Raw genomic sequence first — 90,525 nt, forward strand, 5'->3', positions numbered from 1 at the left:
TCCGAACGCCTCGGTCCGTACGAGTCCGAGGACCAGGCCTCGCACGCGTTCGAGATCGCCCGCAAGCGCAACGAGGACTACGACGCGGCCGAGAAGGACTGGGGCCGGCACCCGGACACCGGGCTCGGTAAGGACGCCGACTGATCCGAGGGTTCCCCGGATCCGCAGCGGGGCCCGCCACCGGCCTTTGACACACTGGCGGCCATGACGACGATCGCGGTGCTCGGTGGCACCGGACCTCAGGGCAAAGGTTTGGCGGCACGCTGGGCGAAATCCGGATTCGATGTGGTGCTCGGCTCCCGGGACCCACAACGGGCACAGGCCGTGGCCGCGGAGATCGGAGTGCGGGGCGCGGGGAACCGCGACGCCGCCGAACAGGGTGACGTCGTGGTGGTGGCGGTCCCGTACGAGGGACACGCGGCCATCGTCGAAGAGGTGGCCGACGCCGTTGCCGGCAAGGTGCTCGTCGACTGCGTCAACCCGCTGGGGTTCGACAAGCAAGGGGCCTTCGGGCTGCCCGTGCCGGAAGGCTCGGCAGCCCAGCAGGCGGCCGTTGTGGCACCGCAGGCGCGGGTGGTTGCGGCGTTCCATCACGTGAGTGCTGTCCTGCTCGCCGATCTCGACCACGAGTTGGACATCGACGTCATGGTCCTGGGCGACGACCGCGAGGCAGTCGACGAGGTCATCGCGCTGGCCGACAGCATCCCGGGGATGCGTGGGGTGTTCGCCGGCCGGTTGCGCAACGCGGCTCAGGTGGAAGCGCTGACCGCGAACCTCATCTCGATCAACCGGCGGTACAAGGTGCACGCGGGTGTGCGGATCACCGATCTGCCCTGAGGATTTGGGTCGCCCCCGCCGCCGGTACACGGGCGTTGGATGAGCTCCCTACCTGTCAGTCTGACTGTGAGTCGGTCGTCACCTGATTGGAGATGATCGAGGATGTCAGTTCATGGTTTGACTGTTGAGCAGCGCCGGGAGCATGTGTTTGCGTATTTGGAGACTCCGTATGGGGTCAAGGGCCGGTATCTGGCTGAGCATGGGATCAGTGCGTATCAGATCCGGCAGTGGCGTTCCCAGATGTACTCCGGGACGCTGGAGACGGGGTTGGTGCCTCGGGGAGTGTGGATGAACGATTCGAATGTCAACCGCGAGGTGGTGCGGTTACGCGAGGAACTCGAGGCGCTGCGCGCGCGCATGGCGGCCCGCGAGGCCGAGCATGAGGAGGCGCTGACCGCGAAACAAGCGCAGATCGACGCGGCGGGGCGGGTGGCTGAGGCGTTGGGAAAAGCTATCGCGCTCTTGCACGCCGGGAACGAGAGCGCGGACAGTACCACCGGAGATTGACCGAGCAGCAGGCCGCGGATCTGGCCGGGTTCTACGACGCGGAGGCTGAGCTGGTCGCGGCCATCCGTGCGGCGGGCTGGTCGCAGACCAGGGCGTTGAAGCTGATCGGGTTAGCGGCCTCGACGTGGCATTACCGCCACCGGCCACGACCGGTGTCGCGGTGTGTGGTGGCCCATACCGAGCGGCGCTGCGACACCTGGCTGACCGAGGCCGAGACCGCGGCGATCATCGGCAAGTTGAACGCTGCCTTCGAGGCCAAGAAGTCGGTGTACCAGGCCTACTACGAGGCGCTGGACGCCGGACAGCCGGTGGCCTCACTGAAGTCGTGGTACCGGATCGCCAACACCTACCTGCCCGCGTGCCGGCCGCTGCGACGTACCCGTAAGCGCCGGTGCACCGCGATGCCGCAGTGGGAGGCCTTCACCCCGATGCAGGTGTGGTCGTGGGACATCACCATGCTTCCCGGGCCCTACCGGGGGATCAACTACTGCCTGTACGCGGTGATCGATGTGTTCTCCCGCAAGATCGTGGCCTGGCGGGTCGAGCAGGCCGAGGTCGATGACCTGGCCGCGGACATGTTCGGCGAGGCGTTGCAGGAAGGGCCACGGCCCTTCCTGCTGCACTCCGACAGAGGTGCATCGATGACCTCGAAAGCCGTGGCCAAGACGATGGGCGAACTCGGTGTTGCCCTGAGCCGTAACCGGCCGCGGGTCTCCAACGACAACCCGTTCTCCGAGGCCTGGTTCAAGACCGCGAAATACCGGGCCGGATACCCGCGGCACTTCCACGACATCGACCACGCCCGGGCCTGGGCCGCAGAACTGATCGACTGGTACAACAACCAGCACCGGCATTCATCCCTGGCCGGGCACACCCCAGCCAGCGTCCACGACGGAAGCTGGACCCTGATCCATCACCAGCGCCAAGCTGTCCTCGACCAGCTCTACCTGGCCAACCCCAGCCGCTACCGCACGCCCCCACAAGCCCTGACCCCCATGGCCCGCGTGGCCCTGAACCAGCAACAACCCGCAGTGGGGTGTACCAAGGATTCCGGACAGGGTCCCCACTTAGGAGAGGATGCCTAGCATGTCCGGAAATCGTCGTAAGTTCAGTGCGCAGTTCAAGGCCGAGGCGGTGCAGTTGGTGCTGCAGTCCGGTGACCCGATCAAAAAAAGCAGCGGCCTTCTTCGCCCAGACGCACCAGTAGCAGACCGCTGCCTGGTGATCGAAGCGGAGAAGGCGACCTATCCGATCACGATGATGTGCCAGCTGCTGGACGTGCCCCGCTCCAGCTACTACGACTGGGCCGGCCGGGCCGACACCGTGACCGCCACCGCGGCCCGGCACGCGGCGCTGACCGAGGCGGTGAGGTCAGTGTTCGACGAGTACCGGCAGACCTACGGCTGCCGGCGGATCGCACACGTGCTGAACACCGAACACGGCCTGCCGGTCAGTGTCGGCACGGTCGCGGACATCATGCGCGACCAGCGCCTGGTCGCCGTGCAGCCGCGGGCCTACAAGACCACCACCGTGGCCGACACCGACGCCGAATACCCCACGGATGCGATCGGCCGGGACTTCACCGCCGAGGCCCCCGGGGCCCGGCTGGTCGGCGACATCACCTACCTGCGCACCGGGCAGGGCTGGCTGTACCTGGCCACCGTGATCGACCTGTGCACCCGGATGGTGGTGGGCTGGGCGATCGCCGACCACATGCGCACCAATCTGGTCTGCCAGGCCCTGCGCATGGCCCACAACGACGGCTACCTGGTCCCCCGGGGCGGTGTTCCACTCCGACCGGGACCCAGTACACCTCCGACGAATTCGCCCGCTGCTGCACCACCCTCGGCGTCGCGCAGCATGGGACGCACCGGTCAATGCTAGGACAACGCCGCCGCCGAATCTGGTTCGCCACGTTGAAGAACGAGATGTACCACCGGTACTGGTTCCCCACCCACGCCCGTGCCCGGCATGCCGTGGCCGAGTACATCGAGGTGTTCTACAACCGCAAACGACACCACTCCACCCTGGCCTACCGCACCCCGTGGCAAGCCTGGAACAACCACCGCGCTGCCCGGCCGGCAGCATGATCAAGAACTACAAGCCGTGTCCGAGATTCTTGACACACCCCACAGACCGACTCCAACCAGGTTGACAGGTTCCGGCTCGTGCAGTTGGTTGACGCTCGTCGCGCGCTGAACCTCAACCAACTGCCCGAACGTCAACCAACTGCCCGAACGTCAACCAACTGCGTGCAGCGCCAGTGTTCATCTCGATCAACCGGCGGTACAAGGTGCACGCGGGTGTGCGGATCACCGATCTGCCGCGCTGCACGGGCGTTGGATGGGGCTCGTGCAGTTGGTTGACGCTCGTCGCGCGCTGAACCTCAACCAACTGCCCGAGCCCCAACCAACCCGACAGGGTGTCAGTGGTACTCGTGCTCCGGCGCCGGATACGTCCCGGCCACGACCTCGCCCGCCCACGTCTGCACGGCGCCGGTCAGCACTGACCGCAGATCCGCGTACTGCTTGACGAACTTCGGTGGCCTGCCCGGGTGAGCCCGGCCATGTCCTGCCACACCAGTACCTGGGCATCGGTGTGCGGGCCCGCGCCGATGCCGATGGTGGGGATGGAGACCGCCCGGGTCGCTGCCTCGGCCAGGTCAGCCGGCACGACCTCCAGAACCGCGGCGAAGGCGCCGGCCTGCTCCATGTGTTTGGCGTCGAGGATCAGCCGCTGCCCTGCCTCACCGCGCCCCTGTACCTTGTAGCCGCCGAGCTGGTGCACCGACTGCGGCGTGAGCCCGAGGTGTGCCATGACCGGGATGCCGGCGCTGGTGAGGAACTCCACGTGGGGGAGGACGCGTTCGCCACCCTCGAGTTTGACGGCGTGGGCGCCGGTCTCCTTCATGAAGCGGGTGGCCGTGGCCAGCGCCTGCTGCGGGGACTCCTGATAGGAGCCGAACGGCAGGTCCGCCACCACCATCGCGCGCTTCGAACCGCGCACGACCGCCGCCACCAGGGGAATGAGGTCGTCGACCGTGACCGGGATGGTCGAGTCATGGCCGTAGACGACCATCGCCGCGGAGTCGCCGACCAGCATCACAGGGATCCCGGCAGCGTCGAACAGACCTGCGGTGAGGGCGTCGTAGGCGGTGATCATCGGCCACTTCTCCCCGCGCTCCTTGGCGGCGGCGAGGTCCTTGGTCGTCACGCGACGACCAGTGGCGGGGCCGTAGAGGGATTCGGACATGAGGGTTACCTCCAGCCTCGAGGCTCACGGTGAGTCCCCGGACGCCTTCATGGTGCCACATCAGGCCGAGGTAGGTGAAGAGGCAACGGGTTGTGATTTTCGGAGGAATCCGTAGGATACGGAACTGTTCCGTTTCGAAAGGCGCCCCCATGGACAAGCCCACTGGGCATCCCCGTCGTTGGCAGATCCTCGCGGTCCTGGTCACGAGCCTGCTGGTGGTGGTCCTCGACAACACCGTGCTGAATGTGGCCATCAAGACCATCCAGGAGGATCTCGGCGCAACCCAGAACGAGATCGTCTGGGCCATCAACTCGTACACCTTGGTCTTCGCGGCCCTGCTGTTCACCTGGGGCGTACTCGGTGATCGCTACGGCCGCAAGAGAATCCTGGTCATCGGCCTGCTGCTGTTCGGTCTGGCGTCCGCGCTGAGCGCATTCGCCTCGGACCCCACGCAGTTGATCGTCGCCCGCGGGTTGATGGGTATCGGCGGCGCATCGGTACTGCCGGTGACACTTGCGATCATCACCGTGGTCTTTCCGCCGCACGAGCGCGGCCGGGCCATCGGTCTGTGGGCTGCGTCTGTGGGGGGTGCGGTGGCGATCGGGCCGCTGCTGGGAGGGTTCCTGCTCGAGCACTACTGGTGGGGCTCGGTGTTCCTCATCAACGTCCCGATCGTGATCATCGGCGTCATCGGAATCCTCGCGCTGGTGCCCGAGTCGAAGGACCCCAACCCGGGTCGCCTTGACCCGGTGGGCCTGGTCCTGAGCGTCACCGGCCTGCTGCTGCTCGTGTACGGGATCCAGCACGGCGGTGACACCCAGGAGTGGTTCAGCTGGGACGTCGGCGGGTGCATCGTCGCCGGGGTGGCGATCCTGGTCACATTCATCGTGCTGGAGGCGCGCAGCGACCATCCCTCGCTGGACATGTCGTTGTTCGGTATCCGCTCCTTCTCTGCCTCGCTCACCACGGTCTCCCTGACGTTCGCGGCGATGACCGGATCGCTGCTGTTCCTGGCGTTCTACATGCAGTTGGTACGCGGGTACAGCCCGCTGCAGGACGGTGCGTTCACCCTGCCCGTGGCTGTGGGCCAACTGCTGGCCGCCCCCCGCAGCGCCAAGATGGTGGAACGATTCGGTGCCCGCCGGGTCATCACGTTCGGGCTGACGCTGGCGGGGCTGGTGTTCGCCTCGTTCGTCCTGCTACAACCGCAGACCCCCGCGTGGGTGCTGCTGGTCACGTGGTTCTTCCTCGGTTTCGGGCTCGGCAACGTGATCGCTCCGTCCACGACCCGGATGACCCTTGCGACCCCGCCGGAGAAGGCAGGGGCCGGATCTGCCGTGCAGAACACAGTGCGGCAGGTCTCTGCGGCCATCGGAGTGGCCGTGCTGTCGTCGCTGGTCGCCGTCGTGTACAGCAACGCGATGACCAGCACCGCCGGGATCTCAGACCTGCCCGCGCAACTGCAGACGCCGGTCACCGATTCCATCGGCGGTGCCTACGAGGCCACCAGCCGGGCGGTCGGCGCCGGTGTGCTGCAACCCGAGCAGGCCGCGGCCATCCAGTCCGCCGCCGTGGACAGTTTCATGCAGGCCTTCCACCTGGCCGCGCTGGGCTCGGCGCTACTCATCGTCATCGCGTTGATCGTGCTGCTGCTGCGACTGCCCGCACAGCCGGAGCATGCCGCCTGGGGCGGGCACGCCGGCCACGTCGACGTGGACCAGGAGTTGTCCCCGGACCAGTTCGAGGGGGAGTCCGAGGATGGCGAGCACGAGCAGGCACCGACCGGGGAGCAGCGGTGACGCCGGCGCAGGTCGGACGGCCGCGGGATCCCCGTGTCGACGAGGCGCTGACCACGCACCTGGTGGACCTGCTCGCCGAGCGCGGCCCCGACGGGTTCTCCGTCGACGAGCTCGCGGAGCGTTCTGGAGTCGGCAAAGCCGCGATCTACCGCCGGTACCGTTCCCGCGCCGAGTTGGTCGCAGCGGGTTTCGAGGCCGTCAACGAGAGCATGCCCGACGTGTCCGGCCTGCCGGTGCGCGAGGCTCTCGTCCGGCTGCTCGACTGGGTCTCCGGTGCGCATGCGGCGGGTCTGACACCCACCTGGCTGGTGGCGATGCAGCAGATGCCCACTCTGCGTGAGAAGTACATGACCCAGGTCGTCGAGCCGCGGCGCGACGCCTTGCGCGCGGTTGTGGCACGGGGTCAGCAGGAGGGTCACCTGCGCAGGGACGTGGCGACCGACGTCATCGTGACCGCCCTGAGTGCCCCGGCAGTCCTGGTCGGCATGCACCGGGCGCGCGGGTATGGACCCGGGGAGGTCAGCATCGGTGATGTCGTCGACCTCATCCTGTCCGGGCTGCTCAGTCCAGAGGCTCGCGCCACCGGTTCGTGATGGGCAGGCGGCGGTCGCGGCCGAAGGCCCGGGAATTGATCTTCGGCCCCGGCGGGTACTGCCGGCGCTTCCACTCCGCTGCGTCGGTGAGGTGTACCACTCGCGACACCAGGGCCGGGTCGAAACCAGCCGCCACGAGTTCCGTCGCACCCATGTCCGACCCGACGTACGCCTCGAGCAGTGCGTCGAGCTCGTGGTAATCCGGCAAGGAGTCCGAGTCCAACTGGCCGGGGCGCAACTCCGCTGACGGGGGCTTCTCGATGCTGCGTTCCGGGATCGGACCCGGCCGGCCCTCCCGGACCGCCGACTCGTTGCGCCACCGTGCCATCTGCCACACCAGGGTCTTGGGTACGTCTTTGATGGGGGCGAAACCCCCGACTGCGTCGCCGTAGATCGTCGAATAGCCGACCGCCAGTTCGCTCTTGTTCCCCGTCGCGAGCACCAGCTGACCCTCGGAATTGCTGATCGCCATCAGGATGGCGCCGCGGACCCGCGCCTGGAGGTTCTCCGCCGCCAGGCCATCGAGGTGGAGGCTCTGCTGGTAGGCCGCCACCATGTCACTGATTGGAACGGTGCGCAGGTTCATGCCCGTGAGCGAAGCCGACTGGGCGGCATCGGCCAGGGAGTGTTCGGAGGAGTATTCGCTGGGCATCCGCACGCCGTACACGTTCTGGGCGCCGACCGCGTCGCACGCGATGGCGGCGACGAGCGCGCTGTCGATGCCACCGGACATGCCCAGCACCACCGACCGGAACCCGTTCTTGCGCACGTAGTCGCCCAGACCGGTCACCAGGGCGAGGTAGACCTCGCGGGCGTCGCTGAGGGGTTCGGCCACTGAGGGACCGGCGGTGTCGTCGTGTGCCCGCGAGGGCAGGCTGACGTCAGGGGGTGCCTCACCGTCGGGCAGATCCAGGTCCGTGACCAGGATGTGGTCGACGAACTGCGGAGCACGCGCGATCAACTCGCCCTGCGGTCCGACGACCAGCGAGTCGCCGTCGAATACCAGTTCGTCCTGGCCACCCCACATGTTCACGTAGGCCACGGTGCAGCCGAGATCCCGTGCCCGGCGTGCACAGAGGCCGAGTCGCACGTCGTCCTTGTTCCGCTCGTACGGGCTGCCGTTGAGGACCAGCAGCATCCCCGGCGGGTCGTCGGCCAGTTGGGTCAGCGGCCCGGCACTGACCCAGATGTCCTCGCAGACGGCCACCGCCACATCCGCGCCCCCGATGCGCAACCGCAACGGCTGCTGCCCGGGCCGGAAGTAACGCTGTTCGTCGAAGACGCCGTAGTTGGGCAGGTGGTGTTTGGCGTAGTCGGCGACCACCAGGCCGCCGTGGAGGACCGCCGCGGCGTTGTAACCGCGGTGATCCGTCGCGTCGGCCGGTGGCGGGGCCAGGTGGCCGACGACCACGGCGACGTCCCCGAGGCCGGCCGCCTCCAGATCGTTGGCCAGCGTCTGCACGGAGCGGTCGCAGGCACGCTGGAAACTCCGCCGCAAGGCGAGGTCCTCCACGGGGTAGCCGGTGAGCATCATCTCGGGGAAGGCGACCAGATCCGCCCCGGCGGCGGCCGCCTGTGCGGTCGACTCCACCACCAGCGCCCGGTTGCCGAGAAGATCCCCGACCGTGGGGTTGACCTGTGCCAGCGCGATCCGGATCCGAGCCATGCCCCCAGTCTGGCAAAGGACCCCGGTCGGAGGACTGGCCGCACGAGGATCACGGTCGTCGCCGAGGGCGACCCATACGGCAGGATGGGGCCATGGACAAGCAGACCGAGTACGTGCTGCGCACGATCGAGGAGCGCGACATCCGGTTCGTGCGCCTGTGGTTCACCGACGTGCTGGGCATCCTGAAGTCGGTGTCGATCGCTCCGGCGGAGTTGGAGGGGGCTTTCGCCGAGGGGCTGGGCTTCGATGGCTCGGCGATCGAGGGGTTCTCACGGGTCACCGAGTCCGACATGCTCGCCAAGCCGGACCCATCGAGTTTCCAGATCCTCCCCTGGCGCGGTGACGACATGCCGGTCGCGCGGCTGTTCTGCGACATCCTCCTGCCCGACGGGTCGCCGTCGTACGCGGATCCGCGGTGGGTGCTCAAGCGCCAACTCGCCAGGGCTGCTCAGCAGGGCTTCACGTTCTGGCACCCACCCGGAGATCGAGTTCTTCCTGTTCAACGAGCAGGCCGGGCCGACCGGCGAGCCCGTCCCGATGGACAACGTGGGTTACTTCGACCACAGCCCGCGCCCGGCCGGCCAGGACTTCCGGCGCACGACCATCTCCACGCTCGAGCACATGGGCATCTCCGTGGAGTTCTCCCACCACGAGGGCGGCCCGGGTCAGCAGGAGATCGACCTGCGGTACGCCGACGCCCTGACCACCGCGGACAACATCATGACGTTCCGCCTCGTGGTCAAGGAGGTGGCGCTCGAGCACGGTGTGGTTGCCTCCTTCATGCCCAAGCCGTACACCGATCACCCCGGCTCGGGCATGCACACCCACGTGAGCCTGTTCGAGGGCGACGCGAACGCCTTCTTCGAGCCGGGTGCCGACCTGCAGTTGTCGGTGATCGCGCGGCAGTTCATCGCCGGGCTGCTCACGCACGCCCCGGAGATCACCGCGGTGACCAACCAGTGGATCAACTCCTACAAGCGCCTGGCCGGTGGCATGGAGGCTCCCAGCTACATCTGCTGGGGGCACAACAACCGTTCGGCACTGATCCGGATCCCGATGTACAAGCCGGCCAAGGGGCAGTCGACCCGCATCGAGTTCCGCTCGCTGGACAGCGCTGCGAACCCCTACCTGGCCTACGCGGTGATCCTCGCAGCGGGACTGAAGGGCATCGAGGAGAAGTACGAACTGCCCGCGGCCACAGAGGACGACGTTTGGTCGCTCACCGACGGCGAGCGGCGGGCCCTGGGCCTGCAGCCGCTGCCGGGCAGCCTGGAGCAGGCCATCGTGGCCATGGAGGGGTCGGAACTGGTCGCCGAGACCCTCGGCGAGCACGTGTTCGACTTCTTCCTGCGCAACAAGAAGGCGGAGTGGGCCGAGTACAAGAAGCACGTGACCCAGTTCGAACTGGACCGGTACTTGTCGCTATGAGTCCCCGGCAGGCGAGTCTGCAGACCGATCTGGTCCGCACCGGCTTCGTCGATGCCAAGAACGCCGGCGCACGGATCCAGGACCTCGTGGACGGTGCCCTGGCCGGCCTGCTCGACCCCGGTGACTTCGGGGTGGCCGCCGACCCCGACCGGGCCCTGCAGATGCTCACGGACCTGACCAGCGACAATCCGGACGGTGTCCGCCACGTGCTCGGCGACCCGGGGCACAAGGCGAGGTTGCTGTCCCTGCTCGGGCTGTCGGAGAGCCTGGGGGATTTCCTGCGGCGCTACCCCGAGTACGTGGTGGCGGTGACCGATGACTCGACGCAGGGCGCCCGTGGCCGAATCCTCGCCGCGCTGGCTGCGGAGAACCCCATGCTCGGCCTGCGCGTGGCGTATCGCCGGGAGCTGGTGGGGGTCGCGGCGCGGGATCTGTGCGGTGAGGCCTCCCTGGAGACCACCATGACCCAACTGACGGACCTGGCCGATGCGGCTCTGCAGGGGTGCTACGAGTTGGCCGTCCGGGAGGTTGGGGAGGCCGCCGCGGCGGTCGACCTCGCGGTCATCGCGATGGGCAAGTGTGGCGCCCGCGAACTGAACTACATCTCGGACGTGGACGTGGTGTTCGTGGCCGAACCGCGCACACCGGAGGTTCCGGCCCAGGTCGCGCTGCGCGCCGGGCAGCAGATCGCCAGCAGGTTGATGCAGATCGCCAACGCCGCCACCTCGGAGGGCTCGATCTGGGAGGTGGACGCCGCGCTGCGCCCGGAGGGGAAGGCCGGGGCGCTGGTCCGCACCATCGACTCCTACGTCGCGTACTACCGCAAGTGGGCCAAGACCTGGGAGTTCCAGGCACTGCTGAAGGCGCGGCCGGCAGCAGGCAACCTCGACCTGGGCGCCCGCTACGTGGATTCCGTGGTCGACTTCGTATGGACCGCGGCCGACCGCGAGAATTTCGTCGATGACGTGCAGGCCATGCGCCGACGGGTCGAGGCGCACATCCCCGAGAAGCAGGCCGCCCGGGAGATCAAACTGGGCCGCGGTGGTCTGCGCGACGTGGAGTTCGCGGTGCAACTCCTGCAACTGGTGCACGGCCGCAGCGATGTCACGCTGCGGTCACCGGCCACGTTCAGCGCCTTGGAGAGTCTGGCCACGTGGGGGTACGTGGCCCGGGTGGACGCCGCCGGGATGGCGAACGCCTATCGCTTCCTGCGCATCCTCGAGCACCGTGTCCAGTTGCGCCAGATGCGGCGCACCCACCTGTTCCCCGATCGGGAGCCGGAGTTGCGCATCGTCGCGCGCTCAATGGGCATGCGCACCCACCCGGCCGCGGAGATCGAGGCCGCCTTCGCCAAACAGGTCCGGCAGGTCCGCAGGCTGCATGAGAAGTTGTTCTACCGGCCGCTGCTCAACGCCGTGGCCCGTCTGGATCCCGGAGAGGCGCGGTTGACGCCGGAAGCCGCTGAGGAGCGCCTGCGGGCGCTGGGTTACCAGGATCCGCGCGGTGCGCTTCGTCACCTTGAGTCGCTGACCAACGGCGTGAGCCGACGCGCCGCGATCCAGCGGACGTTGTTGCCGGTGATGCTCGGGTGGTTCGCGGACTGCCCCGACCCGGATGCCGGGCTGCTGGGGTTCCGGCGGGTCTCCGATGCGCTGGGGTCGACCCCCTGGTATCTGCGGCTGCTGCGCGATGAGTCGCACACTGCCGAGCGGATGGCACACGTCATGGCCTCGTCACGCTACGCCACCGACCTGCTATTGCGGGCTCCGGAGGCGGTCCAGATCCTCGCCGACGACGAGCAACTCGCGCCGCGGCCTGCCGCCGATGTCGCCGCGGAGGCACTCACCGCCGGGCTGCGGCAGGCCGATCCGGAGGCGGCGCGATCGTCGCGATCCGGGCCACCCGGCGGCGCGAGCTGTTCCGGATCGCGGCTGCCGACCTGCTCTCCCTGCTCGACGTCGAGCAGGTGGGCCTGGCCCTGAGTGCCATCGCGGACGCGACGATCCAGGCGGCCCTGGCGGTGGCCACGCAGAGTGTTCGAGTCGATGATGTGCCGGCCGAGGACCTCGTGGAGTTCGTCGTCATCGGGATGGGTCGCTACGGGGGGCAGGAACTTGGGTACGGCTCGGATGCCGACGTCATGTTCGTATACCGCCCGCGTGACGGCGTCGACGAGTCGGTAGCCGCTGCCGCCGGCACCGGGGTCGCCACCGAGTTGCAGCGCCTGCTGTCGCTGCCGTCGGCCGACCCGCCGATCGACCTCGACGCCGACCTGCGCCCAGAGGGCCGCAACGGCCCAGTGGCGCGCTCACTGGCCTCGTATGCTGCTTACTACAACCGCTGGTCCGCGGCGTGGGAGGCGCAGGCCCTGCTCCGGGCGCGGCCCGTCGCCGGCTCACCGCCGCTGCAGGACGACTTCGTGGCGCTGATCGATCCCGTGCGCTACCCGGCCGGCGGAGTGCCGCAGAAGGACCTCGTCGAGATGCGGCGGCTGAAGGCCCGGATGGAAGCCGAGCGTCTGCCCCGCGGAGCCGATCCTGCGCTGCACCTGAAACTCGGCAGGGGCGGGCTGTCCGACGTGGAGTGGGTGGCGCAACTGCAGCAACTGCAGCACGCACATGAGCACGAGGAGCTGCGGACCACTCGGACGTTGCCCGCGCTCGAGCAGGCCACTCTGCTCGGCTTCATCGATGATGCGGACCGGGACCGGTTGACCGCGGCGTGGCGCCTGGCATCCTCGATCCGGGACGCCATCATGCTCAGTTCCGGGCGGGCCGGTGACTCGGTGCCCTCGGACTACCGGACCCTGGCTCGGGTGGCTTACCTGCTGTCCTATCCACCGGACGACGGGGGGGCGATGCCGGAGGACTACCGACGACTGACCCGCCGGGCGCGTCAGGTGATGGAGCGGCTGTTCTACGACATCTGATGGTTCGCTGTCCCGCACTACAGTGATCAGCCATGCAGATGGGCGTGAACTTCCCGGCCGCAAGCAGCGGCACCCGCAGCACGACGGCGACCGGTCGCGCGGTCATCGCGGACTCCCTGCGGGAGGTGAGCCCTGCTGCCGCGCGCCGGGTCGAGGCCATCAAGGACTGGCGGGGCGGCTACCTGTCGGCGATCCGGGAACTGGTGGTGGCCGCGGCGGCGAACCCGCAGGCGGCGGTCACGATCTCGCAGTCGGGACTCGACTCTCTGCACGACCGGTTCGTGTGGTCCGCCGACGGCAGCGACAGTCCGTTGCTGAGCACGTTGTCGGTCAGCAACCACCCCGGCATGGACACCTTCGAGGTGATCGGGCGCAATGACCGCCGAGGTCAGTTCTCCGTGCCGTACAAGGGCAAACGGCTGGCGGGTGGAGATCTGCACCGGCAGCTCGATGAGTGGGTGTCACGCGGCGTCGCAGAGCCGTCGTTCGCCGATGCCGTGCGCGCGGTGATGGCCAACCCGCATTGGCTGGATCTGCGCGATCTGCAGTTGGCGCTGCTCGGTGCGGGTGCGGAGATGGGCCCGTTGCGGCAGTTGCTCGACTGGGGGGCCACGGTCTACGCCGTCGACCTTCCGCAGGCTGACCGCTGGAACGCGATCATGGCCATCGCCAAGCAGTCGGCCGGTCGGCTGGCGGTGCCGATCCCGCGCGGTTCGGTGAACCTGGACACCGCGTCGGATGCCAAGGTGGCCGGCCTGGCCGGCATCGACATGATCGAGCGGACCGACGCATTGCTGTCCTGGCTCAGGGACATCGACGGGCCGTTCATCCTGGGCAACTACGCATACGCCGACGGCGCTTCCCACGTGCGGGTGTCGATGGCGATCGACGCTGTGACCGTGGCGCTCTCCCGCAGCAACTCGGAGCTGTCCTTGGCCTTCCTGGCCACCCCCACCGATGTGTTCGCAGTCCCCGAGGACGCCGTGGCGATGGCCCGCGACCGATGGCGGCGCCGGCGTACCCGCCGTGTCCTGCAGGCGCCGTTGCAGTTGGCGAACCTCTTCGAGCCGGCCTACCGGGAGACCGTGATCGACGACACCGGAAGGGAAGTCGGGATCGCCGATTGCCTGGTGCCACAACAGGGGCCGAACTACGCGTTGGCCAAGCGACTGCAGCGATGGCGGGCGATCGTGGCGCGGGAGGCCGGTCGCCGGGTGTCGCTGAACGTCGCGCCGGCCACCCGCACCCGCTCGGTGGTGAAGAGCCGGGCCCTCGCGGCCGCGTATGCGGGAGCCGGTCAGTTCGGTGTCGAGGTGTTCTCCCCGGCCACGGCGAACACCCTCATGGCAGCGCTGCTCGTGCGTGACCTGCACGACCCGCAGTCGGCGTCGAACCCGCGGCGGGACTTGCGCAACCCCATGGACCTGTTCGCCGACGCGGCCAACCACGGCGGGCTGTGGCGTGCGGCTTACGAGCCGCGCTCGGTCCTGACTCTGGCGGCGGTGCTGGGCCTGTTCGTGCGCAACGCCTGAGGAGCGCCGGCGGAATACCGCACCCGGGTTGCGGCGTTGACCATGGTCGTGAGCAGCAGCGTCGATCTCGACCTCGAGGGCATGACGTGCGCATCATGTGCGGCGCGCATCGAGAAGAGGCTCAATGCGCTGCCCGGGGTGGCCGCGACGGTGAACTTCGCGACCCACTCGGCCCACGTGCAACTGCCGGCGGGAGTCGACGTCGACGACTGTGTCGCAGCCGTGGAGAAGGCCGGCTACGGTGCGTCGGCACACCATCCCGACTCCGAGCACGACCACACCGACCCCACACTGCTGCGCCGTCTGATCACCGCCGCCGTGCTGGCCGTGCCAGTCGTCGTGCTGTCCATGGCGATGCCGTCGATGACCGTGATGTGGTTGATCGCGGCCCTGGCCACGCCCGTGGTCTTCTGGGCGGCGTGGCCGTTCCACCGGGCGGCGTTCAAGGCCGCACGGCATGGGTCGACAACCATGGACACGCTCGTCAGCCTGGGGATCCTGGCCGCCTACGGCTGGTCAATCGTGGCCCTGTTCACCGGCGGGCACATCTACTTCGAGGTCGCCGTCACCGTCGCCACCTTCCTGCTGGCCGGGCGCTACGCCGAGGCCCGGGCCAAGGACCGCGCGGGGGAGGCTGTGACCGCACTGTTGAGGATGGGCGCGAAGGAGGCCACGGTGCTGCGGGACGGCGTCGAGGTCCTCGTGCCCGTCTCGCACCTGCGGGTGGGCGATGAGTTCGTCGTCCGGCCGGGAGAGAAGGTGGCCACCGATGCCGTCGTGGTCGCCGGTGACTCGTCGGTGGACAACGCCCTGATCACAGGTGAGTCCTTGCCCGTCGACGTCGGTCCGGGCGACCGGCTCATCGGTGCTGCGGTCAACCAGACCGGCCGGCTCATCGCGCGGGCCGAGCGCGTGGGTGCGGACACGGAGCTGGCGCAGATTGCGGCCGCGGTGGAGCGCGCGCAGACCGGCAAGGCGCCGGTGCAGCGCCTGGCCGACCGCGTGTCGTCGGTGTTCGTGCCCGTGGTGCTGGTGCTGTCGGTCCTCACCGCCTTCGGCTGGCTGGTCGCCGGAGGCAGCTGGACGGCTGCCTTCACCGCCGCGGTCGCCGTGCTCATCATCGCGTGCCCCTGTGCGCTCGGTCTGGCGACCCCCACGGCGATCCTCGTCGGCACCGGCAAGGGTGCGCAGTTGGGGATTCTCATCTCCGGGCCCGAGATCCTCGAGCGCACGCGCGCCATCGACACGGTGATCCTGGACAAGACCGGCACGCTCACGCAGGGACGCATCGAGGTGCAGATCTTGACGGAGGACCCGGACTTCGAACGACTCGTGGGCACAGTGGAGTCGGCCAGCGAGCACCCGGTGGGGCGCGCGATCGCCGCCGCCCTGCCAGCCCGCGGTCAGTTGCAGGGGTTCCAGGCGGTTCCGGGCCGGGGTGTGCGGGGTGTGGTTGACGGCGTGCAGGTGGTGGCCGGCACGTCGCGATGGATGCGCGAACTCGGCTATGACGTGACCGACGAGGCGGCCGTGTTCGCCGCCTGGGGCGGGACCCTCCGGGGGGAGGTGCTTGTCAGCGACACCCTGCGACCAACGAGCAGGCAGGCGGTAGCCGAACTTCACGCGTTGGGTCTGCGGACGGTGCTGCTGACCGGGGACACCCGCGCTGCCGCCCGCTCTGTCGCGGCTGAGGTGGGGATCGACGAGGTCGTATCCGAGGTGAAACCTCTGGACAAACAGCAGGCGGTGGCCGACCTGCAGGCGGGTGGGGCCCTCGTGGCGATGGTCGGTGACGGGGTCAATGATTCCGCGGCACTGGCCACAGCGGATCTGGGGATCTCCATGGGAGCCGGCGCCGACGTGGCCATCGCGGCCAGCGACATCACGCTGGTGCGCAACGACCCGCTGGCCGTCGTCGACGCCATCCGCTTGAGCCGGCAGACGCTGCGCACGATCAAGCAGAACCTCTTCTGGGCCTTTGCCTACAACAGCGCCGCCATCCCGTTGGCGATGTCCGGCCTGCTCACGCCCATGATCGCCGGGGCCGCGATGGCCTTCTCATCGGTGTTCGTGGTGCTGAACAGCCTGCGGCTGCGTGGTTTCCGCGGCGTCCAGGCCTGAACCCGGACGCCTCCCGCCGGCCGCCGGCCCCGGCGAATCCGCACGAATGCGCACTCGCCGAGTGTCAGCCACCGGCCCGGCGACAACGTCACATCGCCCCTTGTGGCCACACCTGCCACGATCAGGGCCGTGCGTCAATTACGCTCGCAGGATGGGAAAGTCCATCGGCATCGCCCTGCTCGTCGTCGCGGTCACGGCGCTGATCGTGTGGGCGCTGGGCCGCTTGCTGGACAGCGAGGTGCTCACCCAGCCGACCGTCGCCATGGGGGCGGGGCTCGGCGCGGGGTGTGGTTACCTGCTCACCCCCGGGGCACAAGCACGCTGGCGCGGCCGAAGCGGCAACCGGGACTGAAAGGGCGAGGACGACGATGATGAGGCGATGGGTGAGGGCGGCTGCGCTGCTGCCGGTCATCGCCTTGCTGCCGCTGCCGCCGGCCTCGGCGGAGGTGCCGGTCTCGGCGCCGATCCTCGTGGCGGCCAAGAAGCGCGCCGACAAAGGCACTCTGAAGGTTGTCGCCCAGGGCGTCCCCCAGGGACAATCGGCCAAGATCACCATCGCCGGCAAGAAGTACCGCAAGAAGCTGCCGCGGGCCGGCAAGTTGCGCAACCTGCGGCCGGGGACCTACCGCGTGTGGGCCGCCCCCATCGTCGCCGACGGTGGTACGGCCGCGGTACCGGATCTGCCCGTGAAGATACGCGTTCAGAAACGCAAGCGCGCGGTCCTGCGCCTGCAGTACTCATGGAACCCGAAGACCGACAGTTACCCGCCGAGCCCTGCGACCGGCGTGGGCGTGGTCGACCGCGGCCTGGACCACATCACCCTGCGATGGGTCAACGGTCAGGCCCCCGACCTGCAATCGGTGGCGATCCGGCGCAAGCAGGGCTCACTGCCGCCGTCGGGGCTCGAGGACGGCCGCGTCGTGCCAGGCGACCGGCTGGCGACGTCAGTGACGGATGACGGGCTGCGCTCGCACACGACGTACAGCTACAGCGTCTTCATGGTGGACGTCGCCGGTAACATCAGCAGGCCCGCCACGCTGACCACCCGGACCAAGGGGGTGGCCGCGCAGATCGTGGCAGGCATGCAGCACACCTGTGCCGTGCTCCAAGACGTGGACTCGAAGGGCGAGGTGGGTGGCAGCGCGCAGTCGACCGTCGCCGAGTGCTGGGGCGCCAACGAGCACGGTCAGGTCGGCGATGGCAGCACCACCGACGCGACCGAACCAGTGCTCGTGGACCTGCCCGACGTCGTGCAGGTCGCCGCGGGTGGTGACCACTCGTGTGCCCGCCAGCGGGGAGGCACTGTGCGGTGCTGGGGTCGCAATGACTCCGGGCAACTCGGGCGCGGCGACACCAGCGACGCGCTGGAACCGGTGTCTGTCGACATCCCCGACGCCGTCGACATCGCCACCGGCGTGAATCACACCTGCGCTGTGCTGACCTCTGGGGGGGTGAGGTGCTGGGGCGCCAACGAGCGGGGTCAACTCGGATCACCTCCTGCTGGGTTCGAGCCGATGCCGGTGACCGTCCCCGGCATCACGACCGCCGTGTCCGTCACGGCCGGCTACGCCCACACGTGTGTCACGCTGGCCAACGCGTCCGTGCGCTGCTGGGGCGCCAACGACAGCGGCCAACTGGGCAACAACACGAGAACCGATTCGTCGGTGCCGGTCCGGCCCACCACCGCAACGGTGAAGGCGGTGACCGCAGGTGTCTTCCACACCTGCGCTCTCATGGCCGACGGCTCGGTGTCGTGCTGGGGCGCCAACGACTACGGCCAGCTCGGTGATGCCACGACCACTGATCGCCTGACGCCCACCCCGTTGGCGCTGACCGGTGCGGTGTCGCTGAGTGCCGGCGCGTATCACACCTGCGCCGCCCAAAGCACCGGGGTGGTGCGGTGCTGGGGGCGCAACTCGGCCGGCCGGCTCGGCGATGGAACCGGGGTCGACCGGAGCAGCCCGACACGAGTCAGTGGTGTGACCAATGCACTCGCGGCTGTGGCCGGCGGCTACCACTCGTGCGCGGTCACGGCGTCCGGCAGTCTGTGCTGGGGGTCCAACAGTTCGGGGCAGTTGGGCAACGGGACACTGACGACGTCGTCGCGAGCGGTGCCGGTGTCCGGCCTTTAGGGGAGTGTGACGCGTGCTGGAGAACATGCCCGACCTGACGGTGGTCGCCATTCCGCTGTACATCCTCACGATGTCCCTGGAAGTGTTCCTCCACTGGCGCCGGCCGGAGGGTACTCAGCGCGGCTACGACACCCGCGACAGTCGTACATCGTTGATCATGGGGCTGGGCTCGCTGGTCGTGGGGGCGGCACTCGCGGGTGTCCAGTTGGCGTTCCTGACATTCTTCGCGCGGTTCGCCGTCCTGGATCTGGGTCAGGTCCTGGTGACAGGCTCGGCGCTCGCAGTGGCCGGGGCGTTCCTGGTGCTCTTCGTGCTCGACGACTTCTGCTACTACTGGTTCCATCGCGTGCATCACGAGTCGCGGTTCTTCTGGGCGGCGCACGTCACGCACCACTCCTCGCAGTACTTCAACCTCTCCACGGCCCTGCGGCAGTCCTGGACACCACTGACCTCGTGGATCTTCTACGTGCCGGTCATGGTCGTCGGTTTCACTCCGGCGCAGTGGGCGTTCATGCACTCGCTGAGCCTGCTGTTCCAGTACTGGATCCACACTGAGCGCATCGACCGCATGCCGCGCTGGTTCGAGTTCACGTTCAACACGCCGAGCCATCACCGCGTCCACCATGGCGCCAACCCGGAGTACCTGGACACGAACTACGGCGGCATCCTCATCGTCTTCGACCGCATCTTCGGCTCGTTCGTGCCCGAGCGGCGCGGCGTCGTGTACGGCCTCACGAAGAACATCTCGACCTACAACCCCGTGAAGGTCGCCTGGCAGGAGTTCGCCGCGATCGGGCGAGATGTGGTCGTGGCGCGGACCTGGCGACACCGGTGGCTGTACGTGTTCGGTTCACCGGGATGGTCCCCTGAGGCCGGAGGCGTCGCCCGGCCCGAGCAGGTCCGGGTCGACGCCTGACACCGGACCAGGGCCACGAGGGTGGAGAACCCACGTGTGGATTCTCCACCCTCATTCATGTTCTCCAACCTCGCGCTTCGCCCGGTCAGCGATCGGCCCCGCAGCAACTGCCAGGGCTCAGACCGCGCCCGACAGCAACACGCGCAGGAGCTCCTCCGCAGTGGTCTGACGCTGCGCGGCCACGTCCACCCCTGCCTCCATCAGGGTGCGCCACCCGGAGGTGCGGGCGGCTTGCGCCAGCGTCTCCTCGTTCCCGCCGGACATCAGCGCCGACCGGACCGCCTTGTTGACGGGGAGCAACTCGTACACGCCGGTGCGGCCCCGGTATCCCTGACCCTCGCACCGCTCACAGCCTCGGCCGACGATCATCGCGGTGGCCTGGGCATCGGTGAGACGTAGCCGCGCCCGGGTCTCGGCATCCGGCGCCTGTGGCTGTGCACAGTGCCGGCACGGCTTGCGGACCAGGCGCTGCGCGATGACGAGGTTCAAGGAGGACGCGATGAGGTACCGGGGGACACCCATGTCGACCAGGCGGATCACCGCCGAGGGGGCGTCGATGGTGTGCACCGTGGCCAGGACCAGGTGGCCGGTGAGTGCGGCTCGGATCGCCAGATCCGCGGTCACTTTGTCGCGGATCTCGCCCACCATGATGATGTCCGGGTCCTGCCGCAGGACCGCGCGCAGTCCCGCGGCGAACGTCATCCCCGCCTTTTCGTCGATCTGGACCTGGCTGACCCCGGGCAACTCGATCTCGACGGGTTCCTCGAGCGTGATGAGGTTGCGGTCCCCGGTCACCACCTCGTGGATCGCCGAGTACAAGGTGGTGGTCTTGCCCGATCCGGTGGGTCCGGTGATGAGGACCAGTCCTTGCGAACTACGCAGCGCGTGATGGACGATCTGCATGCCCTGGGGCGGGATGCCCAGGGCGCTGAGTGCGGGCAGTTCCCCGACGTCGGTGAGCAGCCGGATCACGACCTTCTCGCCGTGCAGAGTGGGCAGCGTCGACACCCGCACGTTGCGGTGCAGGCCGTCCAGCACGATCCGGGCCCGGCCGTCCTGGGGGATGCGCTTCTGCGCGATGTCGATGTTCGCGATGATCTTGACCCGGGAAGTCAGCGGCGACTGCCCCGACTTGGGCAGCGCCATGACCTTGCGCAACGATCCGTCGACGCGCATCCGGACCCGGACCTCGTCGGACATGGGCTCGATGTGGATGTCGCTGGCGCCCAGTCGGATGGCCATGCTCATGATCTGGTGCACGGTCGACACTGCGCCGGCGTCGGTGCTGGAGGTCTCCTCCTCGGCGACCACCGTGGTCGACTCAGTGTCGAAGCCCTCGAGGGCATCCACTGCGTTGGCCTCGCTCCACGTCGCAGCCAGCCGCCGCCGCACCTGGCTCTCCGGAGCCACCACGACCTCCACCCGCAGGCCCTTGTAGCGCCGCTGCAGGTGCAATCGGACGTCGTCGAGCCCTACCACGTCGACGGGGTCGGCGGCCGCGATGCGCAGCGTGTTCTCGTGGATCGACATCGGCAGCACCAGGGCCCGCTTGGAGACCACTTGGGGAATGGAACGGGCCAGTTGCGGGTCGATCTCCTCCTCGGACAGGTCGACGGCGCGTAGGCCGTGCGACTCCGCCAGGGCCGCGGCCAGCGTGACTTCGGTGACGCGTTCCTCAGCGAGCAGGATGCGCCCCAGCCGACGCCGGCGGCGAGGTGGTTCCTGTGTCTGCAGCGCCAAGCAGCGCTGTAGTTCAGCGGGGGTGATCGCCCCCCAATCGACCAGGATGTCCCCGAGTTTGCGACTCACCCACGCCTCCTCGTCCACCTGTTCTTCTCCGACGCTAGTCCTTGCACCGCACGGGTGCGCGCCGGAGCGGATGCCCGCCAATGGGCGCCAACCGCGTGCGCTGATCGGTATCGTGCGAACCGTCATGGACGGCTCTGATCCGCGGGAATGGCTCGGACACGTGATCGTGTGCGGGTTGCAGGGTCTTGGGGTGCGGGTGGTCGAACTGCTCCGTTCGGCGGGCATCCGGGTAGTGGTCGTGGGCAACTCCGCTGAGGACCACCATGTCCGGATGGTGCAGGCGCTCGCGGTGCCGAGGATCGACGGCAGCCCGCGCAACCCGCGCAGTCTGTGGGCCGCCGGGCTGGCCGGGGCGCTAGCGGTGGTGTGTGCCGAGGACGACGACTTGCGGTGCCTGGAGGCCGCTCTGCTCGTGCAGGAACTGGCACCCACCACCCGCGTGATCGTGCGGCAGTCGAACGCTGCGGTCGGCCGGGCCGTCACGTCGGCCATCAGCAAGGGTCTGGTGGTCAATCCGGCCGAGTTGGCCGCACCCACCTTCGTGGAGTCGGTGCTCGACCAGCGGGTCCACCGGATGCAGATCGGGGACGCCGCAGTTGTCGTGCGTGAGGTCGAGGTCACCGCCGACGGGCGTCTGCAGGATCTTCTGGGAGAACTCGCACCGATCCTGGTGATGCACGGCGATGGCCGCCAGGTGGTGTGCCCGAGCCGCGAGTACGCCGTGACTACCGGTGACCGGGTCGCGCTGGTGGGTGCGGCAAGTGAGTTGATGCATCTCACGGGGGTGCCGGCCCGGCCCCTGGGGCAGCCGGCGACACCGCACCGGCGCACGGAACACGTCGTGCAGGCATTGGCCCAGAACCTGTCCTACGGGGCCGGTCGCGCGATGCGGTGGACCGTGGGGATCTGGGCGGTGTGTGTGCTGGCGTTCGCGGCCCTGCTCACTGTGGGGTACGTCAGTTCCGGTGGCCAGGTGATGGACACCCTCGACGCCCTTTACTTCGCCGTGGAGACGATGGCCACCATCGGTTACGGGGATTTCTCCCTCGACGCCCAGCCCGCGTACCTACGGGTCGCGGCCATAGCCGTGATGATCGCCACTGTGGTGCTGCTCGCGGCCTTCTACGCGTTGGTCACTGAGTACCTGGTCAGCCGCCGGATCGCCGCCACGTTCGGGCTCGACCGGGTGACAGGCATGGTCGACCACGTCATCGTCGTGGGCCTCGGTTCGCTCGGGATCGCCGTGGTGGAGCGGTTGGTTCAACTCAAGCAACAGGTTGTGGTGGTGGAGCGCGATCAGAACAACCGCCACATCGGTCGGGCGCGGGCACTCGGGGTCCCGGTCCTCGCCCAGGACGCCACCCAGCCGGAGACACTCACGTCGGCGAACCTGCCGGCTGCGCTGGGCGTTGCGGTGCTGACCTCCGACGAGTACGCGAACATCGAGACGGGTCTGGCAGTGCGTGATGGTCTGGGCGACAGGGATCCGGAGGTGCCGGTGGTGATGCGGGTGTTCGACCGCAGGCTCGGCGGGATGCTGGAGGAGAGACTCCACTTCCATCACGTGCGCAGCGTGTCGGCGGTGTCGGCCCCGTGGTTTGTCGCCGCGGCCCTCGGCCTCGATGTCATCGCCACCTTCGCCGTCGACCAGGAGGCCTTCATCGCCGGCCGGCTGACCGTGCGCGCCGAGGGAGGTCTGGCCGGAGTGTCGATGCTGGACCTGCCCATGCGGGCACGGGTCATCGCGCTCTTCCGCGAGGGCGGCGGTCTGGAACACCTGCCGCGCAGCCAGACGACGTTGCAGGCCGGGGACGATGCCTACGTGGTGGGGCCGCCGGAGGATCTGTTGCTGCTGCTCATGCACAACCGTGCGGTGGCCGACGTGCGCTGATCAGCCGCCGAGGTGCTGGCGCAGGTCGGAAGTGTCGGCCGCGGACCAGCCGGCGGGGCGCAGGATGTCGGCCCATGCCGACACCGGGTCGGTGCCGTACACGTGGCCGTGCCCCGGTGGCACCCCCTGGCTGTTCATCAGGTCACCGGTGAGTCCCGCGAAGGTGATCACAGGCAGCCAGGGCCATGTCAGCACCCCGGGCCCGCGGGCCTCGGCGAGCCAATCGGGACGCGACCAGAGCAGCGACGGCGACCACCAGACCACGGGGTCCGAGGCGTTCTGCAGGTAGACCACCCGCGGGGCGACGAACGCCGTCGGCGGTGATCGCAGGTCGGCTTCGGTGCTGGCCCAGCGCAGGTGCGTGCCCCGGTCGAAGACCGGTAGACGCTCGGGGGTCCCGGCGGCACGCTCGTCGGTGTACCGCCGCCACAGGGCGGTGGCGTTGGGCGGCCCCTGGAACATCGCCCCGTCGGTGCGGGCCACCACATCGTCGAGATCACTGAACGCACCGCTGGCGCCGTACGCACCCAGGCTCTCCCCGAAGACCACCAGTCGCGGCCGGCGCGGTGCGGGGATCTCTTCGAGCCGTTCGCGCACAGCGCCGACGATGGCCACGGACTCGGTGACGGAGGTGGGTCGGTCGACCGCGAACGACAAGAAGCTGGGCAGGATCGAGTACTGCGTGGAGACCGTGGCCACGTCGCCGTTGAGCATGTACTCCAGCGGCACCACCTCGCCGGGATCGACCGTACCCGCCCCGGCGCTCGTGCCGATCGCGATGACGGAACGGTTGAATGCCCCGAACCGCTCGAGTTCTTCGACGGCAAGACCGGCGCGTTGCTCGGGGGTGTCGGCCGAATCGACTCCGACGAAGACACGGATCGGATCCTGCGCCGCAGCGCCTGAGAACGACATGAGTTCTGATGCGGGCGTCACCCCTGCGACGAATGCCCGGCCCTGCGAGCCGAGCGACTGCCAAGGGATCGCGGAGTCCGGTCCACCGGAGACGACCGGGCTGCTGGGAGGACCCACTCCCGCCGGCGTGCTCTGGTTCATCGACCGGAAGACCGGGGAGAGCGTGGTCACCAGCGTGGAGGGGAGCCGTTCGACGGCCACCGCACCCACGAGGACCGACACCGTCACAGCCGAAGTGGTCGCCACCCGTGGTGTGGCGAATCGTCGCAGACCCCGATCAAGCCGCCCGACCAGCCAGCGGACCCCTCGACCGGCCATCAGGAGCATGAGGAAGACGCCCAGCCCGATCAACCCCGCGATCCCCAGCCAGATGTTCCCAGGCGCGGGAACGCCGGTGAGTTCCGCCAGATCGGCCTGCCACCGTCTGCCCAGCAGAAGGGCCCCCGTCACGGTGGCGCTTCCCAGCAGCAGCGCCAGTTTGCGGGTGCGCTCGCCACTGCGCCAGTCGGGTCGGTGCCGCAGGCGCCGCAGGAGCCACCCGGTCAGGGCCCCGAGTCCGTAGCCGAGCGCAGCCAGGGTCCCTGCCAGCAGGCCTTGGATCAGGCTCGAACGCGGGATCAGGGACGGCACCACGCTCAACGCCGCCCCGGCCGCTGCCCCGGTCAGCCCAGCGAACGACAGGTTCATAGGTCCGAGTGAACGATCGTGCCGCGCGCGACGGTGAGCAGGATTGGCACCTGTGACAGGCCGTGTCCAGTGGCGATCCGGCCCTTGGTGATGTCCACGCCGAGCAAAGCGAGATCTGCTCGGCGGCCGACCTCCAACCGCGCTGCGTTCTCGTCGTGATTGAGGTACGCCGACCCCGCGGTGAAGGCATCGATGCCCGCCGCGACGGTGATGCACTCGCCGGGCAGGAAGGCCGGTTCATCGGGAGTGGTGGGATCGATGCGCGTCGCGCCGACCTCGATCTGGGCCAACGGATTGGCCGTCGACACCGACCAGTCGCTGCCCATCGCCAGTCGTCCGCCTGCGCGTGCCAGCGAGGCGAACGGGTACTGCAAGCGGGCACGTTCAGCGCCGAGGTACGGGATCGTGAGTTCGTCCATCTGCCCGTCGGCCGAGGCCCAGTACATCTGGCAGTTCGCCGTCACCCCCAATTCCGCGAATCGGGGCAGGTCCATCGGATGCACGAGTTGCAGATGGGCGATGTGATGACGATGGTCGTTCATCCCGTTGCGCGCATGCGCCGCTGCCACAGCATCGAGAGCCATGCGTACCGCACGGTCGCCGATGGCGTGCATGTGGACCTGGAACCCCGCGGCGTCGAGTGCGGTCACTGCGGCCTGCAACAGGTTCGGGTCGACGAAGGCGAGACCGCTGCTGTCCGTGTGGCCCCCACATCCGTCGCAGTACGGCTCCAACAGCGCGCCGGTGTAGTTCTCCAGCACCCCGTCGATCATGATCTTCACCGTTGTGGGGTGGAAGCCTGGCGCTGCCAACTCCCGCCGTGCGACGAGTTCCTCGATCTGATCGAGCCCGCGGTGGCGATCCCACCACAGGGCGCCGACCACCCGGCCAGTGAGCCGCCCCTCTTCAGCCAGCGAACGGTATGCGGCCTGTGTCGCCGGTGTGACCCACGCGTCCTGCCACCCGGTGATCCCCAGGGAGTGCAGATGCTGCTGACCGGTGAGGACCGCCTCCTGCCACTGGGTCTGGGACGGAGGTGGGACGACATGATCGTTCACCCAGTAGGCGACCCCTTCGTGCAGGGTGCCCGTGGGTTCACCGGTGTCGGGGTCGCGTTCGATGCGGCCGTCGGGTGGGTCTGGGGTGGCAGCGGTGATGCCCGCCGCGGCCAGGGCGCGGGAGTTCAGCCAGGCGCCGTGCAGGTCGCGGTTGAAGAGGAACACCGGACGGTCGGGGACAACGGCATCGAGGTCCTCCTTACGCGGCGTGCCGCCGGGGAACTGCGGCATGGACCATCCGCCCCCGGTGATCCAGCCGGCGCCGGGGTGCGCCCTCGCGTGATCGCCGATGATGCGTAGGTAATCGTCGCGGGTCTCTGCGTCGTGGAGCCAGACCCGCAGGCGGTTGAGCCCGCCGAACGGCGTGTGCACGTGCGCATCCTGGAAACCGGGGACGACGGTCATGCCGGTGGCGTCGATGACCTCGGTGTCGGGACCCACATCGGGTTCGACGAGCAGGGCCCCACCGATGCCGATGTCCCCGGGTCCGAGACCCCATCTGTGAGCGCCGGTGATGACGATGTCGGCGGGCATGGCTCTCAGTTAACCACCGGCCGACTGCACCCGGGTGCGGATGCGGTCGGCCCCACCGCCACCCAGGTCACCAAGGTGGCGAACACAGCGACTCCGAGGGCGTCACTGCCGATCACGTTCGTCGGCGTCGTGTCTCTTCGCGAGAAGATGGCAGGGCGAGTCAGGCTCCGTCGGCAGGGCTCGGGGCCAGCGCCGGCGACGGTTCAGAGGGCGCGGACGCGGTTGTTCCGAGGATTGTGTTCGAGCTCGACGAGACCGAGTTCCTCGAGCAGAGGCGGAAGGTACATTCCAAAGCGTCCGCGGTACCCCTTGCGCAGGCCGTACCAGCCGCCCACCGGGTTACCGGGGGAGCGGCCCCAGGCCTCGACGGTGTCGGGTTTCGGGTCCTTCTTCTCGTCGGCTGCACCCAACTCCACCCAGTCCCTGTTCGCGACGAGCATCGCGTGGAGGTCGTCGATGGCGCTGAGGTGGTAGCGCAGGGTGGTGGATCCGACCTGGCACACGAGTGCCGGCGGATCGGACTGCTCGTCGCGGTACATCGTGTACTCGGAGGTGCCGGGGGCTGTCTTCAGGCACCAGGGATCGTCCTGCGTGCCGCTGCCGCTCATGGTGGCGAGTATGGGCGCGACCGGTGCGTCATGGCAAGGGTCAATCCTGGAGTGCGGGAAGGGCCGGCCGCCTCGGTAGGGACCGAAGCGCCCGCGCAGCGGACTGCGGGTGACTCCTAGTTGATGGAAGCGACCGCGATCGCCGACAGGGAGGCACTGGCGATGGAGTACGAGTAGGCGGAGTTCATGTTGGAACAGATCACCCTGATCTTCTTGGGCTGGCTGGCGACGACGTAGGCCGACAGCGGAACTGTCGCAATGGTGCTGTTGACCGTTGCTGTCCCCCAGGTGGCCTGACCGGCCGGTTCAGGAACGATGCAACTGACGCGAGCTGCCCCGGCCTCATTGCTGAATGCCGTGACCATGCCGTTGACGAGGTACATCCCGGCCGGGACATCGATCGTGAGGATCTCCACACTGGGGGTGTTCGATGGGAGGACAAGGGCGTTCGTGCGGTCGACGTAGTACCCGTTGCTGGGCCCCCGAGGGCCGGTGTCACCGGTGGCTCCTGTCTGACCTGTGGCTCCTGTCTGCCCAGGTGGACCGACTGGACCCATCGGCCCGATCGGTCCCCGCTCGCCCACCGTGCCGGCGTCACCCGGCGCCCCCACGGCACCTTGCTGGCCGGCGGGACCCACCTGGCCCGGCGGTCCGACGTTGTTCCATTGCAGGCGCCTTTCTGACTTGCGGCACTTCTGGGCCTGCCGCATTGCGCCATCCCGCTTCGATACGCAGGCCGTGATGGTCTGCGTATCGGCAACGCTCGATGACGGGTCGTTCTTGGCGACCGCGGTGCCAACGGATAGGGCCAAGGCAGCTGATGCCACAGCGGCCAATGAATTTCCAGCGGCGCTCATCGGGCCTCCTTGTCGAGGGGATCCGATCATAGTCCCCGATGATCCGGTGTTTGTCGATCCCGTAGCGAGGGCTGAGCGGTCGAGCCCTCGCGGAGCGCAGCACCTGGCGGATGACGCCGGAGGGCGTGTGCGGCCGGCGATGGTCCGTCGGGCCAAGGGCACCCGGACCGCGATCCGGGTGAGGCCGGAAACGACGTTTCGGCCTGGCGGTCCTCAAGAGTCAGAAGCCCAAACATGGGAACAACTGGACCTCGGGACTGCCAGGCCGAACGCCCTGACCTTTAGATGTCGTAGTACATCTCGAACTCGTGGGGGTGCGGGCGCAGGCGGATGGGGTCCACCTCGTTGACCCGCTTGTAGTCGATCCACGTCTCGATCAGATCGTCGGTGAAGACGTTGCCCTCGGTGAGGAAGTGGTGGTCGGCCTCGAGTGCGTCCAGCACGGCTGGCAAGGTGCCCGGGACCTGCGGGACGTTGGCGGCCTCATCGGGCGGCAACTCGTACAGGTCCTTGTCGACCGGCTCGACCGGCTCGATCTTGTTCTTGATCCCGTCGAGGCCGGCCATCAGCATCGCCGAGAACGCCAGGTACGGGTTGCTCGAGGGGTCCGGCACGCGGAACTCGATGCGCTTGGCCTTCGGGTTCGTGCCCGTGATCGGGATCCGGATGCACGCCGAGCGGTTGCGCTGGGAGTACACCAGGTTGACCGGGGCCTCATAGCCGGGGACCAGACGGTGGTAGGAGTTCACCGTGGGGTTGGTGAAGGCCAGCAGCGCCGGTGCGTGCGCGAGGAGTCCGCCGATGTACCACCGGGCGATGTCGGACAGGCCCGCGTAGCCGAGCTCGTCGTAGAACAACGGCTCGCCGTTCTTCCACAGCGACTGGTGCACGTGCATACCGGAGCCGTTGTCCCCGAAGATCGGCTTGGGCATGAAGGTGACCGACTTGCCGGCGGCCCAGCCCACGTTCTTGATGACGTACTTGAACTTCATGACGTCGTCAGCGGCCTTGGCCAGCGAGTCGAAGCGGTAGTTGATCTCCGCCTGCCCCGCCGTGCCGACCTCGTGGTGCGCACGCTCGACCTCGAGCCCGACCTGGCCGAGGGTGAGCGTCATCTGGTCGCGCAGGTCCGCGTAGTGGTCCACCGGCGGAACCGGGAAGTAGCCGCCTTTATACGGGGTCTTGTACCCGCGGTTGGCAGTGCCATCCAACTCCTGCTCGCGGCCCGAGTTCCACTTGCCCTCGACGGAGTCGATGAAGTAGTAGCCGGCGTTCTGCTTGGTCTCGAAGCGCACGGAGTCGAAGATGTAGAACTCGGCCTCGGGGGCGAAGAAAGCGGTGTCGGCGATGCCGGTCGACTTCAAGTAGGCCTCGGCCTTGGCGGCGATGTTGCGCGGGTCCCGGCTGTAGAGCTCGTCGGTGAACGGGTCGCGGATCGACATGTTGATGATGAGGGTCTTCTCTGCCCGGAACGGGTCCAGGTAGGCGCTCCCCAGGTCTGGGGTGAGCTTCATGTCGGATTCGTGGATGGCTTGGAAACCCCGGATCGACGAGCCATCGAACATCTGGCCATCGGCGAAGAAGTCCGCCCCGACGCTCTCGGCTGGAACGTTGAAGTGCTGCATGACACCCGGCAGGTCGCAGAAGCGGACGTCGATGAACTTGACGCCCTCCTCCTGGATGAAACGCATTACCTCGTCAGGATTGGTGAACATCTGACTCCTTGTCGTTGCGGTGGGGCGCCCCCCACCCGGTGGTCCGCGCGCTCGAAGCGCCGCGCGTCTGACTCGACCCTACGAGTGCTGCGTTTCTCTGCGGTCACCCGGTTGTTTCGAGGATGTAACGTGGCGGACCACCTCCACCACAAATGGGCGGACAGGTGGTGCGTACTTCCGGAATCCGCCCAGTTCTGGCGACACGGTGCACCGTTTTGTGCAGTTTTGTCCTGTCTCCTGCCGCCACAAGTGGGCGGCGGAGGCCCTTGCGCGCCCACTTGTGGCGTCGCGGGTGCCCGGTCAGCCGGCGTAGTACCGGTCGATCTCCCCGAAGGCCTCGTCGAGGATCGCCAGACCCGCGGCCGCCTCGTCCTCGGTGATCACGCACGGCGGGACGACGTGCAAGCGGTTGAAGTTGGTGAAGGGCAGCAGCCCGCGTGACACGCAGGCCTTCGTCAGTGCCCCCATCGCCTCGCTGCTGCCGCCGTACGGGGCCAGCGGTGCGCGGGTGGCGCGGTCGGTCACCAGGTCGAGGGCCCAGAACACACCCATCCCGCGCACCTCGCCGATGACGGGGTGCTTCTCAGCGAGTTCATGTAGCCCTGGCCCCAGGACCGACTCGCCGATCTTCTTGGCGTGCTCGACGATCCCGTCGTCGCGCATCGCGGTGATCGTTGCCAGGGCGGAGGCACACGCCAGGGGGTGGCCGCTGTAGGTCAGGCCCCCGGGGAAGACCCGCTCGTCGAATGTGGCGGCGACCTCGTCGCTGATGATGACCCCTCCGAGCGGCACGTATCCGGAGTTGGAGCCCTTCGCGAAGATGATGAGGTCGGGGTTGACGTCCCAGTGATCGATGGCCAACCACTCACCGGTGCGGCCGAACCCGGCCATCACCTCATCGGCGATGTACATGATGCCGTACTTGTCGCACAGCGCCCGCACGCCCGCGAGGTATCCGGGCGGGGGGACGAGCACCCCGGCGGTTCCGACGACCGTCTCCAGGAGTACCGCCGCGACGGTGTTCGGGCCCTCGAACGCGATCACCTGCTCGAGGTGTGCCAGCGCCCGCTCGCACTCCTGCTGCTCGTCGGCGGCCCAGAACGAGGACCGGTACAGGTAGGGGCCGAAGAAGTGCACGTGGCCGTAGGCGAACTCGTTGGGCCAGCGGCGTGGATCCCCGGTGGCGTTGATGGCGGCCCCGGTGTTGCCGTGGTAACTGCGGTAGAAACTCAGGACTTTGTGCTTGCCGGTGTGTAGGCGCGCCATCCGGATGGCGTTCTCCGCGGCGTCGGCGCCGCCGTTGGTGAAGAACACTTTCGAGTGCCCGGCCGGGGCCACGTCCAGGATCGCCTTCGCGGCCTGACCGCGCACGAGGGAGGCGTGCTGTGGTGCCAGCGTCACCTGCACCGCGGCCTGCTCCTGGATCGCCTGGACGACCTTGGGGTGCTGATGGCCGATGTTGGTGTTGACCAATTGGCTGGAGAAGTCGAGGAAGGCGTTGCCCTCGAAGTCCCAGAGACGGCTGCCCTGCCCGGACTGGAACACGAGTGGCTTCAGCGCGCCCTGGGCACTCCACGAGTGGAAGACATGCGCGCGGTCGAGGTCGAACGCGGCCTGGTTGCTGCCAACGACGGATTCAGAATCGGCCATGCAGTACAGAGTACGGTTTGGGCCGGGCCACGACCACCTCCCTTCGGAAACAGCACCCTCTGCCTGGGGGTGAAGTACCCTCTGAGGCATGTCCGCCATCTTGTCGAGGGCCTACCGCGAGGCGTGCATGTGGCAGGAGCAGGTGGACCGGCCGCCGGTGGCGCCCACTGACCTGCCGGACCGCGTGGATGTGGTGGTCGTGGGTGCCGGCTACTGCGGTCTGGGTGCGGCGAAGGCAGCCGCCTCGGCGGGGGCGCACGTGCTGGCCCTGGACAAGGAGCCTCTGGGCTGGGGTGCCTCCAGCCGCAACGGCGGCATGGTGATCCCGGAACTCAAGGCCGGCCCGGAGAAACTGGCGAAGAAGTACGGGGAACTCGCGCACCGCCTCTACGACGAGGTCCACGGGGCCTTCGAACACACCGAGCACCTCGCCGCTGAGATCGACTGCGACTACCGGCGCAGCGGTCAGTTGTACCTGGCGCACACGCCGCACCACACGCCCCGTCTGAGGGGTCTCGCCGACGAGATGCGACGGGCCGGCGAGTCCGTGGCGTTCCTGGACCGTGAGCAGGTCCGGCAGCGGACCGGTAGTGGCGCATTCGACTCGGGCGTCTTCTTCGAGAAGGTCGGTGGGCTGCACCCGGCGAAGTTCCATGCGGGCATGGCGGCCCAGGCGCACGCGGCGGGCGCACACATCCAGGACCGCACCGCCGCCACGTCGATCCGTCGGGACGCCCGAGGGTTCGTGGTGGACACGACCCGCGGGCCGATCCGCGCCGACCAGGTGATCGTCGCCACGAACGCGCATGCCGACGCGGCAGTGCCGGAACTGGCCAAGCGGCTACTGCCCATCAACTCCTACATCATCGCCACCGAGCCCCTGGACCCGTCGGTCCGCGACCTTGTCGGTCCGCAGATGATGGTCGACACGAAGAACCTGTTGTTCTACTGGCGGCTCACCGCCGATGGCCGCATGATCTTCGGCGGCCGTAACCGACTGGATCCCGTGGATGTGCCGGTGGCGCGGGACTTCCTGTACGACAACATGATCCGCATCCACCCCCAGTTGCTCGGTGTGGCGGTGGACTACGCGTGGACCGGGTACGTGGCCATGACGCTCGATCGGCTTCCGCACGTGGGCACCATCGACGGGGTCTGGTACGCCACGGGATGCAACGGAACGGGCGTGAGTCTCAACGGCTGGCTGGGCATGCGCCTCGGGCAGCTCGTGACGGGTCAGGCCGGGCCGCCGGCGTTCGCCGAACTCAGGCACCCGGTGGTCCCCTTGAGGCAATTGTCATCGAGTTACATGCCCTTCGTGGGCAGGTACTTCGCCCTGCAGGACCGGAGATAGGAGCACAATGTCCATCGATCGCACCAAGCTGGCCGCCGCCCTCGAGACCGAGCGCGCCACCCATGGGCAGCGCACCGAGCGCTCACGGGTGGCCTTCGAGGCCGCCGACCACCTCTTCGGGCGCGTGCCGATGACGTGGATGAACAAGTGGGCCGGGGGGTATCCGCTGTACCTCGACACTGCCCACGGCAACCGTGTGGTCGATGTCGATGGCCACGAGTACGTCGACTTCGCACTCGGGGACACCGGATCGATGGCGGGGCACTCGCCGGCAGCCACAGTGGCGGCGGTGCAGCGGCGCATCGGTGAGCTCGGGGGCATCACGACGATGATGCCCAGCGAAGACGCGGAGTGGGTGGCGGCGGACCTGTCGAACCGGTTCGGGATGCCGCTATGGTCGTTCAGCCTCACGGCCACCGACGCCAATCGGTGGGCGCTGCGGGTCGCGCGCATGGTCACCGGCCGGCCGAAGGTCATGGCGTTCTCGTACTGCTACCACGGCTCTGTGGACGAGACGTTCGTCATCGCGGGGCCGGACGGCGGCACCGTCCCCCGGGGCGGCAACGTCGGTCCCGCCTACCCGGTCTCGCAGAGCACACGGGTGGCTGAGTTCAACGACATCGCCAGCGTCGCGGCGGGCCTTGCCCACGAGGACGTCGCGGTGCTGATCATGGAGCCGGCGCTGACGAACATCGGCATCGTGCTGCCCGAGCCGGGCTTCCTGGAGGCCGTGCGGGATCTGTGCGCGAAGCATGGGACGTTGCTGCTGATCGACGAGACCCACACGATCTCCGCCGGGCCCGGCGGGTGCACCGCGGCGTGGGGGTTGCGGCCGGACATCTTCGTGATCGGCAAGAGCATCGGTGGCGGCATCCCCAGCGGCGCCTATGGGATCACGCAGGCTGTCGCCGACGCGGTGCGCAACCACCCGGAGGCCGACCTCGTCGACGTGGGCGGGGTTGGGGGCACGCTGGCGGGCAACGTGCTGTCCACGGCCGCGATGCGCGCCACTCTGGGTGAGGTCCTGACGCAGGCGAACTTCGACCACATGATCGCGCTGGCGACCCGGTTCCGGGAGGGTGTTGAGGCCGTGCTGGACAAGCACGATGTGGACTGGTCGATCGCGCAACTCGGTGCGCGTGCGGAGTACCGGTTCTGCCGGCCCGCCCCGCGCACGGGCACAGAGTCGGCAGCCGCCCACGACGACGAGATCGAGGAGTACCTGCACCTGTACCTGTCCAACAGGGGAGTGCTCATCACGCCGTTCCACAACATGGCGTTGATGTGCCCGCAGACGACCGAGGCCGACGTCGACCTGCACAGCCGGCTGTTCGGGGAGGCGGTCGCGCAGATCGTGTGACCCGGGAGCCGCCACGACCCCGTACTCGCGAGCGGGTTTGGCCGGCGCGCACCCTCCGCAGGGTTTCGGCGATCCGCCGTTGTCTGGTCTCGTCGCGCTTGGCCTCGGCCACCCACTGGGCGTACTCCTTGCGGTGGGTGAAAGCCAGCGCCTCGAAACTCCGTCTGGCTTGCGGGTCGGCAGACAGCGCCTCGACCAGCGCCGGAGGCATCGCCACCTCTCGGGGTTCCTCGTCGAGTTCGATCAGCGTGCTGACCGTGTCGCCGATCTCCACCCCCAACGCCGCACGGTTCGCCTTGCTGATGCCGATACAGTTCTGCCCGCCCATGACGGCCAGCCGCATCCTGGCCGACCGATTCCCAATGGTCATGCGCACCGGCGCCCGCTTCCCGCCCCCGAGTTCCTCGACCTGCTCATCGGTGAGGATCAGTGCGGTGGCCGGGCCGAACGGCTCCAGCGTCGTCGTCATCTGCAGTGCTCCCATGTCCTCAGGCTCGCACCCCTGTCCCCGTTCAGGACGACAGGCAGGAAGGTTGAGTAAAGAGGAGCGCCAGACGCGCCTTTGTGCTCGACCTTCCGTCGCTTCCAGGCCGGGGGAGCGGGTACTCGCGCCTCGACCTGTCGACACCACGCCCCTTCGACGAGTCCGACGTCACCTGCACGGCACGCTGTTCCAGGTGGCCGTGCCCCGATGGTGGACCTCGGGGCCACTCAGGCGACGCGCCGACGGTAGGTGGCCATGGCCACGCCGTACCCGACTACGAGGATGCCGGCGCACCACGCCAGGGCGATCCAGATGTCGGTGCCAACCGGTTGTTCGAGGAGCAGGCTGCGGATGGAGTTGACGATCGACGTCACCGGCTGGTTCTCCGCGAACGCCCGCACCGGTGCGGGCATGGTGGCCGTGAGAACGAACGCCGAACTCACGAACGGCAAGAAGATGAGAGGGTAGGCGAACGCACCCGCACCGTCGACCGACTTCGCGGACAGCCCCGCGATCACCGCGAGCCAGGTCAGCGCGAGTGTGAACAGCGTGAGGATAGCGACCACGGCCAGCCAGGCAAGCACGCTCGCGCCGGTTCGGAATCCCATGAGCAGGGCCACCACAACCACGACCGACACCGAGAGCAGATTCGCGACCAGCGACGTCAGGACATGGGCCCACAACACCGATGATCGAGCTATGGGCATGGTCTGGAGTCTCTCGAACATTCCGCTCTTGACATCCATGAACAGGCGGTAGGACGTGTACGAGATGCCCGACGCGATGGTGATCAGCAGAATGCCCGGCAGCAGGTAATCGACGTACGGTCGCGAACCGGTGTCGATGGATCCGCCGAACACGTACACGAAGAGCAGCAGGAACGCGATCGGCATCACAGCGGTCGTGATGATCGTGTCGATGCTGCGTGAGATGTGGCGCAGCGAGGGCCGAGCAGCGGCGGTGTCGCTCACGAAGTGTGCGGTCATCAGGTGTCCTTCCCCTGGCCGACGATCGCCAGGAGCACGTCCTCCAGCGTCGGCTGCTTGGTCACGTACTCCACGGTCGCGGGAGGAATGAGTCGCTGGAGTTCCGTGAGGGTGCCGTCGGCGATGATGCGTCCGCCGTGCAGGATCGCGATGTGATCGGCGAGGCGTTCGGCCTCGTCCAGATACTGCGTGGTGAGCAGGATGGTGGTGCCCTGCCCTGCGAGTTCCTCGATGCTGCGCCAGACCTCCAGTCGTGACTGAGGATCGAGGCCCGTGGTCGGTTCATCGAGGTACAGCACGGGCGGGTCCCCGATGAGGCTCATTGCGATGTCCAACCGTCGGCGCATCCCGCCGGAGTATGTGGATACCCGGCGGCCCTCCAGGCGAGCGGTCCAGACGTCGGGATCCTCCGGGATCCGGCAGGTGCCTCAACCGGGCCATCAGCATGAGGTTCTCGCGCCCGGTGAGGATGTCGTCGACAGCCGTCGATTGTCCGGTGACGCTGATGGATTCCCTGACGCCGGCCGGGTCGGATGCGACATCTGCACCGTTCACGGATGCGGAGCCGGCATCAGCCGTGGTGAGGGTGGACAAGATCCTCACAAGCGTGGTCTTGCCGGCGCCATTGGATCCGAGCAGTGCGAAGATGCTGCCCGGTTCGACCTCGAAGTCCACACCACGTAGGACCTTCACGTCCTTGAAGGACTTCGACTCCCGCCACCCGGATCATCGGTCGCCCGCAGCCTCGTCGATGGTGCGGATGAGCCGCTGCTGTTCACGCTCGATGTAACCGCCCCTGCGGTAGTTGCGGATCAGGGCGTCCACGAATTCCACAGGGTCCTCGCCCACGATCTCCCGAATAGGGGTGCCGTCGGCCGCGGCCCGCTCGAACAGGTCGGCGACGTCCTCGAACAGTGAGTTGGCGCTGTCGCCGTCAAGGGCCCCGAAGTACATCAAATAGCGTTGGATGCCCTCGACCGCTTCGCGGTAGTTGGCCGGCAACGCCGCGACGCGCGATTTGTACTCCCGCCACCGGCGCTTGTCGCCGACGACGCGGGACCAGAAACTCGTGTTCTCAGGCATGGGAGCCTCCTTGGCGAAGTGGTTCCAGACGTTCTGCGAGGAAGTTCCACGTCCTCCAGAACTCCGCGAGGTAGTCACGTCCGGCCGGGTTCACGGTGTAGACCTTGCGCGGCGGGCCTTTGTCCGAGGGCACCTTCTCCACATCGACCAGGCCACGCTGCTCGATGCGGATGAGCAGCGCGTACACGGTGCCCTCCGCGATGCCGGTGAAGCCCTGCTCGCGCAGCCACGCGGTGATCTCGTAACCGTAGGCGGAGCGGTCGGACAGAAACGCCAGCACCAGACCCTCAAGGGTGCCCTTGAGCATTTCGGTCAACTGCTTGCCCACAGCGCCCCTCCGGTACCTAGTGACAGCGACTACTACATAGTAACGCTGAATACCGACTGGTCAAGGGTGTCAGGTGACGACGCCGCCGACCGGCACGTTGAGGTAAGCCTCGCTCGCCACCAAGTCCCGCAGTCGGTCGAAGCCGTCCCACACCTCGGTGTAGCTGGTGGGCAGTGGGGAGATGGCCAGCCGGATGCAGTCGGGCACCCGGAAGTCGGGGATCGTCTTCGTCAGGGTCCGCATCGCTGCGGCGATCTGGCGGGCGTGCGGGTGGGCGATGCAGATGTGACCGCCCCGCAGGGCGGGATCGCGCGGCGTGAGCAGGCTGAAACCGAGCGGTGCGAGCCACGCGTCGAACAGGTCGATCATGAGTGCGGTCCCGGCGGCTGCCTTCGCGCTGATGGCGCCCATGCCGGCGTGCTCGATCATGCGGTAGCTGGTCTGCACGGCCCGCAACCCGGCAATCGGCGGGGACGCGATCTGGAAGCCGCGGATGCCTTCGGCGGGCTCGAAGTACGGTCCCATCTCGAACTGCTGGCGATTCGCGAACCAGCCCCGGATCGGGACCTGCAGTTCGTCCTGAACGCCTGCGTTCACGTACAGCCAAGCCGGTGAACCGGGGCCTGAGTTGCCGTACTTGTAGGTGCAGCCCACGGCTAGGTCCACGCCCCAGGCGTCGAATCGCAGATCCACAGAGCCGCCGGCGTGCGAGGCATCCCAGAGCGTCAGCCCGCCGTGGGAGCGTACGAGTCCGGTGATCGCAGGGATGTCCTGCCGCGCCCCGGACCGGTACTGGATGGCCTGCAGGGTCACCAGCGCGACGTCGTCGTCGAGGTGGTGGGCGAGTGCGTCTGGGGTGATGAGTTCGTGATCGGATTCCACAGGTACCGCCCCGGGCCCGCCGGACCCGTCGTTGTCCAGCGTGACCAGGAGCAGATCCATGGTCTCGGCGATCCCGGCGAGGATGTAGCGGTCGGTGGGGAAATTGGCGGCGTCGATGATGACCGTGCGGCGCCCCGGACGCGCTCGGATCGCGGCGACGCACAACTGGTAGAAGTTCGCCGACGTGGTGTCCTGGACCAGGGTCTGGCCCGGGCCCGCCCCGAGCGTCGCCCGTCCGAGCAGGTCACCGGTCTCCTCCGGCTCGTCGATCCAGTCCGACCAGCCGTCCACGAGTTCGGCCCCCCACTCCTCGGTGAGCAGGTCCTGGAGGGCCTGGCCGGTCGCCTTCGGCAGCCGGCCCAGGGAGTTGCCGTCCAGGTAACAGACCTCGGGGTCGGTGATGACGAAGGCATCGCGGAAACCCGCGAGCGGGTCGGTGGCGTCGAGGGCCGCGGCGGTGGATCGCAGCGTGGGGTCGCTCATGGTCACACGGTAGGGCGCTCGGCGGGTTGCGGCGCGTGCCTCAGGCGTTCGTCGGGAAACCCAGGTTGATCCCGCCGTGGGCCGGATCCGGCCAGCGGCTGGTGACGACCTTGCCGCGGGTGAAGAAGTGGAACCCCTCGGCCCCGTGGGCATGGGTGTCGCCGAACAGGGAGGCCTTCCAGCCGCCGAACGAGTAGTACGCCATCGGCACCGGGATGGGGACGTTGATCCCGATCATGCCCACCTGCACCTCGTTCTGGAACTTCCGCGCCGCGCCACCGTCGCACGTGAAGATCGCGGTGCCGTTGCCGAAGGGGTGGGCGTTGATGAGGTCCATGCCCTCCTCGAAGGATGTCACCCGCACGACGGAGAGCACGGGGCCGAAGATCTCGTCGGTGTAGATGCTCATATCGGGTGTGACGTGGTCGAAGAGCGTTGGTCCGAGCCAGAAGCCGTCGGCGGCGCCGTCGGGCTGCACCTCGCGACCGTCCACGACCAGCGTGGCCCCCTCGCCCACGCCCGCCTCGACGTATCCGGCGACCTTGTCCCGGTGTGCCCGAGTCACCAGCGGGCCCATGTCGCATCCGCGCCGGCCGTCGCCGGTGCGCAGTCCGGCCATGCGGGTGGAGATCGCCGTGATCAGGTCGTCGGCGATCGGCTCGACCGCCACTATGACGGAGATGGCCATACACCGTTCACCGGCCGAACCGAACCCGGCGTTCACGGCCGAGTCGGCGGTGAGATCCAGGTCGGCGTCGGGGAGCACCAGCATGTGGTTCTTGGCCCCACCGAGCGCCTGCACCCGCTTGCCGTGTGCCGTACCGGTCTCGTACACGTACTGCGCGATCGGCGTTGAACCGACGAACGAGATGGACGCCACGTCCGGGTGGGTAAGCAGGGCGTCCACGGCCACCTTGTCGCCGTGCACAACGTTGAAGACGCCGTCGGGCAGACCGGCCTGCTTCCACAGGTCGGCGATGTACATCGCGGCACTGGGGTCCTTCTCGCTGGGCTTGAGCACCACGGTGTTGCCCGCGGCGATCGCGATGGGGAAGAACCACATCGGCACCATGGCCGGGAAGTTGAACGGCGAGATGATGCCCACGACGCCCAACGGTTGGCGCAGGCTGTACACGTCGACCCCGGTGGACACCTGCTCGGAGTGGCCGCCCTTCAGCAGGTGGGCGTTGCCGCACGCGAACTCCACGACCTCCTGGCCGCGGCTCACCTCGCCGAGTGCATCGGACAGCACCTTGCCGTGCTCACCGGTGATGATGGCAGCCAACTCCTGCTTGTTCGCGTTGAGGAGTTCCCGGAAGCCGAAGAGCACCTCCATGCGCTTGGCCAGGGTCGACCGACCCCAGGTCTCAAAGGCGGTCCTGGCTACGGCCACGGCGGTGTCCACGTCCGAAGTCGAGGCGAAGTCCACGGTCTTGGTGATCTGGCCGGTGGCGGGGTCGTACACGTCACCGTGGCGCTGTGCGGTGCCGTCCCAGAGGCGACCGTCGATCCAGTGCGTGACTCGTTCGGTCATGGTTATCTCTCCTGTGTCGTCCGGCCGGGTCGGCCGGTGGGTCAACTGTCGAAACCCAGTCCGAGGCGGTCCAGCGTCCGCAGCCATAGATCGCGGCGTCCGCTCTGGTCGTCGGCCTTGGCCAGCGAGCGACGGGTCATGTCGATGACCAATTGTCTCGCAGGCTCCGGCGGGAACGGAAGCGGCTTGCCGCGTACCATCGCCAGGCGGGTGCGATCCGTCTGCTCCCGGAACAGCCTGTCGAGCAGAGTGTCCGCACCGAACCGCGACGCCCCGACCCCGAGGCCGGTGAAGCCGATGACGTAGCCCACCCGTCCCGAGTACGCCGAGCCCCAGAACGCGCTGAACCGCGAGCAGGTGTCGATCGCGCCGGCCCACGCGAACTCGATGGGCACGTCGAGGACCTGCGGGAACGTGTCGTGCAGGTGTTGCACCAGGCGGGCCGTGAGGTCGTCGTCGCGCTCCAGGCGGGACCCCGGGCGCTCGCCGGCGGCGTACACGGCGTCGTAGCCGCCGAAGAGGATCCGGTCGTCGTCGGTCAGCCGGTAGTAGTGGAACTGGTTGCCCGAGTCGCCGATGCCCTGGCGGTGGTTCCAGCCGAGGGAATCCCGCACGTCGGCGGGCAGCGGGGCAGTGGCGATCACGTGGTCGAAGACCGGTACCACGAACAGGTCAAGACGCTTGAGCAGCGGGGCGTGGGCGGCGGTGGTCAGCGCCACTTTCAGCGTCTCCACCCGGCCCCCGAAGGTGCGCACCGCCATCCCCGCGCCTGAGGGTTGCAGCGCCTCCACGCCGCTGTTCTCGTGGATGCGCACCCCGAGGTCCTCCGCAGCGCGGGCCAGCCCCCACGCCAGCCGGGCGGGATCCACGATGCCCACGTCCGGGTCCTGGATCGCCGCCAGGTACGTGGGGGAGTGGACCTCCTCGCGGATGCGATCGGTGTCCCACAACTCGACATCCACGCCATGGTCTTGCACCTTGCGCACGTGGTCGCGGGCGTGCTCGACCTGGTACCGCTCGGTGACCACTTGCAGGTCGCCGGTGCGGTGGTATCCGCAGTCGATGCCGAAGTCGGCGATGGTCTGCTCGATCCCGGCGAGATTGGCCAGGCCCATGGCGTGCAGGGTCGTGAACTCCTGCGGCCAGCGCTCGATGCCGTTGAGGTGCCCGTGGGTGATCGACGCCGACACAAAACCGCCGTTGCGGCCCGAGGCCGCGTTGGCGATGCGTCCACCCTCCAGCAGCACCACGTCGAGGTCGGGGCGGCGCTGCTTGGCGCGCACCGCCGTCCACAGTCCCGACAGGCCGGCGCCGACCACCACCAGGTCGGCCGTGGTGGCGCCCTCCAACGGCGCGCGCAGCGCCGGCCGCTGCGCCGAGGCCAGCCACAAAGGCTCGTGACGGGCGTCCTTCAGTGCGCGACGTGCCTGCTCGCCCGCTTGCTGGGCGAAAGGCATCAGGTCTCCTTGCGGCGGATCGTCCGGATCTGGGTCACCAGCACGAGTGCCAAGGCGATGAAGAACATCGCGGAGGCGATCACATTGGCTTGCGCCGGGATGCCGCGGGTGGCCGACACGTACACGAACTTCGGGAACGTCGTGAACTGCCCCGAGTTGAAGTTCGTGATGATGAAGTCGTCGAACGACAGCGAGAACGCGAGCAGCGCCGCCGCGGCGATACCAGGGGCCACCAATGGCAGAGTGATTCGCCGGAACGCCTCCCGCTCACTGGCGTACAGGTCCATGGCGGCCTGCTCCAGCCGGGGGTCGAGGCTGGCGAGGCGGGCCTTGACGGTGACCACCACGAAGCTGATGCAGAACATCACGTGGGCGATGAAGACCGTCCAGAAGCCCAGGGGCACGAAGATGTTCAGGAACAGTGCCAGCAGCGACGAACCAAGGACGACCTCGGGGGTCGCCATCGGCAGGAAGATGGTGAGGTTGGTCGTGCCGCGTCCGCGGAACTGGTAGCGCACCAGGGCGAACGCGATGAGCGTGCCGAGCAGCGTCGAGACGATGGTCACGCCCAGTGCCAGCACGATCGAATTGACGACCGACTCGCAGACCTGCGGCGCACCGCAGGGGTTCTTCCAGTTGTCCAGCGTGAAGCCCTGCCAGACGATGTTCGTCCGGCCGGCATCGTTGAACGAGAACACGAACGTGTATGCCACAGGCAGCAGCAGATACGCGAACGCGATGACGGCGTAGACCTTCAGGGCGTTGTTCCCGAACCAGGTGCGCATCCGAACGGAGGCCGGGGCCTTGGGTGCGACGTCGGCGCTCATACCAGTTCCTCCGTTCCCATACGGCGGATATACAGCAGGACCAGCACCAGGATCGTGGCCATCAGGATGAACGACAGCACCGCCGCAGTCGGGTAGTCGTTCACGCTCAGGAAGGTGTACTCGATCCGGTTACCGATCATCGTGTTCGAGGGCCGTCCCAGCAGCGCCGCGTTGACGTAGTCGCCGGCCGCGGGGATGAATGTCAGCAGCGTGCCGGCCACGACCCCCGGCAGCGACAGGGGCCAGGTGACCTTGCGGAACCCCGTGAAGGGCTTGGCGTACAAGTCGCCGGAGGCCTCGATGAGCCGCCTGTCCACCCGCTCCAGACTGGCGTAGATGGGCAGTGTCATGAAGGGCAGGAAGTTGTAGGTCAGACCCATGATGACGGCGAACGCCGACGGGTACACGCCGGCGGTCTCACCGACGAGTCCCACTGATCGCAGGATCGCCACGACGGGTCCCTCATCGGCGAGGATCTGCCGCCAGGCCACGGTGCGCAGGATGAAAGACACGAAGAACGGTGCGATCACCAGGACCAGCAGGATGTTGCGGTAGCGGCCGCCCTTGAACGCGATCGCGTAGGCCAATGGGTAGCCGATCGCCAGTGCGAGCACAGTCGCGAGGCCCGAGTAGAGGAACGAGCGGAACAGCGGGACGTAGTAGGTGCTGTCGGTGAGGGTGTCGATGTAGTTCGCGAAGTGGAACGTCTGCTCGAACTCACCGACGTCGCCGCCGGGGACCGGCGTCATGAGGCTCGTGCCGAACAGAGTCACCAGGGGAACGACGAAGAAGATCGTCAGCCACAAGAGGCCCGGGAGCAGCAGCCAGTACGGCGTGAACCTGCCGCTCTTCTGCGGCCGGTTCTTGTGGGGTTGCTCCTCGATGGTCTCACCGAGGGCGGCGGCGATGGACATTCAGCTCACCACCACCGCGTCGGGGTCGATCTCGACACCGGCATTGATGTCCTCATGCCCGTCGAGGACGAAGCCGTGCATCGGCAACCAGGTGAGTCGGACCCGTGACGCCACCGGCATCAGGCCATGCACGTCGAGGTTCTGCGCGAAGACGTTGATGGTGTCCCCGCCGCCGGTGCGCACCTCGTATTGGGTGCTCACGCCCAGGAAGCTCGCGGACTCCACGACGCCGTCCACGAAGTTGCCGTGCGACGGTGCGGGAGCGCTCTGGTCGAGTGGGCCGATGTTGATCTTCTCGGGTCGCACGCCCACCAGCACGCTGGAGCCGGTCGCGAGGTTCACTCCGTCGGCCACACGGGCCTTGGGCATCTCGAACCGGCCGTCGGAGTCCTCGAGGATGACAGTGTCACCTTCGGTGGCCGCGACCTTGGCCGGGAAGAGGTTGGACTGTCCCAGGAAGTTGGCGACGAAGGCCGTTCGTGGCGACTCGTAGAGTTCGGTGGGCGGCCCCATCTGCTCGATGATCCCGTTGTTCATCACCGCGACCGTGTCGGCCATGGTCATGGCCTCCTCCTGGTCGTGGGTGACGTGGATGAAGGTCAGGCCGACCTCGGTCTGGATGCGCTTGAGTTCCAGCTGCATCTGGCGGCGCAGCTTGAGATCCAGGGCACCGAGCGGCTCATCGAGCAGGAGCACCGCGGGACGGTTCACGATGGCCCGGGCCAGCGCCACGCGCTGTTGCTGGCCGCCGGACAGTTGCAGCGGCTTGCGCTCGGCGACCTGTTCGAGCTGGATCAGCTTGAGCGCCTCGGCCACCTGCGCGTCCGCGTCCTTGATGCCGCGACGCTTCAGTCCGAAGGCCACGTTCTCGGCGATGTTCATGTGGGGGAAGAGGGCGTAGTTCTGGAAGACCGTGTTCACCGGCCGCCGGTAGGGCTTCTCGTAGGTGATGTCGGCGTCGCCGATGCGGATGCGGCCCCCGGTGGGAGCCTCCAGCCCGGCGACCATGCGCAAGGTGGTGGTCTTGCCACACCCGGACGGGCCGAGGAGGGCGAAGAACGAGCCCTGCGGCACGTGCAGGCTCAGGTCGTCGACGGCGGTGAACTCACCGAACGACTTGGTCAGGTTCTCGAGGTACAGGTCGCCCTCGGCCTTGGTGATGTCGGTTTTGCTCATGACTTCCTATCCTTGGATGACTCGGCCGAACTCGTCGGTGTACTGGACTTGTTCCTCGGGGGTGAGGGGGCGGAAAACGAAGGCGCTCTGAAGGATCTCCTCCGTGGGGAAGATCCATGGGCTCTCGGCCAGTGCCGGGTCGATCTTCATCATCTCTTCCTTCGCCCCCTGCACCGGACACACGTAGTTGACGTACGCGGCCACCTCGGCGGCGATTTCGGGGCGGTAGTAGAAGTCCATGAGTGCCTGCGCGCCCTTGGGGTTGGCCGCGGTGATCGGGATGAGCAGGTTGTCGCTCCACAGCGTGCCGCCGGTGTCTGGCAGGGCGAACTCCCACTTGTCGCCCTCTTCGGCGTTGATCTGGAAGATGTCCCCGGACCAGGCGATGGCCGCCCAGGCCTGCTCGTTGATGAGGTCCTCCTTGTAGGAGTTGCCCTTCACCTGCTTGACCTGGCCCGAGTCGACCTGCTGCTGCAGGACGTCGAGACCGGCCATGAACTGCTCGTCGGTGAACTGCTCGGAGAGGTCGACGCCCTGCGAGAGCATGATGAAACCGATCGTGTCGCGCATCTCGGAGAGCACCACCACCTTGCCCTTGAGTTCGGGGTTCCACAGGTCGTTGATGGTCCGCAGGCCGTTGGGGATGCGCTCCTTGTTCCACGCCAAGCCGGCGAAACCGGACTGCCACGTCAGCGAGTACTCGCGGCCCGGGTCGAACTGGACATCCTTGAGCGCCGGGAGGATGTTCTTCTTGTTGGGCACGGTCTGCTCGTCGATGGGCGCCGTGTACCCCTTGCGGATCCACTCCGCGACCAACCAGTCGGTGGGGGTGACGAGGTCGTAGCCGATGTTCTGGCCGTTGGCCAACTGCGGTGCGACTTTGCCGTTGAAGGAGACGTTGTCGTCGATGTCCTCGCGGTACTCGACGGTGTAGCCGGTCTCCTCCTCGAACTGCACGAGGGTCGGGTAGGTGCGGGATTCCTCGTCGTAGTCCAGGTACAGCGTCCAGTTGGCCCACACGATGGTCTTGCTGTCACCGCCGCCCTGCGGCTGCAGGTTGTTGCCCGTGCCGCCGCGCGTGCCGCAGGCTGCGAGGAAGGCAGCTGCACCGGCGGCGCCCATGGAACTGAGAAAGCCCCGCCGCGACATCGCGTGCTTGAGGAACTCGGTCCTCGGGTCCTTGTCCGCCACTTATTCGCCCTTTCCGGTGAAGATGGTGCGGTGCCACGGCTTGTGGCTGTCGCCGGTGATGTCGAAGGATACGTGTTTCACCTGCGTGTATTCCTCGAACGAGTACGTACTCATGTCCTTGCCGAATCCGGACTGCTTGAAGCCGCCGTGCGGCATCTCCGAGACGATCGGGATGTGGTCGTTGATCCACACGCAGCCGGCCTGGACCTCCCGGCTGGCCCGGTGGGCCCGCACGACGTCGGTGGTCCAAGCGGACGCCGCCAGGCCGTACGGGGTGTCATTGGCCAGCCGGATGGCTTCGTCGTCGTCGTCGAAGGGCAGCGCGACGAGCACGGGTCCGAAGACCTCCTCCTGCACGATCTCGGAATCCTGGGCCGCGCCGATGATCAGCGTCGGACGGTAGAAGCAGCCGGGGCCCTGTGGGATGTGTCCTCCGCAAGCGACCTTCGCGCCATCGGCGACCGCGCGCTCGACCATGGCCGCGACCTTCTCCTGCTGGGCCGCGCTGATCAGCGGTCCGATGTCGGTCCTCGCGTCGAGGGTGTCCCCGAGCACGACCGCGTCCATGACTTGTGACACCCCGTCGACGAACCGGTCGAACAGGCTGCGGTGGACGTAGGCCCGGGTGGCCGCGGTGCAGTCCTGCCCGGTGTTGATGAGGCTGCCGGCGACCGCGCCCTGGATGGCTGCCTCGACGTCGGCGTCCTCGAAGACGATGAAGGGGGCCTTGCCGCCGAGCTCCAGGTGCACGCGCTTGAGCCCGGCCATCGCCACCTCCGCCACGCGGTGGCCCACGCGAGTGGATCCGGTGAAGGACACCATCCGCACCTCGGTGTGGCCGATCAGGGCCTCGCCGGCGACCGGCCCCGTGCCGGTGATGACGTTGAAGACCCCGTCGGGCATCCCCACCGCAGTGGCATCCTCGGCGAGCATGAGACTGGTGAGCGGCGTCAATTCGCTGGGCTTGAGGACGATCGTGTTGCCCGCGGCCACGGCCGGCAGCATCTTCCACATCGCCATCTGCAAGGGGTAGTTCCACGGGGCGATGGAGCCGACCACGCCGATCGCCTCCCGGCGCACCGTCGAAGTGTGGGTGCCGTCCCACTCCGCGGCCGCCGAGCCCTGCAGGTGCCGTGCCGCCCCGGCGAAGAAGACGACGTTGTCGATGGAGCCCGGGACATCGAACTCGCGCGTGAGCCGGATCGGTTTCCCGGCCTGCTTCGACTCGACCTGTGCGTACTCCTCGGCACGTTCGGACAAGCGCCGGGCCAACGCGTGCAGGACCTCACCGCGCTCGGCGGGGGCCGTCCTGGACCACACCGGGAAGGCGGCCTTGGCCGCGGCGACCGCCGCATCGACATCCGCCGCGGTCGCGAGGCGCAACTCCTCGATCACCGAGCCGTCGGCAGGGTTGGTGATCGCCAGGACGTCGCCGGCGCCATCGGCCGCCCGGCCGTCGATCCACTGCCCTGCGATCATCCACGCTCCTGAGATCTGGGTCACTATTTCGCGATAATACATAGGATCACGACGACGGAAAGCGTTCTATTCAAGATCTTTTGTGACTGATTCAGTGATGAGGTGCCTCCCGGGCTGCTGAAGGCGCCCGCGCCACGGTTGGCGCGGCTGAACTGGATCGTGCCCGGGCGCGCCCACCGCCCGGGTGAGGGCGTTGGAAATCCGCACATCGGGGAGAGGTACGGACGATCCTGTTCGCTCCCGGGTATCCGTATCCCTCACGCCCTCGGTCCAGCGGGTCGTCGCCCGGAAGGCGTTGGAGATACGTACATCGGGGAGCGACAGAGACGGTCGGTTCCACTCCCGGGTATCCCTACCCCGACGCCCTTGTGCCGACTCGACGGGACCGGGTTACCGTGACCACGTGGGTGACAACGGCCGGGAGTTCAGTCGGCGGGACCTGGCCGGATGGCTGGAGGGTCCCAAGGCCAGCCTGGAGGACCAGGGGTTCGAGTTCGGGTACAAGGGGCAACGCCTCGGGCTGCCGGAGAGCGGCCCCGGGGCCGTGGCCGGGGTCGGTCGGCGGTTTCTGGCCCTGACGATCGACTGGTTGGCGTGCGTACTCATCGCGAACCTGGTCAGTTCCGGCCAGCCGCCGGCGTTCCTGCCGCTGGTGATCTTCTTCGTCGAGGTCGCGTTGTTGACCGCGTTGACCGGGTCGAGTTTCGGGCAGCGCATCGTGGGCATCCGCGTCGTCAGCCTCACAAGGGGCCGGCTCGATCCGGCCCGGGCGGCACTGCGCACCCTGCTGCTGTGCCTGGTGGTCCCCCCGTTGGTGTTCGACCGCGACCAACGCGGCCTGCACGACAAAGCTGCGAACTCGGTAGCGGTGCGGATGGGCCGCCCACAGCCGGACGCGTAGCGGTCAGCGACGCGGGGGTCGCATTGCGCGCGTCGACTTGGGGATGGGGCCCTTCGGCATCGGCAGCGGCTGGTTGCTCAGCGCCTCGAGTCGGCGGCGGACTTCGGTGACCTGCCCCGGGGACAAGGTCTTCGGCAGTTTGCGGATGGTCTTCACCAGGCGGTTGATGGGGACCTGGCCTTCTTCGCGACCCATCGCGTACTCGTGGAAGCCGATATCCGGCACGAACCGGGCCTCGCGCTTCTGCTCGGTGCGCAGCAGGTTGCTCACCCGCGAGCCGTTGCCCTCACCCACGAGGATCACCCCGGGGCGGCCGATGACCCGGTGGACGATGTCCTGGTTCTTCGTGACCGCCACCGCCGGAGTGACGAACCAGCCCTTGCCCAGCGTGTTCAGCACGGCGGCCGCGGCTCCGGGCTGCCCCTCGATCTGGCTGTACGCGGCGCGCTCCGCGCGGCGACCGAGCACGATGGACGCTGCCAGCAGGCCGGTGCTCACGCCGACGAGCATGAGCCACCAACTACCGATCAGGGCGCAGATCGCCGCCGCGATGACGATGGGCAGGAGGAACCAGCCCAGCAGGATCCAGCCGATCCGGGGATCGGACTGCTTGGTCATCTGATAGGTCTGGCGGATCTGCGCCAGACGTCCGGGGGAGCCGTCCTTACGTGCCATGGGCCAAGACTACGTGGTGGCGCGGACGGCGACCGCCTGCCGGTACAGCCGCCCTGCGCGGTAACTGGAGCGCACGAGGGGGCCGCTCATGACGCCCAGGAAACCGATCTGCTCCGCCACCACCGCCAGATCGTCGAACTCCGCCGGCTCGACCCACCGCACGACCGGGTGATGGCGGGGTGTCGGGCGCAGGTACTGGGTGATGGTCAGCAGGTCGCAGCCCGCAGCGCGTAGGTCCTGCATGGTCGAGCGCACCTCCTCGAGCGTCTCGCCCAGACCCAGGATGAGATTCGATTTCGTCACCAGCCCGGCCTCGCGCGCCAGTGTCAGGACCGCCAGGGACCGCTCGTAGCGGAAGGCCGGGCGGATGCGCTTCATGAGCCGGGGGACGGTCTCGACGTTGTGGGCCAGGACCTCCGGGGAGGCGTCAAACACCTGGGCCAGCAGGTCGGGTTCCCCGGAGAAGTCGGGGATGAGCACCTCGACGCCGCAGCCGGGAACCCCGGTGTGGATCTCCCGCACAGTCTGTGCGTACAGCCAGGCCCCCTGGTCGGGCAGGTCGTCGCGCGCGACGCCGGTGACGGTGGCGTACCGCAAGCCCATGGTTGCCACCGTCTGCGCAACACGCGCCGGCTCATCGCGGTCCAGCGGCTGTGGCCGACCGGTCTCGATCTGGCAGAAGTCGCAGCGCCGGGTGCATTCGTCCCCACCGATGAGGAACGTGGCCTCGCGATCCTCCCAGCATTCGTAGATGTTCGGGCAGCCGGCCTCCTGGCACACGGTGTGCAGACCCTCGTCGGCGACAGTACGCCGGATCTCGTGGAACTGCGGGCCCATCACGGCACGGGTCTTGATCCACGGCGGTTTGCGCTCGATGGGCACCTCGGCGTTGCGCACCTCCAGGCGCAGCAGTTTGCGCCCGTCGGGGGAGGGAGTCGCCATGCGCACCAGCCTACGCCCGGCCACGGGGACCGACCATGTGGTAGCGGTCCTGCAGCAGTGCGCCGACAGCGATCGTCGCCATGGCCACGACAACCCACACGTAGGCGGTGATCCACGGCCTGACCATGAGCTCCCCGATGGCCCTGGTGAGGGTCCAGTCGGCGGAGTCCGCCCCTGACAGGGTCCACGACGCGTGGATGAACAGCGCCGCAACGCCGCAGGTCAGCGCGGTCAGTCCGCTGGCCACCAGCAGCGGTCGCTGGCGCGGGCGCCCGAGGGCGAGCAGCGCGGCGCCGGCGGCCACGATGCCGAGCACTGCCGGGAGGAAGGCGGCGCGCACGATGTTGATCGGCAACCGCATCCAGTCCGGCGGCAGGGGCACCGGCACGGTGAGGCCGGGTAGGTCAAGTGCGTCCAACGGGACCTGGACCGGGCCCACACCGGCCGTCTTGCCCGCCAGCAGTTCGTCGAGATCGATGTGCGCCCGTCCGGATTCCAGATCGGCCGACAGGCCGGGCCGGCCCAGCGCGTCGGCGTCCAGCCAGGCAAGGAAGGCGTTGTGGGCCTGCGTGGATGCCTCCAGGAGCAGACGCTGACCGGGCTGGGATTCCACCGCGGACCCCACCACCGTTGCGACCGCCGGCTCGGCACCGTCGAGCAGCGAGTCAACCGGCCCCGCCAGTGCCGGAACGTTGCGGGACACGAAGTCCCGCGCCGAGCCCAGGACTTGTGTCGTGGCGCGATCGGTGATCTCCCGGTCGACGTCCTCGATCTGCAGCACCCGGGTCATGGCTGCCTCGAACCATGCCTCGTCCAGGACCCGCTCGTTGAGCCACCACGAGGCGGGGGCGACCAGCCAGCCCAGGATCCACACGATGGTCGCGACTGCGACCCCGGTGGCTCTCACGGCTTTCTGCTCCCGGCCAGCATGGGGGCGAGGCCGGCTATGTGGTGGGCGACCTCCTCGATGCTCACGTCGTGGCCTGTCTCCCGCTGCAGCGAGGTCACCCCCGCGTCGGAGATCCCGCAGGGAACGATCCGGTCGTAGGCGGCCAGGTCGCAATCGACGTTCAGTGCGAAGCCGTGCATCGTCACCCCGCGAGCCACCCGGACCCCGATGGCGGCGATCTTGCGGGCCGGGGTGTGTGCGACCCACACCCCGCTGCGACCCGGCACCCTTTCCCCGGTCACCCCGTACCTCGCGCACACGGTGATGAGTAACTCCTCCAGCCGGCGCACGTAACTGACCACATCGAGCGGTTCGGGCAGTCGCATGATCGGGTAGCCCACGAGTTGGCCGGGGCCGTGCCAGGTGATCCGGCCACCCCGGTCCACGTCGATGACCCGGCTGCCATCCAGCGGCAGATCTTCTGGCTGGGTGCGGCGGCCGGCGGTGTAGACGCCCTCGTGCTCGAGCAGGAGCAGGGTGCCCGGCATGTCTCCGGCCACGACGGCCTGGTGGATCTCCCGCTGCAACTCCCAGGCCTCGAGGTACTCGACCATGCCGAGCCGGCGGACCTGGGGTCCGGCGGTGTCGATCGAGGGCAGAGGCACCCCACCAGCGTAGGCCGGACGGCGGGGGCGATGCTTCCGCGGAGCTTGAGCCGAAGGCGGGAGAGTTGCCGTTGTCGGGGAGTGGTTCTGCACGGTTGGGTCGCTCCCGGCTGTACGTTTCGCTCCCGCCTGGGGCTGTGGTTCAGCCGAGCGCCGCTTCGATCATCGACCGGATGTCGGGCTGTTCCCACTGGAAGCCGTGCGCCCTCAGAACTCCCGGGGCGATCCTTTGGCTGGCCAGGGTGTCCTCCGCGAACTCCCCGAGCACCACCTTCAGCGCGAACCCGGGGACAGGCACAACCGCAGGCCGGTGGAGCACCGCTCCCATCACGCGGGTCACTTCGGCGTTGGTGACCGGATCCGGACCCACGAGGTTCACCGGCCCGCGAACATCGTTGCTGAGCATCCACGTAAGGGCGCGCACCTCATCATTGAGGGAGATGGCCGACCAGTACTGGCGGCCGGATCCGAGCTTCCCGCCGATGCCGGCCTTGAAGATGGGGAACAGTCGCTGCCACGCGCCGCCGTCGGAGGACACGACCAGACCGGTGCGCGCGAACGCGACCCGTACGCCGGCATCGATCGCGGGCTGCGTCGCGGCCTCCCAGCGCTCCACCACCGACGCCAGGAAGCCGCCGCCCTGGGGGCCGCTCTCATCGGTCAGCCGGTCACCGGTGTCGCCGTAGTAGCCGATGGCCGATCCGCTGATCAGAACCGACGGTCCGCCTTCGGCCTTCGCCATGGCGCGAGCGATGGTGCCAGTACCGTCGACCCGGCTGTCGAGGATCTGCTTCTTGTGCGCGTCCGTCCATCGCCTGTCCCCGATACCGGCGCCGGCGAGGTGGACGATCGCGTTCAGCCCGGCGAGCAGGTCCGGATCGAGGTCAGTGCCTGGCTGCCAGCGGATCTCGTCGGCGGCCCCGGGGGGACGTCGGACGAAGGTGACGACCTGATGACCCTCTGCCCGAAGGTGCCCCGCCAGGGCTGATCCGATAAGTCCCGTTGCTCCCGTTATGCCGATGTGCATGTTCCCAGTTTGGGGGACGTCGCCGTCGCCGCAAGCCGACTAGGCTCGGGGCTCGTGTGGGAACTCCTGACTTCCGTACTGCCACTGGGCCTGGCTGCTGCCGTCACCCCCACCCTGTTCGCCCTGCAGGTTCTCGTGGTGTCAGGCCCGCACTGGCAGACCCGTGCGCGGTCGGTGGTGGTCGGCGCGGGCGCGGTCTTCCTCGTGGTCTTCGCCCTTGTGCTGGGCGGGTTGAGCCAGTTGCCGGGCGCCGGCACCGGGACGAAACCGCGCTGGGAATACGTGATCGAACTCGGCTGCGGGCTCATCCTGATGCTCGCCGCGATCTGGATGCTGCGCCCGCATCCGGAGGCTGACGCGCGACTGGAGAAAAAGGTCGAGGGTTATGCCGATCATGCGTCGCCGTGGATGTTCGCGGGACTCGCGGCCTACATGAGCGTCACGGACTTCTCGACCCTGGTCATCCTGCTGCCCGCTCTGCACGACGTCACGAATTCGGCGGTTCCGGTGGCGGGCAAGGCGCTGGTGGTGGCGCTGTTGTACGGCTGCGCGCTGCTACCGGTCGTCGGGCCGCCGTTGGCCGTGCGGGTGGCCGGCGACCGGGGCGTGCAGGCGATGAAGCGGCTGTACGCACTGGTCATGGGTCACCAGTTGCAGGTCATGGGGGCAGTGGCGGGCGCCGTCGGGGTGATCCTCATCTTCCGCGGGGTCAGCGGGCTCTGGTGAGCCGGTGCCGTGGCCCGCTGTGTTACAGGTCCGCCTCGAAGTCGCCTGCCTCCAGCCGGACCTTCATCAGCGACAGGAAGCGGGCAGCGTCGGCGCCGTCCACCAGGCGGTGATCGTAGGTCAGGGCCAGGTACACCATGGATCGCACGGCGATGGCCTCGTTGCCCGCGTCGTCCGTCACCACGACCGGGCGCTTGACAACCGCACCGGTGCCCAGGATGCCCACCTGCGGCTGATTGATGATCGGGGTGTCGAACAACGCGCCGCGACTGCCGGTGTTCGTCAGCGTGAACGTACCCCCGGACAACTCGTCGGGGCTGACCTTGTTCGTGCGTGTGCGCTCGGCGAGGTCGGCGATCTTGCGGGCCAGACCCGCGATGTTGAGATCCCCGGCGTGACGGATCACGGGGACCAGCAGTCCGCGCTCGGTGTCTACTGCGACGCCGAGGTGCTCGCCGTCGTGGTAGGTGACAGTGCCGGCCTCCAGATCCATGCTCGCGTTCAGCTGCGGGAACTGCCGGAGCGCCTCGCAGGTGGCTCTCGCGAAGAACGGCATGTAGGTCAACTTCACGCCTTGTCGGGCGAAGAAGTCGTCCTTCACTGCCTGCCGAAGTTGCGCGATGCGGGTGACATCGACCTCCAGGACGGTGGTCAACTGGGCTGACATGGCCAGGGACTCGACCATGCGGGTGGCGATCACCTTGCGCAGGCGGCTCATCGGCTCGGTGCGGCCGCGCAGGTGCGCCATCTCGGTCCGTGCTGGGGCAGGGGCCGTGGGCGGTTTCGGAGCGGGGGCGGGCGCTGCGGCCGGTGGCGCCGTCTTGGCCTCGGCGGCAGCCAGAACGTCCTGCTTGCGGATCCTGCCACCGACACCGGTGCCCTTCACCGTGGCCAGATCCACGCCCTTCTCGTTGGCGAGCTTGCGCACGATGGGGGTCACGTAGACGGTGTCCTGACCCGGGGCCGTCGCGGCCGGAGCCGCCGCCGGAGCCGTGGGGACTGGAGCCGCTGCCGGAGGTGCCGGAGCCACCGGGGCGGGAGCGGGCTGGGCGGGAGCGGGAGCGGCCAGAGCCGCAGCCGGGGCGGCGCCCGGTGCGCCGATGACGGCGAGGACCGCACCTACCTCCACGGTCTCGTCCTCGCTCACCCGGATCTCGGTGAGCACGCCGGCGATCGGGGCGGGGATCTCGGTATCCACCTTGTCCGTGCTGACCTCGAGCAGTGGCTCATCGACGGCGACGGCGTCGCCGACCTGCTTGAGCCAGCGGGTGACCGTGCCCTCGGTGACGCTCTCGCCGAGAGCCGGCAGAGCCACCGTGGTTCCCTCGCCGGCCGGCTGGGCTGCAGGGGCAGCAGCTGCCGGAGCGGGTTCGGGCTCGGGCTCGGGTTCGGGTTCGGGCTCGGGAACCGGCGCCGCGGCAGCGGGGGGCTGTTCGGCTGGGGCCGGGGCGGCAGCCGCCTCGGAGGAGTCGGCTATGACGGCGAGCTCCGCGCCCACCTCGATCACTTCGTCCTCCTGTGCCCGGATCTCGGTGAGCACCCCGGAGACGGGGGAGGGGATCTCCGTGTCGACCTTGTCCGTGCTGACCTCCAGCAACGGTTCGTCGGCACTGACGGTGTCGCCGACCTGCTTGAGCCAGCGGGTGACGGTCCCCTCGGTGACGGACTCGCCGAGTTGGGGCATCGTGACCGAAGTCGCCATGAGTGTCTCCTTGCGATCAGGCGTGCGCGTGCAGGGGTTTGCCGGCCAGCGCGAGGTGTGTCTCGCCCATGGCCTCGTTCTGAGTGGGGTGGGCATGCACGAGGGCTGCGACATCCTCGGGGTACGCCTCCCAGTTGTAGATCAACTGCCCCTCGCCGATGAGTTCGCCGACCCGGCTGCCGACCATATGGATGCCGACCACCGGGCCGTCCTTCTGGCGCACGAGCTTGATGAAGCCCTGGGTGGCCAGGATCTGGCTCTTGCCGTTGCCCCCGAGGTTGTACTCGTAGGTCTCGATCTCGCCGAACTTCTCCGCCGCCTGGGCCTGCGTGTAACCGACGGAGGCGACTTCGGGCTCGCAGTAGGTGACGCGCGGGATGCCGGCCTCGTCGATCGGTGCAGGATTGCGCCCTGCCAAGTGCTCGGCCAGGTAGATGCCCTGGGCGAATCCACGGTGCGCCAGCTGCAGGCCAGGGACGATGTCGCCGACCGCGTAGACGCCGGGCACGTTGGTCTGTAGGTGGTCGTCCACCGGCACGAAACCCCGGTCGAGAGTGACCCCGTTCTCCTCGTACCCGACACCGGAGGTGCGGGGCCCGCGGCCCACCGCGACCAGCAGCACGTCGGCGGTGAGGCTGGTCCCGTTCTCCAGCGCGACCGTGACGGACGAGTCGTCCTGGGTCGCGCTCGTGAACTTCACACCCGTGTGGAACGCGATCTTGCGCTTGCGGAAGGCCCGCTCCAGGGCCTTCGAGCAGGCCTCGTCCTCAGCCGGCACCAGATGGGGTAGGGCCTCGACGATGGTGACCTCGGTGCCGAAGGAGGTCCAGACGCTGGCGAACTCAACGCCGATCACGCCGCCGCCAAGCACGATCGCGGTCTTGGGAACCCAGTCCATCTGCAGAGCCTGGTCGCTGGTGATGATGCGACCGCCGATTTCCAGGCCGGGCAGCGAACGGGCGTAAGAACCGGTCCCCAGGACCACCGCGCGTCCGCGATAGGTCTGTCCGGCGACCTCCACCGCGTCCCTGCCGACCAGTTTCCCGGTGCCGGTGACGTAGGTGATGTCCCGGCCCTTCACCAAACCTTGCAGGCCCTTGTACAAGCGGTTGACGACACCGTCCTTGTACGAGTTGACCTTGGGCATGTCGATACCTTGCAGGGTCGCCTGCACCCCGAAGGCAGCACTCTCGCGGGTGGAGTCCGCCACCTCGGCGGCGTGCAAGAGGGCCTTGGTGGGGATGCAGCCCCGGTGCAGGCAGGTGCCACCGAGCTTGTCCTCCTCGATGAGGGCGACCTTCTTGCCCAGTTGCGACGCCCGCAGCGCGCAGGCATAGCCACCGCTGCCACCGCCCAGGATCACGATGTCGAACAGGTCCTCGGCCACATCTCTCCTCACGTCGGTACCAGTGGCATCCTCTCAGCAGATGCGGGTACTGGGCTACCTGGATGCCTACCGAGCCGCGTCGCGGGCGAGTTGGATCAGGGTGCGGGCCGCGAACCCGGTGCCGCCCTTGGGCGTGTACCCGTGGGGGGTCGCTTCGTTGAACGCCGGACCGGCGATGTCAAGGTGGGCCCAGGGCTGCTCGGAGGGGACGAACGCCTCCAGGAACAGCCCCGCGACCAGCATGCCGCCGTACTGCTCGCCGATGTTCTTCATGTCGGCCACCGGGGACTTCAGGCTGGCGCGCAGCGCCTCGGGCAGGGGCATCGGCCAGAACCGCTCGCCGACCTGTTCACCGGCTGCCTGCACACGACCGGCCAGTTCGTCGCGGTTCGACATCACGGCGGCGACATGGGTGCCCAGTGCGATCATCTGCGCACCGGTCAACGTGGCGACGTCGAGCAGTACGTCCGGGTGCTGTTCGGCTGCCAACGCGAGTGCGTCGGCCATCACCAGGCGCCCCTCCGCGTCGGTGTTCAAGACCTCCACCGTGGTGCCGTCGCGCATGGTGATGACATCACCGGGGCGCTGGGCGGTGCCGCTGGGCATGTTCTCCGCACAGGCGAGGTACGCGCTGATCCGCACGGGCAGGCCGAGTTCGGCGATGGTGCGGGTGGCGGCGAGGACTGCGGCGGCCCCGGCCATGTCGCACTTCATGGTCTCCATCGACTTCGGGGGCTTCAGTGACAGACCGCCGGAGTCGAACGTGATGCCCTTGCCCACGAACGCAAGGTGGCGTTTGGCGTCTTTCGGCGCGTACTCCAGGTGGACCAGGCGCGGGGGATTGGCCGATCCCTGCCCGACGCCCATGATGCCGCCCATGGACTCCCGCAGCAGCCGTTCGGGTTCCCACACGCTCACCTTGACCGGCAGGCCCTTGCACTGCTTCTTGGCGGTGGCGGCGAACGCAGCCGGGGTCAAGCGCACGGGCGGTTCGTTGACCAGATCGCGTGCGAGTCCGGCCGCCTTCACGTCGGCCACCGATTTGCGCTTCACCGCAGACCGCGCGGCACGCGGGGCCGTGGTGGCGACAGTGATCGCGCCGACGGGATCGGTGGCGGGGGACCCGGTGATCTTCAGCGGGACATGGGCGCCGAGCAGCGCCCCCTCACAGGCCGCGGCGAGCAGCGACTGCGATCCGGTGGGCAGGGCGACGACCACGCTCTTGACAGCGCCGGCGGCACGCACCGCCGCCCCCGCCGCTTCTCGCACGGCGACGGCGTCGGGTTTCCCGGGCACCCCGACAGCGATCACCGAGTCCGCCACCAGCGGCCCCGGGGCCGGTATCCGCCACGTCTGACCGCGCTCCGCGGTGCAGCCGATCCGCTCGAGGTCGCGCGCGATTGTGCGGCGCACGGCGGTGGGCAGCGAGCCGCTGACGATCTTGAGGGCGTCGTCCTTGGTCACCCCCACCACAACCACCTGGGCACGGGCAGATGTCACATCGCCGTCGCTGATGCGCAATGTCGTCACGCGAGAACCTCCTAGCTCCTGCAGCCAACCCTATGTCGCGACGTCAGCGGATACCGTGGGGCAATGTCCAGCCACGCACCTGTCCTTTCCCCGCTGCACGAGGTCCATGTCCCTGCCGGCGCCAAGTTCGCGGACTTCGCGGGATGGTCGATGCCGTTGGAGTACACCGGTGTGATCGCCGAGCACACAGCGGTGCGCGACGCGCTGGGGGTCTTCGACGTGTCCCACCTGGGGACACTGACCGTGCGGGGCCCGGTCCAGGCACTCAACACCGTGCTCACCAACGACCTCGACCGTCTCGAGTCCGGGCAGGCGCAGGACACGTTGTGCCTGAACGAGGCCGGGGGCGTGGTCGACGACCTCATCGCCTACCGTGTCGGCGCCGCTGAGTTCCTGCTCATCCCCAATGCGGCCAATTGCGTCGAGGTGGCCGAGCGCGTGGCGGCCGGGGGCCTCGAGGTCGCTGACGTGACCCGTGAGATCGCGATCATCGCGGTGCAGGGCCCTGGATCGGACGACTGGGTCGCCCGGTCCGGAATCCCGGAACTGGACTACATGTCCTTCGGCACGGCAATCGTGGCCGGCGTGGCGTGCACCGTTTGCCGCACTGGTTACACCGGCGAACGGGGGGTCGAGATCCTGGCACCCGCTGGCTCGGCGGCAGTGGTGTGGGACGAGGTGGTCGCCGCGGGCGCCACGGCCTGCGGCCTCGGCGCACGCGACACGTTGCGGACTGAGATGGGCTATCCGTTACACGGCCACGAACTGCGACCCGATGTCCCCGCGCGGTGGTCCTCGGTGGCCTGGGCGGTGGTCACGGACAAAGGCGAATTCGTCGGTCGGCAGCCGTTCGTGGACACCGAGCCCGCCCGCAAGATCGTTGGGCTGCGGGTGACTGGTCGCGGCGTTCCGCGTGCCGACATGGCGGTGATGGCAGGCGGCAAGGAGGTCGGCGTGACGACCAGCGGCACCTTCTCGCCGACACTGAAGACCGGTATCGCCCTGGCCCGTGTCGCCCGCGAGGTCGCCACCGGGGACAGCGTGGACATCATGGTGCGGGGGCGCGCCGTCCCCGCCGATGTCGTCAGGTTGCCGTTCGTGCCGGCGCGGGTGCGCTGATCACGACGCGGCCAGCAGGGCCAGGCGCAGTGTCGCCAGACCGCTGAGCGCACCGAGGCCCTCGCCCGGGCCGATTCCGCTCGTGCCCCACACGCCGGCCTCGCACCGGTCGAGGAAGAACCGCTGCACCGGTTCGTCGCCGCACACAGGCGCTTGCACCGGTGGTAGTTGCCCGGCGATTGCGGCCGCGGCGGCGCTGACCACGCCGTCGAGGAGGACGGGGACGTCGGCCTCCTGAAGGACCTGCACCAACTGTGCGATGGGCTCGGGCAATTGTGCGTCGGTGCGGGTGCGAACGTCCTGGACCTTGTCCATCCACTGCTGGTCGTCGATGCCGCTGCCGTACCCGACCACGAGTTGGGGTTCGGCGGCGAAGTGGGTGACGGCGACGCTGGCGGCCAGGGTGGTCATCCCGCGCCCGGCCGAGGCCAGCAGGAGCAGGTCGTGCCCCTCGGGAAGGTCCCCGGCCCCGGCGACGAACACAGGCACGTCGAGGTGGGCGGCGACCCTCGACGTGGGCGTTTCGCGCCGCGGCCAGGTGGCGCCGTGGTCGGGCGACAGCGCCGAGACCGCCGAAGGGTCGTCGTGCACCGCGACGACCAGTAGGGGATTCTGCGGCGTGGGGCCGGCACCGACTTCGCGCCACCAGGCGACTTGGGGGTTCACGGCCGGGCGCGCACGGTGGTGGGCAGCGGCACGGCCGGTCGCAATGTGATGGCTGACATCATCGGCGGCTCGGGTTCGGAGCCGACGTCCAGGTGCCACCGGCGTGCCAGTGTCGCCAGCAGCGTCACCGCCTCGGTCCACGCGAAGTGCTCTCCGATGCAGCGGCGGGTGGCGAATCCGAAGGGGAACCACACCCCGCGGGGCACACGTGGAGCCCGTTCGTCGAAGCGGCCCTGCGCATCCAACCAGCGCTCCGGGTGGAACCGGCCGGCCCCGGCCCAGAACCTCGGGTCACGGTGCAGCGCGAACTGCGAGGCCAGGACGACACTGCCGCGGGGGAGGTCCCATCCGGCCACGCGCAGGTCGGTGTCCAGCCAGCGGCCCAGGATCCACGCCGGTGGGTGCAGGCGCATCGACTCGGCCACCACGGCGTAGGTGCGCGGCAGAGTGGGCAGGTCGCCGGCGACGAGGGGGCGGTCCGGCAACGCGTCGAGTTCATCCTCCAGCCAAGCGCGCACCTCGGGGTTGTGCGACAGCAGGTTCCAGGACCACGTCAGGGCCAGCGCAGTGGTCTCGTGGCCGGCCAGCACGAGCGTCATGGCCTCGTCGCGGACCTCCTCGGACGTGAAGGCCGGCTTCCCGTCCTCGTCGGTCGCATCCAGCAGCAGGGTCAGCAGATCGGTGCCGGCGCGACCCTGGGCGGTCTCGAACCGGCGCCGGGTGATCATGTCGTCGACGATGGCGTCGAGGTCCTCGATGGCCTGGATCTCCCGGCGACGCCGGGCGGTGGGCACCCTTGACAGCGGGGAACTCCAGGGTCCGATGCCGCGGGCGAATCCGGAGAGCACGGTTTCGAGGGCGGCTGCGACCTCAGGGGCCTCACCCCGCAGCTCCACCCCGAAGATCGTCCGCCCGATGACATCGAGGGTGAGTTCCGACATGGTCTCGGCGAGGTCGATGCGGTGGCCGTCGGACCACTGCCCATCGGTGACCTGGGCCGCCGCCACCATGTCCTCGACGTAACCCTCGATGCGCCGGTTGTGGAACAGGGGCTGGATCGCGCGGCGATGGCGCAGGTGGGTGGCGCCGTCGGCCGTGAGCAAGCCCTCGCCGAGCAAGGGCCGTGTCATCTGCAGGCCCAGGCTCTTGCGCGTGTGGCGACCGTTGGTGACGAACACGTCCCAGATGGCCTCGGGGGAGAACAGCACGTACACGTTCTCGCCGCCGAGGGGTACGTAGACGAGGGGCTGGTGACGGGCCGCGAGCGCGGCGAAGAACTCGTGGGGGGATCGGTGGCCGCTGACCATCGTCAGCGCCGCTGCGAGCGCGTTCGGGCCCGGGGGGCGCGGGACGTCGGGCTGCCGGACCCGCATACTGGCCACCGCGGCCCTGGCGGCATCCGTGCGCTGTGTCACCGTACTGGCCATATATGTAGTGTGCATCGCGACGGTGGTGGCGACGGCAAGTAGGAGGAACGCGTGGTGGACGACTGGCGTGACACCCATCTCCCGCAGCTCCACTGGGCGCCTCGTGGACTGCCGGCCCGATGGAAGTCCGTGCCTGGCTGGGTGGCCCGCATCGCATCGGAGAGCCGGTTCGCCGGTGAGGTGCTGGACTTCGAGAAGCACCTTCCGCACAGCGGCGGTCCGACCACCACCATCGACCGCCAGGTCCTGGTCGTCCCGGGCTTCGGTTTCGGGGACGCGGCCACCGCACCCATGCAGCTCGCACTCAGGCGCGCAGGCTTCCGGGTGGTCCGCTCGCACATCCTGGCCAACGTCCGCTGTTCGGACCGTGCGGTCGACCGGCTGGCCGAGGTGGCACGGCGCGCGGTCGACGCCGACCACGGTCAGCGCTTGATGGTGGTGGGCCACAGCCGAGGTGGGATGCTCGCCCGCGGACTGGGCGCGCGGCACCCGGAGCTCGTCAGCACAGCGGTCAGTCTCGGCGCCCCCCTGAACGACGAATTCGCCTTCTACGAGATCCCCCAGCCGATGGTGGGGGCCCTCAGGGTCGTCCACCAGCGGGATCCGGAGTTGCGCGCCCGCAAGTGCGTGACTGCGCAATGCACCTGCCCGTACATGCAGGCGGTCCACCGGCCGTTCCCGGAAGATGTGGAGTTGATCAGTTACTACACGACCTCGGACGGGATCGTCGACTGGCGGGCGTGCGTGGTTCCCGGTGCGGAGAACATCGAGGTCAGTGGCTCGCACTTGGGGATGGGCCTGCGACCGGAGACCGTCGGCCTGGTGGTGCGCCGCCTGATCGCCTCGGCCAACCGGTTCTGAGGCAGCCCTCGCGGCCGGCGTTCTGCACGCGGGGCCGCGAGGTTGGAGTTCGCTCACGGCGTTGGAGAACCCACGCGTGGGTTCTCCAACCTCGTGCCTGTCCTCCAACCTCACGGTGACCATGTGCTGCGTTGAGCCCCCCACATGTCTGCTGCCAGGGACAGATCCTCAGGGGCCATCGCGGGGCACGCGAGCGTGTCCCGCTTCGCTCTGCACTCGAACCTGGCCGGCGTCGTGCCCCGCGCTGGTGGGATCGCCCTCAGTGGGATCCCGGTTCGGTCCCCGTGAGCGCAGGCTCGAACCGCACCGGCACGTCGAACGCGGCGCGGCGGGTGGCCCGTCGCACGGAGCGCAGCAGGACGGGACCGGCCAGCAGGGTCAGCACGCTGGTGAGCACCGCGCGGGGGATGTCCCAGCCCAGTGACGTAGCCGCCGTGAACGCCAGCCAGCGGCCCAGGTTCTCGGACAGCGGGGCCCCCGGGACGAAGGTCAACTGGCTGCCATCACCGAGCGCCCACGGCCAGAACGACAGATTCATCAATAACCCGTAGCCCAGGCTGCCGATCGCCCCATAAGCCATGAGCATCGCGATCTCGGCCCTGCCGCGGATCTGGGGGAGCAGTCCCGCAGCCATGGCGAACCACCCGGCAGCGACCATCTGGAACGGCAGCCACGGACCGACCCCGGCCGTGAGCAGAGCGGAGGTGAACATCGCCAGGCTGCCCAAGGCGAATCCGAACGCGGGGCCGAGTGCCCGGCCGCCGAGCAGCAGGATGACGAACATCGGTTCCAGCCCGGCGACGCCGGCGCCCAGCGGCCGGACGGCGGTGGCCACCGCGGCGAGCACGGCCAGCATCGCCACGCCCTTCGCGTCGAGCCCACCATCGCTGATCTCCGCCAGCAGCACCCCCACCACCAGTGGCAGCAACAGCGCGAAGAACCAGGGTGCGTCGCTGGCGTGATCGGCCGCCAGACTGCTGGGCGCGACCAGGAACGGCCAGAAGAAGGCGATGACCCCGACCGCGCTCACTGCCAGCAGGGCAGCAGTCGTGCGGGGGCGCAACGGCACGGCGTGGACCTGGCTCACAAGGCGCAGGCCTCCTCCACGGTCAGGACCGGCAGGGGCGCAAGCACCTTCTGTACCTGCGGGGCGAATGCCGGCGAAGAGGTGAGTGCGGTGCGTACATCTGCGTCGGTCACCACCTCGCCCTCGGCGAGCACGATCACGCGGTCCCCGATGACCGCCACCAGCTCGACGTCATGGGTGGCGACCAGGATGCTGCAGCCGGCGTCGGCCAGGGTGTTGAGCCAACGGCCGAACGCGACCTTGCCGGGGTAGTCCAGGCCACGGGTCGGTTCGTCGAGCAGGACGATCTCGGGGACCGTTGCCAATTGGATGGCCAGGGCCAGGGCCAGTTGCTGGCCTGCGGACAGGTCCCGGGGGTGGGTGTCCGGATCCACGGTGTCCAGCAGTTCCCGGAGGCGTGCCAGCGCGGATCCCGGGGCCTGGCCGGTGTCCCGGTCGGCAGCCTCACATTCTCGGTGCACGGAGTCGGTGTAGAACAGGTCGGTCGGGTCCTGCGGGACGTAGGCGATGTGCTGGAGCAGGTCCCGGCCCCGCAGGGCCGCGGGGTCGTCGGCACCGACGCGGACGCGCCCGCGATCGGGGACCATCGAACCGGCCAGCACATTGATCAGCGTGGACTTGCCCGCGCCGTTGCGGCCCATCAGTGCGGTGATCTGTCCGGACCGCAGACAGACCTGCACGTCTCTGAGCGCGTTGGCCGGCCCATAGGCCACATTTGCGTGGCTCACCGCGGCCACCTCCCGGTCGCCGAGTCGCCGCGGTGGTGGGGTGAACGCGGCCGTGCGCAGTTCGTAGGCCCGGCGCCGCGCCGAGCGCACGGACAGCGGCAGTGGGTGCCAGCCCAAGGCATGTCCGAGCCTTACCACGGGCGGCTGCAGTCCGTGGCCGGCCATCGCCGCGGCCGGTTCCTGCATGGCAGCCGTCCCGTCCTCGATGCCGATGATGTGGTCGGCGAATTCGACCACGCGCTCGAGCCGGTGCTCGGCCATGACCACGGTGACGGCCAGATCGTGCACGAGACGGGCGATGGCTGCCAGCACCTCCTCGGCAGCGGCCGGGTCCAGCGCGCTGGTGGGCTCGTCCAGCACGAGCACCGCGGGCCCCGCGGTGAGTGCTGCCCCGATGGCCACCCGCTGCTGCTCCCCGCCGGACAGGCTGTCGAGACTGCGCTGGCGCAACGGCACCAGCCCCAGGAGGTCGAGGGTCTCCTCCACGCGCCGGCGCATCACGTCGGGTGCGAAGCCCAGGGCCTCCATCGTGTAGGCCAGCTCATCCTCCACCGTGTCCGTGGTGAAGCCCGCGCGCGGGTTCTGGCCCACGGTCCCCACCACTCCGGCGAGATCCCGGGGAGCGTGGGTGCGGGTGTCCAGCCCGTTGACGCTCACCCGCCCGGTCAACGTGCCACCGGTGAAATGGGGGACCAGGCCGTTGATCATGTTCAGCAACGTGGACTTGCCCGAGCCGGTGCGTCCGATGACCAGTGCGAGATCGCCCTCCGGGATCAGCAGGTCGACGTCGCGCAGCACCGGCTGCTTGCCTTCCGCATGCTGGAAGGTGACGTGCTCGAAACGGATCATGCCGTCCTCCAGGCCAGCGGCGGTGGGGGCGTCAGTAGCGCCGGGAGTGCGGCCAGCACAATGGCCGCCGTGATGAGCGGCGGCAGGGTGGGCCATGCCAGCGGGATCGCGATGGTGTTTCCGGCCGCATTGACGGCAGCGAGTGCCGCGAGTATCCCGGTGGTCGCTGTCAGGGTCTCGGGCCACCGCCACGGATCGGGCCGGTACCGGGTGCGGGCGACGCGGTGCCCGGCCAGCAGGATCCCGCCCACAGCCATCCCCAGCCCGAGGAGGAGCAACAGCCAGCCCCACCCGGCCGCACCGAGAACGGCGAACAGCCCCAGCGCGATCCCGACCAGGCCCACGAGCACCAGGCCCGCCTGCACGGCCCGCTGTGTGCTGGTCGCCGAGGTGGTCCGGCCGTAGCCGCGGGTGTCCATCGCGGCGGCCAGGTTGATGGCGTCGTCCAGGGACGACTCCAGGACCGGCACCGCCGCCTCAGCAGCGGCGCGCAGGCCGTGTGTCGGGCGCCCGCGCAACCGGCGCGCCTGCATGACGCGGCGCACGTTGATCATGATGCGAGGGGCAAGCGACAGGGCCACGACGGCGGCCACCCCCACGTGGTACAGCGCCGGGGGCAGTGCCTTGAGCAGTCGCACCGGGCTGGCCAGGGAGTTGGCCGCGCCGACGCAGATCAACAGGGTGGCCAGTTGGGAGCCCTGAATCAGGGCGATGACGAGCATCTCCAAGGTCACCGGGCCACCGAGGGTCACCCCGGCCATCCATTCCGGCAGGGTCACGGACGGCACGGAGAAGAGGTACCGGACGCCGACCCGGACGCCGAAGAGGATGGCGAAGCCGACGCGGATCATCACCACCAGCATGGCCAGGCGCACGAACACCGTGAAAGCGCCGGCCCACTGTGCTTGCGGGCGTCTGGCGCTGACGACCAGCGTGACCACGGCGATGATCAGCCCGAGCAACAGCGGATTGGCGGTGCGGGTGGCAGCCGCGCCGAGCCCCAGTGCCCACAGCCACCAGGCGCCCGGGTGCAGCCAGCGGTGGTTCATCCCCGGCCCCTGCGCACGAGGATCGCCAGGCCCAGCAGAGCGGCGATCATGGTGACCCCGATCGCGGCGACCCAGGCCGGGGGGGAGCTGGTCGTGCTGGGCTCCGGGGCATCCGGCATTTCCAGGGCCACCGGACTCGGAACGCCGGACGAGGCCGCCGGTTTCTCCGACGGGGTCGGAGTCGGTGTGGGTGCATCGTCACGACCCGGCGCTGCTGTCACCGGCGGCACGACCTCGGCCGGTTCGGGCGCGACCTCCCGGCGTGGAGTGGGGGTGGTGACAGTGGGCGAAGCGGTAGGGCGCGCTGCAGTCTGGCCGGGACATTCCGTAGCGGGGAAGCCGTTGATCCCGCAGATCAGCCCGCTGCTGTGGAAGCGCAATGTGACCACGCGCTGCAGGACCTGCAGGCCGTTGTCCGTCGCGGGCACGATCACGCACGACACGGCGCGTGCGGGGGGCTGCTGTCCCACCGGCGCGATGCCGGCGGGTCCGTAGTCCAGCACGACCGCCAGTCGCTTCTGACCGGTCGGGGCTGCGGGCTGGCCCGGGCACAACTGGTCGTAACCACTCGCGGTGCCGGGCGCGGTGGCCTGAGAACCGTCCTTCGGCGATACGACGAATCGCCAGCCCTCGACCCCGCCGTCGGCGGGCACCCGGAACCCGGGACCCTGCGCGGAGTACGACCACTGCTCCCCGCCTGTCCAGTAGGACCAGTACCGATACGTGTCGGCGTGCGCGGGCAGCGGCATCTGCGCCAAGGCCACCACAGCCAGGGCGCAGATGCCGGACGCCAGACGTTGCATGACTACTGGCGCGTCTTCGCCAGACGAGCCACCAGGTTCATTCCCGCGAAGTCCTTCGGGCTCTTGCCGGTGGCATCGGCCACCAGGATCAGCATGGCAAGTGCGCCGGGGCTGTCGTCGCCGCTGGCGGTGATCCAGGTCTGCGCGTCCTTCTGCAGCGACTTCACCGTCACTCTCACGGCCTTGCGGCTGTTTCCGGCCTGAGCCAGGGCGAGCGCGGCCTGGGCGCTGCCCACGTGGTCGGTGCCAGGGTAGCCGCCCCCGTACGGCAGGGCGCCGCCGACGGACTCGAGGCGATCGCTCAGGTAGCCGCGTGCCGCCCTCGCCACCCGCTTGGGGCTGGCCTTCGAGGTGACGTCCTTGCACGTGCTGCGCGGCGCCTTGCGGACCAGCGGTTGTGCGGTCGGAAGTCGCAGACCCCCGCCGAGCACCCAGGCGGCCTGCGCCGTGGCGTTGTCGTTGACGTCCGTGGAACTGCTGTCGTAGCGAAGTCCGCCGGGGACCTCGCCGCTGGTGGGGCAGGGCACCTGCACGGCCGGCAGATATTTGCCGGACGGCTTCTTGCCCGTCAACCGCAGCGCGGCCAGAACCACCGCAGTCGAGTTCGTCTCGGAGGTCGCTGCCTGCGCCGGGTAGTATGCCCATCCGCCATCGGGGTTGACCCGCGCGACCAGCCAGGAGGCCGCTTTGCGCGCCTTCTTCTTGGCTCCGCTGTGCCACAGGGCCGCCACGGCCAGGGCCGTGGAATTGCTGTCCTGGCCGGCGAAGGTGACGGGGTCGGGCGCCGGGCAGGCGGTCCGGGTGTCAGACCGGTAGGCAGTGAACCCGCCGTCTGCGCACTGCTGCCGCTTCAGCCAGCGCAGCGCCGGTTTCGGGACGTCGCGCCCGGTCCCCTGCAGCGCGAGGATCGACAGCGACTGCCGGTACACACCGTCGTAGGTGGGGTCCCCGGTGCCGTACAGCCCGGCGTCGTCGGCGAGAGCCGGGCTGGCCGACAGCAGGACGGCTCCGGCCGTGGCACTGACGATCAGGGATTTGCGGATCACACGTACTCCTTCGTTCAAGCGGTCCGCACGGACCAATGCACGTGTGATCGCACACCGGCCGTCCGTAACCTCGACAGATATCGGGCCGTTTCCACTTGCCAGGTGCTCCGACTCTCCCTCCGCGAGGAGGGAACACGGTTGCGGGACAGCGCCGGATTCTCACCGGACTTCCCCTGGTTTCAGGTGGTAACGCGGGGCGGGTGCCCCACCGCCAGTGAACCATGCCGGGCGACGCTGGGAGCCCTCACCCTGGGTGTCGTCGACGGGAGAACGGTGTCCCTACTCGTCGGTGACGCTCCGCAACGCGCGTAGGGCGCTCATCGCCATCGCTTGCTTCGTCTTGGCCGCCTCGAGATCCGCGGCGATCTCGTCCACCTCGGCCTGCGCCGCCGACACCGCCGCGTCGGACTTCTGCCGGACGAAAGCGGCCTGTTCGGCGAACGGCGACGTGATCTTGTCCACCGCCTTGTCGCCGGTCTGCAGCATCTTCAGTTTCGTCTGCGCACTGGCGAGTTTGGCCTCCAGGTCGTCGACCTCTGCCTGTGTCTTGGAGACTGCGGCCTGAGCCTTGCTCACTGCGCTACTGGTGATCCCCATGCCTCCATGGTCCCACCAACGGGTCAGTGGCCGGGGCGCAGGCTCATGGGGCCGTACACCGCCCGCTGCTCCTCGTAGAGCGTCACGTCCTCCACCCCCTGAGCCAGCAGGTCCTGCCACTGCTCGCCGACCCAGGACTCCGCATCTGCCTGCGTCGGGAACGACGCAGACACCGCGCCTGTGCTGTAGCGCCAGTGGTAGCTCATGGCCGTGTCTCCGGGGAACGGGTGAGTCCGGGGTCCCGGAAGACAACGTCGCCGAGTGCCTCGTCGATGGCGCGCATGGTGTCCTCGTCGAGGACCACGCCGCTGGCCTTCACGTTGTCGGCCACCTGCTCGGGCCGGGTCGCCCCGATGATGGCCGCACTCACCGAGTGGTTCTGCAGCACCCACGCCAGGGCAAGCTGTGCCATGGTCAATCCGTGGTCGGAGGCGATCGGCCGCAGCCGTTGCACCGCCATGAGGATCTCGTCACCCATGAGCCGCTTGATGAAGTTGGAGCCCTGCGGATCCGTGGCGCGTGAGCCCTCCGGCGGGGGTTGACCCGGAAGGTACTTGCCGCTGAGCACGCCCCTGGGCCATCGGTGACCACACGATCTGCCCGATGCCGTAGGTGTCGCAGGTGGGGAGCACGCGCTCCTCAATGACGCGGTACAGCATGCTGTACTGCGGCTGGTTGGAGATGATCCGGTCGAAGCCCATCTTCTCGGCGACCTCCACGGCCGCCTCGATCTCCTCGGCGCGCCACTCCGAAACCCCTACGTAGAGGACCTTGCCGGCGCGCACGAGGTCGTCGAACGCCCGCAGCGTTTCCTCGAGCGGGGTTTCGTAGTCGAAGCGGTGGGCCTGGTACAGGTCGACGTAGTCGACGCCGAGGCGGCGCAGGGAGGCGTTGCACGCCTCGGTGATGTGCTTGCGCGACAGACCGCGGTCGTTCCTGCCCGGTCCGGTGGGCCAGTACACCTTGGTGAGGATCTCCAGGCCCTCCCGGCGCTGGCCCTTGAGCGCGCGACCGAGAACGGCCTCGGCGCGCGTCCCCGCGTAGATGTCGGCGGTGTCGAAGGTGGTGATGCCGGCGTCCAGCGCGGCGGTGACGCACCCCAGCGCAGCCTCCTCCTCGATCTGGCCCGCGTGCGTTATCCAGTTGCCGAGGGCCATCTCGCTGATCATCAGACCGCTGTCGCCCAGATATCGATGCTGCATCGTCACCTCTTCCGTGCCGGATACGTTCCCCGCCGGGCGGTCTCATCCCGGCCGGGCTACTTCTTCTTCGGCTCCACTGGCCTACCGCCCGCTTTCACCTTGGGAGGCGGCAGCCGCAGTCGCCGGATCTGCAGGGCCCGCATTGCCCCGTAGAACAGCGCGCCCTTTCGTTCGGCCGGGTCCGGGAACTCCCTCTTGAGCATGGAGTTCAGGCGCATCACGACGATCGTCATGTCCACGACGAGCAGCAACAGCATGAGGAACCAGATGAAGGAAACGATCACCTGGATCTGGGGGTTGCGGAACAGCCCGACCACGAGGACCACCACAGCCACCGGGATGAAGTACTCCGCGAGTGTGCGCCGGCCGTCGACGTAGTCACGCACCGCCCGCCGGACAGGCCCGGCGTCGCGGGGGGGCAGTGCGCGTTCGTCGCCGGCCACGAGCGCCTCCCTGGCTGCGACGCGCGCCTGGCGCGACTGCTCACGCTCGAGCTTGCGGCGGGCCTTGGGGTCCGACGGTCCTTTGAGAGCAGCGCGGCGGGCGGCTTCGGCCTCCCTGCGCGTGGGCGTCGGGCGTCCCTTGCCGGCATCCGAGTGCGCTGCCGCGGGCTGTGCGGAGTCGGCGTGCTCCTCGGTGTCGGCAGCCTTCTTGCCCAGTCCGAACATGGCAGCCACTGTACGACGGATGCGCCATCGGCACCCGACCCCCTAGGCTGACGTACAGGTTCCGGCGAAGGAGGAAATCCGGTATGGGGATGTGGAAGCGCTTCACGATGATCTTCAAGTCCAAGGCCAACAAGGCACTGGACCGGGCTGAGGATCCACGCGAGACCTTGGATTACTCCTACGAGAAGCAGTTGGAGTTGCTGCAGAAGGTCCGGCGGGGTGTGGCTGATGTGGCCACCTCCCGCAAGCGGCTGGAACTGCAGATCGGCCAGTTGGACCAGCAGTCGGCCAAACTCGAGACGCAGGCGAAGGCGGCGCTGGGCGGCGGCCGGGAGGACCTCGCCCGCGAGGCGCTGACCCGGCGCAGCGGCCTCACGGTGCAGTTGAACGACCTGCATGGGCAGTTGGCCACCCTGCAGGACCAGGAGGAGAAGCTCACGCAGGCCTCCCAGCGGCTGCAGGCCAAGGTCGAGGCCTTCCGCACGAAGAAGGAGACGATCAAGGCCACCTACTCGGCCGCGGAGGCGCAGACCAAGATCAACGAGGCCTTCTCGGGCATCTCCGAGGAGCTCGGGGACGTCGGGATGGCCATCCAGCGCGCCGAGGACAAGACGCAGTCGATGCAGGCGCGCGCCGGAGCCATCGACGAACTCATGGCCTCGGGCGCCCTTGAGGACGCCACGGGCACCGGCAAGGACTCGATCACTGCCGAACTCGAGCGGATGGCCAGCACGAGCGAGGTCGAGGACACGTTGGCGGCGATGAAGGCCGAGTTGTCCGGCGGCTCCGCCCCGCAGGCGGTGGAGGCCCCGACCACCCCAGCGGTGGAGTCCGGTTCCGCGCCGGCGGCCGAGCAGCCCAAACCCGCGACTGACGAGAACTGAGCGGAGGTGCCGCGATGATCGTGCGGATCATGGGGGAGGGACAGTACGAACTGTCCGATGACGCCCTCGAACGCCTGAACGAACTCGATGACGCCCTCGAGGCCGCGCTGGACGACGAAGCGGGTTTCCCGGCCGCCCTGGCTGCGCTTCTCGACAGCGTGCGTGCCGTCGGCACCCGCCTCCCGGACGAGGAACTCGTGGAGTCCTCGGTGATCCTGCCGGCCGCCGAGTCGTCAGCCCAGGAAGTGCGGGGCATGCTCACAGATGAGGGCCTGATTCCCGACTGATTCTGCTGACGGCGCACGTCGCAGCCGTGGGCCGCGGCCACGATGCATGCCAGACTTGTGACATGAAGTCCCGCTATGCCTCGGACAAGGGCCTCGGCGCCCGTATGGTCGGCACGATGTTCCTGCTCGGCCTGCTCTACGTCGGCTTCATTGCCGCCCTGATCGCCATCGGTCTGAACGCCGCCTTCGTGCTGGTGCTGGCCGTGGGGCTGCTGTTCGCACAATGGTTCTTTTCCGACACCATCGCGCTGCACTCGATGGGTGCGGTCGAGGTCAGCCCCGAGCAGGCTCCCATGCTGCACGGCATCATCGACCGTCTGTGCGCGATGGCGGAGATGCCGAAGCCGCGGGTGGCCATCGCGGACGTGGACATGCCCAACGCCTTTGCCACCGGACGCAGCCCGAACCGTGCGGTGGTGTGTGTGACCACCGGACTGCTGCGGCGCCTCGACGAGGAGGAGCTCGAGGGCGTGCTGTCACACGAGTTGTCCCACGTCGCCCACCGGGACGTGCTCGTCATGACGATCGCCTCGGTGGCCGGTGTGGCGGCCGGCTTCCTCACCAGGATGGCGATGTGGGGCGGCCTCACCAACCGCAAGGAGTCCGCCCTGGTGGGGCTCGCGATCATTGCGGTCAGCATGCTCGTGTACGCGGTGAGTTTCGTGCTCACCCGCATGCTGTCGCGGTACCGAGAACTCGGCGCCGACCGTGCCGGTGCCCTGCTGACGGGCCGGCCGAGCGCACTGGCCTCCGCTCTGCAGAAGGTCAGCGGCGACATCGCCGCCATCCCGACGCGCGACCTGCGCAAGGCGGAGCCGTTCAACGCGTTCTTCTTCGCACCGGCCCTGTCGGGTGGGACCAGCCTCGCGGCGCTGTTCGCCACGCATCCGCCGCTGGAGAAGCGCCTGGAGCAACTGGCGAAGATCTCCTCGCAGTTGGGCACCTGATGGGGCTGTTCGACTCCATCATGGGGCGCAGCAAGCCGCCCAAGCCCAATCTGGACCAGTTGTTCGGTATCCCCTCGGCGGCGATCACCCTGCAGGCCAGCCTCGGCGCCGAGCCGACCGGTGAGGGGTCGGTGGCATTCCGTGCTCCTGAGGGCAAGGCGTTCGCCGATGTGGTCGCGGATGTACGACAACTGCTCACAATGACCTCCGATCCCGATCTCCAGGTGGTCCAGGACAGCTACGGCTACACGTGGATCACGGTGCGGGCTGCGGACGTCGCCGATGTGGTCAACGGCCTGCACGCCGTCAACGTCTCCATCCAGGACGCCGGCTTCGGTCCGCAGTTGTTGTGTTCCCTGGTGGGCTTCCGGCGCAACGAGCAGCGGTTCGGGCTGGTCTACCTGTACAAGCGCGGCAGTTTCTACCCGTTCGCGCCGTTGGGGGAGCCGCGGCGGGACTCCCTGCTGGAGTTGCAGCTCAAAGACCTGCTGGCCGACGACCTGGCCGTCGAGCAGGACCTGACCCGCTGGTTCCCGGTGTGGGGCGCGCCGGGGCTGTAGGTGCGGCCCTGCCCCGGCGTTGGAGTTCGTTCTCCGCGTTGGAGAACACACGCGTGGGTCCTCCAACCTCATGCACCACCTCCAACACGAGCGGGGTGGCGGGGGATCGGGGTATGGCCCGGCCACCTCAGTCGCGCGGCAGGGCACCCACTCCGGGCAGCGCAAGCATCCGGTCGAGCGCCACACGTGCCCAACGGGCGGTGTCGGGATCCACGACGATGCGGTTGACCACACGGTCCTCGGCCAGGCTCTCCAGGGCCCAGACCAGGTGCGGCAGGTCGATGCGGTTCATCGTCGAGCAGTAGCAGATCGTCCGGTCCAGGAACATGATCTGTTTGTCGGGATGCTGCGACGCGAGTCTGCGCACGAGGTTGAGCTCGGTGCCTATCGCCCAAGAACTTCCGGGGGCCGCGGACTGCAGCGTCTTGACGATGTATTCGGTGGAACCCACGAAGTCGGCCTTCAGTACTACCTCATGGCGACACTCAGGGTGAACTAGAACGTTAACATCGGGTGCTTTTGCCCTGATTTCGTCGACACTGTCCTCGGTGAATCGCCCGTGCACGCTGCAATGGCCGCGCCAGAGGATCATGCGAGCCCGATCCAGCTCGGCCGGCGTCAGACCACCGCCGGGCCGGTGTGGGTCGAACACGACGCAGTCGTCCAGACTCAGGCCCAGTTCCAGGACCGCGGTGTTGCGGCCGAGGTGCTGATCGGGCAGGAACAGGACCTTCTCACCCTGTTCGAAGGCCCAGCGCAGCGACTGGGCGGCGTTGCTCGAGGTGCAGATCGTCCCACCGTGTTCGCCCGTGAAGGCCTTTATCGCAGCCGTACTGTTCATGTAGGTGACCGGCACGGTCACCTCGGCGACACCGGCCGCCTCCAAGGTGCGCCAGGCCGCCTGCACCTGGTCGGCCGCGGCCATGTCCGCCATCGAGCAGCCGGCTGCCATGTCGGGCAGGACCACGATCTGGTCCGCCGACGTCAGGATGTCGGCACTCTCGGCCATGAAGTGCACGCCGCAGAACACGATGAACTCGCTCTCGGGTCGCGCCGCGGCCTGCTGGGCCAGTTTGAAGGAATCGCCGGTGACGTCGGCGAATGCGATCACCTCGTCGCGCTGGTAATGGTGCCCGAGGATGAAGGCACGATCACCGAGCGCGGCCTTGGCCGCTTGAGCCCGTGCCACGAGATCCGGATCGCTGGGGGCGGGCAGATCACCAGGACAGTCCACTCCGCGCTCGCTGAACGCGTCGCTGCCCTCGCCGAGGAGCAGCAGGAGCGGGGAGGGCTCAGGTTCGGTGAAGGTGTTGGACACGTACCAATGGTGGCACGCACCGGCCGTCAGTGGCGACCGGCGTTTGCGCCCGGCGAACACCACGGCGTCCCCAGCCCGAAGTCCGCTCGAGCGGTTCTGTGGCACTATGGAATACGACCACGCCGCCACCGGTTGACGTGGACGAGCCTTCGAAAGGAATCGCTTAGATGAGCACTGAGACGACCACATCGGAATCCGCGACCACGAGCGGCGTCACGCTGACCGAGGCCGCTTCCTCCAAGGTGGCGACCCTGCTCGCGCAGGAAGGTCGTGAGGACCTGGCCCTGCGGATCGCGGTTCAGCCCGGCGGTTGCTCCGGCCTGCGGTACCAACTCTTCTTCGACGAGCGGACCCTGGACGGCGACACCCGCATCGACTTCGACGGGGTGACCGTCGTGGTGGATCGCATGAGTACGCCGTACCTGGGCGGCGCGACGATCGACTTCGTGGACCAGATCGACAAGCAGGGCTTCACCATCGACAACCCGAACGCCACCGGGTCCTGCGCCTGCGGCGACTCATTCCACTGAGCCGCTGACCGTGGTCAGCGAGAAGCGTGAACTCGTCGGCTTCTCGAAGACCATCACCGCGGACGACATGCTCGCCGGCTACCGGCGAGGTCTGTTCCCCATGTCCTACTGGGGGCTGATGTACCAGTGGTGGTCCCCGGACCCTCGTGGCGTGCTGCCGCTGGGCAACCTGCGGATCGCCCGCAGCCTGCGCAAGAGCATCCGCAGGTACCGGACGTCCTTCGACACCGACTTCGCTGCGGTGGTCGCCGCGTGCTCGGATCCTGATCGCCCAGGCGGCTGGATCGACCCCGGACTGGAGAAGGCCTACCTCGACCTGCACGAGCGGGGATTGGCCCACAGTGTCGAGACGCGCAACGCCTCCGGAACCCTCGTGGGCGGCCTGTTCGGGGTCAACATCGGGGGGTTCTTCGCCGGGGAGTCCATGTTCCACACCGCCGTGGACGCCTCGAAAGTCGCTCTGGTGAGCCTGGTCGACCGCCTGGGTGCCGCCGGATCTCCGATCCTGGTGGACACGCAGTGGCGCACCGAACATCTGGCGTCCCTGGGAGTGGTCGAGATCCGCCGCAGCGAGTACCTGCAGCTTCTGGCGGCCGCCCTCGCGCGGCCTAACGTGCTGTGACGACCGTCAGCCGCCAGAAACCGTCCTCCTCGCGCACCTCGCGCAACTCCGAGCCTGTCATCCGGCACCAGGCCGGCACGTCAGTGAGCGCCACCGGATCATCGGCCAGCAGCCCGACCTCCGTACCGCCGGCGGCCAGGCGGGCAGCCTTCGCCAGGGCGATGACCGGGTAGGGGCAGCGCGTGCCCCGGGCATCCACCTCGACGCTCACAGGTCCAACGTTCCCATCTGGGCACGCACCTCGGTGACCACGGCCACCAAGGCGTCGACGAACCCCGCGGCCACCGCGTCATCGATCTGCGGGGTCAGCCCCAGGCGCACGTTGCCGCTGGTGAACCCGCCCACGGCGGCCAGGACGTGGCTGGGCTGTCCGGCGCGAGAGGCGCACGCAGACCCGCTGCCCACCGCGTAGCCGAGGGCGTCCAGACGTGTCTGCACGGCCTCGGCATCGACGTAGAGGATCGAGATGCTCAGGATGTGGGGCAGGTGGCCGTCCGAGCCGCCCCTGACCTCCAGGCCGGTGATCCCGTCCCGCACACCGGCGGCGATGCGGGCGGTGCACTCGCGGACCCGGTCCACAGCGTCGGGGGCGGCGCGCATCCAGTGCTCGGCGGTGAGGCCCGCGACGACTGCCGACGGCACGTTGTCGAACGGATGCGGTGCCCGGCGCGCCGCCCGGGAACACACGGCGACCGCCCCACCTACCCCGGACCAGGTGCGGGCGTCGAGGATCAGCCGGTCCCACGACGCCGGCAGCGGCACCCAGCCCCACGCGGTGGAGGCGTCGAGCACCACCGACGAGCCAGTGCGCTGCACCCAGGGGCCCAGATCTGCCTGCAACACACCGATCTCCTGGTTGCCCACGGCGGTCACCAGCACGCACGGGGACGGCAGCGTGTCCAGGCCTCGAGCCTGCACACGGCCCTCGGTGTCGACGTCGACGGTGTGGTGTGACAGCCCGTGGCTGCGGGCGGCGGCCGAACTGGCGTCCTGCAGGATCAGACTGTCCGCCGCTGTCGTGGCCACACACGCCGCGCCGGGGGGCAGATCGTCGATGGCCGAGACGACCGCGGAGGCGGGATCGGGAGTGAACCAGGCGCTGCGGGCGCCCGCCAGCTGCGCCACCGTCGTGGCGCTCTGCTCGAGCAGCGCCGACGCGGTCTTCCCCTCGTGGTAGCCGGCCGTCGGAACGGCCCAGGCGCGGCGGATTGCTGCGTCCAGCCACCGAGCGGTCCGGTCGCTCACCGGACGTGAAACCGCGCAATCCAGGGCGAATCGCGACATGTCGAGACGGTACCGCCCCTCGCGCCTTTACTGCCGCGGTGGTTGCGCTAGTGTCTGGCGAGTGAGACCTTGCACGCTCCCACGCGTGCCGCGGACGGCTGGGAAGGGTTCGATGACTCGACAAGCAGCACAGGGGCGTCACCGGCGGGTAGCCGTCGTGGCGCTGGGCAGCGCTTCGGCGCTGCTGCTGGCCGGGTGCTCGCAGGGCACCGTGGACGACTGGAAGCGGTTCGGATACCCCGACCCGGCGACCGAACAGGGCGACACGATGTTGCGCCTGTGGACCGGATCCTGGATCGCCGCCCTCGCGGTGGCCTTCCTCGTCTGGGGCTTGATCATCTGGTCGATCATCGTCTACCGGCGCCGCCACGCTGACGAGCCGGCGCCGGACCAGGTCCGCTACAACCTGCCGATGGAGATCATGTACACGGTGGTGCCGTTGATCATGATCGGCGGCATGTTCTTCTTCACCGTTCGGGACCAGTCGCAGATCACCAAGGTGGAGAACAACCAGGATGTCACCATCGGTGCGGTCGGGTTCCGCTGGTCGTGGAACTTCAACTACGTGGACCAGAACACCTACGAGATCGGCACGCCGGGGCAGGACCCGGTGCTCTACCTCCCGGTCAACCAGAAAGTGAAGTTCGAACTCACCTCGCCTGACGTGATCCACTCCTTCTGGGTGCCGGCGTTCCTCTTCAAGATGGATGTGATCCCTGGTCGTACGAACACGTTCGAGGTCACCCCCAACAAGGAGGGCACCTTCGCGGGCAAGTGCGCGGAATTGTGCGGTGTGGACCACTCGCGGATGCTGTTCAGCGTGAAGGTGGTCAGCCAGGCGGAGTTCGACGCGCACATGCAGGAATTGCGCGCCAAGGGGCAATTCGGCCAGTTGACCAGTGGTAGGACGACCGAAGCGGCACAAGGAGTCTGACGTGGCGATCATTGACGAACCCATCACACCGACTTCCGACGAGGTCAACGCCAAACTGCAGGCGAGGGCCGACGCAAAGGCTCAGCGCCGCTCCGGCTGGGGACAGACCGTCGTCAAGTGGGTGACCTCCACCGACCACAAGATCATCGGGCAGTTGTACCTGATCACGTCGTTCGTGTTCTTCCTCATCGCTGGACTGCTGGCGCTGGGCATGCGCGCAGAACTGGCTGAGCCGGGCATGCAGTTGATGTCGAACGCCCAGTACAACCAGTCGTTCACGATGCACGGCACGATCATGCTGTTCCTGTTCGCGACGCCACTGTTCGTCGGGTTCGGCAACGTGATCATGCCTTTGCAGATCGGGGCCCCGGATGTGGCGTTCCCGCGACTGAACATGTTCTCGTACTGGCTGTTCTTCTTCGGCGGGCTCACCGCCTCGTTGAGTTTCTTGGTGCCCAGCGGCGCCGCGGACTTCGGTTGGTTCGCCTACCAGCCGCTGAGCAGCCTGGAGTTCACCCCGTCCGCGGGCGCCGACATGTGGTACCTCGGTCTGGCCATGGGTGGCCTCGGCACGATCCTGGGGTCGGTCAACTTCCTCACCACGATCTATACGATGCGGGCCCCGGGCATGACCATGTTCCGGATGCCGATCTTCACCTGGACAGTCCTGGTCACCTCCGTGCTGGTGCTGATGGTCTTCCCGGTGCTGGCGGCGGCCCTGCTCGTGGCGTTCATCGACCGCGAGTTCGGCACGGTGGTGTTCGACGCCGCGAACGGCGGGGCGATCCTCTGGCAGCACTTGTTCTGGTTCTTCGGCCACCCCGAGGTCTACGTGCTGGCACTGCCTTTCTTCGGCATCACCAGTGAGGTCCTGCCCGTCTTCAGCCGCAAGCCGATCTTCGGGTACAAGGGTCTGGTCTTCGCCACACTGGCCATCGGTGCGTTGTCGATGGCGGTCTGGGCGCACCACATGTATGTGACCGGTGCCGTGTTGCTGCCGTTCTTCGCCTTCATGACCATGCTCATCGCAGTGCCTACCGGTGTGAAGTTCTTCAACTGGGTGGGCACCATGTGGGGCGGCTCGATCACCTTCGAGACACCCATGCTGTTCACCCTGGGTTTCTTGATCACCTTCCTCTTCGGCGGGGTGACCGGCGTCATGCTCGCCAGCCCGCCGCTGGACTTCCAGTTGTCCGACAGCTACTTCGTGGTGGCGCACTTCCACTACACGGTGTTCGGCACGGTGGTGTTCGTCATGTTCGCCGGGTTCTACTACTGGTGGCCGAAGATGACCGGCAAGATGCTCGACGAGCGGATCGGCAAGATCCACTTCTGGTTGCTGTTCTGGGGCTTCCAGATCACCTTCCTTGTGCAGCACTGGCTGGGCACGCAGGGAATGCCCCGCCGCTACGCCGACTACCTTCCTGACGAGGGCTTCACGCTGCTGAACCAGGTCTCGTCGTTCGGGGCGCTGATCCTGGGGATCTCGACGCTGTTGTTCCTGTACAACGTCTACAAGACCTGGCGGTTCGCCCCCAACGTCACCACGGACGACCCGTGGGGCTGGGGCGCCTCGCTGGAGTGGGCCACCAGTTGCCCACCCCCGCGGCACAACTTCGTGTCCCTGCCGCCCATCCGCTCGGAGCGCCCGGCGTTCGACCTCCACCATGCGGAGGTCGAGGATTGCTCTCGCAGACAGTCGACAAACTGCGGGCGCTGACGCCGGCCGGAAGGGAGTCGAGCAGTGAAGCACGCCGGATACATCTTCGGCCTGGGCACTGTCTTCTTCGGCGTTGTGTCCGTCGTGTACGGCGTCTGGTCGCGGGACTGGGCAGGGACCACTGCGCTGGCCTTCACCGGCTTCATGACCGCCCTGGTGGCCTTCTACTCGCTGTACACGGCCCGGCGACTCGACAGCCGTCCGGAGGACGACAAGGTCGCGAACCAGGAGGAAGGGGATCCCGATTACGGCTTCTTCAGCCCGCAGTCGTGGTGGCCGCTGCCCATGGGCTTCAGCGCCATGTTGATCGCCCTGGGGCTGATCTTCGCGACCTGGCTGATGCTGGCAGGTGTGGTCTTCTTGATGTTGAGCATCATTGGACTGGTTTTCGAGTACTACCGCCGGGACTTCGCCCACTGAGGCTCGCACAGCGCGCCGTGGACTCTCGCAAGGGTGACATGGCTCACGCACGCGCCGCCGATCAGGTGGTTTAGAAAGAGACGCCTGCGTGGCACACTGGAATGAGTCGGCGTGTCAGCCGTCCAGAAGGGCGTGCATACGCCAGGATCGACAAAAGATCGTTGCGAGGTTTCTTTGATGACAGTGAAGCGTAATGTTGCCGTTGCCGGAGCTGCTGCCACGGCGTTGCTGGTCGCTGGCTGCGGCCCGACGCTCATCGCGCGCAGCCAGGCCCCAGGCGAACAGGCCGCGGTGTCCATGCAGATCCTGCCGTCGGTGGACCGCAAGGCTCCCGTGAACCAGCCCATCGTGGTGGTGGCGGAGGACGGCACCCTGGCCGACGTGACGGTCAACGGCCCCAAGGGCCTCCTCAAGGGGTCGTACAACGCCGAACGCAACACCTGGACCTCGAAGGCCAAGACGCTGGACTTCGGCGCCAAGTACACCGTGGCGGCCACCGCCACCAACAGTTCCGGCGCGCCCACCACGATCGACCGGAACATCAAGACCGTGAACCCGCAGACCCTCGTGAACATCAGCACGGTGTCCGTCGCTGACAACGTGACCGTCGGTGTCGGCATGCCGGTCCGGGTGACCTTCGACGCGCCGGTGAAGAACAAGAAGGCCGTCGAAGAGCAGCTGCAGGTGAAGACCTCGCAGGCCGTGACCGGGGCTTGGGCGTGGGAGTCCGACCAGGTGGTTGTGTTCCGCCCGAAGAAGTACTGGCCGGCCAACACGAAGATCGAGGTCTCGATGCCCCTGAAGGGGATCAAGACCGGTCCTGGTGCCTACGGCGCGGAGAACCGGGCGGTGTCCTACAAGACCGGCGACTCCATGGTGTCCACCTACAACGCTTACAATCACACCACGACCGTGAAGAAGAACGGCAAGGTCGTCAAGACCTTCCCGGCGACCAGCGGCAAGCCCGGTTTCGAGACCCGGCAGGGCATCAAGGTCATCACCGAGAAGCTCGACTTCGTGGTGATGGACGCGGCGACCGGTGGGACGTCGAAGGATGACCCCGAGTACTACCGCCTCGACGTGAACTGGGCGATGCGGATCACGAATTCCGGGGAGTTCGTCCACGCGGCCCCGTGGTCGGTCGGATCCCAGGGTTATGCCAACGTCAGCCACGGATGTGTCGGCTTGAGCACTGACAACGCGTACTGGCTGTTCCAGAACTCACGGGTGGGCGACGTCATCGTGGTCAAGAACACCGGTCGGGAGCAGGACCTGGGCAACGGCATCACCGAGTGGAACGTGGCCTGGAAGGACTGGCTGAAGGACTCCAAGACCGGCCCTGTGCAGACCGACACGACCGGTACCCTGCCGCTTGAGCCCTGTCGCGGGACGAGCCGGGACTGGATGGCGTTCCTTGCTGCAGCCGGGTCGTCGGCCCAGAAGGACAACGAGGTGAATCTCCTGCGGCCTGCGGGCGGTCAACTCGGTGCCGGGTCGCAGGTGCACGTTGACCTGGCCGACACCGCGATGAACAGGTGATCCTTCTCCTCGATCTGGACGACCTGGGGTGCTGGTCGTGAGGGAATCGATGTGCTGGACCGGGACGTGCACGTCGATGGCGTGACAGTTGCGGAGCGGACCCTCGCCGACTCCACGGGGTGGGGAAGCCCGATGAGTCCGGCCAGGTAGCCGAACATCCAGGCCTCCACTACGAGCAGCACCGCGGCCAGTCCCAGCTGCTAAGGAACTGGACCGCGACCATCTCCAGCCCCGAGGCGCATATCCAGCTGTAGTTCGCGACCCGGACCAGTTCGACGTGGCCGAAACACACGGGGTTCCCGGTTCTGCGTGGTCGGGCTTGCGCGCCAGCCAGCAGTAGATCCGCGGCCGAAGTCCGTCGGGCGCTGCCACACGGTCACCTGTTTAGCCCAGGCTTTCGGTAGCACAGGTGGGTTGATCCGGTAGCAGGCGTGGGTGTATCCGGTAGCGCAATGCGCTGCTCAAGGATTGCTTTCATCGGCAGCCAAGGGATGGTTGCGGCGGATGGAAGGAACCAGATGGCTGACTACCGGCTGATCATGACGCTGCTCGTGCAGCAGCGTCCGTACCGACAGATCGAGGTGATGGCTGGCTGTTCGCACCGCGCGATCGCGAGGGCCCGCCGGGTGCTCGAGGCGGAGCGGTTGAGTACTGCCGCGCAGATCGAAGCACTCACTATCGAGGACATGGACCGACTCTTCGCGGACGGCAGGAAGGCCGTTTCGGAGGATTTCGTGCCGGTCGATGTCGACAAGGTCGTGGCCGCGCGTGTGGGGCGCAAGAAGCCGCCCTTGAAGGTGCTCTGGGCACAGTACTTGAAGTCCGGACAGGCCCCGGGCGCACGGTTCTACGGTATGACCGGTTTCTGTGAGATCGTCACCGAGCACGTGCGCACGCATGATCTGACGGCTGCGATCGCTCGTGCCGGGGCACACGATGCGAGGTGGACTGGGCGGGCACCCGGATGCAGCTGACCGACCCGGTCAGCAGGCGGACGACGGCGGTGTCGGTCTTCGCTGCCCTCGCCGCCCTACTCCGGGTTGGTGTTCGCCTTCGGCTGCCTGGATGAGAAGCAGCCGGCCTGGCTGGATGCCCACCGGCGGGCGTTCGAGTACGTCGGTGGTGTCCCGCTGGTGGTCGTCCCGGATAACGCATCGACGGCGTCGAACCAGATCAGCAAGGCCGAGCGTGCCCGCGACGTCAACGTCGCCTACGCCGAGTTCCTCGAGTACTACCAGACCGCTGTGGTCCCTACCCGGTCCTATAAGCCGCGCGATTACCCCGCGGTTTCTGTTATCCCGAGTTTCGTGGGTTTGCCCTGATCACAGGGGTCTCGGACGCTGATTCCTCGGGATAACGGTGCCCGTCCTTATGGTGCTCGTCTCTGGTGGTTCTTCACGTGGAGGTGAGGCAGATGGGCGTTGCGTTGGATGAGCTGATCGTGCGGGCGGACTCGGCGGTGGCCGGGTTGGGGCATGCGCCGTCGACGTTGTGGCAGTACCGGTGGGCGTGGACCCGGTTCAGGGTGTTCTGCTGCGAGAGCGGCACTGGGGAGTTCACTGATCAGGTGGCGGCGTCGTTCCTGGCGTTCGTGGCCTGCGAGTTCGAGCAGGGCCGGCTCAAGGAGTGGAAGCGCAAGCTGCTGCGCAAGGCGGTTCTGGTGTTGTCCGAGGTCGCCGCGACCGGGACGTACACGTGGTCACTGACCCGTGCCCGGCACCCCAACGACGGTCTGGACACGGCGTTTCGCCCGGTCCAGGAGCGGTACGAGCAGTGGCTGACAGTCCAGGGCCTGGCGCGGGCGACACAGAATCTGTACGCGACGGTGTCCCGCACCGTGATGGGGTGGCTGCCAGAGCACGGGGTCACCGGCGTGGAACACCTGTCGCCGGCTGACATGTCCGCAACGGTGGTGTTCCTGGGTGGGAGCTACCAGCCCGGGAGTATGCGCACCGTGCTGAGCGCGCTGCGGGTGTGGTGCCGATTCCTCGACGAGCAGGCGCTGCGGGCCGGGCTGGCCCCCGCGATTCCGGCGGTGTCGGCGCGCCGGGTCCGTTCGGTGGTGGTGCTGCCCGCGGGCAGCGTGCGCCTGCTGGTGGATTCGGCGAATCCGGGCACGGCGACCGGGCGCAGGAACCGGGCGATGCTTCTACTGGCCGCGCGTACGGGTCTGCGTCCGGGGGATATCGCCGGGCTGCGGCTGGGTGACATCGACTGGCGGCACGCGCAGATCACGGTGGTCCAGCATAAGACGGCGACGGTGCTGCGGCTGCCGCTGCTGGCCGAGGTGGGTGCGGCGATCGCCGACTACCTGCTGCACGGAAGGCCGACCGACACCGGTGATGATCACGTGTTCCTACGGGCGCAGGCCCCCCACGTCGGGCTGACGTCCTCGGATTTGTATCACGTGGCGGCGGCAGCGTTCGCGCGCACCCCGAGCGCCGCGGCCGCTGGTGGCGGCCGTGGGATGCGGGTGCTGCGGGCATCGCTGGCGACCAGGATGCTGGAACAGGACACCCCGCTGCCGGTGATCGCCGCCGCGTTGGGGCATTCCGGGATCGACTCGGCGAAACACTACCTGGGCGCCGACGAGGCTCGAATGCGCCAGTGCTGCCTGAGTTTCGAGGGCATCGAACCGGCAGGGGCCTGGCGGTGAGCGGGCTGGTCAGCGCCCTGGCACCGCACATCGAGGCCCTGCTGGACGTCAAGCACGCCCTCGGGCTGCCGTACACCACCTCGGGGCGGCACCTGGCCGCGTTCGACGCGTTCTGCGCCGCGCGGTTCCCCGGGCAGGCGAGCATCAGCCGCCAGATGGCGATGGCCTGGGCCGCCAGTCGTCCCGGGGAACACGTCAACGCCCAGATGCGCCGGATCACCCCGGTCCGGCAGTTGGCCAAACACATGACCGGGTTGGGGCTGGACGCCTACGTGATCCCGGCTGGGATCCCCGGCCGGCAGATCCGGTACCGCCCGCACCTGTTCACCCACGCCGAGCTGCGGGCACTGTTCACCGCCGCCGACCAGATCACCGCGTCCCCGTACGGCGGGGCGCGGCATGTCATCATCCCGGTGATCTTCCGGATGATCTACTGCCTGGGTCTGCGTCCCGGCGAGGCCCGCCGGCTGCACCGCAACGACGTCGACCTGGCCGGTGGCACGGTACACATCCGGGAATCCAAAGGGCATAAGGACCGGCTGCTGTTCCTGTCTGAGGATCTGCACGAGTACTGCCGCGGCTACGACACCGCGATCAGCGCCGACCACCCGCAGCGCACGGCGTTCTTCCCCAACCGCGACGGCGGCGTCTACAGCCACGCCACCATCAACCACTGGTTCCGTCAACTACTCGAGGCCGCTGACCCGCCGATCATGGCCGTCCCGGGATCACCGCCGCGGGTCTACGACCTGCGTCACGCCCACGTGGTCGAGGTGATCAACCGGTGGGCCCGCCAAGGCCGCGACCCCCACGCCCTGGTCACGTATTTGAGTCTGCACCTGGGGCATGCCAACCCCGAGGACACCTGGTACTACTTCCACCTCGCCGCGGACTTCCACCCCGACCTGCGCGCCCTGGCCAACACCAGCCTCGAAGCCCTGATCCCGGAGCCCGGCCATGCCCTCTGAACACTTCTACGGCCTGGTCCGGTCCTGGCTGACCGTGCACCTGCCCCGGGCACGCCGGCTGTCCCCACACACCATCCGCTCCTACACAACTGCGCTCAAGGCGCTGCTGGCCTATCTGCGACAAACCCGTGGCCTGGACCTGGACCAGATCGGTTTCGAGGCACTGGACCGTGCCACGATCACCGGGTTCACCATCTGGTTGACCGACACCGGGCACCTGTCACCGGCGACGGCGAACCAGCGCCTGGCCGCGGTCAAATCGTTCCTGGCCTACTGCGCCAGCGAGGACCCGGCGCTGGTCGCGGTATGGCTGGACATCAAACACGTCCGGCCGGTCCGGGCCCCCGCGCCCACTCGGCCAGAACTGACCATCCCGGCCATAGATGCGCTGATCCGCGCCCCCGGGCAGGACACCCGCCGCGGGCTGCGCGACACCACCATGATCCTGCTGCTGTTCGACACCGCCGCCCGCATCCAGGAAGTCCTCGACCTGAGGATCGCCGACATCGCCACCACCCCCGGGCGGGCCACGGTGACCGTCACCGGCAAAGGAAACAAGACCCGCACCATTCCGATCATGGACAAAACCGCCCGGCACCTCGACCAGTACACGGCCGTGTTCCACCCGGGCACACCCGCACCCGAAACCCTGCTGTTCTTCACCATCCGCGGCGGCAAGCATCAGCCCATGAGTCAGGACAACCTCACCTGGCTGCTCAACAAGCACGCCGCCACCGCACGGGTCGGCTGCCCGGACCTGCCCGACCGGATCCACGCCCACCAACTGCGTCACGCCCGCGCCATGCAGATGCTGCGCGCCGGGGTGCCGCTACCCCACATCAAGGAATTCCTCGGCCACGCCAACATCGCCACCACCAGCATCTACGCCACCGCCGACAACCCCATGGTCCGCGAGGCGATCCAGCAAGCCGCCGGCACCGCACCAGACCTCGCACCACTGTGGAAAGGCGATGACCAGACCATTCTGCGACTGGCCGGACTCACATGATTATCCCGAGGAATCAGCGTCCGAGACCCCTGTGATCAGGGCAAACCCACGAAACTCGGGATAACAGAAACCTCGGGGTAATCACGCTTATCCCGAATTCGGGATAACAGAGACAAGGGCAACGTGGAAGCCGGGGTGAAGGTCGTCACGAACTGGGTGATCCACTACCTGGCCGGCCGGACGTTCGCGTCGCTGGACGAGCTGAACGACGCCATCGCCGAGCGAGTCGAGGTCATCAACCAGAAGACCCCGTTCCGGGGTGAGGCGCGCAGCCGCCGGGACTGGTTCGAGCAGCGAGGAACGCCACGAGCTGCTCGAACTGCCGGAGCAGCGCTGGGGAGCCGGTGGCGTGGCGCACGGCGAAGGTGCACCGGGACTGGCACACCAGATCGACACCGTCAAGTACTCGGTGCCCTTCCGGTTCGCCGGGCTTTCTGTCGACGTGCGCATCATCGGCGACACCCTCGATGTGATCGCCGACGGTGAGATCATCGCCACGCATCGGCGAGGTCAGCGCAGCAACGGGTACGTCACCGATCCCGAGCATCAGCCCGCGCACCTGGAAGACAGCATGAACCTGTGGACGCGCGGCTACTTCCTGCGCCAGGCCGCCAAGGTCGGACCCGGAACGGTCGCCGCGCTGGAACGACTGCTCGACGAGCAGAAGATCGAGGCGCAGGGTTTCCGCTCCTGCATGAACATCCTCGACCTCGGCAAGCGTGGGAACCGGGTCTTGCTGGAACAGGCATGCCGTCAGCTCACCGACGCGGACGCCGACCGGCGGATCACCTACACCGCGGTCAAGAACCGCATCACCGGGCTTCGCGCGCAGCAGGACCAAAGGCCCGCAACCGACCCCGCAGGCAGACGCCCCGACCCGGCGTCACCACCGGGTCGTAGTGCTGCGCGGGACACCAGTCGCGCCTACCTGGCGGGGCCTCCGCGTTCAGCCTCGACGCGCTCACCGGGCCGGGAACGCAGGCCGATCATGCTTGATCAGCACCTCACCGGCGATGACATGCCCCTGTTCACCAGGCTGCGGATGACCGCGTTCGGAGAAGCCGTCATCGACATCGCCAACGACCCGACATACGACCAGTGGACGTTCTCCCCAGAAGATCCGGCACGCCCTGGAACAAGAGACCGCCGCCCGCGGCAAACGCGCCTACTCAAACTGCTGAAAGCCTCCACGAACCCCGAACCCGGCCGCCTGCGTCGAGGACATCCACTACCTGCACGGAAGGAGTATCAACCGCGACGTCGTCGCTCGGCTCGCCGCCTGCCACTGGATCGACCGGGCCACGAACCTCGTGATCCTGGGAACCCTCCAGCGTCGGGAAGTCCCTACCTGGCACAAGCGCTCGTGAACGCCGCCTGCCGGACGCGACTACACCGCCCCTACTACCGCCTCGACGACCTCGCCAACCGGCTCGCCGTCTTCCAGCAGGCGGACGCGCAACGGCTGCGCTTCCTCGATGACCTCAACGCCTGCGATTTGCTCGTGCTCGACGACTTCCTCACCACCCCGATCACCAGCGACACCGCAGCCCAACTGCTCAACATCCTCGCCGCCCGAGAGGGACACGGTTCCACCGCTGTCACCTCGCAGTTCGACCCCGAGGACTGGTACAAGTCACTGCACGACGCCGTGATCGCGGAGTCCATCCTGAACCGGATCGTCTCCAACGCCGAGATCGTGCAACTCGACGGGCCCAACATGCGCCGCCACATCGGCGGCAACAACCAGGAACGCAGGACTGACAGTCCGTCAGCGCCACGGGTGGGGACACCGCTCCCATGTCCCCACCCCTGCTACCCGATCAACCCACCCCCGCTACCGAAAGGCTCCGCTTAACACCCCGGCCGGGGTGGGGGCGCGCTCCACACCCATCAGCCTAGATGCAGGCGGATGACACAGGCACGGACTGCCCACCGCGACGCAGTTGTCGGGAGACTCCCACCACGGCTCGCCACCGCCGGCCCACCGGTGTTATCCCGATGCTGACGCCCGGCAGCACGATGGGTGCCTGACCCAGCCAGACGTTATCACCGATGGTCACCGGCTCGCCGGACTCCCCAGCCATCGCGGCAGTTCCGGGTCCAAGGGGTGGGTGGCGGTCCAGATCTGTACTCGCGGCGCGATCTGGCAGTGCGCCCCGTCCGGATGTCCTGACGTCCAGCAGCATGGCGTCGTAGTTGATGAACGTGTGATCCCCGATGTGGATGTACTGGCCGTAGTCGCAGCGGAACGGCGGTTTGACGACGACTCCGGTTCCACAGGTTCCGAGCAGTTCGCGCAGAAGCGCCTCACGCAGGACATCCTGCTCGGCTGAGGTCTCGTTGTAGCGGGCCAGGAGGTGCTGACAGCGCAGATGATCGCCGGTGAGTTCTGCCGGGTCGTCAGGCTTTCAGGCCAACTCACCCGCCCGCATCCGGTCGCGCATCATGACACAGCCTGAGCCTAGAGCCAAGCGCTGGGCAGTTGGGACCCTCTCACGGACCGGAGGAGACCAGCAGACGAGGGCGCCGGCCCCACCAGGGGAGCGGCGCCTCGTCTGCTTGTCTACTTGTCGTCGATGACGGGATCGTGAAATACGGATCCGTCGTGCGCCGGGACCGGGCGACGGTCCTCCGCCATCACCGGAGCAGCTTCCTCGACCTCGTGACGCAGGTGGGCCTCGGCAGCCTCGAGTTCTGCGCGCGTCGGCAACGGAATGTTGTCGGCGTGAAGAAAGTTCCGGAGTTTCGCCTGCAGCCGCTTCTTGCGGGCACCGGGTTGCCGCACACCGTTCTCGTCGATCCCTTGGGGCATCGGCAGCGGTGCACGGTCCGGCGGCAGACATGGGCACGGCCTTCTCCTCGTCGGAGATGGGTGCGTGGATCTCGATGAACTCACCGTGCGGAAGGCGCAGGATGTTGCCGGTCTCCATGCCGTGGAGCAGCTGTCCCGATCGCGGCGCTGCAGGCCCAGACAGATCCGCTTCGTGGCGATGAAGCCCAGCGGCGGTACGACGACGATCGCCCCCCGCAGGAACCACGTGATCGCGTTGATCGACCAGTCGAAGAAGCTGGCGATCAGGTCGTTGCCACCACCGATCCACAACAGGATGTAGAACGAAAGGGCCATGGCACCGAGTGCAGTGCGGACGGAGCGTTGCGAGGCCGGTCGAGCAGGTGGTGCTCGGACTTGTCGCCGGTCGCCCACTGTTCGATCCACGGGTACAGGCCCATGACGGTGAAGAGGATGCCGGGGAGGATGGCGGCCGGGACCAAGATGTTCCAGCTGATCGTGTATCCGAAGATGACCCATTCCACGTTGGGCATCATCCGCAGTGCCCCTTCGAGGAACCCGATGTACCAGTCGGGCTGGGCGCCTGCCGTGACGGGCGGTGTGTAGGGGCCGTAGAGCCAGATCGGGTTGATCGTCACAGGCCCGAGATCAGGGTGATGATGCCGAGCGACCACGAAGAAGCCGCCGGCTTCGCCGTGTAGATCGGTAGGAGCCGGTAGCCGACGACGTTGTCGTTCGTGCGGCCAAGGACCGGGAACTGCGTGTGCTTCACGGTACCAGACCATGATCAGGTGCGCGGTGAGCAGCGCCGGGATCAGGCCAGGCACGAGCAGGATATGGACCGCGTACAAGCGGCTGATGAAGTCCGTGCCGGAACTCGCCACCGAACACTTGAAAGAAGTTGAGGTACGTGCCCACCAGCGGGATGGAGACATGATGCCCTGCGCGATGCGCAGCCATCCGGAGCGGCAGATCGTCGGGCGGGGGGCAGCCCGCGAAGCCGACCAGCAGGGCCATAGTGAGCAAATAGGCGCCGATCGCATACAGTTCATCTCGCGTGGCTTGCGGAAGGCGCCGGTGAAAGACGCGGCTCAGGTGCGCACCGTGATCGCCGCGACGAAGAACAGGGCCTGGTAGTGCACTGGCGCATGAGCGGGCCGCCGCGGATGTCGAAGGAGATGTTCAGGGTGGGCGTACGCCTCGGACATCTCCACGACCAGGCGGCACGTAGAGACGTTGCGGGCGATCCCCTCAATCATCGACGGTTTGAAGAACAGCGTAATTAGACGCCCGACAGCAACTGCGATGAACGGTGCACAGGGCGTCTCGCGGGCGCGAACGACCAGTGCTCGGGGAACACCTTGCCCATCTGCTTCTTGAGACTTGCTCGAACCCCAGGCGGTCATCCCAGCGCACCGTCTTGCCTGCCGTGTTCACCGTCGCGCTCATGCGTCGCCACGCTCCCAGAAGGCTCGGACCCACAGGTTCTGCGGAAGCCGTCACCAGCGACGAGGTACCCTCGAAAGTCGGGGAAAATCATTATTAGTAGTTGCGGTAACCGGCACGCCACGGCCGAAAACGACGTTGCCGGCGTCACTCAGATCGAACGTCGACTGAAGTGACGGGATACAACAAATGATGCGTCCGTTGTTCGTAGGCGCAATCGGACAGCCCCGTGGAGTACAGATCTTGGAGAAGGCGGGATACGCCGAAGTCCCGGTTCTCGCCCTGCTGAGACGATCTCCTGCGGCTCCATGCGCGCCAGGATGATCGCGGCCTTCGCTCGGGCGTTGAGGGTTGCCCTCCTCGTGCTGGACCTCCGGCGGGTCCGCCGGCATCGCGGAAGATAGCCACCGCCGGGCCAGATCCGAGGGGGCCGGACAGGCCGACCGGTGGGATCGACGACGATCGGGAGCCAGGCTTCCACTAGCGTCTCGCGCAGGATGGTGCCCGGCGGCGGCCCGGGTCGCGCAGCCATCACGGTCAAAGGGATCCCGGGAACGCGCCATAGCCGTGAGCAGTGAGCGACGGATGATGGGCGCTGCGCAAGCCGAATCCGCGAAGTAGTGTCGAAGGCCTCGACGGCCGCCTGCGGTCCTCCTCTGTTGAGAGGACAGCGGGTGGCAAGTACGCCACCTCTTCCTACTCGTTCATCAACTTCTCGGACCGGTGGATGCACCGGCACCGATGAGGAAGATCGCCAGGCAGAAGGTCACGACGAGGGCGTGTTTCAGCGTTGACGCTGCCGAAGCCCGAAATATAGACAGGAGCAGTCGATCAGGATCGCCACGAAGGCGACCACGAAGGCACCGTCATCACGGGCCGAACAGGAACATCAAGGTGACGCTCCGCTCAGCGCGACGGGCGGCCTTCGAGTCCACATCATTGCGGCGCGGCCGGTGTGCCAGCAATGCCGCGACGACTGCCTCCTCGATGGCGGCGGCCTCGTCTCGCCGTGGTAGCGGGCAGTTAATCGTAAGTGCTCATCGGACCTTGGCTCCGATCCAGACGCGGACGCGATGAGGGCCAACAGGCC

General features: G+C 68.0%; 76 protein-coding genes, 9 pseudogenes and 1 riboswitch. Of the genes and pseudogenes, 37 read left to right on the plus strand and 48 right to left on the minus strand.

Going from position 1 to position 90,525, the window contains the following annotated elements; translation table 11 throughout:
* The 5 genes and pseudogenes from IPG68_14285 to IPG68_14305 all read left to right on the plus strand — a co-directional run.
* A partial coding sequence (locus IPG68_14285; protein MBK6764355.1) for a hypothetical protein occupies window positions 1–144 on the plus strand: 144 nt, incomplete at its 5' end.
* Between the two features lie 60 nt (window positions 145–204).
* Window positions 205–837, plus strand: coding sequence for an NADPH-dependent F420 reductase (npdG, locus tag IPG68_14290; GenBank protein ID MBK6764356.1), 633 nt, complete (start codon window positions 205–207; stop codon window positions 835–837).
* 288 nt (window positions 838–1,125) lie between these two features.
* Complete coding sequence (locus tag IPG68_14295; protein MBK6764357.1) at window positions 1,126–1,344, plus strand: hypothetical protein; 219 nt, start codon at window positions 1,126–1,128, stop codon at window positions 1,342–1,344.
* Complete coding sequence (locus tag IPG68_14300; protein ID MBK6764358.1) at window positions 1,341–2,429, plus strand: IS3 family transposase; 1,089 nt, start codon at window positions 1,341–1,343, stop codon at window positions 2,427–2,429. Before IPG68_14295 ends, IPG68_14300 begins: the two co-directional genes overlap by 4 nt.
* 1 nt (window position 2,430) lies before the next feature.
* Window positions 2,431–3,434 (plus strand): annotated as a pseudogene (locus tag IPG68_14305) (IS3 family transposase).
* A 335-nt stretch (window positions 3,435–3,769) separates the two neighbouring features.
* On the opposite strand, the pseudogene panB reads toward IPG68_14305, so the two are convergent.
* Window positions 3,770–4,596: pseudogene (gene panB / locus IPG68_14310) on the minus strand (3-methyl-2-oxobutanoate hydroxymethyltransferase).
* Window positions 4,597–4,745: 149 nt separating this feature from the next.
* Here panB and IPG68_14315 point away from each other — a divergent pair.
* Both IPG68_14315 and IPG68_14320 read left to right on the plus strand, forming a co-directional pair.
* Window positions 4,746–6,395 (plus strand): MFS transporter, encoded by a 1,650-nt coding sequence (locus IPG68_14315; protein MBK6764359.1) that lies wholly within the window; start codon window positions 4,746–4,748, stop codon window positions 6,393–6,395.
* Window positions 6,392–6,988, plus strand: coding sequence for a TetR/AcrR family transcriptional regulator (locus IPG68_14320; GenBank protein MBK6764360.1), 597 nt, complete (start codon window positions 6,392–6,394; stop codon window positions 6,986–6,988). The genes IPG68_14315 and IPG68_14320 overlap by 4 nt, the downstream gene beginning before the upstream one ends.
* On the opposite strand, the gene IPG68_14325 is transcribed toward IPG68_14320, so the two are convergent.
* Window positions 6,957–8,654 carry an NAD+ synthase gene (locus IPG68_14325; protein ID MBK6764361.1) on the minus strand — a complete coding sequence of 566 codons (1,698 nt, stop codon included), beginning with the start codon at window positions 8,652–8,654 and terminating at the stop codon, window positions 6,957–6,959. The genes IPG68_14320 and IPG68_14325 overlap by 32 nt on opposite strands.
* A 92-nt stretch (window positions 8,655–8,746) precedes the next feature.
* Between IPG68_14325 and glnA (IPG68_14330) the strand changes: the two are divergent.
* The 7 genes and pseudogenes from glnA (IPG68_14330) to IPG68_14360 all read left to right on the plus strand — a co-directional run bounded on the left by glnA (IPG68_14330) (window position 8,747) and on the right by IPG68_14360 (window position 19,712).
* Window positions 8,747–10,082, plus strand: a pseudogene (gene glnA / locus IPG68_14330) (type I glutamate--ammonia ligase).
* A pseudogene (locus IPG68_14335) lies at window positions 10,079–13,011 on the plus strand (bifunctional [glutamine synthetase] adenylyltransferase/[glutamine synthetase]-adenylyl-L-tyrosine phosphorylase). Before glnA (IPG68_14330) ends, IPG68_14335 begins: the two co-directional pseudogenes overlap by 4 nt.
* 32 nt (window positions 13,012–13,043) lie before the next feature.
* Window positions 13,044–14,543 carry a hypothetical protein gene (locus IPG68_14340; GenBank protein ID MBK6764362.1) on the plus strand — a complete coding sequence of 500 codons (1,500 nt, stop codon included), beginning with the start codon at window positions 13,044–13,046 and terminating at the stop codon, window positions 14,541–14,543.
* Window positions 14,544–14,585: 42 nt separating this feature from the next.
* On the plus strand, window positions 14,586–16,664 hold the full coding sequence (cadA, locus tag IPG68_14345) for a cadmium-translocating P-type ATPase (protein MBK6764363.1): 2,079 nt from the start codon (window positions 14,586–14,588) through the stop codon (window positions 16,662–16,664).
* Between the two features lie 151 nt (window positions 16,665–16,815).
* Complete coding sequence (locus IPG68_14350; protein MBK6764364.1) at window positions 16,816–17,016, plus strand: hypothetical protein; 201 nt, start codon at window positions 16,816–16,818, stop codon at window positions 17,014–17,016.
* 16 nt (window positions 17,017–17,032) lie between these two features.
* Window positions 17,033–18,796, plus strand: a complete 1,764-nt coding sequence (locus IPG68_14355) for a hypothetical protein (protein ID MBK6764365.1) — start codon at window positions 17,033–17,035, stop codon at window positions 18,794–18,796.
* Window positions 18,797–18,821: 25 nt separating this feature from the next.
* On the plus strand, window positions 18,822–19,712 hold the full coding sequence (locus tag IPG68_14360; GenBank protein ID MBK6764366.1) for a sterol desaturase family protein: 891 nt from the start codon (window positions 18,822–18,824) through the stop codon (window positions 19,710–19,712).
* Between the two features lie 117 nt (window positions 19,713–19,829).
* Here IPG68_14360 and IPG68_14365 read toward each other — a convergent pair whose 3' ends face one another.
* On the minus strand, window positions 19,830–21,539 hold the full coding sequence (locus tag IPG68_14365) for a type II/IV secretion system protein (GenBank protein MBK6764367.1): 1,710 nt from the start codon (window positions 21,537–21,539) through the stop codon (window positions 19,830–19,832).
* Window positions 21,540–21,645: 106 nt separating this feature from the next.
* Here IPG68_14365 and IPG68_14370 point away from each other — a divergent pair, with 106 nt between their 5' ends.
* Entirely contained in the window at window positions 21,646–23,412 is a 1,767-nt protein-coding gene (locus IPG68_14370) for an NAD-binding protein (protein ID MBK6764368.1), read from the plus strand.
* On the opposite strand, the gene IPG68_14375 is transcribed toward IPG68_14370, so the two are convergent.
* The 6 genes from IPG68_14375 to IPG68_14400 form a co-directional block, all read right to left on the minus strand.
* Complete coding sequence (locus IPG68_14375) at window positions 23,413–25,014, minus strand: alpha/beta-hydrolase family protein (GenBank protein ID MBK6764369.1); 1,602 nt, start codon at window positions 25,012–25,014, stop codon at window positions 23,413–23,415.
* Complete coding sequence (locus IPG68_14380; protein ID MBK6764370.1) at window positions 25,011–26,606, minus strand: amidohydrolase; 1,596 nt, start codon at window positions 26,604–26,606, stop codon at window positions 25,011–25,013. The genes IPG68_14375 and IPG68_14380 overlap by 4 nt, the downstream gene beginning before the upstream one ends.
* Window positions 26,607–26,809: 203 nt before the next feature.
* Window positions 26,810–27,214, minus strand: coding sequence for a hypothetical protein (locus tag IPG68_14385; GenBank protein MBK6764371.1), 405 nt, complete (start codon window positions 27,212–27,214; stop codon window positions 26,810–26,812).
* A gap of 116 nt (window positions 27,215–27,330) precedes the next feature.
* Window positions 27,331–28,101, minus strand: coding sequence for a collagen-like protein (locus tag IPG68_14390; protein MBK6764372.1), 771 nt, complete (start codon window positions 28,099–28,101; stop codon window positions 27,331–27,333).
* A gap of 251 nt (window positions 28,102–28,352) precedes the next feature.
* Window positions 28,353–29,786 carry a type I glutamate--ammonia ligase gene (gene glnA, locus IPG68_14395; GenBank protein ID MBK6764373.1) on the minus strand — a complete coding sequence of 478 codons (1,434 nt, stop codon included), beginning with the start codon at window positions 29,784–29,786 and terminating at the stop codon, window positions 28,353–28,355.
* Window positions 29,787–30,086: 300 nt separating this feature from the next.
* Window positions 30,087–31,436, minus strand: a complete 1,350-nt coding sequence (locus tag IPG68_14400; protein MBK6764374.1) for an aspartate aminotransferase family protein — start codon at window positions 31,434–31,436, stop codon at window positions 30,087–30,089.
* A gap of 88 nt (window positions 31,437–31,524) precedes the next feature.
* On the opposite strand from IPG68_14400, the gene IPG68_14405 reads away from it, so the two are divergent.
* Together IPG68_14405 and IPG68_14410 are read left to right on the plus strand one after the other, a co-directional pair.
* Window positions 31,525–32,790 carry an FAD-binding oxidoreductase gene (locus IPG68_14405; protein MBK6764375.1) on the plus strand — a complete coding sequence of 422 codons (1,266 nt, stop codon included), beginning with the start codon at window positions 31,525–31,527 and terminating at the stop codon, window positions 32,788–32,790.
* A 7-nt stretch (window positions 32,791–32,797) separates the two neighbouring features.
* Window positions 32,798–34,150: an aminotransferase class III-fold pyridoxal phosphate-dependent enzyme gene (locus tag IPG68_14410; GenBank protein ID MBK6764376.1), complete on the plus strand. Its 1,353-nt coding sequence runs from the start codon at window positions 32,798–32,800 to the stop codon at window positions 34,148–34,150.
* 46 nt (window positions 34,151–34,196) lie between these two features.
* Here IPG68_14410 and IPG68_14415 read toward each other — a convergent pair.
* From IPG68_14415 to IPG68_14475, 13 genes and pseudogenes are all read right to left on the minus strand, one after another.
* A pseudogene (locus IPG68_14415) lies at window positions 34,197–34,634 on the minus strand (DUF1905 domain-containing protein).
* 227 nt (window positions 34,635–34,861) lie between these two features.
* A complete protein-coding gene (locus tag IPG68_14420) occupies window positions 34,862–35,620 on the minus strand; it encodes an ABC transporter permease (protein ID MBK6764377.1) in 759 nt (252 codons plus the stop codon).
* Window positions 35,620–36,313 (minus strand): annotated as a pseudogene (locus IPG68_14425) (ATP-binding cassette domain-containing protein). Before IPG68_14425 ends, IPG68_14420 begins: the two are co-directional and overlap by 1 nt.
* A gap of 33 nt (window positions 36,314–36,346) precedes the next feature.
* Window positions 36,347–36,703: a DUF1048 domain-containing protein gene (locus IPG68_14430; protein ID MBK6764378.1), complete on the minus strand. Its 357-nt coding sequence runs from the start codon at window positions 36,701–36,703 to the stop codon at window positions 36,347–36,349.
* Window positions 36,696–37,031 (minus strand): PadR family transcriptional regulator, encoded by a 336-nt coding sequence (locus tag IPG68_14435; GenBank protein ID MBK6764379.1) that lies wholly within the window; start codon window positions 37,029–37,031, stop codon window positions 36,696–36,698. The genes IPG68_14430 and IPG68_14435 overlap by 8 nt, the downstream gene beginning before the upstream one ends.
* A gap of 69 nt (window positions 37,032–37,100) precedes the next feature.
* Window positions 37,101–38,396, minus strand: a complete 1,296-nt coding sequence (locus IPG68_14440) for an aminotransferase class V-fold PLP-dependent enzyme (protein MBK6764380.1) — start codon at window positions 38,394–38,396, stop codon at window positions 37,101–37,103.
* A gap of 40 nt (window positions 38,397–38,436) precedes the next feature.
* Window positions 38,437–39,930: a CoA-acylating methylmalonate-semialdehyde dehydrogenase gene (locus IPG68_14445; protein ID MBK6764381.1), complete on the minus strand. Its 1,494-nt coding sequence runs from the start codon at window positions 39,928–39,930 to the stop codon at window positions 38,437–38,439.
* Between the two features lie 41 nt (window positions 39,931–39,971).
* Entirely contained in the window at window positions 39,972–41,387 is a 1,416-nt protein-coding gene (locus IPG68_14450; protein MBK6764382.1) for an FAD-dependent oxidoreductase, read from the minus strand.
* Entirely contained in the window at window positions 41,387–42,172 is a 786-nt protein-coding gene (locus tag IPG68_14455; GenBank protein MBK6764383.1) for an ABC transporter permease, read from the minus strand. Before IPG68_14455 ends, IPG68_14450 begins: the two co-directional genes overlap by 1 nt.
* A gap of 38 nt (window positions 42,173–42,210) precedes the next feature.
* Window positions 42,211–43,128, minus strand: a complete 918-nt coding sequence (locus IPG68_14460; GenBank protein MBK6764384.1) for an ABC transporter permease — start codon at window positions 43,126–43,128, stop codon at window positions 42,211–42,213.
* Window positions 43,129–44,304 carry an ABC transporter ATP-binding protein gene (locus tag IPG68_14465; GenBank protein ID MBK6764385.1) on the minus strand — a complete coding sequence of 392 codons (1,176 nt, stop codon included), beginning with the start codon at window positions 44,302–44,304 and terminating at the stop codon, window positions 43,129–43,131.
* A gap of 6 nt (window positions 44,305–44,310) precedes the next feature.
* Complete coding sequence (locus IPG68_14470; GenBank protein ID MBK6764386.1) at window positions 44,311–45,453, minus strand: spermidine/putrescine ABC transporter substrate-binding protein; 1,143 nt, start codon at window positions 45,451–45,453, stop codon at window positions 44,311–44,313.
* A gap of 42 nt (window positions 45,454–45,495) precedes the next feature.
* Window positions 45,496–46,974, minus strand: coding sequence for a gamma-aminobutyraldehyde dehydrogenase (locus IPG68_14475; protein MBK6764387.1), 1,479 nt, complete (start codon window positions 46,972–46,974; stop codon window positions 45,496–45,498).
* 439 nt (window positions 46,975–47,413) lie between these two features.
* On the opposite strand from IPG68_14475, the gene IPG68_14480 reads away from it, so the two are divergent.
* Window positions 47,414–47,875 carry an RDD family protein gene (locus tag IPG68_14480; protein MBK6764388.1) on the plus strand — a complete coding sequence of 154 codons (462 nt, stop codon included), beginning with the start codon at window positions 47,414–47,416 and terminating at the stop codon, window positions 47,873–47,875.
* Between the two features lie 3 nt (window positions 47,876–47,878).
* Here IPG68_14480 and IPG68_14485 read toward each other — a convergent pair whose 3' ends face one another.
* From IPG68_14485 to IPG68_14505, 5 genes are all read right to left on the minus strand, one after another.
* On the minus strand, window positions 47,879–48,550 hold the full coding sequence (locus IPG68_14485) for a DUF4191 domain-containing protein (protein ID MBK6764389.1): 672 nt from the start codon (window positions 48,548–48,550) through the stop codon (window positions 47,879–47,881).
* 9 nt (window positions 48,551–48,559) lie between these two features.
* Window positions 48,560–49,492 carry a lipoyl synthase gene (lipA, locus tag IPG68_14490; protein MBK6764390.1) on the minus strand — a complete coding sequence of 311 codons (933 nt, stop codon included), beginning with the start codon at window positions 49,490–49,492 and terminating at the stop codon, window positions 48,560–48,562.
* A 10-nt stretch (window positions 49,493–49,502) separates the two neighbouring features.
* Window positions 49,503–50,399 (minus strand): hypothetical protein, encoded by an 897-nt coding sequence (locus tag IPG68_14495; protein ID MBK6764391.1) that lies wholly within the window; start codon window positions 50,397–50,399, stop codon window positions 49,503–49,505.
* The gene (lipB, locus tag IPG68_14500; protein ID MBK6764392.1) at window positions 50,396–51,031 is read right to left on the minus strand and encodes a lipoyl(octanoyl) transferase LipB; all 636 of its coding nucleotides are present in this window, start codon (window positions 51,029–51,031) and stop codon (window positions 50,396–50,398) included. The genes IPG68_14495 and lipB overlap by 4 nt, the downstream gene beginning before the upstream one ends.
* 157 nt (window positions 51,032–51,188) lie before the next feature.
* On the minus strand, window positions 51,189–52,073 hold the full coding sequence (locus IPG68_14505) for a TIGR01777 family protein (GenBank protein ID MBK6764393.1): 885 nt from the start codon (window positions 52,071–52,073) through the stop codon (window positions 51,189–51,191).
* A 54-nt stretch (window positions 52,074–52,127) separates the two neighbouring features.
* Here IPG68_14505 and IPG68_14510 point away from each other — a divergent pair, with 54 nt between their 5' ends.
* Complete coding sequence (locus tag IPG68_14510) at window positions 52,128–52,799, plus strand: GAP family protein (GenBank protein MBK6764394.1); 672 nt, start codon at window positions 52,128–52,130, stop codon at window positions 52,797–52,799.
* Window positions 52,800–52,821: 22 nt separating this feature from the next.
* On the opposite strand, the gene sucB is transcribed toward IPG68_14510, so the two are convergent.
* The 3 genes from sucB to IPG68_14525 are packed head-to-tail and all read right to left on the minus strand — an operon-like array spanning window position 52,822 to window position 57,418.
* Window positions 52,822–54,501: a 2-oxoglutarate dehydrogenase, E2 component, dihydrolipoamide succinyltransferase gene (sucB, locus tag IPG68_14515; protein MBK6764395.1), complete on the minus strand. Its 1,680-nt coding sequence runs from the start codon at window positions 54,499–54,501 to the stop codon at window positions 52,822–52,824.
* Between the two features lie 16 nt (window positions 54,502–54,517).
* Window positions 54,518–55,900 carry a dihydrolipoyl dehydrogenase gene (lpdA, locus tag IPG68_14520; protein MBK6764396.1) on the minus strand — a complete coding sequence of 461 codons (1,383 nt, stop codon included), beginning with the start codon at window positions 55,898–55,900 and terminating at the stop codon, window positions 54,518–54,520.
* 54 nt (window positions 55,901–55,954) lie between these two features.
* A complete protein-coding gene (locus IPG68_14525; GenBank protein ID MBK6764397.1) occupies window positions 55,955–57,418 on the minus strand; it encodes a leucyl aminopeptidase in 1,464 nt (487 codons plus the stop codon).
* A gap of 63 nt (window positions 57,419–57,481) precedes the next feature.
* Here IPG68_14525 and gcvT point away from each other — a divergent pair, with 63 nt between their 5' ends.
* A complete protein-coding gene (gene gcvT / locus IPG68_14530; protein MBK6764398.1) occupies window positions 57,482–58,537 on the plus strand; it encodes a glycine cleavage system aminomethyltransferase GcvT in 1,056 nt (351 codons plus the stop codon).
* Here the strand turns inward: gcvT and IPG68_14535 are convergent, their stop codons facing one another.
* Together IPG68_14535 and IPG68_14540 are read right to left on the minus strand one after the other, a co-directional pair.
* Window positions 58,538–59,203, minus strand: a complete 666-nt coding sequence (locus IPG68_14535) for a nicotinate-nucleotide--dimethylbenzimidazole phosphoribosyltransferase (GenBank protein ID MBK6764399.1) — start codon at window positions 59,201–59,203, stop codon at window positions 58,538–58,540. It lies immediately after the preceding gene.
* The gene (locus tag IPG68_14540) at window positions 59,200–60,708 is read right to left on the minus strand and encodes a cytochrome P450 (GenBank protein ID MBK6764400.1); all 1,509 of its coding nucleotides are present in this window, start codon (window positions 60,706–60,708) and stop codon (window positions 59,200–59,202) included. Before IPG68_14540 ends, IPG68_14535 begins: the two co-directional genes overlap by 4 nt.
* Before the next feature lie 63 nt (window positions 60,709–60,771).
* Between IPG68_14540 and IPG68_14545 the strand changes: the two genes are divergently transcribed.
* Window positions 60,772–61,491: an alpha/beta fold hydrolase gene (locus tag IPG68_14545; GenBank protein ID MBK6764401.1), complete on the plus strand. Its 720-nt coding sequence runs from the start codon at window positions 60,772–60,774 to the stop codon at window positions 61,489–61,491.
* Between the two features lie 259 nt (window positions 61,492–61,750).
* On the opposite strand, the gene IPG68_14550 is transcribed toward IPG68_14545, so the two are convergent.
* From IPG68_14550 to IPG68_14590, 9 genes and pseudogenes are all read right to left on the minus strand, one after another.
* A complete protein-coding gene (locus IPG68_14550; GenBank protein MBK6764402.1) occupies window positions 61,751–62,560 on the minus strand; it encodes an ECF transporter S component in 810 nt (269 codons plus the stop codon).
* 14 nt (window positions 62,561–62,574) lie between these two features.
* Window positions 62,575–64,155, minus strand: coding sequence for an ATP-binding cassette domain-containing protein (locus IPG68_14555; protein ID MBK6764403.1), 1,581 nt, complete (start codon window positions 64,153–64,155; stop codon window positions 62,575–62,577).
* Complete coding sequence (locus IPG68_14560; protein ID MBK6764404.1) at window positions 64,152–65,204, minus strand: energy-coupling factor transporter transmembrane protein EcfT; 1,053 nt, start codon at window positions 65,202–65,204, stop codon at window positions 64,152–64,154. Before IPG68_14560 ends, IPG68_14555 begins: the two co-directional genes overlap by 4 nt.
* Entirely contained in the window at window positions 65,201–66,007 is an 807-nt protein-coding gene (locus tag IPG68_14565) for a hypothetical protein (protein ID MBK6764405.1), read from the minus strand. The genes IPG68_14560 and IPG68_14565 overlap by 4 nt, the downstream gene beginning before the upstream one ends.
* Before the next feature lie 2 nt (window positions 66,008–66,009).
* Window positions 66,010–67,053 carry a terpene cyclase/mutase family protein gene (locus IPG68_14570; GenBank protein MBK6764406.1) on the minus strand — a complete coding sequence of 348 codons (1,044 nt, stop codon included), beginning with the start codon at window positions 67,051–67,053 and terminating at the stop codon, window positions 66,010–66,012.
* Window positions 67,054–67,132: 79 nt separating this feature from the next.
* A riboswitch (cobalamin riboswitch) is annotated at window positions 67,133–67,262 on the minus strand.
* A gap of 70 nt (window positions 67,263–67,332) precedes the next feature.
* Window positions 67,333–67,650 carry a hypothetical protein gene (locus tag IPG68_14575; GenBank protein MBK6764407.1) on the minus strand — a complete coding sequence of 106 codons (318 nt, stop codon included), beginning with the start codon at window positions 67,648–67,650 and terminating at the stop codon, window positions 67,333–67,335.
* Window positions 67,651–67,673: 23 nt separating this feature from the next.
* Window positions 67,674–67,856: a hypothetical protein gene (locus IPG68_14580; protein ID MBK6764408.1), complete on the minus strand. Its 183-nt coding sequence runs from the start codon at window positions 67,854–67,856 to the stop codon at window positions 67,674–67,676.
* Window positions 67,853–68,852, minus strand: a pseudogene (locus tag IPG68_14585) (aldo/keto reductase family protein). The gene IPG68_14580 and the pseudogene IPG68_14585 overlap by 4 nt, the downstream one beginning before the upstream one ends.
* A gap of 56 nt (window positions 68,853–68,908) precedes the next feature.
* Window positions 68,909–69,520, minus strand: coding sequence for a DUF3043 domain-containing protein (locus IPG68_14590; protein MBK6764409.1), 612 nt, complete (start codon window positions 69,518–69,520; stop codon window positions 68,909–68,911).
* A gap of 83 nt (window positions 69,521–69,603) precedes the next feature.
* On the opposite strand from IPG68_14590, the gene IPG68_14595 reads away from it, so the two are divergent.
* The 4 genes from IPG68_14595 to IPG68_14610 all read left to right on the plus strand — a co-directional run bounded on the left by IPG68_14595 (window position 69,604) and on the right by IPG68_14610 (window position 72,198).
* Window positions 69,604–70,404 (plus strand): PspA/IM30 family protein, encoded by an 801-nt coding sequence (locus IPG68_14595; protein MBK6764410.1) that lies wholly within the window; start codon window positions 69,604–69,606, stop codon window positions 70,402–70,404.
* A gap of 14 nt (window positions 70,405–70,418) precedes the next feature.
* Window positions 70,419–70,691, plus strand: coding sequence for a hypothetical protein (locus IPG68_14600; protein MBK6764411.1), 273 nt, complete (start codon window positions 70,419–70,421; stop codon window positions 70,689–70,691).
* A 62-nt stretch (window positions 70,692–70,753) separates the two neighbouring features.
* Entirely contained in the window at window positions 70,754–71,638 is an 885-nt protein-coding gene (gene htpX / locus IPG68_14605; protein ID MBK6764412.1) for a zinc metalloprotease HtpX, read from the plus strand.
* Window positions 71,638–72,198, plus strand: coding sequence for a hypothetical protein (locus tag IPG68_14610; protein MBK6764413.1), 561 nt, complete (start codon window positions 71,638–71,640; stop codon window positions 72,196–72,198). Before htpX ends, IPG68_14610 begins: the two co-directional genes overlap by 1 nt.
* Before the next feature lie 127 nt (window positions 72,199–72,325).
* On the opposite strand, the gene nadA is transcribed toward IPG68_14610, so the two are convergent.
* A complete protein-coding gene (gene nadA / locus IPG68_14615; GenBank protein ID MBK6764414.1) occupies window positions 72,326–73,705 on the minus strand; it encodes a quinolinate synthase NadA in 1,380 nt (459 codons plus the stop codon).
* On the opposite strand from nadA, the gene erpA reads away from it, so the two are divergent.
* Together erpA and IPG68_14625 are read left to right on the plus strand one after the other, a co-directional pair.
* On the plus strand, window positions 73,684–74,046 hold the full coding sequence (erpA, locus tag IPG68_14620; protein MBK6764415.1) for an iron-sulfur cluster insertion protein ErpA: 363 nt from the start codon (window positions 73,684–73,686) through the stop codon (window positions 74,044–74,046). The two genes, nadA and erpA, sit on opposite strands and share 22 nt — an antisense overlap.
* Before the next feature lie 4 nt (window positions 74,047–74,050).
* Entirely contained in the window at window positions 74,051–74,668 is a 618-nt protein-coding gene (locus IPG68_14625; protein MBK6764416.1) for a leucyl/phenylalanyl-tRNA--protein transferase, read from the plus strand.
* Here IPG68_14625 and IPG68_14630 read toward each other — a convergent pair.
* Both IPG68_14630 and IPG68_14635 read right to left on the minus strand, forming a co-directional pair.
* Window positions 74,655–74,879, minus strand: a complete 225-nt coding sequence (locus IPG68_14630; GenBank protein ID MBK6764417.1) for a sulfurtransferase TusA family protein — start codon at window positions 74,877–74,879, stop codon at window positions 74,655–74,657. The genes IPG68_14625 and IPG68_14630 overlap by 14 nt on opposite strands.
* A complete protein-coding gene (locus IPG68_14635; GenBank protein ID MBK6764418.1) occupies window positions 74,876–75,952 on the minus strand; it encodes an aminotransferase class V-fold PLP-dependent enzyme in 1,077 nt (358 codons plus the stop codon). The genes IPG68_14630 and IPG68_14635 overlap by 4 nt, the downstream gene beginning before the upstream one ends.
* Before the next feature lie 112 nt (window positions 75,953–76,064).
* Between IPG68_14635 and coxB the strand changes: the two genes are divergently transcribed.
* The 10 genes and pseudogenes from coxB (at window position 76,065) to IPG68_14685 (ending at window position 87,053) form a co-directional block, all read left to right on the plus strand.
* Window positions 76,065–76,886 (plus strand): cytochrome c oxidase subunit II, encoded by an 822-nt coding sequence (gene coxB / locus IPG68_14640; protein ID MBK6764419.1) that lies wholly within the window; start codon window positions 76,065–76,067, stop codon window positions 76,884–76,886.
* 22 nt (window positions 76,887–76,908) lie between these two features.
* Window positions 76,909–78,606: a cytochrome c oxidase subunit I gene (ctaD, locus tag IPG68_14645; protein ID MBK6764420.1), complete on the plus strand. Its 1,698-nt coding sequence runs from the start codon at window positions 76,909–76,911 to the stop codon at window positions 78,604–78,606.
* Window positions 78,607–78,630: 24 nt separating this feature from the next.
* Complete coding sequence (locus tag IPG68_14650; protein MBK6764421.1) at window positions 78,631–79,026, plus strand: cytochrome c oxidase subunit 4; 396 nt, start codon at window positions 78,631–78,633, stop codon at window positions 79,024–79,026.
* A gap of 177 nt (window positions 79,027–79,203) precedes the next feature.
* On the plus strand, window positions 79,204–80,565 hold the full coding sequence (locus tag IPG68_14655; GenBank protein ID MBK6764422.1) for a L,D-transpeptidase family protein: 1,362 nt from the start codon (window positions 79,204–79,206) through the stop codon (window positions 80,563–80,565).
* 518 nt (window positions 80,566–81,083) lie between these two features.
* On the plus strand, window positions 81,084–81,539 hold the full coding sequence (locus IPG68_14660; GenBank protein ID MBK6764423.1) for a hypothetical protein: 456 nt from the start codon (window positions 81,084–81,086) through the stop codon (window positions 81,537–81,539).
* Window positions 81,530–81,842, plus strand: a pseudogene (locus IPG68_14665) (DDE-type integrase/transposase/recombinase). Before IPG68_14660 ends, IPG68_14665 begins: the two are co-directional and overlap by 10 nt.
* A gap of 137 nt (window positions 81,843–81,979) precedes the next feature.
* Window positions 81,980–83,221 (plus strand): tyrosine-type recombinase/integrase, encoded by a 1,242-nt coding sequence (locus IPG68_14670; protein MBK6764424.1) that lies wholly within the window; start codon window positions 81,980–81,982, stop codon window positions 83,219–83,221.
* Window positions 83,218–84,189 carry a tyrosine-type recombinase/integrase gene (locus IPG68_14675; protein MBK6764425.1) on the plus strand — a complete coding sequence of 324 codons (972 nt, stop codon included), beginning with the start codon at window positions 83,218–83,220 and terminating at the stop codon, window positions 84,187–84,189. The genes IPG68_14670 and IPG68_14675 overlap by 4 nt, the downstream gene beginning before the upstream one ends.
* Window positions 84,179–85,198, plus strand: coding sequence for a site-specific integrase (locus IPG68_14680; protein ID MBK6764426.1), 1,020 nt, complete (start codon window positions 84,179–84,181; stop codon window positions 85,196–85,198). The genes IPG68_14675 and IPG68_14680 overlap by 11 nt, the downstream gene beginning before the upstream one ends.
* 988 nt (window positions 85,199–86,186) lie before the next feature.
* Window positions 86,187–87,053 (plus strand): annotated as a pseudogene (locus tag IPG68_14685) (ATP-binding protein).
* Between the two features lie 40 nt (window positions 87,054–87,093).
* Here the strand turns inward: IPG68_14685 and IPG68_14690 are convergent.
* From IPG68_14690 to IPG68_14705, 4 genes are all read right to left on the minus strand, one after another.
* Window positions 87,094–87,570 carry a hypothetical protein gene (locus IPG68_14690; GenBank protein MBK6764427.1) on the minus strand — a complete coding sequence of 159 codons (477 nt, stop codon included), beginning with the start codon at window positions 87,568–87,570 and terminating at the stop codon, window positions 87,094–87,096.
* Between the two features lie 191 nt (window positions 87,571–87,761).
* Window positions 87,762–88,325, minus strand: coding sequence for a hypothetical protein (locus IPG68_14695; protein ID MBK6764428.1), 564 nt, complete (start codon window positions 88,323–88,325; stop codon window positions 87,762–87,764).
* Complete coding sequence (locus tag IPG68_14700) at window positions 88,274–89,032, minus strand: cytochrome b N-terminal domain-containing protein (protein ID MBK6764429.1); 759 nt, start codon at window positions 89,030–89,032, stop codon at window positions 88,274–88,276. Before IPG68_14700 ends, IPG68_14695 begins: the two co-directional genes overlap by 52 nt.
* Before the next feature lie 48 nt (window positions 89,033–89,080).
* Window positions 89,081–89,395 carry a hypothetical protein gene (locus IPG68_14705; GenBank protein ID MBK6764430.1) on the minus strand — a complete coding sequence of 105 codons (315 nt, stop codon included), beginning with the start codon at window positions 89,393–89,395 and terminating at the stop codon, window positions 89,081–89,083.
* Window positions 89,396–90,525: the final 1,130 nt, after the last annotated feature.

It is taken from the genome of Micrococcales bacterium, from assembly GCA_016703125.1.
Taxonomy (GTDB): Bacteria; Actinomycetota; Actinomycetes; order S36-B12; family UBA10799; genus JADKAV01.

Excerpts from the sequence above, each read along its gene's own strand:
- IPG68_14655 (MBK6764422.1), top strand. The coding sequence starts at position 79,204 with ATGACAGTGAAGCGTAATGTTGCCGTTGCCGGAGCTGCTGCCACGGCG.
- IPG68_14565 (MBK6764405.1), bottom strand. The coding sequence starts at position 66,007 with ATGCAACGTCTGGCGTCCGGCATCTGCGCCCTGGCTGTGGTGGCCTTG.
- IPG68_14700 (MBK6764429.1), bottom strand. The coding sequence starts at position 89,032 with ATGCGATCGGCGCCTATTTGCTCACTATGGCCCTGCTGGTCGGCTTCG.
- erpA (MBK6764415.1), top strand. The coding sequence starts at position 73,684 with ATGAGCACTGAGACGACCACATCGGAATCCGCGACCACGAGCGGCGTC.
- IPG68_14505 (MBK6764393.1), bottom strand. The coding sequence starts at position 52,073 with ATGCACATCGGCATAACGGGAGCAACGGGACTTATCGGATCAGCCCTG.
- IPG68_14450 (MBK6764382.1), bottom strand. The coding sequence starts at position 41,387 with ATGCCTTTCGCCCAGCAAGCGGGCGAGCAGGCACGTCGCGCACTGAAG.
- IPG68_14485 (MBK6764389.1), bottom strand. The coding sequence starts at position 48,550 with ATGGCACGTAAGGACGGCTCCCCCGGACGTCTGGCGCAGATCCGCCAG.
- IPG68_14465 (MBK6764385.1), bottom strand. The coding sequence starts at position 44,304 with ATGAGCAAAACCGACATCACCAAGGCCGAGGGCGACCTGTACCTCGAG.
- glnA (MBK6764373.1), bottom strand. The coding sequence starts at position 29,786 with ATGTTCACCAATCCTGACGAGGTAATGCGTTTCATCCAGGAGGAGGGC.
- IPG68_14355 (MBK6764365.1), top strand. The coding sequence starts at position 17,033 with ATGATGAGGCGATGGGTGAGGGCGGCTGCGCTGCTGCCGGTCATCGCC.
- IPG68_14540 (MBK6764400.1), bottom strand. The coding sequence starts at position 60,708 with ATGGGTGTCACGCCAGTCGTCCACCACGCGTTCCTCCTACTTGCCGTC.
- npdG (MBK6764356.1), top strand. The coding sequence starts at position 205 with ATGACGACGATCGCGGTGCTCGGTGGCACCGGACCTCAGGGCAAAGGT.
- IPG68_14380 (MBK6764370.1), bottom strand. The coding sequence starts at position 26,606 with ATGCCCGCCGACATCGTCATCACCGGCGCTCACAGATGGGGTCTCGGA.
- htpX (MBK6764412.1), top strand. The coding sequence starts at position 70,754 with ATGAAGTCCCGCTATGCCTCGGACAAGGGCCTCGGCGCCCGTATGGTC.
- IPG68_14455 (MBK6764383.1), bottom strand. The coding sequence starts at position 42,172 with ATGCGCACCTGGTTCGGGAACAACGCCCTGAAGGTCTACGCCGTCATC.
- IPG68_14660 (MBK6764423.1), top strand. The coding sequence starts at position 81,084 with ATGGCTGACTACCGGCTGATCATGACGCTGCTCGTGCAGCAGCGTCCG.
- IPG68_14390 (MBK6764372.1), bottom strand. The coding sequence starts at position 28,101 with ATGATCGGATCCCCTCGACAAGGAGGCCCGATGAGCGCCGCTGGAAAT.
- IPG68_14595 (MBK6764410.1), top strand. The coding sequence starts at position 69,604 with ATGGGGATGTGGAAGCGCTTCACGATGATCTTCAAGTCCAAGGCCAAC.
- IPG68_14370 (MBK6764368.1), top strand. The coding sequence starts at position 21,646 with ATGGACGGCTCTGATCCGCGGGAATGGCTCGGACACGTGATCGTGTGC.
- IPG68_14385 (MBK6764371.1), bottom strand. The coding sequence starts at position 27,214 with ATGAGCGGCAGCGGCACGCAGGACGATCCCTGGTGCCTGAAGACAGCC.
- IPG68_14420 (MBK6764377.1), bottom strand. The coding sequence starts at position 35,620 with ATGACCGCACACTTCGTGAGCGACACCGCCGCTGCTCGGCCCTCGCTG.
- IPG68_14460 (MBK6764384.1), bottom strand. The coding sequence starts at position 43,128 with ATGTCCATCGCCGCCGCCCTCGGTGAGACCATCGAGGAGCAACCCCAC.
- IPG68_14680 (MBK6764426.1), top strand. The coding sequence starts at position 84,179 with ATGCCCTCTGAACACTTCTACGGCCTGGTCCGGTCCTGGCTGACCGTG.
- IPG68_14695 (MBK6764428.1), bottom strand. The coding sequence starts at position 88,325 with ATGGCCCTTTCGTTCTACATCCTGTTGTGGATCGGTGGTGGCAACGAC.
- IPG68_14470 (MBK6764386.1), bottom strand. The coding sequence starts at position 45,453 with ATGTCGCGGCGGGGCTTTCTCAGTTCCATGGGCGCCGCCGGTGCAGCT.
- IPG68_14445 (MBK6764381.1), bottom strand. The coding sequence starts at position 39,930 with ATGACCGAACGAGTCACGCACTGGATCGACGGTCGCCTCTGGGACGGC.
- IPG68_14575 (MBK6764407.1), bottom strand. The coding sequence starts at position 67,650 with ATGGGGATCACCAGTAGCGCAGTGAGCAAGGCTCAGGCCGCAGTCTCC.
- IPG68_14475 (MBK6764387.1), bottom strand. The coding sequence starts at position 46,974 with ATGATCGCAGGGCAGTGGATCGACGGCCGGGCGGCCGATGGCGCCGGC.
- IPG68_14635 (MBK6764418.1), bottom strand. The coding sequence starts at position 75,952 with ATGTCGCGATTCGCCCTGGATTGCGCGGTTTCACGTCCGGTGAGCGAC.
- IPG68_14350 (MBK6764364.1), top strand. The coding sequence starts at position 16,816 with ATGGGAAAGTCCATCGGCATCGCCCTGCTCGTCGTCGCGGTCACGGCG.
- IPG68_14400 (MBK6764374.1), bottom strand. The coding sequence starts at position 31,436 with ATGGCCGATTCTGAATCCGTCGTTGGCAGCAACCAGGCCGCGTTCGAC.
- IPG68_14440 (MBK6764380.1), bottom strand. The coding sequence starts at position 38,396 with ATGAGCGACCCCACGCTGCGATCCACCGCCGCGGCCCTCGACGCCACC.
- IPG68_14610 (MBK6764413.1), top strand. The coding sequence starts at position 71,638 with ATGGGGCTGTTCGACTCCATCATGGGGCGCAGCAAGCCGCCCAAGCCC.
- IPG68_14555 (MBK6764403.1), bottom strand. The coding sequence starts at position 64,155 with ATGATCCGTTTCGAGCACGTCACCTTCCAGCATGCGGAAGGCAAGCAG.
- IPG68_14590 (MBK6764409.1), bottom strand. The coding sequence starts at position 69,520 with ATGTTCGGACTGGGCAAGAAGGCTGCCGACACCGAGGAGCACGCCGAC.
- IPG68_14360 (MBK6764366.1), top strand. The coding sequence starts at position 18,822 with ATGCCCGACCTGACGGTGGTCGCCATTCCGCTGTACATCCTCACGATG.
- gcvT (MBK6764398.1), top strand. The coding sequence starts at position 57,482 with ATGTCCAGCCACGCACCTGTCCTTTCCCCGCTGCACGAGGTCCATGTC.
- cadA (MBK6764363.1), top strand. The coding sequence starts at position 14,586 with ATGGTCGTGAGCAGCAGCGTCGATCTCGACCTCGAGGGCATGACGTGC.
- sucB (MBK6764395.1), bottom strand. The coding sequence starts at position 54,501 with ATGGCGACTTCGGTCACGATGCCCCAACTCGGCGAGTCCGTCACCGAG.
- nadA (MBK6764414.1), bottom strand. The coding sequence starts at position 73,705 with ATGTGGTCGTCTCAGTGCTCATCTAAGCGATTCCTTTCGAAGGCTCGT.
- IPG68_14600 (MBK6764411.1), top strand. The coding sequence starts at position 70,419 with ATGATCGTGCGGATCATGGGGGAGGGACAGTACGAACTGTCCGATGAC.
- IPG68_14410 (MBK6764376.1), top strand. The coding sequence starts at position 32,798 with ATGTCCATCGATCGCACCAAGCTGGCCGCCGCCCTCGAGACCGAGCGC.
- coxB (MBK6764419.1), top strand. The coding sequence starts at position 76,065 with ATGACTCGACAAGCAGCACAGGGGCGTCACCGGCGGGTAGCCGTCGTG.
- IPG68_14430 (MBK6764378.1), bottom strand. The coding sequence starts at position 36,703 with ATGCCTGAGAACACGAGTTTCTGGTCCCGCGTCGTCGGCGACAAGCGC.
- IPG68_14670 (MBK6764424.1), top strand. The coding sequence starts at position 81,980 with ATGGGCGTTGCGTTGGATGAGCTGATCGTGCGGGCGGACTCGGCGGTG.
- IPG68_14580 (MBK6764408.1), bottom strand. The coding sequence starts at position 67,856 with ATGAGCTACCACTGGCGCTACAGCACAGGCGCGGTGTCTGCGTCGTTC.
- IPG68_14375 (MBK6764369.1), bottom strand. The coding sequence starts at position 25,014 with ATGAACCTGTCGTTCGCTGGGCTGACCGGGGCAGCGGCCGGGGCGGCG.
- IPG68_14340 (MBK6764362.1), top strand. The coding sequence starts at position 13,044 with ATGCAGATGGGCGTGAACTTCCCGGCCGCAAGCAGCGGCACCCGCAGC.
- IPG68_14705 (MBK6764430.1), bottom strand. The coding sequence starts at position 89,395 with ATGACCGCCTGGGGTTCGAGCAAGTCTCAAGAAGCAGATGGGCAAGGT.
- lipA (MBK6764390.1), bottom strand. The coding sequence starts at position 49,492 with ATGGCGACTCCCTCCCCCGACGGGCGCAAACTGCTGCGCCTGGAGGTG.
- IPG68_14315 (MBK6764359.1), top strand. The coding sequence starts at position 4,746 with ATGGACAAGCCCACTGGGCATCCCCGTCGTTGGCAGATCCTCGCGGTC.
- IPG68_14325 (MBK6764361.1), bottom strand. The coding sequence starts at position 8,654 with ATGGCTCGGATCCGGATCGCGCTGGCACAGGTCAACCCCACGGTCGGG.
- IPG68_14560 (MBK6764404.1), bottom strand. The coding sequence starts at position 65,204 with ATGAACCACCGCTGGCTGCACCCGGGCGCCTGGTGGCTGTGGGCACTG.
- IPG68_14295 (MBK6764357.1), top strand. The coding sequence starts at position 1,126 with ATGAACGATTCGAATGTCAACCGCGAGGTGGTGCGGTTACGCGAGGAA.
- IPG68_14405 (MBK6764375.1), top strand. The coding sequence starts at position 31,525 with ATGTCCGCCATCTTGTCGAGGGCCTACCGCGAGGCGTGCATGTGGCAG.